Genomic DNA, 115,343 nt, shown 5'->3' with positions numbered 1-115,343 from the left:
CAAAAATCATCACTGGCCAATGGCGAGATGGCGATATCCACTTTATTGTCTTGCAGTAGTTCGTTGGCACCCGCTAGTACCGATTCAAACAGCTCAATGCGCAGCAGCGGGAACTGGCTGCTGGTGGTTTCAAGCACATTGAAGAGCAGCTCTTTGGGGAGTAACTCGTCAACGGCAATACGCAATTGTGATTCAATGCCTTCACCTAGAGTATGGCCCATGGCTTCGACCTTGGCGGCCTCATCAAGCAGGTATTGGGCGCGGCGCAGCATCATGTTACCGGCCTCGGTCAGGGTGGTTTTACGGCCATGCACGGTAAATAACTTCACACCCAAAGCGGCTTCTATTTTTGCCACGGCATTATGGATACTGGACTGGCTTTTATGCACGCCTGCGGCCGCTTGGTTGAAGCCGCCATATTCCACCACGGCGCGAAACATGCGCCACTGTTCTAACGTTATTCTTAACACTTAACAATCACCATTATCACAGGTATTGAGTTTCTGCTGTGCTTGCTTATCTTGCGCTAACACATGTTTTAAATCGTCCATACGCTGGCGTACCGCGACACCATAACTGTGATCATCGCCCCATAACTCAGCCAATTGCAATAGCGATTCCCGATCATGGTTGCGAAACAGCTCACCGGCGCGTTGTGCATCGGGCTCGCTATTTCCTAGTAGTTGCAATGACTCAACGGCAAGGTTAATGGCGGAGTCGACTGTTTCACGATTAAAGGCATCAATATCGGCACCAATAAGTTGGTAAGCATGGCGTCTATCACGTGCGCGAGCGACCAATTTCAGGTGCGGATAATGTTTTTTCGCCAGCTCGATAATGGCCAAGGTTTTATCGGCATCATCAATGGCAATAACGAGCATTTGCGCATGCTCAGCACCCGCAGCATCGAGTAATTCTTTGCGGCCCGCATCGCCGTAGAAAACTTGCGTACCAAAGCGTCGCAACAACTCGATTTGGCTAGGGCTATGGTCTAGTACGGTGATATCGTAGCCTTGAGCGCTGAGTAAGCGCCCTATGACCTGGCCAAAGCGACCATAGCCAGCGATGATCACATTTTTGCTGGCCGCGATATGCTCGGGTTTATCATAGGCCGGTGTATTATTGCTATTGCTACGACGTTGTAAGCGTTCATAAAGGATCAGTAAAAGGGGGGCCATCAACATCGAAATAGCCACCACTAAGGTCACTAGATTGACTTGCTCGGTGGTTAAAATTTGCAGTGATGAAGAAGTGGTCAGCAACACAAAAGCAAATTCTCCCCCTTGAGCGAGCGCCAGGGTAAATAGCAGCTTGTGACCACTTGCGAGCTTAAATATATGGGCAAGGGCAAATAGAATCACTGCCTTGACGGTGATGAGTATCAACACCATTAGCAACACGTCGGCGAAGTTGTCGGCCAACAAGGCAAAGTCGATATTGGCGCCAACGGCAACAAAAAATAGCCCCAATAATAACCCCTTAAAGGGTTCGATATCGGCTTCTAACTCATGACGAAAGTCACTCTCTGCCAGTACCACGCCCGCGAGAAAGGTGCCTAACGCCGGGGACAGCCCCACCAGCTGCATAAGCAAAGCGATCGCCACCACTAAGAACAGCGCAAACACAGTGAAGATTTCGCGCATACGGGTTTCCGCTATAAACCTAAACAGCGGTGCGGATACATACTTGCCGGCGAGAATAATTGCGGCAATAAGAGTGGTGGAAATACCTACTTGCGCCAGTACCGGCAAGCCTTCAATAAGGTTACTATGGGCCGTTGGCGCGGACGTGGGTGCAAACGCCAATAGTGGCAGTAGGGCGAGCATGGGTATAACGGCGATATCCTGAAATAACAGCACCGAAAATGCGTTTTGTCCCGCCTCAATACGCAACCAGCCTTTTTCTTCGAGCGATTGTAAGACGATGGCGGTAGATGACAGCGCCAGCATTAAGCCAATGGCTAATGCGCTTTGCCAAGGTAATGGCAACAGCCAGTAACACAGGGCAAATAGCACTGCCGCCGTTAAGGTAACTTGTAAGCCACCTAGGCCGAGGATGGCATGACGCATGCGCCAAAGCCGTGCCGGATGCAGTTCTAGACCGACGAGAAAGAGCATCATCACTACGCCAAATTCGGCAAAGTGCATCACCTCGGTTTGGTCGCCGACCAAGCCCAAGGCATAGGGGCCAATCAGGATACCGGCGAGCAGATAACCTAATACCGAGCCCAAACCAAGGCGTTTAGCAAGAGGCACAGCAATAATCGCTGCTCCTAAATAAATAAGGGCCATCAATAACATAGGTTATCCTACTCAATCTCGGTTAGGCCACTTAGAGTGGCTGAACTAAAAGCTAATTACAACGGCATAAACTCGTTATCGTCTCCGGGAATATCGGCAAAGAGGCGTTGCTGCCAATCCGATTTAGCTTGCTCGATGCGCTCGCGGCTGTAAGCAACAAAATTCCAGTGCAAATAAGGCGCTTTATTAAAGGCATTGCCACCGAGCAGAATAAAGCGACAGTCACTTTGGCATATGAGCTCGGTGTCCGCCTCTTGCAGAAACACAAACTGATGAGCTGTTGCAGTGATCTCGCCTACCTCGACAGCGCCAAAAATAACGTAGATGGCCGCTTCTTGCAGCGGATTAGGATGCGCAATACGGCTATGAGCCGTGGCGATAATATCGAGGTAAAACAGCGGCGAGTAGGTTTTTACCGGGGAACTCATGGCAAAGGCATCGCCGGCAATAAGGCGCATGGTGACCCCATCAACAATACGCTGTGGCAAGGCGGCCTTATTGATATGTGTAAAACTAGGCGCAATTTCACATAAAGTTGGCGGTAGCGCGACCCAGCATTGTAAGCCATTTATATCGTGGTGACTGGCTCGGACTTCTATCGACTCGCGTTCAGAATGGACGATACCGCGCCCTGCGGTCATCCAATTAACATCGCCAGGGCTTACCTCAACGTGATTTCCTAGCGAGTCGCGATGTAACAAGCTGCCAGTAAATAAGTAGGTGAGGGTAGAGAGACCTATGTGTGGGTGCGGGCGAACATTCACACCTTGTCCCGGTGCAAAGGTGGTGGGGCCCATATGGTCAAAGAAGATAAAGGGGCCAACCATTTTCTTTTCTAGGTGCGGCAGTATCCGCTTGACCGTGAGGCCGCCAATATCGTGCTGCGTTGCTTCTAGTATTTTTGCCATAGTATATGGGGTGAGCCAGCGCTTTGGCACTGGCTCTGTGCTGTTAACTGCGGTCTTTAAGTAATAGTTGATCTAGGCTGTATTTTCCTGCGCCACTAGCTGCGAGAGCTAAAAAGCCACCGGCAATGGCGATATTTTTATAAAACATCAAAAACTGTGTTTGCTCACCCAAGTCAAAGTGGAATAGCAGGGCGCTGACGATACTAAAAATGGCGAAGGCCAGTGCGGTTAAGCGGGTAAGTAGACCTAGTACCACCATTGCGCCGCCAATCACCTCAAGAGCAATAACTAAAGGCAGTAAGACGCCGGGTACACCCATTGTTGCCATGTACTGGGCGGTCGCATCGTAAAACTCAACCTTACTGAGTCCTGTGAGTATAAACAGCGCCGCTAAAGCAAAACGAGCAAGTAGCTTGGTAATGTTGTTAAAGGCTTCGGTGTGGGTGATGTTAATGATATTCATGGTTCTCTCCTCGATAAAAGTGTGCCACCGCAGTGGCGATGTAATCACTATAGGTTTAACTTGAGAGAATGAAAATTAGTTAAATTACGCTATTTCGTTCGTTTTAAAAGAATGAAATGACGTAAACGTTCAAGTGTTCCACTGTGGCGCGCTGTAAGCTGATAGTGATTATTCATAGGAGGAACTAACCATGCTATCTCAGCAGCAGCTTTATCAACTATTACCACAACTCCCTGAAGCATTGATGGCGATGACCGAATCCGCAGAGCATCAACTTGAGCCAAAGTTAATACATATGGTGCGTTTGCGCGTATCGGCTATTAATGGCTGCCGCTTTTGTATTGCCATGCATACTAGTGAAGCCCAGCAAAGCAATATTACTGAGGCGACGATAGCTGCATTGCTAAACTCGCCAGCGGCATCAACTTTTACAGCGGCTCAATGGGCGGCGCTGCAATGGGCTGAGGCATTAACTGTGCTTGGCAAACATGAGCAGCTTGGAGAGAGTATGGAAAGACTGCAGGCGCACTACAATACTGAGCAAATAGTGGCTTTATGCGCGGTTATTATTCAAATTAACGGCTGGAATCGAGTGGCCATCGGCTTTGACTTTTAGTGAGGGCAAGCAGCTTAGCTAAAACTGGCTGCTACAGTCATACTCAGGCAGTGGCGCGTCTTGATGGCGTAGCTGTGGGTGACGAGTGTGCAACTGCTTGTATAGTGTTGGGTTTTTGCGGGCGATGAGTGCCAACATACTACGGTGCCAGGGTGTAAGCGGAGGCTGATAGGTCATCACCTCATCGAGTACCTGCAAGCTCGGTGCTTGGCCCGCGAATAGCTCAATGCCCTGTAGGCTCAGGGCAAGCGGATCCATCGCGGTTATGCCTTGATGGTAGGGGACGCCAGAGGCCACTAATTGCGTTAGTAGCTCGGTATCGTAGTGGCTAATCGCATAATACAGTAGCGAATGTCCGTGACTATCGAATCGCGGCAAATACTCCCGTAGTTGCGGTAGCGTCAAACCTGCGGGCAAGCGCACGTAGTCCAGCTGGGATTGACCCAGTTGTGAGCTCTGCAGTCGTGTGAATGACTGTGCCCCGACGCGGCTCAGTGAGGCGTAAAATAGATCTCGGCGTAACGCTTCGGTGAGTGGTTGCTGATATAACGATGCTAAGGCGGCCTCTAACCCCTCTCTGCGCAGCACCTTTAAATAAGCTTTTGCAGCTTGGCTGTGATGAACGGTACGCTCGGCGTTGCGCGCTTGGTTGCGGGTGTAACACTCGTAAAGTTGCACGGAGCGAGCATTCAACGCGGCCAAATCAACGTCGCCTTCGTAACTCACCTGTGCCAGAGCATGCGCTAACCCGAGCGGTTGCCAGTCAGTACGAAACTCTCTCAGTAAACTGGGGCACTGGCTTAAACGGCTCTTCAACTGTTGGCTTATAACCAGTTGCTGGTCGGCGCGCTGCTGCAGTTGCTGAATCAGCGGCTGAGCAAGGTCCAAGTGCAAAGCATCTCTTTGCCATAGGCTGTCAAAATCGAGTTGGTGGTGAGTATATATTTGCTGTATGCGCTCAGCGGTCAACTTAAAGCGACGCCCCTGCGCTTCAATAATGTCGCCCTTTTCGTTGTAGATAAATGCTGCTCTAGCCCCCTGGCTGGTCAATAACTCAATCACCTCGACATAATCCGGCCAACGAGACTGTGGAGCGTTACTCAACCCCCATATTGCCCACTCTAATGTGGAAGGCAGATAATTGTCGTCACTCAGCGCGGCCCCTTTGTTTAATAGGGCTTTAACCACCTCCGTTCGTCCTGATCTGGCGGCTAAATCAATTAACCGCAAGGCATCAGCATAATCTTGTGATACGACGAGGTTAATGTCATCAAAGTGCTTAATAACGGTGACAATCTGCGCATCTAAAATGTCAATATTACTAATTAGCCAGGCTATATCGTCGACATATAACTGTTGCCCTGGCGCGAGGGAGAATGAAGGATGAGCTAACTTTTCCAGTAGCCAAGGTTGTGGAGAGTGCGGCTGAACGAGTAGCTCCGTTGCGGTATTTTCACTGAACTGTTGGCTGGCAGTCGCGATTCGCTGCGCCATTTGCGTATTGGCTTTTAATTGTTGATAGCGCCATGTTGTTGCATGGCTTGGCCCGAGAAAGTGCGCGATAGCGAGAGTGACTTGATCTAAGGAGTACCCTTGGCGTAATAGGGCCTGGTAGTTCAAAGTGGTGAAATACCTGAGTCGTTGATTTTCATACTGGGCCAATTCGTTGGTGCATTGATGGATGCTGGGCTTCGCTAGTGAGGTGGACGTATCACTGAGTGATAACACTGGCTCTTTATCAACCGTTAAGCTCGTTGAGCTTGTAACCCTTGGTGTGCTGGTTTCGTGCGTTTGTTGCTCGATTGGTAATAATTTCTGCCAAGCAAGCCACATCGCTGTAACAGTAATAAGCACAATGACGATGGGCTTGTGGCGCATAATTGATCGTGGCTAAGCGCAAGGTTTGGTAATCGCCTTAGCGCATAAAGCCTGGGCTTGTTCGTCGTTTTTACCGCCAATGCAATAATCGAAGCGTAAAGCCATAGGCAGATCCTCGCTACTTTCTCTGGATGGCAATTGCCAATTGCGAATGTACTCGCGTGTTGCTTTACGAAGCTCCCGAGCATGACGCTGTGGCTGGCGAGCAATGACCTCGATATTTTTAGGCTTGCCTTCAGGGCTAATATCAAAGCCTACAACTGCACAGCCAGCAATTCCATCCCGTGCTAGTTCAAGAGGGTAGCGGGGGGTATTTATGGTATCAAGTGGCTGCCAAAGCTGCTCCCCGTCTTGGCTTGCTAGATAGTGCACTTTCACATCGGCGTGAATCACCTCTTTGGCTTCAACCGAAGCACTGGCTGCCAGCGCCAGTATCAGCGGTATGGTTTTAAGCATAATACATCCTTGTTTACAGTAATAAAAAATGGCGGTGCGAAACACCTTCCTTAGCTAGCTTAAAGTTTAAGCGAGAACATGTGAAGAGGATGACTAAAATTTATTCATTAGCCAGGCCATAAGGTAACACCCACCTAGGAATAGCACAGCGCTTACAACTGCAATGATGGCGCGAGCGCGGTGCGCAGGTTGTTGAGGATAGCTTGGGCAATAAGCTAAATAGGCCAATACTAAGGCTTCAATTGCCGCAACTATCGCAACAGCCCACGTCGGGGCAGAGGAATGCATCATAAAATATAGGCCTATGCTCATTCCTATCGCGGCGAGCCACTTGGCTTTATGTGGCACTACTTTATGGCTCTGCCAGTTGTGTAAAATTGGCCCGAAGCGCGCGTGATTGAGTAGCCATTCTTCCAAGCGTTGTGAGGAATGAGTGAAACATGCCAAGGCAAGAATAAAGAAAATGGTGGTGGGCATCACTGGCAGCGCAATACCAATGACACCGAGGCCAACAAAACCAAGCCCTAGGCCTTGTAAGCAGTAGTTTTTATAGCGAATAAGCATATTCGTTGATTTATTTTTATTGCTCACTTCAAGCCTAAGTCAATCAGGTCGATGGTTTACTGATTCTGTCAACCAGCCGGGCGGACGTCGTCTAAGGTACATAAATAGTCGTTAATTGTATATTTCAAAATACTGAATTAAAGCACTAGCACCTGACAAACAGGCGCTTTCTTCTACACTGTGGGGACAGCTGTTCTGCTTTTGGAGGGAGTATGTACAACGTTAATATCGAACGCTTAAAAGAGACTTTATTTACTTTGTCGCGGATCGGGTATAACGAGGAAGATAAGGGAATTTATCGTCCTGGCTTTAGCGCCGCCGATTTTGAGGCGCGCAATTGGCTCATGGATTTGGCCCAAAGCGAAGGCTTTCGCACCCACATGGATGGTGCAGGCAATGTACACATTGAGTATGGACCAGAAAATGCCAGTGCGGTTGTAGTCGGCTCACACCTTGACTCCGTGCCTGCGGGGGGCATGTTTGATGGCACTTTGGGGGTGATTGCTGGGCTCGAATGTTTACGGGTATTGAAGCACCATGACGTTGCCTTAAAACACCCTGTGCGGGTAGTTGCTACTGCAGAAGAAGAAGGGCGCTTTGGCGGGATGTTTGGTGCGCAGGCACTGACCGGTAAATTAACCCCGCACGATATTCTCACTATGCATGATGCAGACGGCTACCTACTTAGTGACGCTATGAAAAGTTGCGGCCTTGATCCTATGCAAGCGCTGAGCGCAGCGTTTAGCCCAGAGGATTTAAAATGCTTTATTGAACTGCATATCGAACAAGGCCCTGTGCTTGACCAAACCGGTATACAAATTGGCGTTGTTGATGGCATTTCTGGTGTATTTAAGTGGATTGTAAAGCTGGTGGGTAAGGCCGACCATGCGGGCACCGCGCCGATGGAAATGCGTTCTGATGCGTTTATGGGGCTGGCGGACTTTGCCCATGAGATAAACCGTATTATTGATGAAGATGGCACCGAGTACAGCCGTATTACCGTAGGCAAAGCAGAGTTAAAGCCCGGGTTTGCTCACACTATTGCCGGTGAGGTGGATTTCACTTTAGTGGTTCGTGATATGGACCAACACATCATGGAAGCGTTGAGCCAAGCCTGCCGTAAAGCCCTTTCTGCTATCGCTCGACGCCATCAATTAATGTTTGAATACGAGCAGGTAAGCTGGTTAGCGCCGCAGCATTGCAGCCCTGTATTGACAGACTTTATTGCTGAGCAAGCGCAGCAGCTAGGGCTGAACTATCAACGTATGCCCAGTGGTGCAGGCCATGATTGTCAGTTTTTTACCAGTCTCACAGAAACGGGGTTGATATTTATCCCTTCGGTCAATGGTATAAGCCATGCCCCTGATGAGTGGTCGCATTGGCATGACGTAGAGGCCGGAGCCAACTTGTTGCTGGCCTGCGTTGCCACCCAAGCAACCAGTTCTGGGTTAGTCAAAGCGACGCGTAAAGGCGATAAAAAAGTCACAAAGATTGCTAATAACTCAAATAAAAAAGTGGGCTAGCAGCAATTGCATAAAGATGTACTAGGCTTATTTCACTAAACTTTTTTAATTAAATGCTTAGTTTGAATTCAAAAAATTTGAGTGTTAGGGTTAATTTTTACGCATTAGGGACGCCTGCGGCAGTATGAAATTACTAAGTCAGTGTGTATTGGTAAGCTTCACCATCTTTGCGCTTGCAATGGGATGGGGTGTGGCTGGTGCGCAGAGTCAGCGTCCTATTGTTATTGAACCCGTAGAGCAAAACGTCAGCGCCGGCTATTTTGATGTAAAGTTGCGTGCTGCACCGTCCTTGGCCCTTAGTGAGCAAGAACTCACCTCAATATTAGCCAATGCGCACTTGCATATTGAATCTGATTCCCACCTGTTTCCCATAGAAGCTGCAGTCAATGGCCAGCAAGCCGTTACTATTAGTGGTTTGGCAGAGGGTCATTACACCGTTAATTTAGTTGCAGAGGGTCAAGCACTCAGCGACAGCGCCACTGTTGTTGTGCAGCACCATAGTATGACTTTGGTTTGGCCGCTATTTACGCTTGGCTTGGTGCTTTTCATCGCTTTGTTCGTGGTGCTAATGCGGGGCTATGTAGCCGATAACCGAGCGCCGGATTCTTAGGAAGTAGCATGTTAGATACGCAAACTGCGCTCATTATCACCGCTATTTTTGCTATCGTTTGGGTTGCTTTCGGCTGGTGGCTTGGACGTCATATTAAATCCCATGAAGACTTTGCTTTGGCAGGACGTAATGTTGGCTTTGCCTTTGCAACCGCCACCGCTATGGCAACCTGGGTCACCAGTAATACCACTTTGGTGGCGCCACAATTGACGTACCAATTTGGTATTTGGGGGATGGTAGGTTACTCCTTTGCCGCATTAGGGCTGCTGTTATTTGCTCCGCTTAGTCAACGCATTAAGCGGCTGTTGCCCACAGGGTTTACCAGTGGCGATTTTATTCGCTTACGCTTTGGTCGCTTTAGTTGGCGCATATTTCTCATTATTTCCTTGGTTTACGCCTTTAGCTGGCTAGTCAGTTTAGGCATGGCAGGGGGGATTTTGCTGGAATCACTCAGTGGCCTAGATTATCACTTGGGGATGACTGTAATTCTCACCATGTGCGTGCTATACACCTTATTCGGTGGGATGCGCGCGGTGATCGCTACCGATTTTATTCAAGCGCTGATTATCGTGATTGGCGTGATCATTGTGGCTGGTGTGGTGATCGATAACTACAGCTTGGAAACGGTGCATCAGAACCTCGCCGCAGAGCATCCCATGCTGTTGGATTTATTGTTTCCTGCGGCATTACTGTTTTTGTTCAACAACATCTTTTTTGGCTTAGGAGAGATCTTTCACTCTAATGTATGGTGGTCACGGGCTTTCGCCTTTCGTGTTGATACCGCTAAAAAAGCGTACTTCACCGCCGGATTATTATGGTTACCGATACCCATAGTGACAGGGTTTATTGCCCTTGCCGCGCCAACCTTAGGTATTTTCCCTCCCAGTGCGGATATGGTCGGCCCCATGGTGGCGGCAAATGTGCTTGGTTATGGGGGCGCTATTTTACTGTTTATCATTGTTTTCTCCGCGCTTGCCTCGAGTCTTGATTCACTTTTAGCAGCCACCTCTGACCTTATTACTCAGGATATTTATAACAAGCATATTAATCCTGATGCTGACTCTGAAACGTTAATGCGTATCGGCAAGCGAGTTATCGTCATTCTAGGGATTGCTACATGGTTGTTGTGCCTGCCCAAACTAGCGACGCTTGGTGCCTTGCTTAATTTTGCCGGTGCGTTCGTTGCGAGCACCATTTGGCCCATCGTACTTGGCTTATATTACCGCCGCTTAATTGGTAAAAGTGCTGGTTTAGCAATGCTCTTGGGCACATTAAGTGGGTTGATTGGTTACTTTGCAATTGGTTTTTACGTCGCGGCATTAATTTCCTGTGCCGTGTCCTTGGTGGTTTGCATCATCGCATGCAAGCTGAATAACACGCCCTTTAATTGGCAGCAACTAAAGACACCAACGGAGGACAACCATGATCTCTAGCAGTTTGTTTTCTCTGTTGATATACGCCGCTCTGGTGCTGGCGTTGTCGTGTCCTATTTTACTCGTGACCTTATTTGTTCGCGATCATATTAAGGGAAAATTATGGTAAGTGCCCTCGCCATTGAAAAAGCCGCTTTTGATAGAGCTCGCCCTGATGTTTACGGTGATGCTCATCCGAAGGCGTTATTACGAGCAATTGAAGAGGATGGAGACTTACTCCATCAAGTCGAAAATCAGCATATCATCAGTGCTGATCAGTTGAACCGCGATATTTTGGTGCAGCTATTTCGTCTGGCTGCGAAGTATGAAAGTAACCCTGCACGCTATCGCTCGCCGCTGCAAGGGAAGATTCTCATCAGTGCTTTTTATGAACCAAGTACGCGTACGCGGCTATCATTCGAAAGTGCCTGGCATCGCCTAGGTGGCGATATCATGTCAATTACTGATCGCTCCTCTACAGGCATTGCCAAAGGGGAGTCTCTCGCCGATGTCGCAGAGATGTTTAATAACTACGGCGACTGTGTGGTACTGCGAGACAATGCCAATGAGTCTATAGCGGAGATGGTTGGGCCGCTGCGTATTCCTATTATTAATGCCGGTAACGGTATTGATGAACACCCAACACAAGCAATGTCCGACCTATACACTATTTTCAAATGGTGCCCAGCGCTACTTAATCCAGAGCATGAGGATTTTCGCCAGCTAAAAATCGGCATTGTTGGCGTTCCGAATCAAATGCGCACGGTGCGTAGTCTCCTTAAAATGTTTGTGCATTTCCCCGAGATTGTCGATGAAATAGTATTACTCAACGACCAAGATGAAGACACCATATTCGACTCTGGCCAAAAACAGCAACTCATCGATGCCGGTATCCATATTCGTACCAGCAAGGAGATGGATGAGGTTCTGCCTCAGCTAGATGTGGTGTACATCAATGCCATTGCTTGGGTAGGCGATAGCTTTGAAACCTATGGCAAAAAATACGGCCTCAATTGCAAATCTCAGCTGAAAAAAGACGCCATCATCTTGCACCCTTTAGCTCGAGGTGAAGAGCTCTCCACCTGTTTAGATGATACGCCTCATAATTGGTATTTCTCCCAAGCGCGAGGCGCAGTATTTTTACGCATGGCACTTCTCACTTGTATGGTGCAGCGAGCCGATACAGTGATGGATGTCATTTAGCTAGCAGTTTAATTTAGTAAGGATTTTACATGTGCGGTATAGCGGGAGTATTTAATCTCGATCCAACTCAATCCATTGATCCACAGCTGCTTGTCAATATGGCGGCTATCCAACACCATCGCGGCCCCGATGGTTTCGGCTACCGTCGTATTGGGGGTAAAGGCATCGGCTTTAGTCATGCCCGCCTTTCTATTATTGACCTGAATGAGCAACGAGCACGACAGCCTTTTATGAACAGTGATGAGCAACTTATGCTTACACACAACGGCGAGTTCTATGATTATGCCCGAATTCGTGCCGACTTAGTGGCTCAAGGCGCTCGTTTTCAATCGAAAAGTGACTCAGAAATTGTGCTCCATCTTTATCAGCGCCAAGGGATGCAAGCGATGCTGGAGCAACTGCGTGGGGAGTTTGCTTTTGCACTGTATGACAACAAAGAAGACACACTGCATTTAGTGCGTGACCGCTTCGGGATAAAGCCCCTGTATTACACGCAAACACAAGACGAAGTGGTGTTTGGCTCAGAGCTAAAAGTGCTGTTTGCGCACCCCAAGGTTAAGCGACAGTTTTCCAGTGCTGGGCTCTATCATCAGCTTATTCAAGTGATGGTGCCGGGGAGCACGGCATTCGCTGATGTACACCAAGTTAAGCCGGGTCATGTTGTCAGTTTTAAACGGCAAAATGGGCAGTGGCAAATCACGGATAACCGCTATTGGGACGTTAACTTTCCCCGTGCTGAGGAGCACCAAAATGACGCCGATGAACAGTTGTATATACAAGGGGTCCGCGAAAAGCTATTAGAAGCGGTACAGCTGCGTTTAACAGCAGACGTGCCAGTGGGTTGTTACCTGTCGGGTGGCATTGATTCCTGCGCGATTCTCGGGCTCTCTTCGGCGGCGAGTCAGCAACCTATCAAGGCATTCACCATCGGCTTTGATAGCGACGATTATGATGAAACCCCCATAGCAAAAGAAATGGCTGAAGCCACGCAGGCCGATCATCACATCATGTCACTAAGCGGGGATGAGCTTTACAGTCATTTTGAGCGCACCTTATGGCATACCGAGCGCACCATTTACAACACCTTAGGTGTGGCAAAATACCTCATGAGCCAGCAGGTGAACGACGTAAACTATAAAGTGGTGATGACTGGAGAAGGGTCCGATGAGCTCTTTGCTGGCTACCCTTCGTTCCGTAACGACTTGTTCCTTTATGGTATGGATGAAGTGGATGCCGATGAGCGCGAAAAGTGGCAGAGCATGTTACAAAAAACCAATAAGCTCTTTAAGGGCGCGATGCTCTCGCGCAATGAGTGTCGGAATGAGGCCTTGGAAAGCTTAGTTGGTTTTACCCCGAGTTGTTTACAACCTTGGCTGGCTTGTGGTGAGTTCGCTGATGGGTTGGTGGCCGAGCAACACAAAACAGCCTTAGCTGATTACGATGCTGGCAAAGCCATTGCGGACACCTTTGACAACGATATGTTAGCAGGGCGTCATCCCCTCGATAAGGCGCAGTATGTATGGATTAAAACCATGCTCGAAGGGCAGATTCTCACCTGGGGTGGTGATAGGGTCGATATGGCTAACTCGATGGAAGCGCGGCCAGCGTTCTTAGATCATCACCTTGCCGAGTTTGCTTTTAACATCCCTCCTCACCTGCGTATAAAAGACAACAAAGAAAAATACGTGTTACGTGAGGCAATGAAAGGGTTACTGCCGGAGACCTTATACAAACGGGAAAAGTTTGCTTTTATGGCGCCGCCCGCTCACACCGATGAGAAAAAGTGGCAAGCGATGAAGCAGTTAGCTGACAAGTACCTAAGCGACGAGGCATTAGCACAATCAGGCCTGTTAGACCCGCAAGCTGTGGCGGATTTATTTGCCCTGCACGATGCCCCTGACACTGATGATGCATTGAAGGTGCAGTTGGATGCAGTGATTAATCATATGATTGGCGTTCAGGTATTGCATCAGCAGTTTGTAGCAACCGATGTGCCTCAACAGGCTGCACAATTGGCGCAACATTATGGTTGGCGTGCTGACGACGCGCATCAAGGTGCGCAAATATAAAAACCGAATAGGGCTGCAAGCGCAGCCCTTTTTATGGTGTTAGGCAAAAGGTTTAAAGGCATCGTCCAGTGGTGTGTCGGCGAGGTGATTTACGTAGTTACTCATCACTTTTTGGCTGAGAGCAAGAATAATATCCAATAAATTCTGCTGACTATAGCCGGCAGCGAAAAAGTTCTTACTTTGTTCATCGCTCAAGTGACCACGTTGACGCACAAGTTCGAGCGTGGTATCACGCAGTACTTCTAGCTTGTCGTCACCTAATGGCGCCTGATCACGCAAAGCCTGATTAAGGTCGTCATCTACCTTCATTGATTTGGCAATAGCTGAGTGCGCAGGGACACAGTAATGGCATTCGTGTTCAACATTAATACTCTGCCATACCACTGTTTTTTCGGCATTATTGAATGAGCTGTTTAAAAAGGCTTCATGCAATACTTGGTATCCGTGTAAAAGCTGTGGCGATTCGGCCATGACTGCGTGCAAATTAGGAATACTACCAAAAGCTTGTTGTGACTTCTCTAGTAAGGGTTTGCTGCTTTCTGGCGCGGTCTCTGGGGTATGTAAAGTAAATTCTTTCATCGCTACCTCCTTTTGGTGTGTAGGAAGTAGACTAAGCTTATTTAAACGTTTATTCAAATAAGATTTAGTTATATCTGACTTCACACCCATCTAAGGTGCGATGAAATAAAATAACGGTACATCGGGTCGCACAGGGCAATAAAAAAGGGCCATCAGGCCCTTTTTCAAATAACTCACTACTTAGAAGTAATAACCAATATTGATATTGAAGCGGCGTTCTGTTTCGTCGCTGTCACCAGCAATAGAACCCCCTACAAATGGCTGATTCTTAGCATGTACTAAGTCAAAGTAGGTGAATAACCCGCCTGCGGCAACAGAAACGCCGGTTACGTTCATCCACGTGTCTTCGCTGTTGTCAGACTTGTCGTAGATGATGCCGTAGTCATTGTAAAACTGCAGATTGGTTACCGGACCCCACTCAACAGGGAGGCTGTAGGCAATGTTGGCGTTGGTCATTGTGGCTTCTGCGGCAATACTGTCATAGAAGGAGTAAGCACCTACCGCCATGCGATCGACGTTGTCGATATCGTAGTTGTAGTCACCATGTTGCAACTGGAAGTTCCAGGGGCCGATGTTGCTATTTACGTGTACAGCCCACGCTTGGTAATCTCCGGCACGATCATTACCATCATGCAGGCCACCGGCTAAGCCAGAAACACCAATCTCAGTTTTGCCACCTTCATGCTCTAAGTGGTAAGCGTAACGACCTGAAAAGGTGTTGTATTCACCAATCGGGTTGGTTGGCTCTGCGTAGATACCATCACCTACATTTCTAAAGCCAACAACATCATAAGAGTAACGATCACTGCGATTATCGACGTAACCATCAACGCCACCTAGCTCATCATTTTTGAAAAAGCCAAGATCGAGCTGCCAGTTATCGGCTACTTTACGCTTAAATAGCACACCCATGTCATGGTCATCTTCTAAACCAATGTAGTAAGTGGTGCCGAAGAACCAGTTATGTGAGTTGTACGGCCAATTACCAAAAGGCACTTTGGTAATACCGGCCTGCACTTGCCAGTCTTCTGCGAAATCGTAGCCAACATAGGCATATTTCACCGCCGTCATATAGTCGAAGAAGCGAATCTCAGCGTTGAGCTCGACATCACCAATATCGCCAGAGAAATTTAACCGGAAGATATCGAAGTCAAAGTCGCCGCCACGATTTTTATTATCATCATCGTAAGAGGTATGGCTGAAGTTGGTACGCACTGCACCACCTACATGAATGCCATCTTCTTTCTCGACGCTCTTTTCCATCGCCACTGTTTGCTCAAGCTGCTGTTCTTGTTGAGCAATACGGGTATTAATCTCTTCTTGCTGCTGTGCTTGTTGCTCTGCACTTTGCTCAGCGGCATCAAGCTTTTTCTGCAACTGCTGCATTTGCTTTTGCAACTGTGCCAGTTGCTCCTTCATTGCCTCCATTTCTGGGTTCGCCATTGCGGTGCCAGAAACACAGGTAATGGCAAGAGCCAATGCGGTCTTCTTGAACGTAGTCATAATTGCCCTATGTTGTTGCCATAATCACTTAGCCTAGACTAAGTATTTGAATTTTTCGAAGTTGATTAACCAGATTAAATACTGGCCAGTGGCGCTAAGGGATCATCCTAGATACGACCCCTCTATGCCAAACCGTGCTTTAGTGTAGCAAGAGGAACCGTTTTGGGGAAATGTGTAAGTGTTTACTAATATTAGAGTTATTCTGATTTTCCAGGGTCAACCTGACGGGTAATTGCACCCACTTCCAGTAGCGGAGAAGCATCTATGTTATCTGCGTCCATCATTGCGGCGATGCGCTGCATCGACGAAAGTAGCAGAGTTTGTTCCCATTCAGAGAGGCTGCTGAACTTCTCGATAAAGTGATCTTGAAGTGGTTGTGGTGCCTGATCAAGCAGCGCTTTGCCTTGCTCGGTCAAATATAAGCTCACTCGGCGTTTATCAAGTTGGCTGCGCACGCGGCTTACCAGCGCTCGACTCTCTAGCCTATCTAAAATATTGGTGACTGTTGCTGGGCTAAGATTCACATTTTGGGCAATGCGGCTGGCCGTGATGCCGTCGGTTTGTGCCACTTCATGCATAATTAGTAGCTGTGGGCCAGTGAGGCCGGAGGTTTTGTTCAGTTGTTTGGAGTGCAGATCAATGGCGCGGATGACCTTACGCAGGGCAATTAATAACTCGTCATACTTTTGCATTTCCAACCTCCAACTGACTAAAGCAGCCATTATACCTTTAAATACCAAGCGGACTACACCCCCTTGATAAAAACCGTTACGTTTAAGGTTTATAAAAACGTGGCGAGTTTAGGCTATTGAAACTAAAGTTAATCATTATTACCTAGCGCAATACAACTATGAGTATTAGAAGCAAGTTATTACTGGCCTTTGTCAGTGCAATTATTCTACCTCTGGGTATCATTGCTGTTATTGTTATTAATCAAGCGCGTGACCAAGCGCTGAGTAACTTTCAAGACTTAACCAATCGCGAAGTCATCCAGATTGATAGAGGCCTCAGTTCGTTTTTTGCCGAGGTTGTGAAAGATGTGGACTTTCTCGCCTCACATCCCAAAGTGTTGGCAGCAACCACGGATGTCACTCTGTATAAAAACAGTGACACCAGCAGCGAACTTGATGCGCTAGCTGGCTCGCAAATTGAGCGACAGGCGTTTACGTTGTTTAGCCATTTTGGCGAAACCCATCCCGGCCTTGCCTATGTGTATATGGGCAATCAAGAGGGCGGCTATATTCAGTGGCCACAATCAGCCGTCGGCCCTCGCTACGACCCGACCCAACGTCCGTGGTATCAACATGGCGCAAATGCCAATGGAGAGACGGTGCGCACCAATGCTTATTATTGGGCTGCTGATGATACGGTGATCGTGTCCACCGTAAAAGCGGTGAAAGAAGGCGGGCAAGTCGTGGCCGTGCAAGGGATGGATGTGTCGTTAAAGGCACTCACCGATATGGTTAAAAAAATCACTTTAGGTGAGTCGGGTTACCTCATGCTGGTAGAAGATAGTGGCACGGTATTAGTTAACCCTAAAGATCCGGAGCATAATTTTAAACAATTTTCCCAAGTCAGCAACGGCGCTTTTAGCGAATTGGCGCAAAGCCGTAATGGCGACTTTGAAGTGACGTTGGCCGGTGAGGACTACTATGCCCACCTCTATACCTCGCCACAGCTAGGTTGGAAGTTCATTGGTTTAGTGCCGCAAAGCGAGGTGATGGCGGCGGCCAACGCCATGACGTGGACGATTATAATCGTTTGCCTGGTACTTGCTGGGATATTTGCGTTGTTAGGTAATACCATAGCAGGGCTCATCAGCGGCCCAATTATTACTGTTAGCAAAGGCTTAGAGGATATCTCCGAAGGCGATGGCGATCTTACCCAGCGGCTGCAAGTAAGCTCGAAGGATGAGACGGGTGCTTTGGCAGCGAACTTCAATGTGTTCTTAACTTCTATTGCCAAGTTAGTGGCACAAATAAATGACACCGCGAAAGAAGTGAATGAGGCTGCAACACATTCGCTGTCACTTTCGAGTAGCTTAAATGGTTATACTGATCAGCAGCAGCAGGCGCTTGCAATGGCTGCCACGGCCATTAACGAAATGGCGGCAACCGCAAATGAAGTGGCGCAAAGTTGTGCCAATGCTGCCGATTTAGCGCAGCAAACACGCGATGCCTCCGAGCAAGGGCAAGAAGTCATTACCGAAGCTGTGGCCAGTGTCACAGAGTTGTCGCAGGCGATTACCTCGGCGGCGAGTGACATTACCCAGCTTGCACAAGAGAGCGAAAGTATTACCTCCATTTTGGATGTTATTCGCGCCATTGCGGAGCAAACTAACTTATTAGCACTCAATGCCGCAATTGAGGCGGCCCGTGCCGGCGAGCATGGACGCGGCTTTTCCGTTGTTGCCGATGAGGTGCGAGCGCTGTCACAACGAACCTCGCAATCGACAGAAGAAATAGCCACGCAATTGGATAAACTCAGGGCGATGAGCGAGAGGGTAGCGGGGGAGATGAATCAAAGCTTGGCTCGCAGCACCCAAACTGTTGAGCAAACCAATGCGGCGCAACAGCAGTTTGTGGAGATTAATCGCTCAGTGATGGATATTAGTGATCTCAATACGCAGATAGCGACGGCTGCAGAGGAACAGCAGCACGTGGCGGAAGACATTAATCGTAATGTTGTAGAGATTAAAACCGCCGCTGATGAAGTCAGTGAGGTGGCGACTAAAACAGACAGCAGTGGCCAGCGTTTAGATGCGCTTGCGAAACAATTGGCCGCCCTAGTTGGGCGCTTTAAAACCTAAATGCAAAGTAAAAACATGACCGCGAGATGAATTATTTTCGCGATATATTTACTTAATTATGATTATTTGGGTATGGTGAAGCTGCATTGGCTTTTTTAAGAAGGAACGAAGTATGCAGCTTTCACCTAGTGTTACTATTGCTCGATGTGAGTCGGGTTTAGAATACTTACAGGTTAATTCACCCTTGTGCCAAGCCCGTATTTTTCTTCAAGGCGCACAACTGACCGAATACGCTCCAGCTAACCAAAAACCACTTATTTGGGTATCGAGCGAGGAGGATTACCAAGAGGGCAAAAGTATTCGTGGCGGGATCCCCATCTGTTGGCCTTGGTTTGGAGTGCATCAAAATCCCGAATGGCCCATTCATGGTGTGGCTCGAGTATCGTTATGGCGTGCAGAAGAAGTAAAAGAAGAACAAGACGCCATTCGCATCAGCTTGTCTTTGCCGATGGCGCAGGTGGATAAAACCTACTGGCCTCACAACACCAAGTTAGAGGTTGAATATGTACTGAGCGATAAACAGCTCGAGGTACGGTTGACTAACACCAACTTAGGTGACAGCCCAGTGCAACTAACACAAGCACTGCATAGCTACTTACCGACCCCAGATATTACGCAAACATCCGTAGACGGCCTGCAGGGGGCACAGTACATCGAGTTTGGTGAAGGGCCCTTTGAGCAACAAGAAGTGGTTCACTTTGGCCGTGAAACCGATATGGTCTACAGTGATGCACAGCCATTGCAGCGTATTCGCACCCCTGACGGCACCATTGAGGTTGCCCGGGCAAACTCGCGTTCGTGTGTTTTATGGAACCCCTGGGTAGATAAGTCTCAGCGGTTATCGAACTTTGCAGACGACGAATACCACAAAATGCTGTGTTTAGAGGCCGCAAATGTGCTTGACGATAAAGTGGAACTTGCGGCGCAGCAAAGCCATACGCTAGCAACCATTATTCGCTGGGGCTAGTAACGGTCTATGGGCTCGTCATTTAGTAATGAGCAGATTGAGCACCTGCCACAGCACCAAACCGTGCAATTGCAACCTTTGCCGGGAGCGGCGTTAGGCTACCGCCTAACACGGGCGCTATTGTGGTTAGTGGGGTTGCTCGTTGCTACAGCCGCTGTTGCCTATTTGCGACCGCTTGATTTTGCCGCTTTGCGGCCTTGGTTGCCCTACGTTCTCCCAGCTTATGCATGCCTACACATACTCTGGCAGTACCTTACTTATCGTCATAGCGGCTATGCTATTCGCGAGCATGATGTGATGTATCAACGGGGGGTTATTTGGCGAACAACCACCCTACTTCCTTTTGCTCGTATTCAGCACAGTGAAATTCATCATGGGCCACTTGAGCGGCTCTGGTCTGTAAGTACCTTGCAGTTATTTAGTGCCGGTGGCTTTGCTGCCGATCTAACCATGAGTGGGCTGCATCATCAACAAAACCAAGCCCTGCGCGACGTCATACAGCAGTACCACAACGATGAGCAATAATAGCAGTAATACGGCTGAACCAGCGCAGCAGTGGCAGCGCTTGAGCCCATGGGCGATTCTTTATTTCATTGTGAATACCGGTTACCGACTTATCGCTGATGGCTTCTTAAATATGTTGCCGGTCTTGGTGCTCTTTGTTGTAAATGTTGAACGTAAGATATTTTGGGCAACATGGGGTGGAGGAATCGCGCTGCTGGCATTAGTTGCGTATGGCTGTGCTTATTACGCAACATTTCGTTTTCGGGTGCAAGGCGATGCTCAAGTGTTGCTTCATAAAGGTGTGTTTACTAAAGAGCGTCTGGCGTTACGTTTTACACGGGTGCAAAATATTAACCTTGCCACGCCTTTTTACTTTGCCCCCCTCGGAAGAACAAACTGCCAGTTTGACGCTGCTGGTAGCAGTGACAAAGAGATAGTCTTACCCGCTTTGAGTAATGCCCATGCGCAGCAACTACGTCGCTTTATTTTAGCGTCGAAGCAGCGCAGTGATGAAGTGGGGGCTGATACAGAGCAAGAGACTCAAGCAGTAACCTCGGCTGATTTAGCATTGCCGAACCATGAAGTGGCTAAATATGGGTTAATGTCGAATATGGCATTGCTGGCGCTAGCGGCCCTTATGCCTATTGTGAATATGGTCGATGGACTATTTGAGCAAGTGGTGATCGCTAATTTAGATGCCTTTTTCAATGCTCACGACCTCTTGGCTGCATACGCTGAAGAGTTAACCCTGATCACTTTGCTTATCGCCGCAGTGATACTTACTGTCGGTGGTTCAGTGATCATGGCGTTATTACGGTTTTATAATTTTGAACTTTTTATCGAGCAGGCCCGTTTTCGTCGAGTTGCTGGGTTGTTAGAGCGCCAGCAACTCAGCATGCGTTTTACCAAGGTGCAAAGCGCGACCATTAAGCAAAACTGGGTCGCGGTATTATTGCGCCGTTATACCCTGAGTTTTGCGCAAGTGGCTACCTTCGGCCCGAAACATCAGCAGGATAAGCAATCGCTGTTATTGCCGGTGTTAACGCATGCGCAGATGACCCAGATGATGGCAACGATGTTTCCTTGGTTTGCTAACTATGACAGTGATTTGCAGCCGGTATCTCGGCGCTACTTTTGGCATCGCGTCGGTTTATTTGCCGCATTGCCATTAGCTACAGTGAGTTGTTCATTGGCGGCTTTTTTACATTGGGCGTTCATTGCGTTGACGCTGTTAATACTGCCTTTAGCGCTTTCCCATTATTGTATATACAAGCGTCTTGGCTGGCAGTTAGTCAGTCATCAAGGGCAGGAGTTTTTAATCCATCGCAGTGGCCTAATTGGCAGTGTGCTCACGGTGTGTGAGCTCTTTAAAGCGCAGCAGGTCAGCGTGGTGCAAACAGCATTAATGGCCAAAGCACAGGTCGCAACCATTAGTATTCAGTTTGCGTCAAAGCGCCTCACCTTGCCATTTATGCCTGAGCAGCAAGCACGGATGCTGGCCGATCGACTGTTATTTCATATCGAAACCGACCAGCGCGCTTGGTTCTAATGGCTTTCTTGCCTAGCTATAAGCTCGCTTGTGTTGTGTTTGTGTACGACGGTTACGCTTCGAAGCCTTCTTACGGCGTCTTCGCACATACCACAAGTAAAACCCTGTGCCCGCCAACCAAACTGGGCTTAAACCGATCACCGCCCAGATGACTTTGCTAACAAGACCGGCAAAATAGCCAAAGTGTAACTTGCGAAAGCTATCGATTAATTGCCAACCAAATGCTACCTCACGGATATCCCAGTTGCCCATATGGGCACCTGTGTCACGGTTATAAGTCACCATATTACCGTATTCACTGAAAAGCGGATTGCTGCTGTCGACTTCTCCCCAAAAGGTAATATGGTCATCTCCCTCATGAGGTAACGTGATAAAAGTTGGCTTAAAGCTGTCAATTTGTGTGCGACTGTCGTCCATTAATGACTGCAGTGATAAGTTTGCCGAATGTTGTTTGTTCATCACCACAGGGTGCTCTTCATCGGCATGTTCAATTACTTCGTGATACCACACAGCGTAGTTAAAGTAGCCCCCGGTGATCGCCAAAATAATGAGAATGGGAGAGCCAAAAACCCCCGTCATTTTATGAATGTCACTGAGCACAATTTGCAGCGTTGCTCGCCAGCGTAAAGTGAACAAACGACGCCAAAATTTGCGATAAATGATAAGTCCCGTAACCCCTAACACCAGTAAGAATAGTGCGAAGAAAAACCCCAGTACTGTTCCTGTTTGTCCTGGTAAGGAGTCCAAGTCATTGAGCATAAAGGTGTAATGTAGTTCTACCAAGAAATCGGTAATGTAATGTGTGGTGCTAACAGGTTCAGAAAGTGTCTCGCCACTGTATTGATTGACGTGGAACTTGTACCAATCCTCGGTGCCTTTTTTGATTGTGTACACTCTATCTGCAGTGTCATTATCAAATACTTCCCACGCAGCAATAACGTGTTCTGGATAACGTTGTTCGATGCGCTCGGTGAGCGTATCAAGCGACAACCGCTGCTCAGTATTGGCGACGGCAAAATGTTTTTGCGGCATTAGCCAGCCATCTATTTCGCTTTTAAACACCAAAATAGCACCAGTGATACTGATCAACAGTAGTGGCAGCATGGCAGCAAGAGCTAACCAGCTATGAATTTTAAATAGGGTTTTACGCATGGGACTAAGCGAGCTTTCTGACGGTTATGCAAATAATAACGATTATCAAAAATAATACAACCATACGCGTTAAGCGTAAACATAAGCTGAAAATGTAATTATATCTTTACGTTTGCATGATGCGTTGAGTGCCGTATTGCTATTGCTTAGTTGGCTAGCATCTATACAATGCGCGCCTTCAAAAAGTTGTTAATAATCATGAGTTTACATTAATTATTTGTTTATTAACGGCCTGTTTTCTATTTTAACGATTAGTTTAACAAAAGAGGTTGCTTTGACTGAGTATTTGCCCATTATTTCGTCTTTTATCTTAGCTTTTAGCTTTATGCCGATGCTAAATAAAGTTCGCAAAAACCGCAGTGTTTCTGGGCTTTCTTTGCTTATGATGAGTTTTGGCGTAGCACAAAGTATTTACTTTATTGCCTTCAACCTATTTTTTGAGCGTTACTATATGGTTTTACCTTTTGTGGTGACCGGTATGCTCAGTAGCCTTATTTTGTACTATTTTCTTCGTTACGATGCCGCAGCCAAGCAGCGTAAGCAATTATTGTACATGCTACTATTCAGCGTGGCGCCGTTCTCTTTATTGGCTAGCCCTTACGTTGATGCCGATAGTCTGCTTATCGCTCTGACGTATGTTGGTCTGGTTATGAGCTCAATTCGCGTTATGCCACAAACCTATAAAACTTTGCGCAGTGGTGATGTTAGTAACTTGAGTGCGCGCTATTTTATGTTGCAGCTTTTGGCAGGGTGCTTTGGTCTGACGGCTGAACTTTATATGGCGGCGCCCAGCGTGTCGCATATTCTTAACTTTGTGATGATCTTATTGACCAATGCAGCGCAATTAGCCTGTATTCAATATTACCGTCATCGTCCTGCTATGGCATAAGTTCGAAGTAAAAAAGGCTGCCCGTATGCAGCCTTTTTCATCGTTAAAATACCCCACTTTATGCCCTCTATTGTCGCCCATTCAAGTCGTCTAATCTCTCCATCTCGTTGATACGTATTCTTGGTCATGGCTACAGGTGGTGCCGTGGTGTAAAGAAACTGCAAAGTAGTAATACTTCCTTACAAATGTCACCTTACTTATACACGGCAACTTGTTAATATAACGTGAGTATAGATTTATCAAGGTAAGTGGGTATGCACAAGGTACTGAAAAAGTTGTTGGTGGCGCTGGGAGTCGTGTTAGTAACGGGGCTTGCTGGAGCCACTGTTATTGTGTCGGCAAAGAAGCCAGATGAGACCAAGCAAGTTGATACACGCCCAGTCGTTGAGGTAGAGCAGCTTGCGGCCAACGATCATCAAGTGTTGCTATCCACATATGGTGAGGTTCGGCCTCTTGAAAGCACTCAGCTTGCCGCGCAGGTTACTGGCGAGGTGATAAGCTGGAACGAACGCTTTGTTGCAGGCGGTATTGTTGAGCGTGGCGAGCTGCTGTTCACTATTGAAAAAGACAACTATGAAGCGGCGGTATTACAAGCCGAAGCAGAGCTTGCTCGGGCCCAAGCGGCATTAATTGAAGAACAAGCACAACAAGACGTCGCTAAAGACGAAGCTGCCCGTACGCCGCGTGTAAAACGTTCAGCATTATTCCTGCGTGAACCCCAGGTGCTCAGCGCCAAAGCTGCTGTAAAATCAGCAGAAGCAGCGTTAAAGCGTGCTCAGCGTGATTTAGACAACTGCGAAGTCCGCGCCCCCTACGATGCCTTAGTGATCAGCCGAAACGTAGGCCAAGGACAGTTCGTTTCTGTGGGTAGCCAAGTAGCTGAACTTAACAATATCGAGACGGCGGAAGTGATTGTCCCCGTGGCTGGTTTTGACAGTGCCTTTTTACCACAGCGTGTTGCTGGCACGCCGGCCACCATTATCCGGGAGGGTTTAAACGGTTTCACTCGCAGTGCCGTGATCGATCGCGATTTAGGCGTGGTCGACAGCGCTACGCGTATGAGTAACTTGGTGGTGCGTGTTAACGATCCCTACGCTATGCACGGGCAATTGCCTAAGCTGAAGTTTGGCAGCTATGTGCAAGTGCAGTTCGCCGGACAAACTTTGAAAGAGATTTTCCGTCTGCCGCAAGAGCTGGTGAATAACCAGACGGTGTGGGTGGTGAATAAAGACAACCTGCTGCAACCTCGACAAGTCAAAGTGGTACGTGAAGAAGATGAGTTTTTTCTGATCAGTGGTGGCCTTGATGCTGACGACCGTGTGGTTGTCACTTTGCCTGAGTACCCGCAAGAAGGCATGGAAGTGCGTATTGCCGGAGCTGTAAGTAGCTCTGAAAATAGCCCCAAGACGACGGATCAACTGTAGGAGCCGATAATGCAACAGCAAAAACAAACCGGCATTATCGCTTACTTTGCCAATAACCCTGTGGCTGCCAACTTGATGATGTTATTCATCATCATTATGGGTATCGTGAGTTACATGACCATCCAGCGGCAGATGTTTCCCAATGTTGAAGTCAACTATATCACCGTTCAGGCTAATTACCCGGGGGCGTCACCACAAGAGATTGAAGAAAGCATCCTGATCAAGATTGAAGAGTCACTTAAGGATGTAACTGAAATCGAAAAAGGGGTGTATCGTGCCTTTCGCAACTCAGGAAGCGCGCAGTTAGAGATAGACCCAGATGTTGAGCTCACCGATGTTTTAGATAAAGTTAAGCTGCGTGTTGATGGCATCGCGACCTTTCCTGCGGGAATGGAGCCTGTCACCATTAGCCAAGTAGAGTTCCGCCAAGATGTCATAGGCATGTCTTTGGTGGCTGATTTACCTCTGACAGAACTCAAGCCTATAGCCAATAACATTGAGGATGAGTTATTACAGCTAAGCAATGTGTCGTTGGTGCAAAACGATGTGCCACTCGATGAGATTGCTATTGAAATCAAGCCTGATACTTTGCGCCGTTATAGCCTCACACTTAATGATGTGGCTAGTGCGGTAAGACGTTATTCGGCTAACTTCTCCGCTGGTCAATTACGTACCGATGCCGGCATTATCTCTGTGCGTGTAGAGGCGCAGTCATACTCTGGTGAGGAGTTCCGCTCTATTCCCGTGAAAGTCGGTGCTAATGGCGCTAAGGTCTTACTGCAAGATGTGGCGGTAATAAAAGACGGTTTCACCGAGGGTGAGCGTTATTTCAAGTTCAATGGTAAAAACGCCATTTATCTCAGCGTGAAAGCAACCAAAGAACAAAATATGATTCCCGTGGCCGAATCGGTTAAAGCCTATATCGACAGTAAGAATGAGTCGCTCCCCTCTGGAGTGCGTCTTGTACCCTTGATGGATATGACTTACTACCTCAATGCGCGCTTGGACATGATGCTGAAAAACTTGTTCCAAGGGGCCATTTTGGTGGCCATTATGTTGAGCTTGTTTTTACGTTTTAAATTGGCTCTGTGGGTGATGGTAGGCTTACCAGTCTGTTTCTTGGGTGCCCTGATGACCATGCCGTTATTTGGCATTAGTATCAATATCGTATCGTTATTCGCCTTTATCATGGTACTTGGAATCGTGGTGGATGATGCCATTGTCATAGGCGAAAGTGCCTATACCGAAATTGAGAGAAAAGGCGGTGGCGTTGAAAATGTGGTGCGCGGCGCTAAACGTGTCGCCACACCGGCGACCTTTGGGGTGCTTACTACGATGGCGGTATTCGCGCCATTTACATTATCAAGTGGTCCTGAACGAGCCTTCTTCTTCGGTATCGCCGTGGTAGTGATGGCGTGTTTGGCGTTTAGCTTGATTGAATCAAAGCTGATTTTACCTGCGCACATCGCTCATACTAAGTTCCCACCTATTAAAAAAGATGGGTTCAGAACACGCTTTAACACTCGATTCTTTGCTTTCGTTAATGGCCCTTACCGACGCACGGTAGAAAAGTGCATCGAGTGGCGTTGGGTGGTGCTATTAGGGTTCATCGGTATGTTAGTGCTCAGTTTTACACTTATAGCCAGCAACCATGTGCGCATGGTTCCTACACCAAAAGTGCCGCATGACTTCCCGCAAATTAATATCGAGATGAACGATAATGCCTCGGACATGCAAACTATCCGAGCGGTGCAAAAAATTGAAGCCATGGTGCGTGAAGTTGATCGCGAAACCGAACAACAAGCTGGGCAAAAAATGGTGCGTGATTTGTTGGTGTTTAACCAAGGCCGCACGGAAGCCACAGTATTGGCGCCACTCGTTGAAGAGGAAATTCGCCCTTATAACGCCTTTGAACTGTCGCGCCGTTGGCGCGAAGCTATGCCAGAAATAGCCGGCATTAAATCACTGACTATCCAAGATGATGTCAACGGTAACCCGGGAGGGGACGGCGAATTCGGTTACCTACTATTTGGTTCCGATATCGATACGCTTAATGCCGCTGGGCGTCAGTTTATCTCAATGCTGCAACAGCAAAAGGGATTGTTTGATATTAGTTCAACCATCGACCCAGCAAGCAAGGAAGTGCAGCTTAGTCTCAAGCCAGTGGCCTATGACTTGGGTCTAGATTTGCAAGATATTGCTAATCAAGTTGGGGCAAGTTTCTATGGTGGTGAAGCGCAACGGGTGATCCGCAATGGTGAAGAAGTACGGGTGATGGTGCGTTACCCTAAACTTACGCGCGAGGCGTTCTCATCGTTAAAACACACCGTAGTGATGACTCCTAGCGGTCAAGAAGTGATGTTAGGTGATGTGGTTGAACTTCAAGAGCGCCCGGGTGTGAGCTATATCCGCCGCGAGGGTGGTTACCGCACCGTCTATGTGTATGGCAGCATCGATGAAGAAATGGTGGAGCCGACAGCCGTTGTTAAACGCATTAAAGAAGACCTACTGCCACAGCTAAAAGAGGACTTTCCCTCGGTTAAAACTGAGCTTGGCGGCTCCATTGAAGAGCAGCAAGCGCAGGCAAATGAGCAAATGCTGTTTTTCATTGCGGGAATGATCATTGTTTATATTCTTTTGGCCGTGCCGCTGAAGAGTTATAGCCAGCCATTCATTGTGATGTCGGTGATCCCGTTCAGCTTAACAGGGGCATTGTGGGGGCATTTTTGGTTCGGTCTTGACCTCAGTACCATGTCTTTCTTCGGCCTAATCGCCGCCGCCGGTGTGGTTATCAATGACTCATTGGTAATGACTGACTTTGTCAACCAAGCGCGTCGTGAAGGACACAGCACGGCCAGGGCAGTGGTTGAGGGTGGCTGCGCCCGTTTTCGTGCTATTACCCTGACGTCGATTACTACCTTTGCCGGTGTCCTACCCATTATGTTCGAAACCAGCCTACAAGCTAAATTCGTCATCCCTATGGCCGTAGCATTAGGCTTTGCGGTAATGTACGCAACGTTACTGACACTCATTTTAGTACCTTGCTTATATATGATACTCGCTGACGTGCGCCGAGCATTTGTTAAGTTCTGGCAGTTATTCAGTCGCAGGCCAAAAGCGGCAAAGGCGTAAGCAACTAATAGAAGGGAAGGAGACTTCCCTTTTTTAGTATCAAAGTATTATATTGCCTCAATAAACCAATACTTTATTGCGCTATGGCAAAGGGTGAAAGTAGAATATTAATCTTTCAGCTGGTTAAAAATTAAGTTACCTTTAAGTTTTAATTAAGTTTTATTGGGTTGCTACCTGGTTTGTTTAGGAAAGCCAAATTGTGAGGTTTGCAATGGTGAAGTCTTTACCCGAAAGTGAATGGATCAGCGTGGGCACGCTTAGTAGCCATACCCAGTTGTTTCGTGGCGACGTGGTTGAAGTAGAAGTATACGACACCCAAGGGCTAGTCAAAGATCTCAGTTTTGTCATCAATATTGAATCGGACCAGCAAGGGGAACCTCAGAATTGGTCCCGTGAAGTGGCGCAATACATTAACACTCATATCCCTTTAATGCAGGCTGGGCGCATGACCGAGCAAGGATTGATTGTTGGCTATCGTGGTAATGAAATTTATGCAAGTAGTCGCTGTGGCATTACTGAGGTAGTCATTAATTATAACTGTGTAGCTAAAAGCCAAGATCAGGTAGGAGAAATGGCTTCCGGCTATGATCACATTTTTCCTGTTAACCACGAGTCCTATCGCGCTGGTGACCGAGTACTGCATTTAGCGACTGGTAAGGTGTACCGTTGCAAGCCTTGGCCGTATACCGAACTGTGTCGTTTGGGTGGTAAAAACCACGATCAATACGAACCAGGCGTTGGCTTAAATTGGCAAACAGCTTGGCAAGAAGTAGAGGAATAGTCGCCCTGTTGAGCAAATGATACACTGACGGCTCAGTTTCAGTGTATTGAGGTCATTTGTGCAAGCACCCATCGCCAAAAAGGTTCCCCACTTACTTTCCCACCATGGTCAGCAGCGCCAAGATGATTACTATTGGATGCGTGACGATAAGCGTGAAAACCCCGAAGTTCTCGCGCACTTAGAGGCGGAAAACCGTTATTGTCAGCAAATGCTTTCGTCTACTGCGCAGCGCCAGCAACAGCTGTTCGTCGAGCTCAAAGGGCGCATAAAGAAAGACGACAATACCGTGCCGGTCAAAGATGGCGCCTACTGGTATCACAGCGAAGTCAGTGGTGATGAAGAGTACGGCCGACATTTTCGTGCCACCAGTTTTAGTGGTGATAATAAAACCCTACTGTTGGATGTTAATCAGCTTGCACAAGGCCATGACTTCTATGATTTAGGTGAGGTGGCAGTGAGCCCCAATGAGCAGCTTCTTGCCTATGCCGAAGATACCTCGGGAAGACGTATCTACACCGTGGCGTTTAAGGATCTCGCTACCGGTGAGCTGCTTAGCGACACCCTCACTAACACCGAGGGCCAGGTAGTCTGGGCCAACGATAACCAAACAGTTTTTTATGTGCGTAAAGATGAACAAACACTGCTGGGTTATCAGGTGTTTCGTCATCGCTTAGGTACGGCGCAAGAGCAAGACGTGCTGGTATACGAAGAGAATGACCGCAGCTTTTACATGGGGCTGGGCAAAAGCCGTGACGAGAGCCTGATCTTTATCGATTTAGAAGCCACAGAAACCAGCCATACCTTCGCTATTGATGCCGATAACCCGTGTGCTCCAGTAACGGAGCTACTGCCGCGCACCCAAGGGCACCTGTATGATATTGATAAGCTAGGTGAACACTTTTATATCGTCAGCAATTGGCAGGCGAAGAACTTCCGCTTTATGCAAGCCACTGCCGCGCAATTAGCCGACTTACAGCAATGGCAAGAGCTTGTTGCCCACCGCGAGGATGTGCTGTTAGAGAGTGTCGAGCTGTTTGAGCACTACTGGTTGCTCACCGAACGCCAGCAAGGACAGATAGGCTTTGTGGTGTACCAGCACCGCCAAGGCATGGCGACGGGGTCGCCGATGCCACTGCAATTTGCCGACCCCTGTTACTTTGCCGGTGTGGCCATGAATCCCGAACCGAATGTGAGCAAGGCGCGGGTGTTTTATTCGAGCTTAACAACGCCGGGTAGCTTGTTTGAGTTTGATTTGGTCACGGGTGAGAAAACCTTGTTGAAGCAGCAGCAGGTGGTGGGTGAGTTTAATGCCGATGACTACGCCAGCGAACGCTTGTTTATCACTGCGCGTGACGGTGAGCAAGTGCCTGTTTCTCTGGTATACCGTCGTGATTTATTTAAAGGCGATGGCAGCAATCCGTTGTTACAGTACGGTTACGGTGCCTATGGCATTACCATCGATCCAAGCTTTTCTAGCACCATCCTGAGTTTACTCGATCTTGGCTTCGTCTATGCTATTGCGCATATTCGTGGCTCAGAGATGCTGGGCCGGCAATGGTATGAAGCAGGCAAGCTCAAGCATAAGCAAAATAGCTTCAATGACTTTATTGATGTTACCGAGGCGCTGGTTGCCAAGGGCTATGGTGCCGAAGATAAAGTGTTCGCCAGCGGCGGCAGTGCCGGTGGCCTACTGATGGGGGCGGTCATTAACCAAGCTCCGCATTTATATCGTGCGATTGGCTGTCATGTGCCCTTCCTTGATGTGCTGACCACCATGCTGGATGAGAGCATTCCGCTGACCACCAACGAGTATGATGAATGGGGTAACCCCAACGATGAGGGCGATTATCAAACCATCGCGGCTTATTCTCCGTACGATAATATCAAGGCGCAAGATTACCCCCATATTTTGGTAACCACTGGGCTGCATGACTCACAAGTGCAGTACTGGGAACCGATGAAATGGGTTGCGAAAATGCGCGAGTACAAAACCGATAATCATCTATTGTTATTTAAAACCGACATGGAGTCGGGTCATGGTGGGGCTTCTGGGCGATTCAAAAGCCTGCAAGAGAAAGCCCTTGAGTTTAGCTTCTTCCTACATACTTTGGCTGAAGATGGGTATCAATAAACCTTTTTCACAGGCGTGTGAAAACAATAAAGCGCCAATATTGGCGCAATTACAGCGTATTTTTAAAAATACTGAGCAGGTGCTTGAGATTGGCTCGGGCACCGGTCAGCACGCTGCTTTTTTCGCTCCTCGATTGCCGCATTTATTGTGGCAAACCAGCGACTTACCTGCTAACCATGATGGCATCGAGCTATGGCTGCAAGAGGCACAGTGTGACACCCTGTTACCGCCATTGTCTCTCGATATTGGCGAGCCTTGGCCGGTATCGCAACCAGATGGAATGTTCACTGCCAATACCCTTCATATTGTCAGCGAAGCGCTGGTTGAGGCGTTCTTTGCAGGGGTTAGTGAGCACTTGCCATTACATGGCCAGTTATGTATTTACGGGCCTTTTAAGTATCAAGGTCAGTTCACCAGTGCCAGCAATGCACAGTTTGATGCCATGCTCAAACAACGCGATCCACGCAGTGGTATTAGGGAGCAAAAATGGCTGGTCGCCTTAGCCAAGCAAGCGGGGCTGACCTTGATTGATGATGTAGCGATGCCTGCGAATAATCAGTTACTGCACTTTGAACGGACTAAGCGCTAAGCATTGTTGTCTATACAAGTCCAGCTGCGCACTTTCGCGAGCCACAAAGTCCGTTAATGCGGCAGTGAATGGGCTGTCACAAAAGCGATGGCAGGAGTGGGTGAAAGTCGGCGCAAAGCCACGGGCGATTTTATGTTCCCCTTGAGCGCCGCTGTTAAAGGTTGCTAGCCCCTCGTTTATACACAATTCAATACCTTGGTAATAGCATAGTTCGAAGTGCAAATGCTGGAATTGCTCATCGCAACCCCAATATCGACCGTACAAGGTTTGCTGGTCGCGCAGATAAAGGCTTGCGGCGACGATGGTGTCTTGGTGCCAAGCGCTGATAATGACCAAATGGTCAGCCATTAGCGTTAGTAGCTGGGTGAAAAAGTCTGCAGTTAAATAGCCCAGATGGCCTGAGCGCTTGAGGTAAGTTTGCTGGTAAAAGCGGATCATTGCATGCATTAACTCGGGGCTAATTTCCCGGCCTGGATGCACTTGTACTTGCAACTGTTGCGCTGCAATCTGTGCTCGCTCTTTTAATACTTGCTTGCGCTTACGAGACTTCAGTGCGCTACAGAAGTGTTCAAAGTTGTTATAGCCGTTATTGCGCCACTGAAACTGTACGGTTTGACGCTTCAGTAAAGGGGGATGTGCCAAGTGTTGGCTGACGTCGTCATTGTAAAAGTTGATATGCCATCCCGACCATTGCTGTTGTTCGGCTTCGTGATCTAGGGCGTTGGCGAGGGCGACAGCCGCTTGCTGTGGGTCAATATCATGGTAAGCGATACGCGGGCCGGTGATGGGCGTAAAGGGGATTGCGCTCAGCCATTTAGGGTAATAGTCAAAGCCGTATTGCTGGTAGGCCTCGGCAATACTCCAATCAAATACATACTCGCCATAAGAGTGAGATTTTATATAGCCTATACATAGGGCGAGCAGTTGCTCACCTCGGTATAAACCTAGGTGGTAGGGCTGCCAGCCGGATTGTGCGCAGGCACTCCCGGATTGTTCTAGGGCGTAAATAAACGAATATTGGCTAAAAGGGTGAGCGCTGAAAAACCGTTGCCAAGTGGGTTGTCCAACCTCGGTGACCGACGTAAAGAAGCGATGCGTCAGTGCCGCCATGTTACTGCATGACCCGAGCTAAAAACGCGCTCATATCGTGCTCTAGCTGCGCATAAAACGGGTTATAGGTCAGGCGCTTAAGGGGCCACTGCTGCGAGAGGTTAGCAGCGGTGCGCTCACCGACGATCACCTCACCCACCTTGCATTGGCGGTAGCGGGTATCATCCTCTAAATAGCTGCCGCAGTTACGATATAGCCCTTGCCGACCATAGTACGGGTGCTGTGGCGCGTTGACCACACCAATATGAGAGATATCAATAACGTCCTCACAAGGAGGCTGTCCGCGCTGACATGAATAACTACGAATATCGAACGCGGCCCCTAACAATGCTTTGGCAGCTTGTTGTTGACCATAAAACACCAACATATCGTGCCGAGTTTGCGGACGTTTTTGTGGGTCATGCCATACCTTGAGCATATTTAAGGTCGCGCGTGCATCAATGGTGGTATCGACCTCGCTTTGAACAACAAATATCGGAATATTGGGCAGCTCGGCTTCAGTCAGCGCATCTTGACTAATACGCGACATGGCTTGATGGGCTAGGGCTGCGGCAGCGAAAGGAAAGCTTTCATATTTGGCGAAATCTATGTCAGCGTCTTTATCGATCCAGTTTACGAATGGAACCCGATCAATCCACTTTGCTAGCCAGCCATTTTTATTATGTGGTTCACTGGCGGGAGACCAAAGCATAAGGGCGCGGATATTGGCTCTATCAGGCTCGGCTACAAGCTCGGCCATGGCTAACGCCGCACCGGTTGAGTAGCCGCCAATCACCACCTGATCGAACTCGTTAGCGGCACGGTTTATGGCATAGCGAGCAAGTTGCTGCCACTGCGAAAACTCGGCGTCCTGAAGCTGAGCAGCGGCACTGCCATGGCCTGGTAACAGTACTGTCCGCACGGTGAAACCTTGGCGATAGAAATAGGCCGCGAGGCTATGATAGCTAAAAGGGGAGTCGGTAAGGCCGTGAAACAGCAACGCGACCTTGTCATTATTATGCTGACGCAGCTCAAACGGGCTGAGTAAATGATGCACCTGAGTATTGGCAGGAAGCTGTTGTTGCTGCTGCAGCAGTTGCACTGTGGCTGTGTTTACGGGGCAAGGAGTGTGGGCGCGTGGGTTGTGTGTCTTTAGCCACTGATTGGCACGGCGTAAATAGGTAGCAAAGCTAGGGTTGTCGCTGATATCAACCGCAGCTTGGCCATCACCAATGGCGTAGCGGTAGCGGCCTTGTTCTTTCGCCGCCATTATGGTGTCGACATCGCTGACTATATCGAGGCAAGTTTCGCTGCTGTGGCCTACACCGCTGATCAACATCAGCATAAAAATAATGATACGCATGGGAGTACTCCATTAATCCAAGTTAGCAGCATACCAAAGCACTGTACTGACAGCTAGCTGGTAGCGCCCTGTATATACAACTACAGCGGCAGCTGCCAGCGAGAGAAACGTTGTTTTAAAACCACGGTGGAGTCAATGGCAGCAATCTCCGCAAGGCCTCCGAGAGTATGTTTGACGAAGTGTTCGTAGTCACCGAGATCTTTGGCAATAATTTTTAGCAAATAATCGTACTCACCGGTGATCACCGCACATTCCTGCACCGCTAAAAAGCCATCTACCTGGCTTTCGAAGTTATCGGCGGCCTGAGCGGAGTTTTGCTGTAATTTAACAAGCGCATAGACGGTAACATGAAACCCCAGTTGTTGGGCGTTTAAACGGGCATGGTAACCACGAATATAGCCAGCTTGCTGCAGCTTAGTGATGCGGCGAATACAAGGAGTATCTGAAAGATTAACGCGCTGCGCTAACTCGCTGACACTCATCCGGCCATTGTCTTGCAGCAGCGCAAGCAACTGCAGGTCCTTGGCATCTATTTTAATTTTTGAGTGGTTATCGCTATTTATCATTAATTAAATGGTGATTTTTATTGTTTTTATACGTTTATATTAGTGGAGGTTAATAAAAAGCACCACCGGCTTTATGCTATTTTTACCTTATGTAAGGCATTATTTTAGTAGCTTCTATGACACCGCACGCACAGCAATTTGATGACTGGATCCGCAGTCGCTTTGTCGAAATTAATAATCAATTAGAACAGCGCTACCAAGCACAGGCCGATCGTGCCAATGTCCATGGTGTCGGCGATGCACTGAAGCAGCAACTCACAGACGAAGGAGACGCGTTAATAGCTAATTTAGTTGATGAGGGCAATACCGATGAGGGCTTCGATAGTGCCTTTGATTTGCTCGGCAATGTTGGCTTATATATGGCGGCGTGTCGGCGTCATGAAATCACCGAGCCGTCACGAGAAACGCATTCTCCGCTGCAACAAGCGTCGACGCTGGCTATGCACATTGGCGCGTCGATAGGTGTTACCCCTCGTTTTGCAACGGCGCATTTAACCACTCACAATCGCGCTATCAATGGTCAATATAAACGCTTTACTGATCTGCCCGATGAACGCTTGTTTGTTGACTACAACACTAAGGGCATAGTGGCCTTCAAGCGGGCCGCCGATGCGTTGTTGCGTATCCAGCCTTTGGGTATTTCTCACCCTGTGGTTCCTGATTTATTGTTAGTGGCCGAACAAGCGCTAAAAGATGTACTGGAAAGTAACCGCTATTTATTTCAGCACCTTGATGCACAGCAGTTCTTTTATGCCGTGCGCCCTTATTACAAGCCTTATCGGGTTGGCAAAGAGGTCTATCGGGGCGCCAATGCCGGTGATTTTTCTGGTATTAACGTGATCGATATGTTGTTGGGGTTATGCTGTGCCAATGAACCGGCTTATTCACAAATGCTGGTAGAGAAGTTTTTATACATGATGCCAGAAGATCAGCGCGTACTGCGCAATTGCATGCGTTTGCCATCGATTATGGATGAGTTTTTAGCGGTGGCACCGCAGCAGCATAGCAGTTCCTGGTTTCAGCAAAACCTCAGAGCATTTTTGAGGGTGTGTAAATTGCATGGGCAAACGGCAATTCAGCATCATAACCAGCTGGTTGATAAGTATATTCGTATTCCTAATGAAAACCTTGGTAGCCAGCATCAAACTAAGGTAACGGCCAGTGGACCGCCCTTACCTGTGCTGTTGGCCGAACTCGCTAATCTGCGCGATAAGCGCGCCGCGCGTGAGCGCGATGATATTCACACCCGTTATCACGATATCGCCACATTAACGGCGTTGGTGGACAACTAATGAAAGATACCTTTGCCTTGCCTCAAGGGCCCTACTTACTCAGCCACTCGGTGGGTCGGCCATTAACAACTGCACAGCAGGCCTTCAATGAGGCGTTCTTTGCGCCTTGGCAGCAGGGCCAACAAGAGCCTTGGTCACAATGGCTGCAGGCTATTGAACAGTTTACTCAAGCACTCGCGAGGTTGTTTAATAGCTCCGCGGGGCAATTTTGCCCGCAGGTTAATTTATCCAGTGCATTGACCAAGCTGCTGATGGCCCACCCACGGCTAACGAAAGGTGGGTGTAAAGTGCTGCTCAGTGAGCAAGACTTCCCGAGCATGGGCTTTGTGTTGCAAAAAGCCTTATCTGAGGATTGTCAGCTGCGATTTATACCGGCTCACGAAGATGTCAGTGATGCTCAGGTATGGCAGCATTACTTAGACACTGAGGTTGATTTGGTGTTTGTTAGTCAGGTGTATTCCAACTCTGGGCAGCAGGCCCCGGTTGCTCATATCTGTGAGTACGCGAAAAAGCGGGGAGTGTTGTCGCTAATCGATGTAGCTCAGGGAGCGGGGGTGATCCCTTTGGATTTAACCGCAGTGGCACCCGACTTTATGATCGGCTCGAGCGTAAAATGGCTCTGTGGTGGGCCAGGAGCCGCTTACTTATGGGTTAGTGAGCAGCAATTAGCGCACTGTCAGCCCAAAGACGTGGGCTGGTTTTCCCACAGCAATCCTTTTGAATTTGATATTCATCATTTTGACTACCATCCCAGTGCCTTACGTTTTTGGGGCGGCACCCCCAATATAGCACCTTATGTTTTGGCCGCGCACAGTATTAGCTGGTTCAATGAGTACGGCATCGATAAGGTGCGTAACCATAACCTGGCCATGCAACAATTGCTGTGGTCGCAACTGCAGCAGTGGATTGTCTCGCCGAAAGAGCCCGAGAAGCGCAGTGGTACCCTGATTGTCCATGGCGGACGTCATCAACAGGCCCTGCTAGCGGAACTAAACAAAGCCTGTATCAGCGTCGATGAACGCCGCTTGGGTATTCGTATTTCACCGCACATCTACAATGATGAGCAAGATATTGCGGCGTTACTCAGCGTTGCTAATCGAGTACTGGGCGACTAAGCACGCTTTGACGGGTGGTATGCGCGTAGGCATCGCCACCTAGCTTACCTATAGTGGGCAATCGTTCCGGTGCGATGCGACCATCGACCAACAGAGCATCATCAATGTCGATGGTTTTAACGTCGAGCAACATCACTTGCCCGCTTCCCGGCTCTGAGCCAAGTTCAATCACCTCTCGCAGTGTGCACTCGTAACGTACTTGCGCAGCGGCAACGCCTGGCACGGATACACTGTGGCTAGTGTGTTTATCAATGCCCACGGCCGTAAATTCACTGATATCACTCGGGTAGTTGGCGCAGCTTTGATTCATCGCCGTGAGCAAGTCTTCGGTGACGATATTGACGACACATTCTTTGGTTGCCAGCAAGTTTTTCAATGTGTCTTTCGGCTCTCCTGTGCGAGGTGTCACATGAGTAACTGATAACACCGGCGGTTGGCAGCTGGCCACGCTAAAAAATGAGTAAGGGGCGATATTATCGACGCCAGTGGCGCTGCGGGTGCTGACCCAAGCAATAGGACGAGGGGTGATGGCACCGACAAGGTGCTGATAAAGTTGTTGGCTAGACTCTGCGTCTGGGTGTGTAGTAGCATAGTGAGTATTCATTGCTGTTGATAATGGGGCGCTATGGTGGCAAACGTGGTGAAAAAGTAAAGGCCAGGTTCTGATAACGGTTGTCGGGGTAAGCGCGCGTACATCATGTACTCGCCCCTACGGGCGCTCACCAAGTCCGCCTACTGGAAATTTAGTGATAGCGAACCCGCGCGTAAGATGACCGGGTTTTGATAGCGGTTGTTGGGATAAGCGCGCGTACATCCTGTACTCGTCCCTACGGGCGCTCACCAAGTCCGCCTACTGGAAATTTAATTATAAAAAACCGCGAGTAAGGTGGTCGGGTTTTGATAGCGGTTGTTGGGATAAGCGCTCGCACGTCCTGTGCTCGCCCCTGCGGGCGCCTTCGCTCCCGACATTTTGTCGAACAAAGGGTCCTCACCAAGTCCGCCTACTTGAAATTTAGTTATAAAAAAACCGCCGTAAAGGCGGTTCTCTTATAACTAATGGCGGAGAAGGGTCGAAGAAATCGAAGTATTGCTTCGCAAGTTCTGAGACGCCGAAGGCCGGACGCTTGCGACTGAACGCCGAAAAGCAAAAAACCGCAACAATGTGCGGTTTTTTAACTTAACTAATGGCGGAGAAGGAGGGATTCGAACCCTCGATAGGGCTACAAACCCTATACTCCCTTAGCAGGGGAGCGCCTTCAGCCACTCGGCCACCTCTCCGGCGCGAATCAGTTTGTAAAATGTGGCGGAGAGATAGGGATTCGAACCCTAGATGGGCTATTAACCCATGCCGGTTTTCAAGACCGGTGCATTCAACCGCTCTGCCATCTCTCCATGGGCTAGGATAATACTGAGGCAAAACGCAGGTGTAAATAGAAAAACGGTCGTTTGCTTGATTTTTGTGCTAATTCAGTGAAATAGAGGGTATTTTAGACTGCTATGGGGGGAAGGTTGAGGGTGTAAAGCTGGTTGGTGCCTTACACCCAAAGTAACATTACTCTAACTTATTACTTGTAACGAACGACGCCACTAAGAGCGAGTTCCTTACCGAAGCGGTTTAACTTTGCCAGCATTTTTGCTTTACGCTTGCTGGGCTTAACTGCGACCTGGCTTGCTGCCGTTTGGTTTAATGTGTTTACTGGGTTCATCTTGGTTGCTCCGCGCTATGTCTGTGTCTGAAAACATGGCTATTGTGAGGCTGAAGTGGTTAAAAATAAAACGATAAATTTTGGCCCTTTCGCATAAGTTTTTTTTATGCATTTTACTTTTGTTAAGTTTCAGTTTAGCGTGTTCTATGCATGATTATATTTGTATGCTTTTACCTTGAACCTTATTATATTAAGGGTTTAAAGCTTGATAAGCTTTCTGTATTAAAATAGGCTGCATATTTATTCAGATAAAACATATTTGTTTTAAGGTGTCCATTTGCCGACTTGTTCATCTTGGTTGGTGGTCTATCATCCCAGTTACCAAAAAAAGCTGCTCGACCAACTCGAAAAATGTTTACAGCAAGCGTCTATTGATTACTCCTGCTTGGCTACGTCCGGGGATTTTGCGCGTGACTTAAAACGTTTGAAAGCGTGTAGCAATGGTTTAACAAGAGTTGTGGTGCTCGGTGGCGATGGCACCTTACACTTGGCTGTTAATGCGTATGCCTACACCGCTGTTGAGGTGGCATTGATCCCCTGTGGCAGTGGCAACGACTTTGCTCGGCAGTGGCGTGTTAGCCAAGCGCATTGGTTAGCTACAGCTTTGCGGGCACCGGCGCAGCGTATCGACTTAGGGCGAATCAACGATCGTTACTTTATTAACGTGGCTGGAGTTGGTTATGACGCTGAGGTGGTGCGCGCAACGCAAAATAAAAAAGGCCGATTAGCCCGTTGGCGATACAGCTGGGAGGGGCTCAAGCATTTGTATACCTACTCTAACCCGCAGGTCAGGGTAGAAATTGATAGCAAGGTGACTAACCAACGCCAGCTGATGTGCTGCTTTGCCAACGGTCAGTTTTTTGGTGGTGGCATGAAGGTCGCGCCGGATGCCAATGTGACAAGCGGCGCCCTAAGTTACCTTAGTGTTGCTCAAGGCGCGCCACTGCGCCAAGCCGTGGCGCTATTACTCAGTTACATTGGCGCGCATACCCGCCTTGCACAGATCACCACAGCGGTTATAAAGCGCTGTGAGGTGACAACTGTAGGGTTGGGTATTGAAGCCGATGGCGAATACCTTGGCACCACGCCCGCCGTGATTAGCTGCCAAGCGGAAGCACTGCTTTTTGTGGTACCTCGGTAACAGGGGGCTTACGAAAGCGAGCCGTTATTTTGTGCACTGGCGTGAGCACAATGGCATTGCCAAGCAGTACACAGGCAAAGCCATACACGGTGTTCGCTTGCCATACAAAGCCTTCAAATAGGGTGCTCAGTACCACAGCTACGAGCGGGAATAAGACGATCACATAGCTGGCTTTCTCAGGGCCAATATTTTTTAATAGCACGAAGTAGCAGGCAAAGGCGATGACCGTACCAAAGGTACTTAAGTAAAGCAGCGATAGCCAGTAACTCATTGTGGTTGCTGCGAAATCGACACTGGCGCCAGTGAGTATCACATACAAGCTTAAACCTAGGGTGGCATACAACATGCCCCAGGCATTGCCTTGTAAAATTCCGACCTCGGCTTGTGAGTTACGCACACTGACCATATTCCCTAACGATGCCACTAAGGTGCCCGATAACGCCAGCAGCAGACCAATTAATACGCCATTGTTTAAATCCAACGACGAAATTGCCGGCCAAAACAGTACGGCAATCCCTACCACGCCCAGTAGGGCGCCAAAATAAATGCGTTTGGCGATGGGGCGAGAGAAAAATAGCTTGGTATTAATGATATTCATCAACAACAGCATACTGAACGCAATCGAGGCTAGTGCCGAGGTTAGATAGGCTTGCGCCCAGTAGAGAATAAGATAATTCGCGCCAAAATTGCACAATGCCAATAAGGCAAAAAAGACATGATCGCGGCGATTAAAACGCATAGGGAGGCGCTTGATGAGCACATACCCCCACATCAATAGCGCTGCTATGGCAAAGCGCAGCAACAGTGATACCTCCACGGGGACGCTACCTAGTTGAAACTCAATCGCCAGCCAAGTTGAGCCCCAAATGAGCACAGTGACCACATAAAGCAGGATGTTGTTCATGATGAATTCTCGTGATCGTAAAAGGTGGTATTTTAAAGTGATTCTGTATACTGTACATACACAGAAAAGTGATTTTGATACCTATACAGATTATGTCGCGGACGATTAACAAGCAGCGCGCTGTTTATCTTTATCAGCAAGTTGTCGACCTGATTAAAGATATGCAACAACACGGCACCTTAAATGCGGGGGAAAAACTTCCCTCGCTGCGGGCCATGGCGCAGAAACTCTCGGTTAGCATTCCTACGGTACAGCAAGCGTATCAGGAGTTAGAACGTCAAGGGGTGGTTAGCGCCCGGGAAAAGTCTGGATTTTACTTAAATGCGGCGGTGCTCCCGTGCAGCCAGCCTAAACGTTCGCGACTGGCGCGCTCGCCCGTGGCAGTTAACAAGCAGGCATTAATTGAACAGGTTTTCGATGGTTTACATCAGCCCGGTGTGATCCCGCTGGGGATCGCCAACCCGGTGGCGGTGAGTGCCACCGATAAAGTACTGAGCCGAACTATGCGCAAGGTAATGAACGCAGCTGGCGATCAAGCGATTAACTATGGCCCACTGGATGGCTTTGCGCCGCTAAAAAAAGAGATCATCGGTCGATATTTAGATTTTGCCATCGGTGTGAATAGTGACGAGCTCGTTATTACCAATGGCGCGCAAGAAGCATTAAACATTGCGCTGCAATGCGTTACGCAAATGGGTGATATTGTCGCTATCGAATCGCCCTGTTACTTCGGCATCATTGAGATGATTGAAAGTTTGGGACTGAAAGCCATAGAGATCCCAATGTGCCCGGAAGAAGGTGTCTGTGCAGATGATTTGGCGCGTGCCTTCGCAGAGCACGACATCAAAGCCTGTATTTTCTCTACTACGATTAGTAACCCCTTGGGCTCGCAAATGTCCGATGAGCGCCGCCAGCAACTGGTGCGCATGATTGAGGAGCGAGGGGCGGTGCTTATTGAGGATGATGTGTATGGTGAATTGGCGTATGAACATAGTCATGCTAAACCGGCGCAATACTTTTCTCGCAAAGGGCAAGTGATCACCTGCTCGTCGCTGTCTAAAACAGCGGCGCCGAGTTATCGCGTAGGGTGGATGATTGCCGGTAAGTATGCAGCGCAAGCGCGGCGCTTAAAGCGGGCGATTAGCTGTTCATCATCGTTGATGAATCAGTGGACCCTGTATGAGTTTATGAGTAGTGGCGATTACGACAAAAACTTACGTACACTACGCCAGCGCCTAGCCTTGAACAAGGAGCGCATGCGGGCGCTGGTGTTACAGCATTTTCCGGAAAAAACGCGGATGACTAATCCCAAGGGCGGCTGTGTCTTGTGGCTGCAGTTACCAAGCCAATACGATGTGATTGAGCTTTTTCATTTGGCGTTGGACGCGGGGATCAGCATCACACCGGGCTCAATATTTAGCGCTACCGATAAATACCGTCAATGTGTGCGCCTGAGTTATGGTATTCCTTGGAGCGATAAAGTGGAAGTGGCAGTAGCGCGGTTGGGAGCGCTCTGCCAGCAAGTGCGAAAGGGATGATTATTCCGACTATTTAGTAATTAGAAGCTGGAAGTCACTTAGTTCTGGGACCATGCTCACCAGTTGGGCCTCTTGCTCTGCCAACTCTGAAAATGAATGGCACAGGGCATCTGCGCGCTGCTCGATATTGGCAGCTTGAAGCTCAACACGCTGTTCAATTTGCTCACCCATGCGTTCCATGCGCTGCTCGAACTCGTCCATGTCGCCACCTGAGCTGACCATTTGCGAACCCAAGGCCATCAGCACGCTGCCTATTGATTGCACCATGGCCTGTTCAACGGCTTGTTCAAAGTTTTCATCGAATTGTTGCTCAATATCTTCACCTAGCTCATCAAAGCTTTGTTTGCCCATCACAAACTCGCCATTTTGATAAAAGCTATGCTCGATATTATTGCCAATATTATCCACGACCTGCTGCAACGCGTCATTATGCTCAATGCCAAACGCTGCACTCACTTCTTCAATGGCCACGCCGGCTATTTTCACGCCATCAAGGGCAATCTGAGCAACTTCAGGGACGTAACTACGTAGTTGCTGAGAGTAATTATCCAGTGCTTGCTGCTGAGCTGCAGTCAGAGGCATAACTTCACCATCAACGAGCAGCTGCTGACCATCGTATACCATGTGTTGATTATCGACATTGGTGATTTGTATGCGTTCAGGGTTGATACGAATATCACTTTTAAACTCAATATCGCACTGTTGTGAACCAAATGAGAGGTTATCTGGCTTTTGCTCGTGTGCCAGTGCGCTTGTGGTTACCGTCATGGATGCAAAAAGAAGGGCTGCTGTCGTTTTCATTGTCTTTATTCCCGTTGATTGTTGTTACGAGAGATACATTACAAATTCGGTGCCAAAATTATTACTCTATAATAAACAATAGGTTATGCATTAATGGCGAGCAGGTTTTTGCTAGAGATTTAAAAAAAAGCTAACTTTTAGCCGTTTTTAACAAGATGTTAGTGAAAGTCGCACATTGATGATCATCATCAATAAAAGATATTTGTTGAAACGATAAAAAAATCTCACTTTCCAGTTTTGCCATTTGCAGCTATTTATTCACTTTAAGGGCGTAGGCTCTTGGTCGTGGTGAAGCTAAGCTTGAGCCGCGCACAATGATTGTAATTAACTGGAGTGTATTGTGGGTAAAACATATTCCTATGATGCGTTAGATGACGAATTTGTTGAAGATGAATACGAAGCGATGGGGCGTAACCAACATGACCGTCGTAAGCGCAAGGTCAAAAAGAAGCTCGATGATTATCTAGAGCAGCGTAAGCTGCGGAAAAATCTCGGCTATGATGATTTTGACGATTACCTCAACGAGTAAAGTTAGGAAGGGGCGAAAGCCCCTTTTTTGTTTTTCAGCGCAGCAGAAAATAAGCAGCCATCCCTACTAAGGTGGTGAGATAGATACTTTTACTGCGATAAGCAACAATAATGGCCAGTACGGCGGCCAGTAAATAAGGATTGCGATAACTAATATGCCACTGCCCCTCAGGAAGGAGGACAATGGGCACCCAAATAGCGGTCAGTACCGCCGGCGCACTGAAGCTTAAAAAGCGCTGTAATTTGGGCCCGACCTGAAAGGGTAAGGCGCGATGTAAAAACAGGTAACGGCTGGCAAAGGTGATACATGCCATAAGCACTATGGTCGTCAGTATCATTGGCTACCCTTACTGACCACGTAGCCCACCGTCATACCACTTAGAGCGCTAAGTACCAACCAGAGTTCCAGCCCCCAAGCTTTGAAAGTGGCGGCGCAAATCCCGGTGATCACCACGCAGGCTAAGGTTGCTTTGTTTTTTATGGTGGGCACAACCAAAGCAATAAAAGTAGTGGCGATGGCAAAGTCTAAGCCTAAATTGGTTAAATCGGGTAATAGCTGGCCTGCCAAGATGCCCAATAGAGTCCATATATTCCAGGCCACATAAAAGCTAAAGCCAGCGCTGAGCGCATAAATAAGGCGTGTTTTCGTTTGATATGCCTTGCGGTGGTGGGAAAAGGCGAATAGCTCGTCGGTTAACACGAAGCTGACGGGCAAGCGCCAGCGCAGCGGTTGGCTAATCACCTTTTGGCGTACTGCCAGACCATAGAGAAAGTGGCGAGAGCTAATAATGAAGGTCGTAAACAGAAGTGTCAGCAGTGGCGTATGATCAGCGATAAGCTCGATGGCCACCAGTTGCGCCGAGCCGGCAAAGACCAACAACGACATCAATTGCGTTTCCCAGGCGCTGAAGCCGTTTTGCATCGCCAACGAGCCACACAATAGCCCCCAAGGTAAAACCGCTAAGTTTAACGGCAACATATCGAGCTGACCTTTGATAAAGGCCAGTCGATGTAAGCGGATTCGGTTTTTAGCGTTTTTAACAGCAGACATAAGCAAAGTTTTTTACGATCAAGCACGCAGCATGACACAGAGTTTGGCATAATCGCAATATTGCCAAGTTAAGGAGTCAAAAATGAAAGTTTGGGATGGGTTTATACGCTTTTTTCATTGGAGTTTAGTGCTGTGTATTGCTGGCCTCTATTTCTCTGCGGAGGAGGGGGCGATGGAGTTACACTTTGTGCTCGCCTACATTACCTTAGCATTGCTTGCAACTCGCTTGTTATGGGGGCTTTTTGGTAGCGAAAGTGCCCGTTTGCGCAAGTTATTACACTCACCCAAAGCCGTGTTTAGGGCGCTAAGACAAAGCGAACAAGTGGCCGGGCATAATGCGGCGGGCAGCTATATGGTGTTGCTATTTTTTGCATTGTTATTGGTGCAACTGCTCAGCGGATTGATGACCACAGACGACATTCTTACCGATGGTCCTTTAGTCCAATATGTATCTTACGATTGGGTTGAGTGGGCCTCGTCCGTGCACCATCAAAACTTTGACTTTATCCTAGCCGCCATTGTTTTGCATATTGCTGCTATTGTGATTTATGCATTGAAAGGTAAAAGACTGGTGCCAGCGATGATCACCGGTCGCAATAATGCAATGCAAGAAACAGCGGTAGTCAAGCCTGCTTGGCCTGCGTTCGTGGTTTTTGCAGCTATACTGGCTGCGTTGTTATGTACTTGGGGTTACGAGCCGCTCGTAAGTCTTATTTAAAACATACTTTGTTACATATTCATGAGGTCCATTGAAAGTCCATTGAGCGGGCATAGCCCGCTTTCCAACTTACTTATAATAATTTTACATTAATTTAATCTTGCCCCTCTTTTTGTTTTCATTATAGTTGCAATTGAACAACAACAATAATGATGTCTTTCAGAGGAAAATTATGGCTTCAAATAAACTCAAATTGAGTGCATTAGCACTGGGCGTGTCGTCTGCCTTGCTTAGCACTCAAGTCGCAGCTTCAGAGCTAGAACCACAGAATAAAATTTTTACACCGCAGCATCAAAGCAAAATTGAGCGCCAACTTGGCGACATTAAAAAACAGAACAAACGTGCTGTATCTTGGCTTATTGAGCTTAACAGTGAGCCGATGTTTTCAGTAAGCAAAGATCAGCAAGCCACGCAAAGTGCGCATATCTCGCAAGCGCAAGAGCGCGTATTAAGTAATATTCAAAGCGCCGATTTAAACCTCAATGTGATCACACGCACCACTAAGCTGGTTAATGCGCTTGTTGTTAACGGCGATGAGTCTGAAGTGAGAAAAGTGCTGGCGCACGAGGATGTGAAAGAAATCTACCCGGTTTACGACTATGAGCTTAATGTTGCTGATAGTGCTGATTACATCAAAGCAACGCCCTTAGTTGAGAGCCAAATCGCGACTGGTGAAGGAGTTCGAGTGGCAGTGCTTGATACCGGCATTGATTATACCCACGCAGTATTTGGTGGTGAGGGTACGCAAGCGGCTTATGACGCAGCCACTGCTGATCCAACGACGGTAACTTGGCCGCAAGGTATTGTTAAAGGTGGTTATGACTACTTTAATGATGATGCCGATCCGATTGACTTCGGCACGAGCCACGGTACACATGTTTCACACTCGGTAACGGGGATTGCACCTAATGTAGAATTGTTTGTGTATTCCGTGTGTGGCGGTGGTTGTCCAGGGCTTGCACAATTACTGGCGCTAGAATCAGCGATGGACCCCAATGGCGACATGGATATTGAAGACCGCGTCGATGTAGTTAACATGTCTTTAGGTGGCGACTACGGTGACCTTGCGGAAGATGCGGTAGGCTTATTTATTAATCGCGCCGCCAAGTTAGGTACAAGTGTGGTTATCTCTGCCGGCAACGATGGTGCATATCCATTTATCGTTGGTGGCCCAAGCACCACTGAAAATGCACTTTCTGTGGGAGCCATGACTCACCCAACGGATGAGACTCGTGTGGCTGAAGGCACAGTGGCAGGCGAAGAAGCTGTTATTCAGGGCGCCAATTTTGGCCCAGGTGCGTTCAGCTTTAGCAGCGATGACATTGAGCTGGTTTATCCAGATGCCAACCAAACCGCTTGTGAGCCTTTTGCTGAAGGTGTTGATTTTACAGGCAAGGCTGTAGTGGTGGACCGTGGTGGCTGTAACTTCACTGATAAAGTACTGGCTGCCCAAACTAATGGTGCTGCTTTTGTTATTATCGCCAATAACGTTGATGATGGCACGCCTGCGCCTATGGGCGGATTTGACGAAGCAGTGAGTATTCCATCAGTGGGGGTTACTTTTGCCACTGGGGCGCAATTGAAAGGCGGCGCTAGCTTCAATATTTCCTCTGAGTTAGTGGCAACACCTGGTGCAATGGCCGATTTCACCTCTCGTGGACCTTCGGTCAGCGGCCTATTAAAACCTGAGATCACTGCCCCCGGTGTTAATATCATGACCGCCGAGCCTGGCACAGGCACAGGGCTTTCAGGAGCAACAGGCACGTCATTCTCAGGCCCAATTACTGCTGGTGCTATCAGTATGCTTAAAGAGGCTTTACCAGAGCGCAACGCGATGGAACTTAAAGCAACCTTGATGAACGCAGCAAACCTTGATGTTACCGTCACCCCACGTGCGCTTGATGAGAACGCAGCAATGGCACCGATTAGCGCCATTGGCTCTGGTTTGGTTGATGTAGAAAAGGCTGCCAACCTACCGGTAGCGGCCTGGGCAAAAGACACGCACCAAGCTGCGCTGTCATTCGGGCTGCAAAGCTTAAGTGAAACAACCACGATGACTAAAACCGTGGTAGTTAAAAACTTCTCAAGCAGCGCTAAGACGTATGAGCTCAGTTTAGAGCAGCGTTTTGCAGATGATGTTGAACGCGGCAGCTTAATGGCTGAGTATCCCACCTCAGTGACTATTCCGGCGGGCCAATCCGTCGAGTTTGAAGTGGCAATGACTATTGACCCCACAACATTGCCAGAGTGGCAGCTAAGTGGCAGCAATATTGACACCCTAGCATCGACTGAGTTGCTGACTGACTCAGAGCTAGATGGTGCGTTGGTCTTTAGTGAAGGCGGTGAACAGGCCTTGCACTTGGTTTATCATGTGCTTCCACGCGCAGCGGCAAAACCTGTGATCAGCGCCGAAAAAGGTGAGCAAGGTGTCGTTTATACATTGCACAACCAAGGTGCTGCGGAGCTCACACCAGTGATTGTTGAAAATACAGTAACAGACACAGTGGGTGATGGTGGTCGTTTAGATATTGTAGCAGGCAGTGTCGAGACATTGGCTGTACCAGCCTCGTTCTGTGAATCAGGATACGGCGTATTTACAACTTTGGTTGTTGACCAGCCTGTAGCCCACGCTGATATGGGTGGCTTCGCCGCAGATTTTGATATGGATGGTGATGGCCGCTGGGATGTCACAGCACATTCAGTGAACTACTCACTGTTTGATGGTCCGACACCTACACCTATTACCTTTACAACGCCTTATGGTCAATTAAGCGGTAATCTGAGCAACTTGTACTTCGACAGTGCGACTAACTACGTAACACTGCAAAACTGTATTGGTGATTATGGTCTGACTGCGGCTGACTTGGGCAATGTCAATGCTACGGTACGTTTCAGAACCGCACCTGATAACTTCCCAACAGGTGGCAGTAACGCCGTTGATACTGCTCAAGGTAACTATAACTTCGCACCTGCACAAATTGTGGCAATGGCAGTAGATGCTCAGGGTGATGAAGTACAGAGTATTGCTCCTGGGGAAAGTGCACAGTTCTTATTTGCTGATGCTAACTTCACTATTCTATCTACCAATGGTGCCAAAGCCGTTGTCACCTCACCGCGCAATGATATGCAAGTGGCGCCTAGTTTGGCTGATGCGCAGTTCTCGGTAGATGAAAACACCGAACAAGGTACGGTTATTGGTACACTTACCGCTGAGCGTAATGCGACCTTTGCTGGCGCTATTTCAGAGTTTATTGTTGTGAGCTCAAGCTCGACCGCTGTTGATATCAACAGCGATGGTGAGGTCGTTGTGGCCAATGCCGAACAGCTTGATTACGACAGTGGTCTTGAACAGGTGATGTTTGAAGTTGTTGCCACAGATACCAGCGGCAATATTTCTAACACGGCAACGGTGATGGTCAATGTTACTAACCTAGCTGATGAAGCATCTGAGCAACCAGAACCACAGCCTCAAGTTCCTGTGAAGAAGAGCACTAGCTCGGGCTCATTAGGGTGGCTAGCGCTACTGATGGCACCACTCATGTGGTTGCGTCGTCGTCGCAGCTAATTCATTGAGCGATGGACATAAAAACGGCGCCTGAAAGCGCCGTTTTTTATAGGAGTTCCATCATGGTAATCAGCTTGAGCTTCATACTGGTTGATACCGCCATGAGCGGGTTTGTTTAGTCTTTAAATGACTTGTGGCAATCTTTACAGCCTTTCGCCCAGTTTTTAAAAGCAGGAGCGATTTGCTTTTTATCACCACTTTTAGCAGCAACAGCAAGTTCTTGGGCATATTGTGCAAAGGTGTTGGCTTTTTTATCAAAGGTGGCCTTGTCTTCCCAGATGGCTGCTAAGGCATCGGTATTACCCTGGTCTGAGCCCGCAGTGAACGCTTCCCAAGGCATTTGTGATAGCGCTGCAGCGTTATCTGCGCGTTGTTGAAAGCGTGCCGCGTCAAAAGGAACCTTACCCTTAAGCATGTCGCCCATGTCACCAATTTGCACCCGAATCAATGAAAAGACCGACTGTCGATACTCAATCGCATCTTCCGGCTTCTCGAACACGGAGTTTGCTAGTGCTGAACCCGATGTGGCGATAAGAGTCGCCGCCAATAATGTTTTTAGTTTCATTCCATTTGCCCCTTTTCGTAAAACAACCTTCTTTTTACCTAAGCAGGACGGTGAACACAAGAGCAAGTGCGCTAATAATCGCTGCAATGACTAATAAGTCCTACTAAACGCTGAAGGTATGTGCAATTGTGGTTATTCTCCGAGATCAATGTCTGCGAATATCATGCCCCTGCGCATACTTCTAGTCGCTAAAAAGACTTCTCCTAATAACGCGATAAATGCCAATATAAGCAGCAGCATCGCGACCATAAAACACCCAGCAATAGCAGTACCAAGGTTAATGGCTTGGATATTTGCCATAAACAACAGCATAACGACAGCACTCACTAAGGTAGCGCTGAGTACACTGAAACTAAAAGCGATATGAATACAACGCGCACGCTTTAACAGGGCGCGCAGCTCTGTTGCTAGTGAGCGATTAAACTCTTCATCGCTGCTGATTTTTAGTTTTCTCTCCAAGGCACGAGCACGGTCGGTGATCCGCGCCAAGCGGTTTGATAGTACCCCAAGGGTGGCCGCAATCCCTGTGATTAGAAATACCGGAGCGACGGCTGTTTGAATGACCTTTGCCATGGTTAAAATATTAACAACTTCAGTACCCACGTTAACTCCGACGATGATATTACAAGAGCCCTAGTCTAGCGCTAATATGCCGTAATACCAATGCTTAGGCTGTCCTCACAGAGCCAACCTATACGCATCTGGTTTGTTATTAATACCGAGCGGGTATCTAGACACAAGCAAGAAAACCTGCGAATCTGAATACGAAACCCATAAAGCAGGAGAGAATATGGAACCCGTATTACCAGAGAAGAATGACACCCCGCCACCGGCAAACAATAACAACAAGCAAAGCAATGATGAGAAAACCATGGCGATGCTGTGTCACTTAGCCGCACTCGCGGGTTTTATAGTGCCATTTGGATCTATCATTGGCCCGTTGATTGTCTGGTTGGTGAAAAAAGATGAGATGGAAGTGGTTGACCGTCATGGCCGCGCGTCATTGAACTTTCAGCTAACTATGCTTATTGCTTTCATCGTCTGCTTCTTACTTATCTTTGTTGCTATTGGGGTTGTGCTACTGCCTTTAGTCGCCATTTTCTCGTTCGTAATGGTGATTATTGCTAGCATCAAAGCCTACGAAGGCAAAGAGTTTAAGTATCCGCTGTGTATTAAGTTTTTATAAGCATTAGACATAAAAAATAGCAATACAGGAGCGTTTTGCTGGCCTATTTTAGTTTATTTTTAACCGCCTTTGTGTCGGCAACGCTCCTACCTAGCTCATCGGAATTGGTGCTTACTGCGATGGTGACGCAAGGGAGCTATCACCTGGTGTTGTTATGGTTGTTTGCAACACTTGGGAATGTTCTTGGTAGCTGTGTCAATTATGCCTTGGGGACCCAAGTTACACGCTTTCAGCACAAAAAATGGTTTCCGGTCTCAGCCGCAGCGATGGAAAAAGCGACACGGCGTTTTAATCGTTACGGTGTGTATAGCCTATTTTTCGCATGGTTGCCGGTGATTGGCGATCCACTCACCGTGATAGGTGGTATCTTTCGGGTCCGGTTTTGGCTGTTTGTTGCTATTGTCAGTATCGGTAAAGGCGTGCGGTATTGGGTGGTTATATTGATGGCTCTTGGCATACAGTCATTGTATGGCGGGGGGGAAGCACTCGCCAATTAATGCGAGTGCTTAATCCTAGCTAGACAGCTAAGCGTGCCAATCCAAGGTCAACGATACAGAGTCGGCAAACCGCAACGCATGTGGCTTGTCCACCCGCACTTTAGCGTAATGTACACTAGGGTGCTGGTGGCAGAGCGCTAAGATATCCGCGACTAGCTTTTCTAAAAGTAGAAACTGTCCTTGCTCTACCAGTGCGATCACTTCCTTGGTGACGGTCTTGTAGTTGAGTGCCTCTTGCACCTCATCACTGGTACACGCCTTATCTGCCGGATAGTGGATCTCGATATTAATCACAACATCTTGCTTTTTTTCCCGTTCTTCGGGGTTGAACCCAATATAGGTTCTTAGCCGGAGATTAGTAACATTGATAATGGCGTTGGTCATGGTGTGTCCTAATTCTTCACTAGCTGCAGAAATTCATTGCGCGTTTTCGGATCAGTGCGGAAATTACCGAGCATAACTGACGTACGCATTTTAGAGTTTTGCTTTTCGACCCCACGCATCATCATACACATGTGCTTAGCTTCAACGATCACGCCAACGCCTTTGGCGCCAGTTACTTCTTCAACTGCTTGAGCTATTTGATGAGTCAATTGCTCTTGGATCTGGAAGCGACGGGCAAACATATCAACGATACGGGCAAACTTCGAAAGCCCTAAGACTTTACCGTCGGGAATGTAAGCAATATGTGCTTTGCCGACAAAGGGTAACAGGTGATGCTCACACATTGAGTAAAGCTCTATATCTTGGATCAGAACCATATCATCAGCATCAGAGGTAAACACCGCATTATTGGTGATTTCTGCTAGTGTCTGACGGTAGCCTTGAGTTAGGTACTCCATGGCTTTGGCTGCACGCTTGGGGGTATCTAGTAGGCCTTCGCGTTGCGGGTCTTCGCCAACGGCGGAGATTAATTGTTGGTAACTCTGTTTTAATTCGTCGTGCATAATGTTCTCAATTACTTTAGATGACGGCCGCCGTCAACGGCTAAGCTGCGTCCGGTTATATAGTCGCTGGTTAGCAGAAGCTCGACAGCATTAATAATTTCTCGACATCCAGGTTCAATGCCCATGAGGGATTTTTGTAATGTCTTATGTTTATACTGTTCACTGTCGCCCTCGTTAAAAATAATCAGCGAAGGGGCAATAGCGTTCACTTTTATATGTGGTGCGTACTTGGCCGCAAATGACTTAGTTAAATTATCTAATGCCGCTTTGCTGGCTGCGTAGGCAAGGTGTTTGGCACTGCCTGTCTCGACCACAAAGTCGGTTAAATGAATAATGTCGCCATAGCCATCGCTGTGCTCGAGCATGTCTTGGCAATGTTGGTTGATAAGGTAAGGTACCTTGGCATGAATACGCATCATATTATCGAACAAGGCTGCGTAGTCATCGTTTTTACTCTCACTATCCCAACTTGATGCGTTATGAATAATAGCGCGTAACTTTGGCGTGTGGACTCGTAACTCATTGATAAAGTGCACAATGCTTTCATCGTCACTAAAGCCTGCTTGAATACAAGTAACACCTTGCGCCGCTAACTCATCTACTGCATTGTGCCGAGTACGGTAGGTAATAATGACATCGTGCTGCTCAGCTACAAAATGCTGGGCAAGGGCAAGACCTATACGTTGTCCGGCCCCGGTTATTAAAATTGGAAAGGACATAACTTCTTCAGTTTAAGCGTGAACTGCTCTTACTATAAACAAATGACAAAAGGATTGCAGTGTTTACGCATGGGCGAGAGCGGTCGATCATTTACGCCTGAGGTTAGTTTTGTTGTAGTCATAGCCCATGTACTAACATGGGCTACGTGCACTAATCGTAAATGGTCGGAATCGGTTGACGCTTATGCTGAGTGCGCTGATAAATGGCGATTATGCGTTGCTCTATTTCTGCACTTAAGGGTTTCGCCTCAAGGAAGTCGTCGATTTGGTCATAACTCAAGCCCAGTGCTTCTTCGTCTGTGAGGCCGGGGCGATCGCACTCTAAGTCGGCGGTCGGTGCTTTGGTAACTAAGGCGTCAGGCGCTCCGAGGTGTTGAGCAAGCGCGCGTACTTGGCGTTTAGATAAGCCAAACAGCGGCGCTAGATCGCACGCACCATCCCCAAACTTAGTATAAAACCCGGTAATATTCTCCGCGCTATGATCGGTGCCAACGACTAAACCTTGATGTAGACCCGCTAGCTGATATTGGGCAATCATGCGTTGGCGCGCTTTGACATTACCTTTGACGAAATCAATATGGCTTTGTGCGGGTAAACTTAAATCACTGCCAGCGAGGCTGCTTAGCACCTGTTCGTGCATATGGTCGGTAGCGGGCTTGATATTCACGGTAACACGCTGACTGGGTTGAATAAAATCGAGCGCCAGCTGCGCCTCATCCTCGTCGGCTTGCACGCCATAAGGCAAGCGCACGGCAATGAACTGATATTGTTCAGTATCGTGATCGGCGTTGAGCTCTTCAATGGCAAGCTGGCAAAGACGGCCGCAAGTAGAGGAATCAACACCGCCACTGATGCCAAGCACCAAGGTGCGACAGTGGGCTTGTTGAAGCTTGTGTTTTAAAAATGACACCCGACGAGTAACTTCTTGTTGGACATCAATGCTAGGTTGCACTTTCATTTCGGCAACGATTTCGGCTCGCATAATTCCCCCGCTTGAGCAAGATGGTAAGCAGCTATTATGTAAGCATTTACAAAAAAATTAAAGCGCCGACCTCGGGGTTGCTATTTTGCCTCGTGCTATTCACACGGCGGTGCCATATGTGCCCAGATGGTCAGCTTCTCGTAGAGCGCGTCTGGCTTAAGGGGCTTACTCAAATAATCGTTCATACCCGATTGCAAACATTTTTCCTTGTCGCCCTCCATTGCGTTGGCGGTGAGGGCAATAATCGCAATGTTTTGATGTTGCTCTCCGGCCTTGCCTTGGCGGATTTGAGAGGCTGCTTGGTAGCCATCAAGAATGGGCATTTGGCAATCCATCAGCACCACATCAAAATACCCCGAAGGACACTGTTGCAAGCGTGTTATCGCTTGTTGTCCATCATTGGCAATTTCGTAGTTGCAACCGTGTTTGTCCAATAAGGATGAGGTAACAATTTGATTGACCTGATTATCTTCTACAAGCAAACAGTTAATAGTTCCTGAGAGCTGCTGCGCACCAGTCTCTTCTGAGCGCGTATAACCGCTGAAAATATCAAAGCTAGTTAATGGATGAAACGCCAATCGGAAGTGTTCAAATTCTAATTGCTCGCTGACCTCATTAGTTTGCTCCATATTCGCTAAGACCAACAGCTGACATTGTTCGCTAAGCGTGCTTTTCAGTCGATGCTGTAACTCATGGGTATTTTTTAATAGCGGTTCGGCATCGATAATGAGGCGCTCGACGCTTTGGTTAGCCAAATGCTCAAGCAAGTCATTGCCATCCGTAAAGCAGGTGACCTTTGCTCCCATCAACTCACAGTGTTGCCGAGCGAGAGTACTCTCTTGGCGATCATGACAGAAAATAGCCACATGCTCACCTACCAGGTGTTGAGTGATGGAAGATTGCTCATCGGCTTCCAGTTGAATGAAGAACGTAAATGTACTGCCTTGACCCACAGTGCTTTTCACACTGACATCGCCATGCATGAGCTGACATAACTGACGGACAATGGCAAGACCTAAACCGGTGCCGCCAAAGCGCCGGGTGGTGGAGCTATCAGCCTGGGTAAAGGCATCAAATAATTGCGCTTGAGCTTGCTTAGATATACCAATGCCGGTGTCCTGGACACTGCAGGTAAATACCCCATGCTCATCGAGTGCTGCGGTAATCGTTATTTCACCGTCTTCGGTAAATTTAATCGCATTCGATAACAAGTTGGCCAGCACTTGTCGCAAGCGGTTGGGATCACCCTCAACTATTTGCTGTGGTAGCTGATGCGCATCCAGATATAAACGGTTGTTTTGTTGCTGTGCTTTCAAGGCTAGCGACTCAACAACCTGTGACAGCACTTGGTGAATATCAAAACTTATGTATTCAATTTCTACCTTGCCCGCTTCAATTTTAGAAAAATCCAATATGTCATTGATAATACTTAACAAGGTGTTGGCAGAAGAGCGGGCTAGTTGCAGGTGATGATGCTGCGAGTCATTTAATGTGCTGTGATCCAGTAGCTCTAACATGCCCAATACGCCATTCATCGGCGTGCGTATTTCATGGCTCATACTGGCAAGAAACTCACTTTTTACGAGCGCCGCATGCTCAGCTTTATTTTTCGCGTTGCGAAGGGCAATTTCCGTTAGTTGTCTTTCGTGGTTGGCATAGACACCACCAATGATATTAGCGATAGCAATAAGAAAGTTTTCATCATTCTCACTCCACACACGCGGTTCATGAAGCTGTTCTGCACACACCACACCGACCATGCCATGGCGCCCCGGAATGGCACAGTCGAGAAGCGCATGAATATTGAGCGGCTGCAGATAGTCCTGTAAAAACTCCCTAGTCAGCGGATCGTTGTGAGCATCACTGATGCTTAATACCGCTCGCTTTTGTATCGCGCTAAAATAAGTCGGGTATTGCTCACCGACTAATACACCGCTCTCGCTATGGCTGTTTTTCTCTTGCTCGTACAGCGACAGTAAATGCATTTTTTGGTGGGTATCGTCAAACAACCAGATACTGACCCTATGGGTGTTTAAGGTGCGGCTGACCATGCGGGTGATAATGTGTTTAGCCGCGTCTAAATCACCATTGAGAATCGCGTCATCGACCGTGAGCCCTGCTAAAGCGCTATTACGTTGTGCTAATTGCTGTTGTGCGAGCTGGCCGCGCTTTTCGCCATCTATATCTTGAGTAGAGCCAAAGATGCGAATACAGCGTTGCTGGTCAAACTCCGCTTCACCGCGTACGCGTACCCATTTCTTATCGCCTTGAGCGGTGACTATTTGTAGCTCAGTACAAAATGGCTGACGGTCATTAATAGTGCGACTAATGAGCGTATTTAGCTGGGATTGGGAACTGGGTGTGAAAAAGTGAAAAAGATTATCAGCGGTGATCAGGTAGCCGTCATCGACGCCATGAATCTCGCGGTTCACTTTGGACCAGAACGCGCGGTTAGTATCGTTATTCAGCTCCCATGCGCCAATGCGTGCCTGGGTACTCATTGCTTCGAGCATTTGTTTATGCGTCAACAGCTGCTTGCTGATTCGTTGCTGCTCAGTGATGTCGCTAGCAACCATATAAATTTTGCTATTCTCTTGATCCAGAGCCAAGTTAATACGGCACAGCAGCTGTTTGTGTGAGTGGGTACGCAAGTAGCAATCAAATTGAGTTTCATTGTCCTGCTGGCCCAACTTATCAAATTGTTGTTGTACGCGCTCTTTATCATCACAGGCGACAAAGTCGAGTAGCGGCTTGGCAAGTATTTCACTGGCTGTAAAGCCCAAGCCCCGGTATATGCGTGAGTTGGCGCGTTCGAAAAAGCCATGTACGTTTAGAATAGCCATAAAGTTAGCGCTGAGCTCAAAGAAGCGCTCGATCTCTTGCTTAGCATGGCGCAGTGCCGCCTCTGTCGACTTTTGAGAGCTAATATCTAAGTGCGTGCCAATCATACGTTTTGGTCGACCATCATCGCACCATTCAATGACTCGGCCGGTATCCAGAACCCACACCCAATGACCTAATTTATGACGCATTCGGGCTTCACATACATACTGTTCACTGTGCCCCTGCCAGTGTTGCTCCAAACGTAGTCCTGATTCTTTTAAGTCATCAGGGTGGGTGTGATTGAGCCAAGTATCAATATTGATGGGGGTGAGCTCTTCGAGCTCATAACCAATGATTTGCGCCCAACGCTCGTTAAACGTCACTTCGCCGCTTTGTACTTGCCAATCCCAGGTTCCGACACCGATATTTTCAACGATGAGTGCTAGGCGCTGACTCTTTTCCAGTATTTCTGCTTCTGTCGCCTTCTTTTCGCGCAAATCTTCAATGAGTAGCCACACAAAAGGTTCACCCTGAGCATTGGTAAATTGCACCCCATTCACATTCACCGGGAAGGTGCCGTTGTTTTGCCACAGAGCTTCTCCCGCAACAATATGTTGACCATGGCGCAATTGGTCTAAGGCCGGTACTGTGCGCTCGTTGAAGCGCAGAGTGTTGGCGAAGTGTTGTTGTTTTAGCTGCTGTAAGTGGGTATCGAGCGAGCTAAGTAAGGCTTTATTGGCATTGATATAGCGGCCCGTTTTAGCATCACATAACGCGATACCAAGCGGAAAAAGGTCAAATAACGCTTGAAGGCGCTGCTCATTGACCATGAGTTTTAAGAATAAGGCTCGAAGCCAAGCTAAAAACAGTACCACTAACAAGGTGGTTAAAGTAATCGCGATGCGCGCATAGCCAAAGCTCTCCCAAGGAGGCTGCCAGCCCGCTTGCGGTTGAACTGCCAAATACCAAGTATCATTAGGTAGACTAATCGATAGTTCAATGGGGTCGCTATAGCGAATAGCGGTATCGCCAAACATGTGTTTATCTGGATTACGCTTATACAAGGCGACATTGAATTGTTCTTGTAATTGCACGAGTCCGCCATTGCTATAGACCTTGTTGGCGTCGAGCACGACCGATATTAGCCCCCAAAATTCTTGTTTCGGCTGCTGCAGATAAATGGGCAGTCGAGCAATAATGCCAACACCGCCCTGCACTAAATTAACGGGGGCATCAATTACTATTTCTCCACCTTCTTTAGCGGCCAAGGCTGCATCACGTTGACTGGGGGTGGCCATATAATCGAGGCCAATGGCTCCCTCATTACCCTTGAGAGGGTAGGTCATACGAATAACCATATCCGGTGCAGCACCTATAGTGCGCAGCTCTTTAGAGCTAGTAAATAGGCTTTGCGCAATAACACTGAATTGTTGTTGGTTGAGGTTGGGCTGGGCAGCGATGGCCGGTATTAATCCGCGTACAAGTTGAATATTGGCGGTCATCAGTGCCTGTAATTGGCTGCGATAACTTTGTGCTACTTCCCGCACATCTTGGCGATATTGTTGCTCAGCTTTTTGATAATTGAGGTGATCGAGAAATACAGCCACAGCCAGGGTGAGGGCAATTAGGCCGTAAAAGGCGATGGCATAAAAGCGGCTTTTCGAAGCTGGTGGCATGGCTGCAGATAGTCGGTGGTTGAACAACACCTTAAACTATAGTGCAGTAGCGAGGCTTGTCTAATTAATATATCAGCTAAGGTGCTGATTTTTCGGGCATAGGAACAATGCGCCCAAGTTTTGGGCGCATCATCAAAAGAGTTTAGCTATCGCTTACTTGGCGATCCCAAAACTGCGCTTTTGCTCTGTGCAGTTTACGGTAGCCATCGAGTAGTGCGTGGTGCTTTTTAAAGCCCTCAAGTGCTAAGCCTGGGAAGCTAAGCCCATGAAATTGTATCCGCGCTTCTGCTATTTCAATCGCGAGTTCAACATTGTCAGCACCAAACATTAGCGCCAATGAGTTTTGATAAGTGCTGTAAGCTCGTTGTTCGTCATATTTGATTTCCAAGACCGCTTTTAAGCAGCGGAAGAAGCGAATACGCTCTGGGCTAATTTGATCGGTATGCAGAATCCACTCGACCCAATCAATGGCTTCCTCGCTTTGTGCGGCAAGGCATAGATGCGCTTTCAGCTCGCCGATGCGCAGCGTATGCCAAGGCGTGTCGGCATCAGTCACCACACCGATAAATTCAGCAGCGCGGATAATATCGCTATGTCCTGCTTCTTCTAAGCGGTCGTAGATTTCCAGCCATTGTTCGGCGTCGTATTGATCCAGTGACAGGAAGTCCTGGCGGAACTTAGCGCCTTCATTATTGTTGCGCCAGATGAGCTCATCCACAGGGTAAATATCGGATAAACCGGGTACCAAGATACGACAGGCGTACACGTTTAAGTGCGTGTAATCCATGATGTAGATGTCATAGCCCATGTCGTGGATCAGATCCGTGCAGAATTTGTACTCTTGTTCGGTGTTGCCGCTGAAATCCCAGTGCACAAAGTCAAAATCGGCTTGGTCACGGAAGAAGTCATAGGAGATCAGGCCGCTGGAGTCGATAAAATGTAATTCGATATTTTCTGCTGACGCTACTTCGTCATTATCGAAGGTGGCGCATTGGAATACGTCGAGTTGGTCAAGGCGACGGCCTTGAAGAAGCTCAGTAACGGTACGCTCTAACGCCACTTCAAATGACGGGTGAGCACCGAATGAAGCGAACACCGAGCCATCAACTGGGTTGATTAGGGTCACACTCATAACCGGGTATTTTCCGCCCAACGACGCATCGGCAATGCGTAAATGAAAACCATGGCTACGTAGCTCTTCACAGGCTTGGTGAATCTTCGGATATTGCTTCACCACTTCTTCAGGCACTTCGGGCAGGCAAATTCCTTCAGCGATAATTTGGTTTTTAATGGCGCGCTCAAACACTTCTGAAAGGCCTTGCACGCGCGCTTCATATTTGGTGTTACCGGCACTCATGCCGTTAGATACAAAGATGTTGCCGATGACATTGACGGGGATGTAGGCAATTTCTTCATCGCGCACACGGGTGTATGGCAGCGCACAAATACCGCGCTCGGTATTGCCGGAGTTAAAGTCATAAAGGTGAGATGGGGTGAGTTCGCGCTCAGGGTCAAAATAGTCCCATAGCTGCTCATTCATCAAACCTTCTGGCACTTGTTCGCCGTCAACGGCAAACCACTTTTCACTGGGGTAGTGGGTGAATTCGGCGTTCGCGAACTCTTCGCCTAAGTAAAAATCGGCGAAGAAGTAGTTGCAGCTTAAACGCTCAAAATACTCCCCTAGTGCCGACGCTAAACACGCTTTATCGGTAGCCCCTTTACCATTGGTGAACATCACCCCACAGTCTTTATCACGGATGTGGACCGAGTAGCAGTTAGCCACTGGGTTCAGCCACAAAGCCTCCTCCACATTGATATCTAATGCCACGAGTTTGTTTTGCATGGTAGAGATAGACGATTCTAAGTCTCTGTCTTTACCTTTGATAAAAGTCTGTTCAGTCATAATGTTCTCAATAAAGCGACACGCAGTTGATTGCGAAGAAATCTTACTATGGCCGTTATTATATCGGTAACTTGCCTTTAACACGAACAAAGCTTAAAAAATGTCATACACTAGCTGTGGGCAGAATAACAATAAACTCGATATGGACAGATTATGTTGATGTGGATTAAGCGCTTAGCGATAGCAGTCATTGTTTTGCTACTTCTCGTAACGGCACTCCTTTATGCCATTTTATATCTCAGTTTGCCAAGCCTAGATGGTCGCGGTCAAAGTCAGAGTATTGATAAAGTGGTGACCATAAAGCGCGATGCGCTAGGGCAAGCCATTGTCGATGCTCACTCAATGGCCGATGCCGCATATGGGCTGGGTTTTGCCCATTCGCAAGACCGTTTCTTTCAAATGGACTTGCTGCGGCGTAATGCGGCGGGCGAACTCAGTGCGCTTTTTGGTGAGGCCGCTTTGCCTTTGGATAAGAAAATGCGTTTCCATCAACTGCGTCAACGCTCAAAGCGCATTTATGCTCAGCTTAAACCGACACAACAGCAATTGCTTCAGCGTTATAGCCAAGGCGTGAATGATGCCCAGCAGGCGCAGAGTTTAAAAACCTTTGAATATTTGTTAGTGGGTGCCGATATTGAGCCTTGGCAGCCAGTCGACAGCTTATTAGTGATTTACAGCATGTACCTCGATTTACAAGCCGGTACTTTTGCCCGTGACATGGTTCTAGAGCGTATTGAGCAGCAGTTTGGTTCGCCAATGCGGCAGTTTTTAACTCAGCCTTCATCTTATCAATCTGCTCTCGATAACAGCGAACTCTTGGCACCAGAGATGACGATTCCATTGCTGCCGGCTTCAGCGCGGCATGCTCAGATACGGGAAATCATTCCTAGTTTGGAAGTGGGGAGCAACAATTGGGCTGTGTCGGGGGAGTTAACCACAAGCGGCCAGCCTATGGTCGCCGATGACATGCATTTAGGCTTAGCGGTGCCCATTATTTGGTATCGTGCGCAGCTGAATATTGCCGATACCCAAGTAACAGGCGTGTCGTTACCGGGTGCACCCGCCATTGTTGTTGGCAGTAATAACCACATTGCGTGGGGATTCACCAATGCCTACGTCGACACATCTGATTGGATTCGCCTTAGCGACGACGCTGATTTAGTCGAGATGCAAGAGAGCATCGCCCTTGATGATGGCAGTGTGCATCAATATCGCTTACTCATGAGCGATTATGGCCCGGTGCGCGAAGTCGGTGGTCAGCGCTACGCGCTTAGTTGGGTGGGTCATTACGATTATGCCTTGAACCTTGATTTAGCTGAACTCGCCACCACCAAAACGGTCACCGAAGCCTTTCAGTTAGCGAATACAGCCGGTATGCCGGTGCAAAATCTAGTGGTTGTTGATGCCCAGGGCCAGCTAGGCTGGCAGCCCATGGGCGCTATTGCAGCACGCACTCAACCTAGTGATACCGCCATCACCGAGCAGCAATTTGAACAAGCTTGGTTTAGTAATGAGCCGCAGCGACCACGCGTGATGAATCCTAAGCAGGGGCGTATTTGGACCGCCAATGCGCGTGTTATGTCAGCGCAGCAGCATCAGCGCTTTGGTGATGGTGGCTATGCGCTAGGAGCGCGCCAGCAACAAATTCGCGACCGTCTCACTGCACGTGAACAGTTTGATGAGCAGGCATTCCTTGACCTGCAACTTGATAACGAAGCGCGCTTTTTAGGCAAATGGCAGGCGCTATTGATGACGACTTTGCAGAGCGAACCTAACTCCCCATACTTAGAGGCGGTTCGCAATTGGCGGGGCTGTGCATGCACTGATTCCATTGGCTATACCTTAGTTCGCTACTTCCGCAGCGCAGTGATGGACACCGTGTTTGCCGATATTGAGTCGGCGCTAGCACAAGAGTCTTTGTCTCTAGGGCCTATCAAACGCAACCTTGAGCCCGCCACCTGGCAGCTTTTGGCGCAGCCTCAGCGCTGGCAGTTGGGCGATAAACAGAGCTTACTGATGCGCAGCTTCGCGCTCGCGACTCAGCGTTTGCGTGACAAATTTGGCGATGATATGCAGCAATGGCAATGGGGCAAAGTGAATGCGTTAGCACTCAAGCATCCGTTTAGCAAACAGATACCGTTGCTGAGCTCATGGCTGGATATGCCAATTACCCCCGGGTTTGGTGATAGCTTTATGCCCGCAGTGCAGCGCCCAGAATTTGGCGCTTCACAGCGATTTATTGCGCAACCGGGGCGTTTGGAACACGCTATTTTAGCCATTCCTGGTGGTCAATCGGCACATCCGTTGTCTTCGTTTTATCGGGCGGGTTATCAGCAGTTTGCTGAGCATCAAGCGACGTCTTTATTACCCGGTGAGCCCTTGCATCGCATTGAATTTCGGGCTGCTGATTAGGTGACTTGTGTCAGTGTCACTGGCGCTGACGCCGCTAAGGTTGTTTGGTCACGACCGTTGGATTTACTGCGATACAGAGCGTCATCAGCGACGTTGATAACGTCCTCCACGCTCTGCTGTGGTTGCCACTGGCTAAGACCAAAGCTCATAGTCAATGACAATTCGGGGCTTACCTGCCGTGCGTCCATGGTTTTGATGGCACTGCGGATAGATTCTATCCTTGCCGAGGCGGTATCAATATCAATATTGGGCAGGGCAATAATAAACTCTTCCCCGCCCCAGCGCGCGACAACATCGCTGGCGCGAGTGTGTTCAAGTAATGTTTGTGACAGTGCGACCAGCACTTTGTCACCGACTTCGTGGCCATATTGGTCGTTAATCTGCTTAAAATAATCGATATCGCCGATAGCGACACACATGGGTTGCTCTGCTGTGCTGCAGCGATTGTGTAACTTCAACATAAGCTCTTTGGCAAAGCGTCGATTATATAATCCGGTAAGAAAATCTTTGGCAGCCATATCTGCGAGCGTGGAGCGTTGCTCTAGGGTGATACGGCGGATCAGTGCAAGGGTATAAATCATCGGTACTCCGGCAACAAGAATGTTAGCGACCTCGATATAGCGTAAAAACTCACCATACGCATAGGGATAGGCAACACCGGAGAACAAAATGTATATGGCAGCAAATATAGCGATCAAGGTCAGGCTGAAGCCCACTGCGCTACCCATTCGCATTTTATAATCAACCATTAAAATACATGAGACACTCCATAGATAAAACTGAAAGCCCGTCTCCGTGCCCATAAAGGCACAGGCGGCAATTGAATGTACCACTACCTCAACGCTGACCACCCTTAACCCCCAACTTTGTCGGTTATTTTTAATTAACCAAATCCCGAGTAGCCAGCTTAAGGTACTAAATATGTTCAAAATCGCTAAAGGAGTCGCGCCGATGACATAAAAGCCTGGGATCAGAGCAGCGTGAATCACGGCAGCGAAGATAGCAACGCGTACAATAATCTTAAACTTGAGCTCTTCAACCTGTTCAAAAATACCTTCAGCTGAGTGTGTATTGCTGGGTAGCTTCTGCAATGGACGACCTACTGCCGATGAAAAATCGTATGACTATTGAGTATAGTGCATAAGGGTAATTTTGTTAGGTTGGCAACTGTATGATTTATATGGCTATTAGTTGTTGTTAACAAGTCATTGGGCACTGTTGCCGCCACAATATGACGCCGCCAAAAGCGCGAATATGAACTAAACTACGGACAATTGCGTTCTCTACAGTAATAACAACACCATCAACAGGACAAACAATGAAATTACCCTCGTTATTTACAGCGGCAGCGGTGGCGACCACCATGAGCGTCTCACTTCAAGCTGAAGAAGTAGAAATAAAAACTCAGCAATTGAGCGAACACATTCATGTTCTTTTCGGTCAAGGAGGCAACATAGCCGCGCACGTAGGTAAAGATGGCACCTACATCATTGATGACCAATTTGCCAAGTTAGCCCCAAAAATAAAAGCAGCGCTGAAAAATCTCAACCCGAATGCGCCAGAGTTTGTGATCAATACCCATCACCATGGTGACCATACCGGCGGCAACGAAGTGTTTGCCCAATCTGGTGCCCATGTTATTGCCCATCACAATGTTCATAAGCGTTTGCAGCAAAAGCATGGTGAGGGTTCACAGTACTTACCCAAGCTAAGCTTTGGCCAAGACTTAACATTACATTTTAACGGCGAGCATGCTAGAGCGGTACACTTTGCCCATGCGCATACCGATGGCGATGCGGTGATTTTTTTCGATACCGCCAATGTCGTGCATATGGGCGATATCTACTTTAATTTAGGTAGCTTGCCTTTTGTTGATGTGGATAGCGGAGGCAGTGTGGACGGCATCTTAGCTGCGGTTGAGCAAGTGATGACACAAATAGATGACTCCACTCAGGTGATCCCAGGGCACGGGCCTATGAGCAATAAAGCAGGGCTGCAGAGATATTATCAGTTGCTCAGCAAAGCGAAGTCACTGATGGTGGCTGCGATTGATGAGCATCAAGACCTCGAGTCAGTATTGGCGGCAGACCCACTCGGGGCGCTTGAGCTTGAATACGCCAACTGGTTACCCAAAGAGCGAGTAACCACCCTATTTTACCGTAGTTTAACCATTGAGAATCATGGGCATTAATATGAATGCTTAGTTAACAAATGTGAATGGTTAATTTATACTCGTTGTTCCTACAGTGAAGTAATTAAGGAACAACGAGGATGAACGATAATAACCTACCTGATTTAACCGCCTCGGTAGGCAAGAAAAAAGGACTTATCATTTCTGTCATTGCCATGGTATTAGCCGTATTTTTGGTAATGAGTGCGATGTACACCGTTGATGAAGGTCATGTTGGCATCATTAAACGCTTTGGCGAAGCCACCGAACAAGTGAATCCGGGGCTGCACACCAAAATACCTTTCGTCGATAGTGTCGAGATGTTAGAAATCCGCACACGCAAAAACGTAGAAAAACTACGGGCGGCTACTCACGAGCAAATGCCCTTAACCGCTGAAGTCAGTATCAACTGGACAGTGATCCGCACCGAAGCTTTTGACCTTTTTAAAAGCTACGGCGGGTTGACCCAGTTCGAAAATCGTATCTTGGACCCGAAGCTTCGCTCGGCAACAAAAGATGCGCTGGCGCGTTACAAAGCAGAAGAGCTGATTCAAAACCGCTCGCAAGTTATCGCTCGTATTGAGGAGCTGTTACTTGATGAGATGAAAGCTTATCCGGTGAAGTTAGATTCTGCGCAAATCGAAGACTTGGTATTGCCGCAAAAGTACATCCAATCTATCGAGACCAAGCAAACAGAAAAGAACCTTGCGGCGGCTGAAAAGCACCGTCTAGAGCGCCAGAAGCTTGAGGCTCAGCGTGAAGTAAATACCGCAATGGCTCAACGTGATGCCGCAAAAGCAAAAGCAGACGGTAAAGCCTATTCGATTAAAATCGAGGCGCAGGCCGAAGCGGAAGCAATTAAACTAAAAGGTTTAGCGGAAGCTGAAGCGATGCAGAAGAAAGCTGAAGCCATTAAGAATAATGCCACCCTAGTTGAGTACATGCGTGCACAGCAATGGAATGGTCAGATGCCGACTACGGTTATGGGCTCAGACCAAGGTATTCTTTGGAATATGAAAGAAAAATAAGAAAAGCGGCGTTAGCCGCTTTTTTTGTGCAGTTAAGTTATGAATAAACATACCGTACTAGTCACCGGCGCAAGTCGAGGCATTGGCGCAGCAACAGCCCGGCTGTTAGCTGAGCAAGGTTATCAAGTCGTCATTAACTACCTGAATAATCATCGCGCCGCGCATGCACTCGTAGCAGAGATTGAACAAGGTGGTGGCATAGCGCTCGCCGTGGCTGGCGACGTCAGCCAAGAGTCAGAGGTAGAGCGTCTCTTTGCGACCATTGATGAGCATTGCGGCGGCCTCACTCATTTGGTGAATAATGTTGGCATCTTGGCAGCGCAAACCTCGCTGGCAGGGCTCAATGCTCAGCGCATCAATCGCACTTTGAGTGTGAACGTAACCAGTGCCTTCTTATGTGCTCAAGCAGCGTTGCTACGTATGCCTGATAACGGCGCTATCGTTAATGTATCTTCAGCTGCAGCGCGCACAGGTGCGCCTTTTGAGTATCTCGATTACGCAGCATCAAAAGGAGCCATGGATAGCTTCACTATCGGCTTAGCGAAAGAGGTTGCCGCGCGAGGCATCCGCGTCAATGGCGTGCGTCCGGGCGTGATTGCCACTGATATTCATGGCGACGGTGGAGAACCAGAGCGTGTGCATCGCCTTGGGCCGCAGTTACCTTTAGGCCGTTGTGGGCATGCTCACGAAGTAGCACAAGCCATTGCCTGGCTACTCGGTGAACAAGCAAGTTTCACCACTGGCACCTTTATTGACGTCAGTGGTGGCGCTTGAGGCCGTTATTGCTGGTCAGGCTTGCCTAAACTCAAGGCGATAACTATCCCTGCTAATAAGGCACTGGCAATGAAAGTGAAAGCGCCGCCGATAACGCCGTAGACATAAACAAACCCCCAGGCTGCTAAGCCATAACCAAGCACCGAGCTCAGCACAGTGAGTGGGGTTTTAGGGTGTTTACGCACTAACCCGGTGGCGGCCAACAGTAGCATCGAGACACACACGAGTATTATTAGCTTCATACTTGTTGCTCCTGATTAACAAGCTGCGACTGTGTTGCAGCGCCTCTATAGAGGCGTCTAAGGGCGTAGTAGCAACCCAAGCCAATAGCAAAAAAGCCGATATCAACACTACTTACCAATAAGCTGCCAGCATTAAGAACGTGGTTTTCAGAGAGTAAAACGTTAAGCGGTAGCACCAACAACGCTAAGCTGCCTATGCATGCTAATGTCGCTTGGAAATAGCGATGATAATGCCAAGGTAATGCGCCCAGCAGTAACCAGAGCAACCATGAATAGAAAAACAGCGGGCCGATAACGGCATTGTGCGCGGTGGGTGGAATATAGGCATTTATGAGCACTTGCGCCGGAAACAGTAACATACAGGCCAGTACTAAGCCGCCACAGCTGCCAATAATAAAGCGATTCCAGCGCTGATAAGCTTTGTGGCTTAAGCTCGGGTTGTTGCCTCGAGCGCGTTTACTTAACCACATCATGATCCCTGACAGTGGCAATAGTGCAGTGGTTAAGCCCAGTGCAGTCCACACGAGCTTGATAAAAATCCCACCGAAATTACCAAAGTGCAAGGGAAACAATAGCTCTAACACTTTGATGGACACGCCGGGGATATCGCCAAAGCTACTCATTGATTTTATGTACTCGCCATCGCCGTGATAATGCAGTAACTGCGAGGCCACCGACTCCCCGCCAAGCAAACGCAGGTAGACTTCGCTGTTGGCGTCGTTATGCGCCATAATCGTGGCATCAAGAATATGAGCATCGGCGAAGCGCTGCTCGGCATCAGCAAGAATATCGGCCAGTTGGGTCGGTTGATACTGATGGCTGATAACTGGCTCAGGAATGGCGGTAAATGTTTCCACCAGCTTATCTTGATCGCCGCCAAAGCTAACCAAAGCGGCGGCTGGCAATAAAATAACCGTGGCTAGGCCAAGGAATGCCCCGGTAAAACCAATCACGCCATGAAAGAGACTTCCCCAAATCCCCATTACTTTGTGCCCGTCACTCACCCACAGACTGGTCCCTTTATGGCGGCGAAAGGTAAACAGTTGCCGCAAAAACTGACGGTGGATAAACAGCCCGGTGAGCGTCGACACCAACAGCGTCAAACCTAGCACCCCTGTGAGTATTAGCCCAATCGGTCGGCCGAGATGTAAGTCGGCATGAAAGTGGCCAATAAAGCTGGCAGCATCTGTTTTGCGCTTAGCATAGAAGGTTTGGCTCGGACCATAGTAAGTCGATTGCAACGCCAAGGTGTTGGGATGAAATTGAAAAACGTGTGCCACAGCCTGGTCGTAATTATCATCACCATGGTGCGATTCAAATAACAAGGTCAGTAAATGAGTGTTATGGCCGCTAGGCAAGTACACATGAATATTTTCACCGAACGGCGCGGGTACTTGCTCATGGTATTGATTCACAAGCTCAGTGATTGCTTGCGCTGGTATTTTTGGAGCCTGCTGAATTTCGGGGTTCGCCCATATTTTCAGCTCAGGGCGACTCAATACCGCAATAGCACCACTAAAGGCGACAATAAACAGCAATACAGCGGTGATAACTCCCACCCAACTGTGGATATTAAAGAGCTTCTTGATGGTTAATGATTTCATCCTGTTGCTCCTGTTAGGGCGATAAAACTCAATACGCCATGAATAACTATCAGCAGTACCATTACTGCCAACGGATGCCATGCCTTTTCCGCCATATATGCGTACATAAATAGCGCCGTCCAAATAAGCGGAAACAGCATAATTGGCATGAGAATTTGCTCGCTCATGGCAAAAGGTAAATAGGTTGTCATGCCCGGAATAATCACTACCGAGGTGAGCAGTGCCAACACGCAGGCAAGAAAGTGCCGACGCTTGGTGGCACTGAAGGTGCGTTTTTTTGTCATATTATTGCCCCTTGAGCGCGGCGCTGGGCCGCGCGATGAATGCCTAACTAAAATTGCGCTTCGAAGCGCACACTGAAGGTACGCGGAGCGCCTAAGGTTTGGTTGCCAAGTCCCGCTGGGGCTAATACAACATATTGCTCATCAAGCGCATTTTGCACTAAGGCGTACACACCATAATGCTGCCATTGATAGCCTACACGGGCATTGACCAGCCAGTGGGCGTCATTGCGTGGGTCTAACCCCTGTTCTAAGGGTGTGGATAGGCGTTGGGAGCTGCCGGTGTAGCTGGCATTCACATTGGCGACCCAACCTTGATGTGAGAAGTAATCAACTCCCATTAGCGCAGTCCATTGCGGCGCACCGGCGAATTCGCGTCCGCTGTAATTGGTCTCGACGCCATTAAAGAGTTGCACGAAGTCGTCAAACTCTGTTTGCGAATAACCAATACCGCCGTAGAGGCGAGTGCTTGGGTTGAGCGAGTAACTTAATTCGGTTTCAAAACCCTGGACATGGGACGCGCCAACGTTGCGAACCTCACGATCATATTGGTTACTGGATAGATAGACATCAACTTGCTGGTCTTCCCAGTCCAAATAAAAGAGGTTGGCGTTGAGTACTAATGCGTCGTCAAGCCACACGGAACGCATTGCTAACTCGTAGTTCCAAGTGTATTCAGGGTCGAACGTAAAGGGCGTCGACTGGGCAATATTAGTGCCCACACCACCTGAGCGATAACCGCGTTGCACTGTAAAACTAGATGATACGTCGTCATTGAAGCGATACGTAGCGCCCACTTTGGGCAGCCAAGCATCAAAGTCAGCGTCTTCAACAGGCTCGTCGCCTGAGGCGTCGGCGGCCATCGCGTATAATTGCTGATTAATGCCGCCAATCAGTTGTGCCAGCATGGGATCAAACGCATAGTCACTGGGTTGTGGTAGCGCTTGTTCGGTGCGTGCACTGATACTGATATCGGTGGTGTTGCCGTTTTCCTGTTGTTCGCGGTCATAGCGTAGGCCAGCGAATACGTCCCAGTGGTTGTTTAGCTCATAGGTAAAATCAGCGAACAAGGCGGTGGTGGTGATCCCTTGCACATAATGGGCAGACTGGCTAATAAACAAGGGGTCAGCGCCACGGTATAATTGCAGCACTTGTTCGGCTAACACAGCGGGTAGTCCCAGCCCGCCAAACTCTGGGGGGGCTGTCAATAACGTGCGTACACCCAGCTGCTCAAAGGTGACACCACGCTCGCCACTGCTGATGTCATTAACATCAACATCGGAATAGTAAAGCCCGATTAACCCACTGAGGCGTTCACCATCATAGGTTAAGCGCAGTTCTTGAGAAGTGGTTTTGTCTTCGCGGCGATCGGTGAGTGTTGATTGCGGTCCAACCATCGACGCATCGCCATCCCATTCATAGCCATACTTTGAGTTAGAGTAAGTAGTGATTGCAGTGAGGCGCCAAAAATCAGTAAGGTCGTACTGCATATTGAGCGCGTACATGTCGGTATCGGTAAACTCAAAGGTTGGTGAGTCGAGATAAACGTAACGATCAGCAAAGATATCGTTAATCGGATAAGCCGTATTACCGCTTTGTGTCGCTACCCATTCGATGCCTTTTTCGTTTTCGCTGTGCATAAAGCTCAGTTGTGCTTCAAACTGGGGTAAGGCTGTCGGCGTATAGCGTAGCTTAGCGCGATAGAATTCATTGTCGTCAAAGTCCGATTCTTCACCGGTAGCCACATTGGTGTTGTAACCATCGCTATCGCGTTTTTCAGCACTGAGACGAAATGCCAGTTCATCCTCAACTAGGCCACCTCCAAGAGCAATAGCGGCTTCTTGAGCACCGTATTCGCCCATGCCCAGGCGAGCTTTCAAACTGTATTCTTGCTCTGCATCGCGGGTATTCATGACCACCGCGCCTGCCAGTGCATTACGGCCTTGCAGGGTCGATTGCGGGCCTCGAAGAACCTCCACCTGGCTGATATCCCAAGTAGAAAAGCCGCCTTGTTGCATCATTCTGTACGGCACAGGCGCGCCATCGATATACACACTGGCTAAACCGCCAGAGCCGCCGCCGGTAACATTAAACGCATCAATGCCACGAATATTAAAGCCTGCACCGTCAGTTCCAGATACGTTGGGGGTCCGAGCAAGGACATCATAGAAGGTATTGAGGTTCTCACGCTCTACCGTTTGCTCTGTTATTACGGCAACGCTGGTGGGGGTTTCTTGTAGACCGCGATCAATTTTTTGACCACTGACAATAATCTTTTCGATATCCTGAACATCGGCGTGAACGTTTAAGCTGTTTGCTGCACATAACGCCAAAGTAATAGCACTGGCTAAGGGAGCGAGAGCGGGAGAGGACTTCATAATAATTCCCTGTATAAAAAATGAAAATCGTTCGCATTATAGATCTGTTATGTAAGTACAAACAATAATCATTTGTTCATTTTTTGCTAATAAAGCTGATTAATCGCTAATTTTTTACTTTCAACTCAATAGTTAAGGGATTAATTGTTATTTTTAGAGTGGTAGCACTATTGCAACACCCTCTTACTTCTCAACGCCGAGCACTGGCGAAAATAACTGCGCCGGAACGTTGCGCACACTAAATGACATACTCGTGGCAACCACCGAGGCAAGCACTAATGCAATAGCGATAACGCCGGATACCCCTAGCCAGCGAATAGCAGAGGTTTTACGTCGCACTCGTAACCAGCCCATCACCACTCCAGCACCGCTCACAAAGGTCATCAGCGCGCCAAAGAACGCCCAAATGAGCTTAGTGCCGAGGCCGGCAAAGTTACCAAAGTGCAATGGATCGGCGGTGTCTTTTAGGCGCGGTACTAAGGGCAGCTGCTCGCCTTTTTGAATACCTAATACGGCACCTGTTGCCGGGTGCAAATAGACCTTATTAGCGCGTAGACGCAGCAGTATATCGTCGTTGTAACCGCGAATTTGGATAGCCTGATGACTGTGTTGTGGGTAGCTGATATAGCGAATATCCATGCTTGGGAAGGCCTGCTTTGCTGCCTGATAAGCGGCACTCAAAGTGAGCGGCGGGCGTGTGCTCTTTTCATTTTGATTGGCCAATTGAGTCACTGCTGGCGGCGGTGCAACATAATGATCTATCTTCGCCGTTTGTAGGCCGTGTTCAACTAAATACCATAACCCCGTTAGTGCCATCACCAAGATAAACCAGTAGCTCCACAGGCCGAGGAGTTTATGCCAATCGGACCAGCTATTGCGCTTGCGAAGCCTGAGAGCAGCGGGGCGCTTCAAAAAGTGACGCCACCACTGACGGTATACGTAAAGGCTGGACACCAACAACACCACTAATAGTAAGCTTAAGCTGGTGATGATCAGCTTCCCCATCCAGCCCATGGATAGGGTCATATGCCAGTTACGCAAGAATCGTGAGATACGCGCCCACGGCCCCTCTCCGAGTAATGCACCGGTGGCACCATCCACATACACGAAGCGAAAAGACCCTTGTATTTTTAACTGAACTTCAGTGGCGAGATAGTCTTGTTTATGGCGAGTTAGATACATCACCTGAGCACCGGGGTAATGCGTATTCAAGGTGCGTTCAATGGCGGCAAAATCGGTGTCGCCACTGTCACTGATAGCGCGAAACTGACTATCACTCAGGTACTCAAGCTCGTGACTGAGTGTTGCTAAAGTACCCGATAAACAAGTCACAAAAAGCAGGGCGCCAACAAACAGCCCTGCCCATGAGTGCACATTAAACCACTGCCTAGCGCTCACTGGTATTCCTTAAAAACGATACTTGGCGCTCACATAAATGCGACGAGGTTCGCCAGGGAAGTGCCCTGTACGGGTAATAAAGCCGCTGGATGCATACTCTTTGTCGAAGAGGTTTTTAACCGAGAGCTGCCATTGCCAGTTTTGATACTGGGTTTGCCATGCCATATTGTAAATGGTGTAAGGCTTCACCGGCAATCCACCTAGGCTCATTTGCTCGTCGACATAGTCTAAACCTGCGGAAATTGATGAGTTAAGCTGTGGCAGCTCATAGCGAGTCCAGACTCCCAGCGTGTTTTGTGGCGCATTAGCAAACTTGTCGCTGTCGGGAATTTGGTTGCGAATGCTATCACTGGATTCGGTGATTCGCGTGTCGTTGTATGCATAGCTTGCGGTGATCACCCAACGCTCGGTAATATCTCCCACCACTTCCAGCTCAATCCCCTTACTTTGCACTTCTCCCAAGGCCACCAGATCATCGGTGCCATCATTGCCAATATCACCGAGCAAGCTGGGCTGTAAGATATTCTCGCGAACAATATCGTAGGTGGCAATGTTCACCGCGAGGCTGTCATCGAAAAGCTTAGTTCTTAGTCCTAACTCATTGATACGGCTGTGTTCTGGGTCAAACGGGCCACCAGCAGCAGGGTCTTGATTGCTCGCGCTTTGCGGCACAAATCCGGTACCGTGCAAGGCATAAGGGAAGAACATGTTATTGATGTTATAGCTCGTACCGAGACGATAAGTTATATCGCTGTCGGAGAATTCGGTGTGATTGAGCTCATCACGGTCTTCAAAGTGATCGTAACGTAGCCCTGCAGTCACACTCCATTGGTCAGTTAAATCGACTTGGTCTTGTGCATAGACACCCCAACGCGTCAGCGTGGTCTCGCTCAAGCGAGAGGCAATGGCGTCCATGTTATAGTCGGCGCGTGAAGTCAGGCCATACTCTGGGTTGTGTAGGTCGAGCCCGGGCACGGGGCCGCCTTTACTCTGTTGTCGTGCGGTACGGTAATCGCCAGCAAAGTCATGTTTATACCAATCACTACCAAGCAGTATTTGATGCTGCGTATCGCCAAGTTGTAACTCAGCAATGGCGTTGGCTGTTAGACTAAAACCTTCATTTTCGCGTATTTGATCACGAAATTCGCGATGGCTCCAGTCAGCCACGCCGTCGTTGTCAGTATCGACTAGGCCGCGAGGCTCATGATAATTCTGCAGTTCCTCGTTGTCGAAGTAACGTGCGGTGATATCCATTCGCCAAGTATCATTCAGGTCATGTTTTATAATGGCTTGATAAACATGGGCCTCAACGTTTTGAAAGTCAGTCGCTTCGTTGTGATTCCAACTAATATCGGTGATGAAGTTACCTTGTTCGTCTACAGGAACGCCACGCAAGCGTGCGCCACCTAGCTCTTGTTCTATATAGGTATACTGTAGCGTCAGCTCGGTATCGTGAGTGGCCAGCCAGGTATAGCCCAGATCGACAATGGTGTTGTCGGTGGTAGTGTTGGCGCGAAAGGGCTCTTCGCTATCGCGGTATAGACCAACGCGATAGGCATGAGCGTCGGAATCACTGATGGCGCCGGTGCTTTCAAACGCTCCGCTAAGATAATCATCATTCCCAATCTCTAGTTCTACCGTGGTTTGCTCACTAAACTGCGGCTTTTTAGTCACGTAGTTAATAATGCCGCCTGGGTTACCACTGCCATACACTGCGCCAGCTGGCCCTTTGAGCACGGCGACTTGTTCAATATTAAATAGCTGGGGAACAGCAAAACCATTAAATGGGTCGCCCTTTACACCATCATAGAGAATTTCGTCTTGGCGAAAGCCGCGAAAGGTTACCCCAGAATAACTAAACGCATTAACACCGGCGATATTGCTGTATAAATCGGTGATCTGGCGTGCAGCTTGATCGCTTATTAATGCTTGTGGCAGTACCTGAATCGACTGTGGAATTTTTTCCAAAGGCGTGTTGGTGCGGGTACCGAAACTTGATTCTGTGGGCCGATAAAGAGAAAACGCGCGACCAACTACCTCAATTTTCTCTATGGTATCGTTATTCGCTTGATCTTGCTCGGTGGCCGTATTGGCAAGAGTAAGAGCCGGTAAAGAGCTAATTACAGCTAAGAAAATAGAACAGTAGCGCATAGTTATTGTAGTAAGTAAAACTGAAAACAGAGCTTAAGTATAATGAAAATAATTATCACTTACAATGTGGTTGTATAAAATTGAGCAATAGTTAGGAGCACTCTTGATGCTTTTTACTTGCTCTGAAAACGATAGAAATCTCAATTTATTTAGATAGTTACTATGTGCTTATGATAGAGAGAATCACAGTTGTTTGTTGATGATGTAGGCACAGCTTGTATAAATAAAGTAACACTTTATTGATCTTTTATTATCGTTACCGACGTAGTTGAGTTTGCTGTCTCACTTAAAAAAAGGAAAGCAAACGTGAAAGACTATCTGAAATTAACGCTCATAGCAGGTTTGTTGGCGCTTACTACTGCTTGTAGCGATGATGATGACAACGATACTGCTGTCGTCGAGCCGCCCGAAGCGCCCATTACTACAGTGGTTGATGTTGCCGCTGCGTCTGAGGATTTTGAAACCTTGACCGCTGCACTTCAGGCCACCGGGCTAGATGCCACTCTCAGCGATACCGACAGCCAATTTACAGTGTTCGCACCCACTGATGACGCCTTTGCCTTGCTTGGGCAAGAAACCATTGATGCCTTGCTTGAGGACCCTGATACCCTCTCGGCGATCCTCACTTATCATGTTTTGGACTCTCGGGTCAGCTCAAGTGCCGCAATTGACGCCGCAGGCTCAACCATTGCGACAGTCAATGGTGCAGCATTAGGCTTGTCTTTATCTGGCGACCAGTTATTGGTCAACACGGCCACCGTGACCACCACGGATATTAGCGCCAACAACGGCGTGATCCATGTGATTGATGCGGTATTGACGCCGCCACAATCGCAACCGCAGCAGCCAACGATGAATATTATTGAAACAGCGGTTGCCAGCGACGACTTCACCACCTTGGCGGCGGCCCTTGAAGCGACTAATTTGGTCGCAACCTTGAGTGATGAATCACAGGAGTTCACTGTTTTTGCTCCGACTGATGCGGCTTTTGCGGCATTAGGGCAAGCCACTATCGACACGTTACTGGCCAACCCTGAAGTGCTCAAAGAGATTTTGTTGCAACATGTTGTCAGTGGCTCGGTAGACTCAATCACGGCATTTTCTTTGAATGGCCAACAAGCACAGACGGTATCAGGCAATCAGATAGATATAACCATTGATGGCGAAAACGACACGCTAAAATTTGGTGATGCCACAGTGACCATGACAGACATCCAAACTACTAACGGTATTATCCATGTGCTCGATACTGTTGTTGTTGGTGAAGTTCAAGTTCCGGCACCAGCACAATCTGTGGTCGATGTCGCCGTCGGTAATGGCAACTTCAGCACTTTGGTGGCGGCTTTGCAAACCACCGGGCTGGATACCACTTTAGCCGATTTAGATCGTGAATTTACCGTTTTTGCCCCGACCGATGCGGCCTTTGAACAGCTTGACCAAGCTACTGTCGATGCGCTATTTGCCGACGCTGAAGCGCTATCAGATTTGTTGCTTTATCACGTACTTCCTGATGCCACAGTGCAATCAGACGCGGCCATTGCTGTGGCTAACTCAGAGCAGCCGATGATCACCATGGCCAATGGCGATACAGCGACGTTATCGTTGCAAAATGACATGTTGTACATTGACAATGCGCAGGTAACCACCGCCAATGTGGCTGCTGACAACGGTGTTATTCATGTGATTGATAGCGTGCTAATGCCGCCTAGTGAGCAGTCAATCGTGGATGTTGCCGTAGCCGATGGTAATTTCACAACCCTAGTCAGTGCGTTGCAAGAGGCTGGGCTTGAGCAAACCTTGGCAGACTTAGAGCGCGAGTTTACGGTGTTTGCTCCCACCGATGCGGCGTTTGATAAGCTTGACCAAGCGACCTTAGATGCGCTGTTAGCCGATCCTGAAGCGCTTACAAATGTACTTTTATATCATGTAGTTGCTGATGCTACGGTGAACTCTGATGCGGCCATTGATATCGCTAATTCAGACAACCCAATGGTCACCATGGCCAATGGTGATATGAGCACTTTGTCACTGCAAGATGGAGCGCTGTATATCGACGAGTCGGTGGTGAGCTCGGCGGATGTGGCAAGTGACAATGGCGTCATCCACGTCATCGACACCGTTTTGATGCCCATGCAATAAGTACAACTCAGTGTAGACAGCCGGCCCGCTTATTTAAGCGGGCTTTTGTGCTTGCTGTGGTACAGAGTTAAAAGGTGTCTTTAAGCATAGCCATCATCTCGCTGACACTGAGCTGTGCAGTGCTATCAAAATCACTGAGTAAGGTGTCGGCTAATTCGCGCTTGTGCTGATGCAGGGCGAGAATCTTTTCTTCAATAGTGCCTTTGGCAATGAGTCGGTAGATGGTCACTGGTCGTGTTTGCCCCATACGGTGAACGCGATCAGAAGCCTGTTGCTCCACCGCTGGGTTCCACCAAGGATCCATGTGAATAACATAGTCGGCCGCCGTGAGGTTCAAGCCTGAGCCACCGGCTTTAAGGCTAATTAAGAACACTTCCCCTTGGCCTTGCTGGAAGGCCTCAATACGTGCTTTGCGCGCAGCGGCTGGGGTGCTGCCGTCTAGATATTGATAGGCGATGCCACGGCGCTTAATATGCGCTTCCAATAACCGCAAATGGCCGACAAATTGGCTAAAAATAAGTGCTTTATGATTATTCTCAAGTAGCTCCTGTAGTAGTTCATCAAGGGCTTCGAGTTTACTACTGGTTAAGGTGCTTTGTGGCATTGCTAATTGTGGGTGACAACTAGCCTGACGCAACTTAGTCAACTGCGCCAACATTTGGATGCGTTGTTCACCGGGGTTATCGAGCTGCTCTAGTTGTTGCAGTTGCTCAAGGGCCTGCTGGCGCAGCGCTTCATAAAAATGCTGTTCTTCGTCGCTCAATGGGACTAACTGGTTAATCTCAGTCTTTTGCGGCAGCTCCTGCAAAACTTGCGACTTTAAGCGGCGTAGCATAAAAGGTTTGATCAGTTCCTTGAGTGCCCGGCGTGCCTTTAAGGCCTTGGCCGGCTCCTGATCGGCATTATCAATGATGTGGGTAAAGCGGCGACTAAAGCGTTTTAAGTTGCCCAGCAAACCAGGGTTAATAAAGCGAAACAAACTCCACAATTCGGTGAGGTTGTTCTCAATGGGGGTGCCTGTGGTGATCAGTTTAAATTCGCCTTTTAGGGCGTACGCAGCGCGAGTGCGTTTAGCCAGCGGGTTTTTTAACGCCTGAGCTTCGTCGGCAATAATGCTATGCCAGCGGATGGGCTCAAGTAACTCAATATGACGCTGTAGTTGCTGGTAGCTGATCACTAAACCATCGCCGGCGCCAAGCGCCTGCACTTTTTGCGCTCTGCTCTGGTGATCTTTTAGTTCTGAGAATTGTGTTAGCGTTAAGGTCGGAGCGAAGTGCTGCGCCTCTTGCTGCCAATTAAAGCACACCGAGGTAGGGGCAATGATCAGCGCTGGGCCATCCCCGGCGCGGGCAACTAAAACCGCCAAAGCCTGCACCGTTTTACCTAAGCCCATATCGTCGGCTAAACATCCTCCCGCCCCCCAGTGGGCGAGACGCATGGCCCAGTCAAAACCTTGCAATTGATAGTCGCGCAAATGTGCTTGAAAGGTGCTGGGGAGTGGCGGCTGTAACGTATTGGCTTCACGCATGCGGCGATCTAATTGTTCCCAGCCAGGCACAGTTTGCATGCGCATACCTGTGGTATGGTCGCGAATTAAGCGGCTGGTTAGCGGGTGATATAAGCCCTGATCGGCAGCCCCGCTGAGCACTTCGAGCTGCTGTTTGAGTTGCTCACTGAGCGCCACAATACGATTATCTTCCAAGGTAATAAAGCGCCCCCCACTGGTGGCGAAAGCGGTGATCAAAGCCTGCCATTCCAGCACCTTGCCATCGTCCAATGTGGCGCTGCCGGTAATATCAAACCACTCATTTTTTTGGCTGATACTGAGTTGTAAATGCTCACTTTTTAGTGGCTGCGTCAAGGTAATAGCTTTTCCTCGCGGCCAACGCAGCTTGAGCGGTAAATCAGGGTGTTGGTTGGCTAACGCCAATTGTAATTGCTCTAAAGTGACCAGCGCAGGTTGCCAATCGGGTTGTGACAAGCTGGTGTCGCTCATGGCCCGGAAATCACTGCAATGCTCATCAAGTTGCTCGAGCAAACGTTGTTCGTAGGCGAGATCGCGCTGTAGAGCAATACGCTTGCCGTCAATATGAGCACTGACATTGCGGCTGCCCACCCCTGGCTTCATGGTCGGGCCATGCTCGCCAAAAGGCATCACTACGCAGTCGAACTTTAACCCCGACGCCAAAGGGGTGATGTTGATCACTAATTCAGCAGCGGGTTCTGTTTGTATGAGTGCTTCGCCGATGCCATCGATGTCTGACTCGATGTTTATCAATGGCGCAATAGCGCGGATGCTTTGCAGTGCTTTTGCTTTCGCGTGACTGGGTATGGTGAGCCCCGCTTCGCCAACGATATTAACCACTTGCAGGTGCTGTTGCTGAAAAATGGTGAACTCACACACCCCAGGGCGAGGCATACGTACCGAGGTAAGTGGCGGCTCTGCCTGATAAATCTGGGTGGGCAACTGGGCGATACTGAGGCTAAGCTCATCGCCATGGGTGACGATGCGGAGGCTAGGCTCGCGCTGCACCAGCTCCAAAGCATGGCCTTGCTCATCAACAATATTGTCGGCGCCGACGGCACAGGGTAGGGCGCTGGCAAGGGGTAAATGGTATTCTTTGCTGCGGTAGAAGTCATGGCCGGTGCGCACGTCGATTTGGGCGCAGATAGCCTGGTCTTGGTGGCTCAGGTTAAAGCTCTGAGGCTCTTTATGCAGGCGCTGTAACGACACGGCTTTGCCTTTACTCCAACCATGTTTACTGCGTTTTTGTTGTTTTGGTTTGAGTGTTGCTGCAAAACGCTCAGAGGTTAATTGCCATACTAACCGAGTGTCTTCATCGCGTGTGTTGTCAGTTTGAGTATCAAGCGCAAGCAGCTGTTCAAGGGCGATATCCCAGCTTTCTTGGCTTCGGAGTAAATGCGCAATGTTGATGGGAACGTCGGTAGATAAGCCGTCAAACTGCTGCAAAAAAGCGCCAAACAGCTGGCATTGGCTATGTTCGAAGAAACGTTGAGCTGGGTCTTTGAGCGCTAATAACCACGGCTCCGGTGATTGCGAACTCCAGCGGTACGCTGCCAGCGCAAACACCACATAAAGCTGATAATTCAACTCCCCTTTACGACAGAAACCCAAGTAATCGGCGCGAAATCGGTAACTATCACGGCCTTTGAGATGATGCATAAAGCGCCTTAAAACCAACTCGATAGTCAGTGCAAATTCGCTGCGTTGCTTGTCTTGTTGTTGGTGATCCAGTTGCTGCTCTAGGGTCTGCAAGGGGCTGCGGTCTTGGCCACTGCCTAGAGTGAGCAAGGTGAGCTGGTAAAAAAGGCCGTAGATCCCTTCCAAGTATTGCTTTTTACGCCGTTGATATCGACTTTTGGCCTGTAGTGCCTGTTCAAATAACTGCTTCGCTGCTGCGAATTGTTGTTGTAAAAAAGCAGCACTGCCTTGCAGTAATAAACTATATAACTCGGTATCTTGCGGATTAATATGGGCCGCCAGTTGAGTGATATCGCCACGCCATAAATATTGCTCCGCCTTTAGATTGTGTAGCCAGGTGTTGTCCGGCAGTGCGACACAAGCTTGATGTAAGTACTGCACTAGTACTGCCGTGCTTTGGCCTTGTTGCCGATGTGCTGCCAGTAGGGTGGCGAAGGCTTGATACTGTAAACGTGCATCCAGGGTCTTGAACTTATCAAGGTTAAAGGGATAGAACACCAAGCCGCACAGCGCCGGACTTTGTTGCCAATCAAGTTGTAGCGGGTTTTTAGGCAGTGCCAACAGCTCCATCACCCGCTTGTGTTCACCAAGGAAATACATATCGCGAATAAGGCGACGCTGATCGGCGGTTTGCTCTTGCCACTGGTAACTACTCAACACCGGCACCACGGTCTCGGCAGCGGTTAACGTTGCCAAGTAATGATTTTTAGCTATGGCGCTGCGCACCAGTGAATTGGCGACTAAACGGTTAATAACCACGCCGTGGCGACTTTGCTGCACCAGTTCTAAGGCTTTTAACTCGGTAATGGCATGTTTCAAGGTTTTGTCGCTGAAGTGCGCGATTGCAGCCATGTCCGGATGCTGCACAATGCGTGTCAGGGCATGCAACTCAATCGGTTTATAAATGGCGGCTAACACTCGGGCAAGGTGTTGTTGCTCTTGGCTAAGCTCATTAAAGCGGTGCAATAGCTCAGCAATGGTGTCGTTCAATTCAGCGGTTAGGGCGATAAAATGCATGGTTATGGCAGTGCAATGGCGATTGCGACACGCTAGCAAAGCCAAGGTTTTTGCACAAGTGGGTTGTTTTTGCCTGTAACCCCCCAAGGTCTATAAGGTCAGTTTAATTAAAAGGAGAGTGTATGAGCGAGAAAATAGTGTTGATCACTGGCGCTTCCAGCGGTATTGGTGAAGCCACAGCACGCAAACTTGTGGCTGAGGGGCATAAGGTGGCATTGACCGCGCGCAGTGAGGATAAGCTTACTCAGTTGGTACAAGAGCTTGGCGAAGACTTTGCCGTTGCGTTTGCCTGTGATGCCACCGATTATGATGCGCTTAAAGATGTTGTTGAGCGCACGGTGATGCATTATGGGCGCTTGGATGTGGCTTTTGCTAATGCCGGTACTGGAGTGAGCAAAGCGGGCACAGAAAAGGGCGACCCACAGCAATGGCAGAAGATGATAGACATTAATATTAATGCCTTGCTATATACCGCTCATGCCAGCTTGCCACATTTGCGGAAAACCCAAGGGCAATTCATTCTTACTAGCTCGGTTGCTGGGCGCATGCCATTGAAGGGGTCTATTTATGGCGCGAGCAAGTGGTTTGCCTATGGCTTTGGGCAAAACCTGGCGCTAGAGATGGCTCAGTGGCAGGGGCGTTGCACCACTATCACCCCAGGCATGGTAGACACGCCATTTTTCGACGAACCAAAACCGGATAAGCTTGCTGCGGACGATATTGCCGACGCGGTTTACTATGCTATCAGCGCTGATGCTAGGGCTAATGTGCGTGAAGTGCATGTCATGCCGACGCAGATGGACAGCTAGCAAGATTGATAAGTAAGGGCCGCTTGGCGGCCCTATCACCTTAGCGTGCCAGTTCGAGAATGGACTGGGCAACTTGAGGGGTAATATCACCGTGTTCGCCGAGTTCATGCAAACCATTGCGACGCAGGTTCTCAGCTGCTTCGCTAGCCGCTTGGCTATCTAATCCGTAATCACTAAGGCGGGTTTTCACCCCCATCTGCTCGAAGAAATCTTGCACCGCTTTGATGGTGGCATCGATTAGTGCCTCTTCATCGGCATTCTCTAAAGCGAAGACACGCCGTCCTAGCTGCGTGATTTTCTCACGCTTTTGCTCTTTTTTCACAAACATTAGCGCCGGTAGCACAATGGCCAAAGTTTGCGCGTGGTCGAGGTTGTAAAGCGCTGTCAGCTCATGGCCTATCATGTGCGTGGCCCAATCTTGCGGCACGCCTTTACCAATTAAGCCATTAAGTGCCATGGTCGCTGACCACATGATATTAGCCCGTACAGCGTAATCATGCGGTGTACTTAGCGCTTGCGGGCCTTGCTCAATAAGAGTCGACAAAATGCCTTCGGCAAAACGGTCCTGCAGCGGCGCGTTCACCGGGTAGGTTAAGTACTGTTCAATCACATGGACAAAGGCATCAACCACACCATTAGCCACTTGCCGAGTGGGCAGCGAATAGGTGTAAGTTGGGTCTAATACCGCAAATTGGGGTTGCACTAAAGGCGAGCCAAATGCGCGCTTTTGCTGTGTGGCCTTTTTGGTAACAACCGAATTACCGTTACTCTCCGACCCCGTGGCCGGCAGTGTAAGCACGGCGCCAATAGGCAGTGCGCTTGTTACCTCAGCCCCTTCGACAAGAATATCCCAACCGTCGCCAGGATAGTGCGCTGCTGCGGCAATATATTTCGCACCATCGATCACGCTGCCACCGCCAACGGCAAGAATAAAGTTGATATCTTGCTCTTTGACCACTTGCAGAGCCTCACTGAGAGTTTCATAGGTGGGGTTAGGCTCCACTCCGGCGAACTCAACAAATTCGAACCCGGCAAGGGCGGCGACGACATCGTCATAAACGCCGTTTTTCTTAATTGAACCGCCACCGTATAGCAATAAGATTTTGTCATTGCTATTAAGGCGCTCGGCGATAAGCTTGCTTTGGCCTTCGCCAAAAAGGATCTCTGTGGTGTTTTTAAATTCAAAGTTTAACATGGTGTTACTACCCTACTGGCTACGTTGACGCAATGCGGAAATAAGTGCATCGGCAAGTTTGTTATCGGAAAAAGGGTTTTGCGCGGTGATCAGCTCTCTATCAACCACTACATTAGGTTGCCACTTGTCGGCAAAGCTCATATCGCCACCGGCTTGGGCCATGGCTTTGGCTGGATAATAACGTAGTTTTTTACCTGCCAACGAGGCTTCAAAGCTAGCTTCCTCGGGGTTTGAGAAAATAGTCATACGGTAACCATCATAGAGCCAGTCTGTGGCTGACGCGTTTTGCCCAGAGGCAATCTTTTGCTCGTAAGCGCTGGGGTTTTGCTGTGCTGATAACAGCGCGATAGGCCCGTGGCAAATAGCCGCTGTTGGTTTCTGCTGACGATGAAAGTGCGCCAAAATAGTGCCTACTTCTGGGTTATTGGCCAAATCTATCAAAGGAGCGTGGCCACCAGGAATGAATACGCCGCTGTACTGGTCTAGGCCGTTGTCGATCACTTGCGTGAGGCTCAAGGTGTCGTTAATGCCATCTAAGTTCGCCACAACCTTTTCAATACGTGCCATTTCTTGTTCATTACCCCCAAAGTACATGGCTTTGACCGAGTTTTCATCTACTTGTGGGGCGTTCCCTTTCGGTGTTGCAAGCACTAACTCATAGCCCGCTTTTTGTAACTTATCAGCGGGTACGCCAAATTCATTGAGGTAATACCCTGTTTCATAGGTACTGCCATCGGCGAGGGTCATGTGCGTTTCACTAGAGAGCAGCACCAGCACTTGCTCTGCATTGCTATTGGCGCTAACGGTCGCCGTGGTTAGTAAGGTCGCCACAGTGGCGATTAGGGTGGTAATTGATTTGATACGCATACTTGCTCCATTCAAGTTTAGGATGAGACAAGTATAACGGAGGGCTATAATAAGCAGAATTCAGTTTAATTTGGGTTAGGTATAAAATATCTGATATCAGTTTATGTCTTACTTTGTGCAATTACGAACCTTCGTTGAAGTCTATCGCTGTTTGAATATCTCTCGAGCGGCGAAAAATCTGGGGCTATCACAGCCGGCGGCGACAGCGCATATTCAAACAGTGGAGTCGGCCGTGGGAAAATCGCTCTTTACGCGCCGTCATCGCGGGGTTGAGCCGACCAACATAGCGCATGAGTTGGCGGCCCAGTTGGGCAGCCATTTCGATGCCATAGAACAAAAAATGGCGTCAACGCGCAGTCGCTCTACCGATGTGCAAGGAACCATTACCCTCGCCGGGCCCGCCGAATACATTAGTTACGTGGCCTCTGCGCAGCTTGCAAATCTATTGCAGGGGGGCAATGTGACGGTCACCATCTTGCCCGGTAACCGCGAGCAAATTTATTCGGCATTGGACAGCGGCAATGCCGATTTAGCGATCACCGCCTCATTACCCGATAGTAAGGTTTATGACTATCAGGTGCTCGATAGTGAGAGGCTGATGCTGGTTGCACACCGCTTGCTTGCCGATGCGCTTGCCCAAGCACCAATCGATGCCAGCGTTTTAAACACTTTACCAGTGGTGAGCTATGATGCTCAGCTACCACTTATTCGAGAATATTTTGACGTGATTTTTAAAGCTCATTGTCGCTCGCCAATCGTAGCGACCTGCCCTGATATTCGTGCTCTGGCGGGGATTGTGCGCACCGGCGTGGGTTATTCGGTGTTGCCGGACTACTTGTGTCATGACGATATTCGCAGCGGACGTTTGGTACAGCTGGGCCCCGAAGGACCGGAAAACAATATTTATCTGGCCTGGCGTAAAGGCGCGTTGGCACACCCTAGAGTTAACTATGCGCGAGACATTATGATGGCGTTTTCCAACATTAATCGCTACGCATTTCATCGCGAATAAGTGTATTGGCTCTTTTGTTTTGCCTGCACTAACACCACAATAGAGTTTTACAGTGCCCATGGGAGGGAATGATGTCGGTAGAAAAAACCCGCTTAGCCATTTGTAATCTGACCAAAGAGCAATACCCACAGATTAAAACACTGATGGACGAAGCTTACCCCGATTTAGGTGGTGCCTGGCCTAGCCACACGATTTTCCGTTTGATTGACCAGTTTCCCGAAGGGCAAATTGGCATTGTTGATGATGAGCAGTTAGTAGGCATCGCCCTCAGTGTGCAGGTTGACTATGCGCGCTTCTCTAACCCTCATACTTATGATGATATCGTCGATGGCCATGACCGAGTGTTTAGCGACCCTAATGGCGATGCATTGTACGGCTTAGATGTGGCGATTGCTGCGAGTCACCGAGGCATGCGTTTAGGAAGGCGTTTGTATGATGCGCGTAAAGAGCTATGCCGACAGTATAATTTAAGGGCTATTTTAGCCGGAGGTCGTATACCGCTCTATCACAACTATCGCGCCCAGATGTCGCCTATGGAATACATCGAAAAAGTGGATAGGAAAGAGGTGTATGACCCAATCCTCAGCTTTCAGCTTGCCAACGACTTTCAGGTCAAGCGGCTGTTAAAAAAGTACCTGCCAGAGGATGAAGAGTCGGTGGGTTATGCCACCTTACTGGAGTGGAATAATATTCTCTTTGAGCCTACCGATACGGTTATTGAAAGCACCAAGTCGATTGTTCGTGTGGGTGCGGTGCAATGGCAGATGCGCAGTGTTGAAAGCGTCGATGAGCTGCTTAAGCAAGTGGAGTATTTTGTCGATACCGTTTCCGACTACCAAAGCGATTTCATCCTCTTCCCTGAGTTCTTCAATATGCCGTTGATGGGCATACAAGAACATCGCAGCCAGACCGAGGCGATTCGCTTTTTAGCTGAGTATACCAGCACGCTCGTTGAGGCGATGTCGCGTATGGCGGTGGAGTACAACGCCAATATTATCACCGGCTCAATGCCGGTTGCTGAGAATGACACTATTTATAATGTCAGTTATCTGTGCCATCGCAGTGGTAAAGTGGATGAACAACGCAAAATCCATATTACACCTCATGAGGCCAACGACTGGGTGATCCAAGGTGGTGATAAAATAGCGGTATTTGATACTGATGCCGGGCGAGTAGGAATTCAAATTTGCTACGACGTAGAGTTTCCGGAACTGGCGCGTATTCTTGCCGAGCAGGGATTGGATATTCTCTTTGTACCCTTTTGGACTGATACTAAAAACAGCTACTTACGCGTGCGCCACTGTGCCCAAGCGCGCGCCATTGAAAATGAATGCTATGTAGTCATCGCAGGCAGTGTGGGTAATTTACCGGAAGTGGAAAGTTTAGACGTGCAGTACTCGCAAGCTGCGGTATTAACGCCATCGGATTTTTCTTTTCCTCATGATGCTTGCTTGAACGAAGCCACGCCTAACACTGAGATGTTGTTGTTCTCTGATCTTGATATGGATAAGTTGAAAATTCTCCACAGTGAAGGCACAGTGCGCAACCTTAAGGATCGTCGCGATGATCTGTACCAAGTAAAGTTAGTTAAAGGAGCCTCTTAATGGCGTGGTTGTATTTGATTTGCGCAGGGTTATTTGAAATTGGTTGGCCAGTGGGGTTAAAACTGGCTCAGGAGCCACAAACGCGCTGGTTAGGGATAGCCATGGCAATTGTATTTATGGGTGTTAGTGGCTTTTTACTTTGGCTGGCGCAAAAGACCATTCCTATTGGCACTGCCTATGCGGTTTGGACAGGCATAGGCGCGGCAGGCACCTTCTTGGTTGGGGTGTTTTTCTACGGCGATAGCTCATCATTAATGCGTTATTTCGGCGTGTTATTGATTATCGCTGGAGTGATTACCTTAAAGGTGGCGAACTAAGGGTAGGTGACGGTGATTAAATCACCGTCGACCACACACTTAAAAATTTTATCATTTATCCATTTTTGGCTTACCATATAAGTGCTTGTGCCCACCTCCTCTTGAGTGGTGACGACATCCTTATCGATATGCAGTAACTCGCCACTACTAGGTAATAGCATTGACATCCAACCATATTCCTCTGGGGTACCTAGGTGTAGAACCCAAAACAGCCTTGCTTCTTGCCAAAACATATAAGTGTATTCGCTGCCTTCGCGGTAGTGAGCAACATAAAAGTGATGCTGCCCCGATAGTTCAGGTCTTCTTTGCTCGATAACTTGTAATAAGGTGGATTTAAAGTAGTTAAAACCTGGGTTATCCGTTATGGAAGTTAGCTCTTTATCTTTAGAATGAGCCTGTGCAGTGAACATCATTAAGAGGATAACGATAAGGGTAATATAAGTGAGCTGCTTAGTTCCTTGCATGGGGTGTTCCTTTTCTATCCGTGCCCAAGAATATTACTACATACAATGGCTATTAAATAAATGAGATAAGCAGTTTTGAGCCTAAAAGCGGTGCCTATACAACAGAGGCTTTTTCAATTAATCGCTGAGCTTCAATAGCGTAACTAAGCGAATGCAGAAAAGGCGGGCAGCGACAACAAGTAAGGGAAGATGCTTGCTCTCACCTTTAAAGTTAAACCAGGAGATTTAAACAATGAAGAGCTATCGCTTTTTCGCATCGATTATTTTTCTTTTATTAAGCCAATTCGTTAGTGCTTTTGATTGCCTCGCTATCAAAGTTACTAAGCCTATTGAAGTTGTTAATAACAAAGCCGATGTGGATTTTACTCAGGTAAAGCTTCTCCATAAAGATAAATCAGGAATTTGCTTGCCGACCCAAGACACTTATATTCTCAGTTACAATGAGAATAACATGCCATTTTTGGCTGCCAGGATACAAGGGCACACACCGAGTATCACTTTCGTCAATAAAAACGGTGTTGATTATGCGCTTGTGAAGTATTACTCGGGGAACAAACTGCTGGCCTTAAAAGGGTTTGTTTATAAACATTCTAGCTTGGAAGCGATCAGCGACTTTACACTGACGAGTAATATCAGCCGCATAGAAGTAAGTGATACAGATATCACCGTCTATAATTCAGAGCTTGGTGAAGACGATGTCACAACAACGTCGACTACCTTTGGCTTCGATACATCGGGTACGTTTATTAAATAGTCGACATAGATGTTTTGGCTCGGCATTCACCTACGTGCGTGTTGAGCCTATACCGCGTGGCAATATACAGCGCGATGTTAGTATATTTAACCCGCTGTTATCCCCACATCACTGCAATTGCTGCTATAGCAATCAGCAGCAGGCCTAGGCTGTCACGGCGCTTTACTGGCTGTTTGAGCCACAGATAGGAGATTAACATAGTGAAAAACACCTCCACTTGGCCCAAGGTTTTTACATAGGCGACGTGCTCTAAACTCATCGCACTAAACCAGCCAATAGAGCCAACGCAGCTGGTTAAGCTGATCCAAGCCGTTAGTCGCCGATATCGCCATAAGCTTAATAATGCGGGCCGATCTTTATAGCCGAGATAGGCCAGTAAAATGAGGGTTTGCAGGGTAATTACAAACAATAACACCCAAGCAGCACTATGCGGAAAGGTCAGTCCTGAACTGAGGCTCGCTTGGCGCACCCATAAAGAGGTGAGGGCGAAACTACTGCCACAGGCAAGCCCCAGTAACACCGTTGGCCCATTGAGAGCGCGTAAGCTTGGGCCCGACAACAGCATGACCGCAATGGCGCCGAGAATAACCCCAAACCAGCCCAATATCGAGAGCGTTGAGCCAAAAAATAACATACCTAAAATAGCCGCGACCAAGGCTTCGCTCTTTGCCAGCCCTGCGCCCACAGCGTAGTTGTTCATTTTGAATAATCGTACCATCAAGGCGGTGGCGAGTATTTGCATCAGCGCTGCGCCAACGACGTAGTAGAGTAAGGTCGGTGATGGGGTGATCAGCTGGGTTGGTTGAACTTGGTAAAGCACAGCAAGATAAACACCAGCGAGTGGGCCGGCAACGATAAACCGTGCAAGGGTGACCGCAAGGCTGGAGGTATGGCAACTCAGCTGGCTCTGCAGAGCGTTGCGCCAGCTTTGCGAAAAGGCCGCTAACAATGTCAACAACACCCAAGCCATGAATTCAACCAACAAGAAAAACTTTAAGTTATCATGGTGTTGTAGCGTTGGCGAATGAGGAAATTAGATACTCATTATTAACCAAGGTAATAACTACCCCAAGGTAATAACTACCCCAAGGTGCTTGTAGGCGTAGGTAGGGTAAACCCAATACCAAGCCAAGCCTGATATTGGGTGCATATCATCATGCGCTTAAAACCCGGCTACCGGGCCTTTAACAAACTTCTGTGTGGGGGTGAATTTCAGCATTCGAGTGTGGTCACTTAACTCAACATCCACCAACTTGAATGGTCCCGTTGCCGCTGTCGCAACATCGAAAGGCAGAGTAAAGGTATCAACACCTTTTATCGCTTTCGCGACCTCGACAGTAGCCAGCTTGGTGGCCTTACCTGCTACCATTCCTTGCAGCGTGGCGCGAATCGCGTAACGGCCTTCATCACTCACATTCACCGGTACGCTGGCTTGGAAACGGTTATTGCCGAGCGCACTTACTTTCGCGGCTTTCATGGTAATAGTGTCTTTACTATACACAAAAGGCAGTTTTATGGTGCGTTTAACCTGTTGGCCGTTAATGTTTACTGTGGTGTCGGCTTCTATTTCATAAAACCCTTGCGCCGCTCCTACATGCTGTAACGGCTGGCTGAAAATCACTTTACCATTGGCGTAACGAGCGGATAGTTGTTCATTCACCGGGCTGTGAACACGCAGCGAGACATTGTTGGCAGCCTTGCTAGCGTTGCCCTGCTGCGCCATAGATAAATCCATAGCAAGAGAACGCTGTTGTTCATCGACCCTGAAATCGGCGTGGGCTTGCAGTGCATAGGGTGAATCTTTCTCTACTACATGCAGCAGATATTGGTCATCATCACCCAGTGGCTGAGTACTTTGTAGCATCGGCTTGTTTTGCGCACTGACATTTTTGATCTGAATGGCAACACTGCCATCTTTAAAGCCCGCTTGGTGCATTTGTTGCTGCGCGGCTATGCTTTTTAGCGCCAGTGTGGCGTTGCTTTTTGCATCTCGCAGTTGCAGTTTATCCATTTGCAATTGCTGCGGTTTAATCACGGTGCCGCTGTCAAAGCGCGCTTTTGGCGCAACGCGGATGAGGTGGTCGGCTTGGGTGACGTGCACAGCCACACCTTGTTTAAGCTCTCGACCACTGACCGTTTGCCAGTATTCATGGCTGCTTTTTGTTAACTGTTGCAAGCTGGTGTTGTCGCCTTGATATACATTAGGCCACTGATATATGGTTTGTTCATTGGCCATTGTGGCGCTGGTCATCATGGCCAGAGCACTCAGGGTTAGTGTGTATTTCATGTCTGGCTCCTATATTCTGTTTTTCAGCATATTGCCCAGGCCAAAGCAGTCGCGACGACTTTGCTGGTGGCTTAGTGGCTCACTGCCACGGGTGCGTGATTTATCGGTAAACCATACCGAGCCTGCTAGAGCTTGTGAGCTGCACTCCAGAAAGCCATCGGAGCAGTTATCAAGCCAGTTTTGCGTGACCTCTAGGCCAACTTGATTTTGATAACCACCGCAATAACTATCCGAATCCCACACCGCAGATTCAACGTCGCTGCCGATCACGGTTTCAAAACGTGAGGGAAGAGCTGGGCGATTCGGCGTACCTTTTAACCACTCGGCATTATAAGCAGCCATCCAAGACACTTGTTGTTGTTTTACTGCGTCATTGCCGTAGCCGAGAATCCAACCTAACCCTTGTTCAAAGGTGTTACCGGCAATCACCGCATCGGCCAAAGGGGTGCCACCACTGGAAGGGGCCAAAGCGATGGTGTGATTGACTTTATTGATGATACTTGGGTAACGGCTATCCCACGTGGGGTTGGAGAGGATCCAACGCACCACATTGCCGCCGTTTGAATGAGTGATCAGCGTTAAGTCAGTAATATTTTTGTTGGCAATAAAGCTGTTTAATGAGTCGGCTAGGCAACCTGCGGCGCCTTCGGCCCACATAAACTGTTCAAAGTCACAATTAATCACCGTAAAGTTATTGGGGTTGGCAATGCCTTGACGCACCTTATCAACAAAACCACTGGTCCAGTAGTCGTTATAGGCATCGCTTTGCTGGCCTGTGCCGTGAATGAAGGCAACGCCCTCAGTTGCAAAAACGCCTTGGCTCATTCCGAGCGTAAGCGCGAGAGAGATTAGTTTTATTTTCATGTGTGTTCCTGTTGATTGTTATTTCCATCAGGGTAGAGGTGTGACCTCCGATCAGAAAATAGACTAAAGAGGTACAATTGCAAGCTGGAATTTACAATTATTTAACCTTGGTGTCTGTTTTAGGGGCTAAAATAGGAGCTGTGATGCGTAAAAAACAATAACCTAGCACCGGGCTTATCATTGGATTAGGGTAGTGCCAAGCCTGTGGCCTTTAAAAAGGAACGATTATGAGTGTATTAGTTGTGTGTGCGTTGATCGCCTGTGTGTTACCTATACTTGCCAAAGTGCCGCTCGCTTGGGCGCAGAACCAGCAAGGGGGGTACGATAATCGCCATCCTAGGGCGCAACAACACGCGCTTACCGGCTTTGGCGCAAGAGCATTAGCAGCGCACCAAAATAGCTTCGAGTCCCTGATTATTTTTGCTGTGGCATTAGCTGTGGTGATTGGCGCCAATAAACAAGCCGCAGTTATGGATACCTTAGCTATCAGCTATATTGTTGCGCGGGTGTTGTACTGTCTTTGCTATTGGTTTGATTTACATTTGCTGCGCTCATTAATTTGGGCGGTTTCTTATGCCTGTCCCATTGCTATGATCGCACTAAGTATTTAGCACTTTTCTGGTGTTAACGAAAAACACAAAGCAAGCACCTAATTTAAGGGGCTTGCTTTATATTTTTGTTGGTCGCGAATTAGTGCGAAGTGACGTTAATGCGCTCGGTTAAATCAGGCAATTGCACGTCGTTGCTGAGTTTGAAATCAAGTTGCACTAGGTGCTCATGCTCAGGATCTGAATAAGGCTGGTACTGCCATTGTTCAAGCGCGCGCACCGCCTCTTTGTCAAACACTTGGGCCGGCTGTGATTTCACCACCGTAACATTGTTCACCGAACCATCTTGCGCAATTTGGAATCGCAAAACCACAGAACCGGAAATGTTTTGTTCCGCAGCCTCAATTGGGTACTTTGGTTCTATGCGCATCACTGCTTGCGGTTGGTCGGTTTTGTCTTGATTGTGCCCTTCACCTGCTTGTGTTGTGGCAATCAGCGTTAGGCTCGCTAACGCGAGTAAAATACTCAGCACTTTAGCGACGATATGACCCCGATTCGCCGATTGCATATTATGTAAGCGTTGTAACATCATGTTTTTATCTCCGTAGTATGAATAAGCCAAGCTGTGCAGTTGCGAACGACTCGCACATTCGACCATAGATTTACCATACAGCAAGCGCTGTGTGGCCGATTTGTTTGCTAGTACTAGTTCATCGCAGGCCAGCTCTTGGGTGCGTCTTAAGCTGAAGTATCCTAGCCATATCAGTGGGTTAAACCACATTAAAATCACACAACCTAGCGCAGCGGCATTAATGATGTTGTCGTGGCGTCTTAGGTGCACATGCTCATGTTCAATCATCAAAGCCAAGGTGTCGGGGTTATGCTGTGTTACCAAATAGCTAGGTAGCACAATACGTGGCCTTATAAAGCCGACAAGCATGGGGGAGCTTATTTTTGTGCTCTCGTAAATAGGCAGTGATGCATTACTTACGCTGACAGTGCTGGTCAGTTTAGCGCCTATGCGGCGTTGAAACTGTGCATGCTGCAAGAAAACACCTAGCAATAACACTGTGACCACAAACCAATAAGCGATTTCCCAATTCATGCTAACGTGCGTACTCGCTTGCTGCAGAGGCGTCACGATGTAACTGTTTAGCACTGTGGGTGATGCCACTGATTGGCTGAGCTCAACATGGTGCGCTATGAGCGCTGCAGGAACCACAAGCCACAGGCCATATATAAAACGGGCGGTCAATGATTTAAGGGCATAGCGCTCGACAATAACAAGTGTTATTAACAACGCAGAGAGCCAAGCTTGTTGGGCGATGATCCAGGCAAACATATTACTTTCCTTGTTGGTCTTCCCACTCTTTTATAACGGCTTTGAGTTCGTTGATATCTTGCTGTGACAGTTGCTCTGTTTTCGCAAAACCGCTGACTAATGGCGCAATACGGCCACTGAAAAATCGTTGTATTAAGCTTTTACTTTGCTTGAGGGTATATTCTTCGCGGCCAATTGTGGGTGTGTAACTATATAAACGGCCCTGTTTTTCAAAGCTGACCGCCTGTTTTTTTACTAGTCGGCCTAACAGCGTTTTTATGGTTTTTTCATGCCACTGGGTGTCGTCGCTCAGGCGTGCAACCACCTCGCTGGCTTTCGCTGGATGACCTTGCCAAAGGGCTTCCATAACGGCAAATTCGGCTTTCGACAACTCGATCATAGTATTGCTCACAAATGTAATTCTTAAACCAAAGATTACACTTGTAGTCAATGTCGTCAAGTTATTTTTGTAATCCGTACACCTGTTCCGCTGTCAGTGCTTGAAAATGGTGTTCGTTGATCAGCTCGGGTTGCAGTACATAGTCTCCTATACGCACACGCATAAGGTCGATAACCCGGTAGCCGCAGTGCTTCGCCATTTTACGAATTTGCCGATTAAGCCCTTGGGTCAGGATGATTTTAAAGCGAGTTGCTGACAGAGGTTCGCAAACACAGGGACGCGTCGTGTGTTCGCCCAGAGTAATGCCACTGCGCATTTGCACAAAAAACTCGGGGTTTAATGGTTTATCAACTTCAACCCAATACTCTTTTTGATGCGCAAAGTCGGGGTGTGAGAGGCGTTGGCACAGCGCACCATCATTGGTCAGTATCAGTAACCCGCGTGAGTCTTTATCAAGGCGACCAACCGGGTAAACACGGGGTCCAGCTGGGAGGTGATGAATAAGACTATGAGGGTTGTGTGATTGCAGCTTGCAATCAATGCCCACCGGTTTGTGATAAGCAAAATAACGTTTCGGCGCCAGTCCCAGCACTTCCTCGCCATCCACGGTGACATGGTCATGGGGACTGACATGGGTAATGTGTTGCGCCAAGGCACCGTTGACTCTCACTCGCTCGGCGGTAATCAGTCTTGAGGCTTGGCGGCGTGAGCAAACGCCAGCATGAGATAAAAACTTAGCGACACGAATAGGCGGTGACATGATTATTACTATAACTAACGGACAAGGCCATCATAGCATGCTTTAATCGCCATGGCCTTTGCTTACGTATAGCTTTAAACCTTAATGTATGGAGCAAATCATGGGTATCGACTTTACTAACCTGCAGCATCATCAACCGATTCAAAAAGTAGTGATCCACTCATTGGATATGGCGTTGTATCAAGTATCGGTAGTAATCAACAATATTGAATACTATGTCAAAGACCCTCGAGGCGAGATCCTCAAAGCCAATAGCCCATTGCATATTCAAAAGCTGTTCGATGATATTGCCTATCACGCCATGGTACTGCGCCATAGCAGTGCTTACGATGAAATGTGCGGTCAGCCGACTCGCCAACAAGATAACACTTTAGAAGTGCCCTACGGCAAAAACGGTTATTACTAATGGTGCTGCGTACTTTTGTTTCAATCGCTGTACTCTGGGTAGAAAGAAAATAACCTTATTAACAGTCTGGTCAATTGCCTCACTATATGTAAATCTGCATAGCATTAGGGACAACAAGGGGTTAGCTGATGAGCGACTTTTTCATTTACGCCATCGACTTTTTGACCAGTCTGTTTTTACTGGCGTTGGGCATCATCGTACTGGTGGTGATTTATTTTTATATTGTTGATGTTAATCAGAACAAGCATGCAATTCGTCGAAACTATCCAGTTATTGGTCGGTTTCGTTATTTTTTCGAGCGCCAAGGCGAGTTTTTTCGGCAATATTTCTTTGCCATGGACCGCGAGGAAATGCCGTTCAACCGTGCCGAGCGCAGCTGGGTATACAAAGCGGCGAAAAATGTTGATCGCACCTCTGCATTTGGCTCCACACAAAGCTTAGATCCCGCCGGCACCATTATGTTTATGAATTGTGCCTTTCCCACTTTAGAAGAAGACGCCATCGACCCTGAGCCCATTGTGCTCGGTGAGCAATCTCGCCACCCCTACACCGCGAAGGCGGTGTTTAATATCTCTGGCATGAGTTATGGCGCTTTATCTAAACGCGCCGTGTTGGCGCTATCGCGCGGAGCCCGCCAAGCGGGGTGTTGGATGAATACTGGTGAGGGGGGATTGAGCCCCTATCACCTTGAGGGTGGCGCCGATATTGTCTTTCAAATTGGCACCGCCAAATATGGGGTGCGTGATGAGCATGGCCAGCTCAGTGATCATAAACTCAAGGAAGTGGCGGCCCATGAGCAAGTGAAAATGTTCGAGATCAAAATGAGTCAAGGTGCAAAGCCCGGTAAAGGCGGGATGTTACCTGGGGTTAAGGTCAACGCTGAAATCGCCAAAATTCGTGGTATTCCTGAGGGCAAAGACTCCATTAGCCCGAATGGACATCCGGAAATTAAGAGCGTCAGTGATTTGCTGGATATGATAAACCACGTGCGTGAGGTGACGGGGAAACCTACGGGATTTAAGGCTGTATTAGGGGAAACCCAGTGGCTTGAGCAACTGGTGGCCCTGATTAAACAACGTGGCGAGCACAGTGCGCCAGATTTTATCACTATTGATAGCGCCGATGGCGGCACTGGCGCCGCCCCTCAACCGCTGCTGGACTCGGTTGGTTTGCCATTGAAAGAGAGCCTGCCTTGGGTGGTCGACTTGCTAGAGCGTAATGGATTACGTGGTCGTATTCGTGTCATTGTTTCTGGCAAGTTGATTGTGCCTTCCAAAGTGGCCTGGGCGATTGCCTTGGGCGCTGACTTTGTGGTCTCGGCTCGTGGCCACATGTTTTCCTTGGGGTGTATTCAGGCGCTGCAATGCAACAAAGATACTTGTCCCACAGGGATCACCACCCATAATCCGAAACTGATGAAAGGGCTTGATGTGGTTGATAAAACTCAGCGCGTTGCTAACTACAACAAATATATTCACTATGGCATCGGTCTGATTGCTCACTCCTGTGGGGTGAATAACATACGTGGCCTGAATCGTCAGCATGTGCGCGTGGTGCAAGAAGATGGTTTGTCGCAAACCTTGGATGAGATGTACGCGCACTATAAATAATGCCTAAAAGGGCGTGCTGCTGCTGGCTTTAACCTCTTTTTAACATTACTTCGGTAGGCTGTTTCTTTTAAAGGAACTTTACAACTTACCGAGGATATAATGAAAAAAACATTAAGTGTTATGGTGGCACTGTTCAGTAGCGCAGCCTTGGCTGAGCCCGAGGTGCACTATGAAGCGTGTAAAAAGCGCTTCAGTTATATGGGCACTGATTATCAAGGCACAACCGACAGAAATAATAGCGGTTCGCAATGGTGTTATTTACAAGAAGCCATAGAGGGTGCGACATGGGGGCATGTTCGTAATGAAACTATCCCTCAATTTACCACTGTGCAGGGAGAGCGCTGCCAGGCTCCTTCGCAGTATCAAGGCGAATCTTTTTATGGATGTAGCACACGCAATCACAGTGCACCTTGGTGTTATGTTGCTGATGGCAGTTGGCAAGAGTGCGCGCCAGTGCCGCCACCTGAGCTACTTAAACATACGCAGCCGCAGCAAAGTAAACGTTTAGATCGCATTGCCTTGGGTTCGTGCTTCAAAACCAAGGGCGACATGCCAGAGGCCTTGGCGCGACTGATCTCTCATCAACCCGATTTATTTTTATGGCTGGGGGATAATATTTATGCCGACACCCAAGATATGAAGGTTATGCGGCAAAAATACGACGATAAGAAGCAAAACCCGCATTATCGACAATTTTTGGCTGCACAAATCCCTGTTATGGCGACTTGGGACGATCATGACTTTGGCCGCAACAACGACGGTAAGCATTACTCCAAGCGTGAGCAAGCGCAGCAGGAATATCTACGTCACTTCGATATCCCCGAAACTGACCCACGTCATCAGCAACAGCAGGGCATATATGAAGCCAAAATGCTCGGCCCCAGCGGTGAGCGTACTCATGTGATCACCCTAGATGCACGCTACTTCCGTTCGCCCACATTTAGCCAATATGGTCAATGCGAGGGTGAGCAAAGTACCATTCTTGGCGAGCAGCAATGGCAGTGGCTAGAGCATCAGCTGCAACAACCGGCTCAAGTCACCTTAATAGCCAGTGGCATTCAAGTGCTGCCACCGTTGCACCAACAGCGTAGCCGCAGCAGCTATTGTGCTTATGGTGATGGCCAGGCCTTTGAGGGCGCGCTCAGCAGTATGCAAGAGCAAACAATGTCAGGAACGAGTTATGAGTCTTGGGCAGAGATGCCAGCTCAACGCGCGCGACTGTTACGCTTAGTTCAGCAAGCCGTGAATGAAGGACGTACCCAAGCTGTTATTTTCTTATCGGGTGACCAACATTGGGGCGAACTGCTACAGAAAAAAATTCCCGCCAGTGCTGAGTATGGCAAAGCGGTCACAGTGTATGAGGTAACGGCCTCTGGGTTTGGGCAAAACTGGCCGTATCATATAGAAAACCCATTGCGTATGCCTATCTATGCAGATCATCAAGGCGACGGTATTTATCGGCATCAGTGTCAACTGCCGTTTACTTACGCGGGAGTAACTTATCAAGGTTGTATTACTCGAGATCATGATAAGCCGTGGTGTTATACCGAAACCGACGCAAACGGCCAAGGCGTTGCTCAGCAATGGGGAAACTGTGCTGGCAGTGGCGCTCAAATCCCGGGTGGTGAAGTGGGCACGGTGAGCAATAATATTGGCCGCCTCAGCACGGGTAATCGCCATTTGATCAATAAATCGGGCAGCAACTATGGCATGGTTGATATTGACTGGCAGCAACGAACAATTACCTTATCCATTGAAACGGCTGACGAACAAGCGGTTTCTACCATAATAAACTTTTAGATTGAGACTAAATGATGCACAGCGGCAGTTTTCAGTCGCTGTGCATTGCGTGGTATTCTTAGCGTTATGAGGCCAATTGCGCCCTGTTTAAAAGGCTAAGTACAATGGATAATCAACCCAATAACCCCCTGCATGGCGTTAAGCTGGAACAAATAGTGACTCGTCTAGTCGAGCACTATGGCTGGCAGGTGCTAGCGCAGCACATCAATATTAATAGCTTTAAGAATGACCCCTCGGTGAAATCATCGCTGAAGTTCTTACGTCGTACGCCTTGGGCGAGAGAGGAAGTAGAGCAGCTTTATATTAAGACCTTCCACACGTGGCCATACAACGCCCAACAATAATGTTGTTCGTGTCCCGATAAGGATTTTGCGCAAGGCGCTAAAAATAGCGTATGGTGAGTGTGAACAACTAAGGATAGGAACATACTCATGACCCAGAAAAAGCACTTTATTTTACGGTGGTTAGTGCCTCAGGCTTTGCTGCAAAGTGCCTTGCTGGTGTGGCTGTACTTAGCCGTTGACAATGGCAACTGGCCAGCGCAATCGCCCACCTGGTTGGTGGGTTTAGTTACCCTGACTATCGTCTTTCCTGGATTATGCTACCTGCGATTAGAACGCGCAGGTTGGCGGCGCTTTTTAACTTTAGCCGTGCCCTACTCGCTGTTGTTGAGTGTGTTGGGGATGTATATCGGTGCGCAGCAGCCACAACAAGAGCTCTTTAATAACGACGCGTTGATTGTCACCTTTGTATTATGTGCCTTAATCACCACGTTAAAGCTACTTAATGTAGCCACTTTGTATAGCAGAGGCGAGCCGATCACCTATCGGCAGTTGTACGAGCTATCTTGGCAGCATTTTATTCAGTTCAGTTTATGTTGCTTCTTTGCTTTAGCTTTATGGCTTATTTTGCTTCTTGGTGGCGAGCTATTCAGCACCATCGGCATTGAAATTTTAGCTGATCTGCTCGATGAACCTTGGGTTAGTATTCCAGTGCTTACCTGTGCGTTTGCAGGGGCTGCTATTGCCCTTAGAAGCATGCTTTCGGCCGTCGAAAATATTGAAAAGCTACTGAAAATTTTAGCCAAATTTTTACTGCCCGTGCTTGCTGTGCTGGCTATTACCTTTATCGCCAGCTTGCCATTTACCGGATTAGAGTCGCTCTGGCGGCTGGAGAACAGCACCTTAATGCTGCTGTGGATGCAAGCGAGTTTGTTGTTCTTCTTTAATACCGTGTACAGCCGAACCGATGCTCTGCCTTACTATCACTGGTGGCGTGGGGTGATGCTATTGGCGCTGCTGACTTTACCGCTATACGCAATGTTGGCACATTACGGCCTGTGGCTGCGCATTGAACAGTATGGCCTGACAGTGAGCCGAGGGTGGGGAGTGCTGATCAGCGCCACCTTGGCATACTTTGCCTTCAGTTACTGCGGGGCTATCATCATCAAGCGCCAGCTATGGCTCATTTGGGTGCACAAAATCAACGTTATCGGCTGCGCCGCATTATTTATGGCGTTGTTGGCGGTCAATTCACCGCTTGCTAATTTGCAACAGCTCAGTGCCCAAAGCCAAGTACACCGATTGCAATCGGGGCAAGTCAGTGCCGATGAGTTTGATGTGTATTACTTTTACAGGGAACTTGGCAAGGCTGGCTTTGAGGCGCTGCAGCAAATACAACAGCATACTGATAATGACTCTCTTAAAGCGCGTATAGTGCGTTTATATGCTAATCGTGATGAACCCAGCGACTTTGAAAAATGGCAGTCACAATGGCTGCAAGGGGTGCGCATTGCCGATGCGGCGAACCAACCTCCTTCCAGCTTGTTACAGTTTATCCATAGCAATAACTTCTACAAATATTATGGCCAGGGGGCTTCTTTATACCTCATTGCTGCCGATGTGAACCAAGATCAGCAGTTAGAATGGCTATTGCTGCACCAGCAACACAATTATCTGCAAGGGGTGATGTTCACCGAAAACCAGCAACAGCAGTGGCAGAGTTATCACTTGCAGGTGGCCAACGCCACTGACGATGAAGAGCAAATTAAGCAGGCTTTGGCAGCTGGGGAGTTTACTTTAACAACGCCGCAATGGCAGCATATCGATATAGGTGGGGCGCGTTTATCGGTGCCAGTAAATATCTATGAGCAACAGGAGTAACGATGTCGAAACTAACCGTCGCTTTGCTACAGCATGACATTCACTGGTTGGACGTAGAGGCAAACCTCGCACATTTAGCGGCGCAGCTACAATCGCTACCAGAGGTTGATTTAATCTTGCTGAGTGAGACCTTTGCCACTGGATTCGCTGTCGCCGAACCAAATGTTGAGCGTCATAGCGAGCGCATTATTGCTTGGCTTAAAGACCAGGCCCAGCGCCGCCAAGCGGTTTTGTGCGCCAGTGTTATTAGTGCCGACGAGACAGGCAAGTTTAACCGCCTATATTGGGTGCACCCCAGTGGCGAGCTGGATTATTACGACAAACGCCATCTATTTTGCTTAGGCAAAGAGGGTGAGCACATGGACGCCGGCACAGCGCGCAAGGTGTTCACTGTAAAAGGGGTCAGAGTCCTTCCTCAAGTATGTTATGACCTGCGTTTTGGCGTATTCCAACGTAACCGTAATGATTATGATGTGATGGTTAATATTGCTAATTGGCCAGCTGCTCGGCGCGATGCCTGGGATACGTTATTAAAAGCCCGGGCCATAGAAAACCAGTGTTACGTGTTAGCGGTCAACCGGGTTGGTGAAGATGGTCAAGGTGTTGAGCACAATGGCGGCACCGCAGCTTATCGCTTCGATGGCAAGCAGGTCGCTTATGGCGAGGATAATAAGGCCCAGACGATTACGGTTACCTTGGATTTAGCGCAGTTAGAGGACTATAAGGAATCCTTTCCCGCATGGCAGGATGCGGATGACTTTGAGCTCAATTTGTAACCCCCTGGCCACGGCATAATTACTTTTAAGCTGCTAGGCTCAGAGGATGAGCTATAACAAGGAGGTGTGCGGTGACTCAGATTACTCTTTTCACCTACGACTGGGTGCCACAACTACCGCGCGGCTATGTGCGTGATTTGCGCGTACGTTGGGCATTAAAAGAAGCTGGTCTCGATTACCGCGTTGCCACTGTGGCATTTAAAAATAGAAGCGCTGAGCATTTTGCCCGGCAACCGTTTGGGCAAATTCCCTGGCTCGAAGATGGCGAGCTGTCGGTGTTTGAAAGCGGCGCTATCTTGTTACATCTCGGCGAGAAAAGCACGGCACTGATGCCCAGTGTTGCCAGCGAGCGGAGTAAGGTGATTGAATGGGTTTTCGCGGCGTTAAATTCGGTTGAAGCCGCTAGTTTACCCTGGTCTATTTACCAGTTCTGTGGTGATAGCAATGACACCCCAGCCCGACAACAGTTAGATGCCTTTTTACGCGCTCGACTGACGCACATGGAGCAAATATTGACGCAGCGGCAGTGGTTGGCCGCCGACTTTTCTATCGCCGATATTTTAATGGCCGATGTACTGCGGTTAGTGGCGCGCTTTGACGCCTTGGCTGAGTTTAAAGCCTGTAATGCGTACCTTCAGCGGGCCTGTGCTCGGCCCGCATTTCAGGCGGCACTGCAAGAGCAACTAGCTCAGTATGGAGAGCCTTCTGCAGATCAACCCAAGGCTTAATCAACGCCATCAAGAACTGGTATAATCGTTATTCGATTATTAGTTCTGAGCTGGTATGTTGATTTTACCTGTGCTTTTAGCGGGCGGTAGCGGTACGCGTTTATGGCCGTTATCGCGCCAAGACCGTCCAAAACAATTCTTATGCCTAGATGGCGAGCATTCACTGTTACAGCAGGCTGCACTGCGAGTACAGCATCACTGCTTGCTGCCACCGCTGGTGGTGTGCAACGCCGAACATCGATTTATGGTCGCGCAACAACTACTGGAGGTGGGCATTGATCCCTGCGCCATTATTCTCGAGCCACAGAGCAAAAATACTGCCGCAGCGGTGGCTATTGCCGCGCTGTGGGCACAGCAATATTATCCCAGTGCCAGCTTATTTGTGACCCCGGCGGATCATGCGATTACCAATCCCGCGTGTTTAATTGAGTGTTTACCGGCGTTAGCGCAGCACAGTGATCAGGCGCTACTTACGTTTGCCATTGAACCCACGCGCGCCGCCACAGAATATGGCTACATTTTAAAAGGTAAGGCCGCAGCACAGGCGACCAATCTATTTCATGTACAGCACTTTAAGGAAAAGCCCTCATACGCGCTCGCGCAGCAGTATATCGAACACGGGAACTACTACTGGAATTCCGGCATGTTTATGTTTACCAGTGGCTGTTTTGTGCGAGAGCTAGAGCGACACCAACCACAGATGATGGCTGCGCTGCGCAAAGCGGCGCACTTTCACCGCGATCTTGATTTTGTTCGTGTCGATGCCGATGCCTGGCAACACGTGCCCAGTGACTCTATTGATTATGCTCTGCTGGAGCATAGCGAACAGGTGCTTACTTGCCCGTTGCCACTGCAATGGGCCGACCTAGGCAGCTTTGCGCAAGTATGGCAACACACAGAGCAAGATCATCAGGGCAATGCGGTGATTGGCGAAGCGGTGCTGCAAGATAGTCATAACAACTTAGTGGTGACTGACGAGCATCAGGTGGTGGCGACCTTAGGAGTGCATGATTTGGCCGTAGTGCAAAGCGGTGATACCACCTTGGTGGCAGCCAAATCGCAGCTGCACACTATGCCAGCTCTGCTTAGCCAAGTCAGTGAGCAGTACCCACAGCGGCGTTTGCGTCACCGCCAAGTATTTCGACCTTGGGGCAGCTACGAGGTGCTCAATGAGGGGCCAGGTTTTAAAGTAAAGCACATTATGCTTCATGCCAAGACGCGACTGTCTTTGCAGCTACATCAACATCGCGCTGAACACTGGGTGGTTGTTAGCGGCACTGTGCTGGTGGAGATTGATGGCCAGCAAAGCCAGCTCAGCGCAGGACAATCAACTTTTATCGCTGCGGGACAAAAACACCGCCTGAGCAACGCCTCAAACACTGTCGCGCGGGTGATTGAGGTGCAAAGCGGTGAGTACCTTGAAGAAGATGATATTGTCCGTTTTGATGATGATTATGGCCGTTAGACTTGGGCGCGCATTGATTTAAGGTACAGCTCTAAGCTTTGTTGCCATAGCTCTAGGCAGTCGCCTAGGTGAGTATCTAGCGGCTTATCCTCAAGCAATCGCCGTTCAATTTTCTTTAACGCCATGCCGTAGCGATTAAACCCGAGTTGCAAAGCTGTACTGGCTTGGCGGTGTAACACTTTGATGCACTGCTCTTTATCACTGGCCATAAGTTGCTGGCAACGCAGCAGTTTGTTACGGGCTGAAAGCACGAACTCATTATAAATAGAGGTCAGCTCTTGCTCTTCAAAGGTATTGGCCATTTGCTCTGCGGCGGTTTCATCGTAGAGCACATCTTTAAGCTCAACACTCAAATTAGGTGCTTGACTGGACTGCGAGTCACTTAACGCTTGGCGCAGCTTTTCTTGTTTTATAGGTTTGCCGACAATGTCTTTGATCCCCAAGGCCAGGTATTCTTTCACTTCATCGGGGCTGAGGCTGGCAGTAAAGGCTAAAAACGGCGTGCGATGATTGCGATGGTCGATATTCTTCAAGCGTCGGATCACCTCTTGGCCGCTTAAGTCGGGTAAATTCATGTCCAATAACACCACATCAAAATGATACTGCTGCATCAGTTCAATGGCGCTATGGCCATCGGTAGCGAGCTTCACTCGATGCTCGTCCTCGGCCATAAACTCTATGGCAATCTTTTGGTTAAGGTCGAGATCTTCTACTAACAACACATCAAGGCCGGTGAGGTAATGGGTCGTTTGTGGACGTTTCTCAACGAGGCTAAGCTCGCCCACAGTTAAGCGCATATCAAAGCTAAAGGTACTGCCTTTGCCAACTTCACTATCAATAATAAGCTGGCTGCCTAAGTGTTCCAGCAGCCGGCTGGTGATTGCTAAGCCCAGACCAGAGCCGCCCTTGAGTTTACCTGCGCTACTTTGTACATAGGGTTCGGTTAAATACTGAATTTCTTCTTGTTCTATGCCGGGGCCTGAATCAATAACACTAAAGCGTAGGGTGTGTTCTTCTTGGCCTTCACGCAATAAATCTACCTGTAGAATCACTTCACCTCGGTCGGTAAATTTGATGGCATTACCTACTAGGTTAATCAGTACCTGTCGTATCTTTTGGTGGTCGCAGTAATAACAGGCTTGTCGCGGCAGGTTAAAGTTCAACTCAAACTTGACCCCTTTTTGCTCTGCCAGCGGGCTTAGCAACAAACACAGGTTATTAATCCAAGTGCGTAACTCTACGTCTTCTTCAAAGAGGGCTTCATCACTTTGGTCCAAGCTCGCATACTCAAGGACTTTATCAATGAGTAGGTTAAGCGACTCGGCTGAGTTGATAATGGCTTCACAATAGGGTTTGTTTTTGGGGTTATTGGATTGGTTCATGATCAATTGCGCACTGCCTAATATGCCATTGAGTGGGGTGCGAATCTCATGACTGACGGTAGATAAAAACAGGCCGCGAATTTCTAAATCTTTCTGCGCCTTGGCTGTGAGTTGATTAAGGTTAAGCTCGCGACGCTCGTTACAGAATAACGCCAAACCAGCAGCGTAGAGCATCGGCGCTAGCACGCCATTAATTAGCAGCGTCATACTAAACCAATCGTTACGGATCAGGCTGAAGCGGTCGATATCGCCAATCCAAATTGTGCGGGCGCTGAATATGCCTAAGCACATCACTAAGGCAATTAAATACACCAAACTGGCACTGGGGTATTTATGTCGTCCGTAGCGAATAACAATGTAGGTTAGACACAGTGCTTCAGCAATATGTTGTAAATCTGACAGCAGCACCCTAGTACGCAAGTTACTGTCGAAGAACATAAAGTAGGTAAAGCCAAGGAGTAAAAAGGCGCTAACGAAAATAAATAAGGTGGTAACAAAACCTTTGTAATCTAAAAAACGGCTGATGGCTAACACATGAATAATGGAGCCGAGCATAAAGCTAATGTTAGCCAGTACCACTAACGCCTGTGAGCCCACATCAACGGTGCTCTTCAACGCGAACAGTAAAATCGCCAATAACAAGCACACGGGATAAAACACGTACAAGCCAATACCGACAAAATTACGGTTGGCCCGCCAAGTAATAAAGTTCAACAGCGCCATAACAAATACGGCAGCGGCACTGGTGTAAAAAAGGGCTTTTGCGTCGAGCATCAACAAGTTAAAAGTTTACGTTAGATAGCCACTACTATACGCAAAATTCACTCGATGGCCATGCGAAAAGTCACAACTCATCCGTGGTTATGGTGCTAGTCGTACTGCTTTTGTAGATAGCCCATGGTTTTAAGTTTGTGACCGACCTTCACGATTTCGTCTAATGCTGGAATAAGTGCTTGGCCAAGCTCGGTAAGCTCATACTCCACCGAGGGCGGAGAGGTATCACGTACATGGCGAACAATAACGCCGCGCTCTAATAGCTCCGTTAAGCGAGTTGAAAGTACCTTTGCCGAAATCGGCGGGATATCAATTCGCAGCTCATTAAAGCGGCGCGGTCCAGCGCGTAAACACCAAATCACATTGGGCGCCCAGGCACCGGAAATGACCGCCATACATTCTGTAAGCATGCAGGGTTGGGGTGGTTTAGGGCTTTTATTCAGCCTAACTTTCAATGACATAAGAGTGACTAAGTTTCTGTACGGTAACCCAATTCTAGCACCAAATACATGGTTACTTCTAGTAATCTGATTTCCATTAGATATTATCTAAAGCTCCACAAGGACAACAACAGGAATACCGTGAAATGAAGCTTTACTACAAACCTGGCGCCTGCTCTATGGCCTCGCATATTATCCTCAATGAGCTCGAGGTCGACTTTAAACTTGAGCGTGTTGATACCGATAAAGGTCAAACCGAGACAGGGGGTAACTACAGCGAAATTAATAGCAAGGGCTATGTGCCTGCGCTGGCTGTTGATAACCAAACAATACTGACCGAAAATCCAGCCATTCTTGAGTATTTAGCCGATCTAAAACCACAGCTAGCGCTTGCTCCCAGCATTGGCACATGGCAGCGCTATCAGCTTCGTGAGCAGCTTGCTTACCTAAGCTCTGAGCTGCATAAGAGCTTTAGCCCCTTTTTCTCAGGAGTTGAGCTGACAGCCACACAGCGCCAGGCGGCACAGGCGAAAATTGGCAAACGTCTCGCACCGATAGAAGCTCAGTTAAGTGCTGGCAGCTTATATTTGCAAGGCGATACCTTTACCGTGGCTGATGCCTATGCCTTTGTCATTATTAACTGGTCACAGTTTATTGGCTTTCCACTGACGTCATGGCCTGCCATTAATGCCTTCTGGCAGCGAGTTAATGCTCGCCCCAGTGTGCGCAAAGCGATGCACACCGAAGTGCTAGTCTGAGCAGGTCACCTCATGAAGCCGTTGCCAGAAATTACTGCGTTGTTGCAACGCTACTTCGATACCTTGTACCACTGCGACTTGCAGAAATTCGATAGCGTTTTTCATCCCCAAGCTATTTATGTGAGCGCAGATAAGCAACCTTTGCTGTATCGCGATATGCCTACCTATCGTGAGGTGATCGCTCAGCGTACATCGCCCGCTTCTCGCGGTGAGCAGCGTCAAGACAGCATAGATGCAATAGAGCTGCTTGGCGATAACACTGCACAGGCTAGGGTACGTTGCTCTATCGGTGCTCAGGACTATGTTGATTTATTGTCACTGGTACGCAGTGCTGGACAGTGGCGCATTATTGCAAAAGTATTTCATATTATTGATAAGTAAGGAGAAGGATATGCCCTATGTGAATATTAAAGTAACGCAAGAGGGAGTCACTCAAGCGCAAAAATCAGCCTTAATAAAAGGGGTTACCGAGTTACTGGTTGAGGTATTAAATAAGTCCCCAGCGACCACTATGGTGGTGATTGATGAAGTCGAACTCGACAGCTGGGGTATTGGTGGCCTGCCGGTCGAGCAATACCGACGAGCAGCACTTGAATAGCCCGGCACATTAATACAGAGCCCTCGCGCTTGTAATGGTGCATCTTAACCTTACAAGGTATGCTACCTTGTAAGGTCTTACTGAATGTGTTGACGTGCGTGTTGGCAGTGGTCCTGAATATTGAGATGCTAACTTTATCTGTATTACTACGCATAATAACGCCATGCAATCTATGTCAGGCACCTGTTATCTTTTATTCGTTCGCAACAAAACTCAGCGTTTATCTCGGCTTATAGCGCATGCGTTATATTTAGCCGCAGATAAATTTTACCGACAAAAAAGCCGGCAATAGCCGGCTTTTTTGATATTAGCGTAATTCATTGGGCATGTTAGTTTGAGCCCAAGATAATAGCTCCACACGGTTACGACACTTGGTCTTACGAAATGCACTGTATAAGTGAGTTTTAACCGTATGCGGGCTGATATTTAAGTCTTCGGCAATTTCTTTGTTCTTAGCGCCTTTACTCATTAACGCGACGATGGCTTTCTCGCGCTTGGTCAGCTTCACCGGCTCAATATCACCTTCAGTGAGTTTGTGCAGCGAATCTTTATTAAATTGCAGCATGCGGTTCAGCACGTTACACATAACATCACGGCGATACCACAACTGGTTCTCTTGAAGTAAGCGAATGCCTTTCATCATCACATCGGCATTATCTGTGGTGTAAAACACGCCACGAATACCACTTAGTAGCGCCCGATTAGCGAGCTCTGGATTCTCATCTAGATTGAACAGCACAATGTCACATTCCACTTTTAAATTGACTAAGTGCTCTTTTAAACGACTCCACGCATCGTCTGATGATGTTTCGATAAATAAGTAAGTGGTGCCAGGCTTAACCTGAGCAACGTCGGTGCCTTTATGGACTTCGAGTCCCTGTGTACGCAGAAGTGGCTCAAGGACATTGACGCCTATTTGGTTGATGGGGTCTTGTTCAAGTAATAGAAAGACAGTCTTACTCATTGTGGTTAGCGGCTCTTTTACATTATTACCACTATCGTATCATGGAGCTCACTTCTTTTGTATTAGGTGGCTCAGAATTATTAGTGAAAAAAGATTAATAATCTTCAACTTCTGGGTATATACAGGCAGAATGCGAGGTACAGGGCAGCGGAGCCAATGATAACACCTTCTTTACCTCTGCCCATATTTGTTAACCTTATAAAAGATAAGCGAAAGTTATACTTTTTTCTTATCCTGATAAGGAGGCCAACCCATTTCTTTGCCGGCCAGCATGTGCAAATGAATGTGGTAAACAGTTTGTCCGCCATGATCATTGCAATTCATTACTACGCGATAACCTTCATCTGCAAAGCCTTGTTCTTTAGCTAGTTTTGCAGCAACAACATACAAATGCCCGACTGTGGCGGCATGTTCATCGGTAATATCGTTAATGGTGGCTATCGGGGTTTTTGGGATAATAAGCACATGGAACGGCGCTTGGGGATTAATATCTTTAAATGCTAAAGCATGTTCATCTTCATACACGATATCTGCTGGAATTTCGCGGTTAATAATCTTACTGAAAATGGTTTCTTCACTCACGATGTGGTCCTTATCTTTTCATGGATGAGCCAGTAATGACAAAGAAAAGCAGAAGTGTCAAACTGAAGCTTAATCCATTTGCTAACAAGGAAATGACTATGTGGAAGAAAACGATAATGACCAGCCTAATAACACTGGCTTTGGCCCCTCAGGTGCAGGCCGAGATGGTGTACTTCCCGGAGGAAATCATTCCGTTACAGGTGGATGATAAAGAGATAGAGCAGTCATTTTTCTCAACGGTCGATGAATTGGAACTAGCTCCAGGGCAATACCGCTTGAAGCTGCAATACAGCGATTTGTATGAAAGTGGGTTTGATGATCATCAAGTGGTGGAGTCAGAACCATTTTGGGTAAATTTAGAGGTAAAAGCGGGCGAGGATTACGATGTGATTTTTGAGCGTGCCAGTAATGCCGCAGCGGCCGAGCTTTATGCCGAAGCACCGACAGTGCGTTTACAGGCGCGGGGGCAAAAATTAGCGGCGCCGATGGCTTCTGTTGCGCCAGCTGAGGCACCACAGGCGAAGACGGTAGTCAGCGCCAATAACCCTGATAAAGAGAGCCTTGAAGCGGCCCAAGTCGTGGTTGATAACAACGTCAGTGCTGCGGCTATGCTGGACTTTTGGTGGCAGCAAGCCAGTGCGCAAGAGCGCCAAGCTTTCTTGGAGAAAGTAAAAGCAAACCAACAATAGTAAAACTAGCATCGTTGTTACAAGTACAAAAAAGGGCGAGATTTCTCGCCCTTTTTGCAACGTTTAAACTGGCAAAGCCCAGTTACTTGAATAAGGCGTCGATCGTACCTTGTGCTAAGGGGTGATAGCCTGGGCGTGCGCCCTGATAAACGTCATACGCCCAGTCGCGCTTACCGTTTGCAATAAGTGCTTTGTATAAGGGCACAATGAGTTTACGGCGGCCAATGCTGCTCAAGTGCTGGTCTAGTGCAGGGTAAACCGCTTCATAACCATTGCCTACCGCTAACATAAACCATGCAAACGCCACTTCTTTATTTGTCGATGCCGTGAGGTTGAACTGCGCGTCTAGCTCTGCCATTTTATCGTTGTTTAAATCACGCGGCAGATTGTTCAAAAAGTGCAACCACTCGTGCACAGTCCAGTCAGCCGTTGGCAAGTCGCTGAGCTGCTTATCGCCTGCTAGCCAAGCTTGAGTGTGTGCATCTACTTTATCAAACACGTCAGAGGTGGGGTTAGGCGCATCGGCGGGTAACCCTGGCTGGTAAATCCACTCTTTTGCTTTTTCTAAGCTGACCACTCCAGGGTGGGCCTTTAATAAATGCTTGTCTAAGTAGGCTACAAACTCGTCGGTAGTCACAGATTGGAAAGCGTGATCGCTAAAGTATTGCTTCACAAAGGTATCGAAGGTGTCACGACCAAATTGCTGCTCCAAGTAGATAAGGAACAATTGACCTTTGGTGTATGGCACTGAGCTAAAGGCATCGTCTGGGTCACGGCCGTTTAGCTTTAAGTTTAGGCGCGTATCGGGAGCGTCAATGGTTTTTAGTTGAGCGCGTAACCCGGCGCTATCCAGGGCTTGCTCCATCACTGCGCGCTCGCGGCCAAATACCTCTTCCATGATGCGGTTTTCCACATACGAGGTGAAACCTTCGTTAAGCCATAAATCTTCCCAAGTCGCGTTCGTTACCAAGTTACCAGACCAAGAGTGGGCCAGCTCATGAGCGATAAGGTTCACTAAACTCTTATCACCGGCGACAACGGTTGGGGTGATAAAGGATAGGCGCGGGTTTTCCATACCACCAAACGGAAAGCTTGGTGGCAGCATGAGTAAGTCGTAGCGGCCCCATGCGTATTCACCGTACATACCTTCGGTTTTATCAATCATCGCCTGAGTGTCATTAAACTCGGCGACTGACGCATCAAGAATTTGTGGCTCAGCAAAAATAGCGGTTTGATGCGACATCTCCTTGTATTCCAGGTTACCGGCACCGATAGCGATCAGGTAGGGAGGAATGGCCTGCGGCATATCAAAGAAGTAATCGCCGTCTTTAATGAAAGCCCCGGTGTTGTCGGCACTCATTACCGCACGCACGTTTTCTGGTGTTTCAATGCGGGCACTGTAGGTTACGCGCATCGCTGGTGTATCTTGAACTGGGATCCAGCTACGGGCATGGATGGCTTGCGATTGGCTATACATGAACGGCTGAGTTTTGCTCGCAGTTTGCTCTGGCGTAAGCCACTGCAAGCCTGAAGCTTGTGGCAAGCTGTTGTAGTAAATTCGCACTTTAGGAGCCTGCTTTGCGAAGCGAATAGTCAGCTTGGCGCCTTTAACATCGTTGCGCGGAGCTAAGGTAAAGTCTGCTTTATGCCATTTGCCTTGATTGTCTTCATAAATAACGCGATCAATTTCCAAATCGCGAGTATCAAGCACCAAGGTGCGCGCACTTTTATCTTTCCACTCCAGGCTATGTTCCACAAAGCCTTCAAGTTGTTTGTCGGCGAAATCAACATCTAAGTCTAAAAAAAGGTGAGTTGAGACAACTTCATCTAAGTTGGCATAGGTGTGTTCATCTTGGGCTGCTAACGCATGCTGGCTTAAGCCTGCCATGGCCAATGCCAAAGCGAGTGGTTTTAATTTCATAGTATCCTCAGAACGAGCGAAATAAGAAGAACTCGTTATACCAGATCTCAACCAGCACTGACAGCTATGTCAGACGAGCTCCTTGGGTTACACTAGCTTTGCCTTAAGTAATAAATTAATGACAAGAGAGTGCCTTTTGCCTGCATTACAAAGCCTTCATACTTTTGCCCTTGCGGCTCAGTGCCAACAACTGTTGATTGTCGAAGATCCTGAGCAGCTGCATGATATTGATTTTACGCAGCCGTTTTGCGTGCTGGGTGAGGGCAGCAATACTATTTTTACGGCCCCGTATCAGGGGAGCGTGGTGTTAATTGCCAACAAAGGCTTGGTAATAGAAGAGCATAGCGACGCGTGGCTACTGCATTGTGAAGCAGGTGAAAATTGGCATCAGCTGGTGCAGCAAAGTTTAGCCTTGGCAATGCCAGGGTTAGAAAACTTAGCACTGATCCCCGGGACCGTGGGCGCAGCACCTGTGCAGAATATTGGAGCCTATGGTGTTGAATTGGCACAATTTGTAGATTACGTGCAAGGTTACGATATTACTAAGGGTTGCTTTCACACTTTGCGTGCTGAGGAGTGTGAGTTTGGCTATCGCGATTCGATATTTAAGCATGCCTTAAAAGAGCGTTTTATTATTACTCGGGTGGGTTTGCGGTTACCGAAAGCGTGGCAGGCAAACACCAGTTATGGGCCACTGCAAGAGCTGCATCAACCCACAGCGCAACAAATTTTTGAGCAGGTGGTCGCTGTACGCCAAAGTAAACTCCCTGACCCATATCAACTAGCTAATTCAGGCAGCTTTTTTAAAAACCCAATTTTGCCGCGCCAACAAGTGGCTAGTCTTCGACAACGCGACCCCTATATGCCCTGTTACGATGTGGACAACGAGTTCCAAAAAGTAGCGGCGGGTTGGCTAATTGAACAAGCAGGGTTAAAGGGTTACTGCATTGGTGATATTGCTGTACACGATAAGCAAGCTTTGGTTTTGGTGAATCGTGGCACGGGCACCGCAGAGCAACTTATGGCAATGATTCAACATATTCAGCGCACTATCTTGGCGCAATTTGGTATTGCTTTGGAGCATGAAGTGCGATTGCTGGGCGCGCAAGGTGAAATCCATGTGGAGGCTGACAATGAAAGCGCCTGATGGCAATAAACTGGCTATATTGGAGCGTCTCAATCAAGGACGCTTTTTGTCTGGTCAAGTGCTGGGGGACGAACTGGGCATTAGCCGCGCAGCGGTTGCCAAACATATTCACTCGCTGCAAGAAATGGGCATCGACATTTATAAGGTCAACGGTAAGGGTTACCGTATTAGCCGACCATTAAGCTTACTATCTCAACCAGCAATTACCGAGGTGTATGAGCAATTACAAGGGCAGGCGGGGCGCTTCGAAGTACAACCGATTATTGATTCCACCAACAGTGAGCTTATGCGCCGTATCCAGGCGAATAGCCTTGAGCCTGATACCGTGTTAGTGGCGGAAATGCAGCGCCAAGGCAAAGGGCGTCGCGGTAGAGTGTGGCAATCACCCTTTGCGGCGAATTTATATTACAGTTACTACTGGCGCTTAGACGATGGCATGCACGCTGCAATGGGGCTGTCTATTGCCGTTGGTTTAGCCATTTATGACTGTTTAAAGGCGCTTTATGGCTTAGAAGTACAGTTAAAGTGGCCGAATGATGTGTTGGTCGCTGGGCGAAAATTAGCCGGGGTATTGGTTGAGCTTGACGGCACCGCCGAGGGGCCCTGTCACTTGGTGATTGGCATCGGCTTGAATGTCAGTATGCCCGACAACGCGGCTCAGCATATTGACCAACCTTGGTGTGACCTTAATGAATTTACGACCGAATTAGACAAAAACCAATTAGTGGCGGCGTTGACTTGCTTCTTACAAAAACGCTTATATCAGTATCAGCGTCAGGGGTTAACGCATATGTATCAGCAATGGAATGATGTACATGCGTTTGCCGGTCAATGTGTGGAGTTGAGTTCTGGCAACAATCATTGGCGCGGAATATGTGAGGGCATTGATGAACAGGGCGCGGTGGTGATCCGTGTTGATGGCCAGAGTAAGCGCTATTTTGGTGGCGAAATCAGTTTGCGAGCGACGACATGAAACTACTAGTAGATGCTGGTAATTCGGCAGTAAAGCTAATGTTGGCCACAGAGCAAAGTGAGCTCAGTGCTGTGGGGCTGCAAGAAGTGCCTTGGTCACACGTGGAGGAGGTGCTGGTATCGGCTGTTGCTGAATCCAGTGCGCTCACTCAGGTGCTGGCATTGGCGGCAGCGCAAGGTAAGCAAGTGCACTATGCTCGCGTGAGTGGCCATTGGCAGCAGTTGCAGTGCGCTTATGAAAACCCCAATACCTTGGGAATTGACCGCTGGTTGGCGGTGATCGCTGGCTACAGTGAAAACCCGCAAGGCGAGACTGTGATTGTGGATGCGGGCACAGCGCTGACAATTGATGTGGTAAACAGTGAACACCAACATTTAGGTGGCTATATCTTGCCTGGTCTCGATCTTACCGAGCACAGTATTGTTAGTCGCGCACAGAAGGTGTTCAGTGTTGATGGCTTACGTCGCCATATCAGTCCTGGGCGCTCGACACCTAGCGCAGTAAAAAATGGTGCCTTGCTCAGTGCTTTGGGAGCAGTGGAGTATGTTCTTTCACATTATTGTCATGGCGACCAGGCGCAGTTATATATAACTGGCGGTGATGGTTTAGCGTTACATAACCACCTGAGGGCAAGTGTGTATCGGCCGCATTTTGTTTTTGAAGGCTTACTTAAGTGGCGAATTGGTGCGCAAACTGTTTAAAAACCCGCAGTTCTGCGCGAATATTGAACGTTTAAGCACGAAACCGTAACTTTTTTTGATTTTATAGTTGCATCACTCAAAACCATGCCTTAGAATCTCGCCCCGTACTAAAGCAGTGCCGACTTAGCTCAGTTGGTAGAGCAACTGACTTGTAATCAGTAGGTCATCCGTTCGACTCGGATAGTCGGCACCATTTTCCTCAACTTGGAAAGGCTTTAGAAAGAATTTTAGCGTGGAGGGGTTCCCGAGCGGCCAAAGGGATCAGACTGTAAATCTGACGGCATTGCCTTCGCTGGTTCGAATCCAGCTCCCTCCACCACTTTTATTCTTGACGGTTAGAGGTAGTTAAGAACAGGTTCCTAAAAGCGGGCATCGTATAATGGCTATTACCTCAGCCTTCCAAGCTGATGATGCGGGTTCGATTCCCGCTGCCCGCTCCAGTTTTTCTGGTGTGCTGATATAGCTCAGTTGGTAGAGCGCACCCTTGGTAAGGGTGAGGTCGGCAGTTCAAATCTGCCTATCAGCACCAGTCCCTGACTTTTCCTGAATTACTCCCTTTGATTTGTCTAAAAAATATTCAATAATTGAAGAATTGAATTGACCGGCGCTTGCGTCGATCGTTTGATATGTAATCTAGATACACAAAAACTTATAGGTTCCGTCATGGCAAAAGAAAAGTTTGAACGTTCGAAACCGCACGTAAACGTAGGTACAATCGGCCACGTTGACCACGGTAAAACAACTCTAACTGCAGCGATCACT

At 48.4% G+C, this 115,343-nt stretch carries 100 protein-coding genes, 6 tRNA genes and 1 pseudogene (1 of these 107 running past the window's edge); 56 read left to right on the top strand and 51 right to left on the bottom strand.

Going from position 1 to position 115,343, the window contains the following annotated elements:
* The 4 genes in view from MHM93_RS07225 to MHM93_RS07210 are tightly spaced (at most 56 nt apart) and all read right to left on the bottom strand, a layout consistent with a single transcriptional unit that may run on beyond the window.
* Window positions 1-470: the 5' portion of a LysR family transcriptional regulator gene (locus tag MHM93_RS07225; RefSeq protein WP_239448508.1), read on the bottom strand. The gene continues 415 nt to the left of window position 1, outside the view; only the first 470 of its 885 coding nucleotides appear in the window; the start codon lies at window positions 468-470; its stop codon lies beyond the left edge, outside the window.
* Window positions 471-2,300 carry a monovalent cation:proton antiporter-2 (CPA2) family protein gene (locus tag MHM93_RS07220; protein WP_239448507.1) on the bottom strand — a complete coding sequence of 610 codons (1,830 nt, stop codon included), beginning with the start codon at window positions 2,298-2,300 and terminating at the stop codon, window positions 471-473.
* Window positions 2,301-2,356: 56 nt separating this feature from the next.
* The gene (locus MHM93_RS07215) at window positions 2,357-3,208 is read right to left on the bottom strand and encodes a pirin family protein (RefSeq protein WP_239448506.1); all 852 of its coding nucleotides are present in this window, start codon (window positions 3,206-3,208) and stop codon (window positions 2,357-2,359) included.
* Window positions 3,209-3,251: 43 nt separating this feature from the next.
* Window positions 3,252-3,671: a DoxX family protein gene (locus tag MHM93_RS07210; protein ID WP_022944934.1), complete on the bottom strand. Its 420-nt coding sequence runs from the start codon at window positions 3,669-3,671 to the stop codon at window positions 3,252-3,254.
* A 190-nt stretch (window positions 3,672-3,861) separates the two neighbouring features.
* On the opposite strand from MHM93_RS07210, the gene MHM93_RS07205 reads away from it, so the two are divergent.
* Entirely contained in the window at window positions 3,862-4,287 is a 426-nt protein-coding gene (locus tag MHM93_RS07205; protein ID WP_239448505.1) for a carboxymuconolactone decarboxylase family protein, read from the top strand.
* 18 nt (window positions 4,288-4,305) lie between these two features.
* Here the strand turns inward: MHM93_RS07205 and MHM93_RS07200 are convergent, their stop codons facing one another.
* From MHM93_RS07200 to MHM93_RS07190, 3 genes and pseudogenes are all read right to left on the bottom strand, one after another.
* A complete protein-coding gene (locus MHM93_RS07200) occupies window positions 4,306-6,165 on the bottom strand; it encodes a hypothetical protein (RefSeq protein ID WP_239448504.1) in 1,860 nt (619 codons plus the stop codon).
* 12 nt (window positions 6,166-6,177) lie between these two features.
* Window positions 6,178-6,621, bottom strand: a complete 444-nt coding sequence (locus MHM93_RS07195; RefSeq protein ID WP_239448503.1) for an energy transducer TonB — start codon at window positions 6,619-6,621, stop codon at window positions 6,178-6,180.
* 216 nt (window positions 6,622-6,837) lie between these two features.
* Window positions 6,838-7,185, bottom strand: a pseudogene (locus MHM93_RS07190) (YbaN family protein); the annotation flags it as partial.
* 212 nt (window positions 7,186-7,397) lie between these two features.
* On the opposite strand from MHM93_RS07190, the gene MHM93_RS07185 reads away from it, so the two are divergent.
* From MHM93_RS07185 to asnB, 5 genes are all read left to right on the top strand, one after another.
* On the top strand, window positions 7,398-8,708 hold the full coding sequence (locus MHM93_RS07185; RefSeq protein WP_239409309.1) for a Zn-dependent hydrolase: 1,311 nt from the start codon (window positions 7,398-7,400) through the stop codon (window positions 8,706-8,708).
* A gap of 124 nt (window positions 8,709-8,832) precedes the next feature.
* Entirely contained in the window at window positions 8,833-9,318 is a 486-nt protein-coding gene (locus MHM93_RS07180) for a hypothetical protein (RefSeq protein WP_239448502.1), read from the top strand.
* Window positions 9,319-9,326: 8 nt separating this feature from the next.
* Window positions 9,327-10,751: a sodium:solute symporter family protein gene (locus MHM93_RS07175; RefSeq protein ID WP_239448501.1), complete on the top strand. Its 1,425-nt coding sequence runs from the start codon at window positions 9,327-9,329 to the stop codon at window positions 10,749-10,751.
* A 102-nt stretch (window positions 10,752-10,853) separates the two neighbouring features.
* Window positions 10,854-11,933: an aspartate carbamoyltransferase gene (locus MHM93_RS07170; RefSeq protein ID WP_022944944.1), complete on the top strand. Its 1,080-nt coding sequence runs from the start codon at window positions 10,854-10,856 to the stop codon at window positions 11,931-11,933.
* A gap of 29 nt (window positions 11,934-11,962) precedes the next feature.
* Window positions 11,963-14,002, top strand: a complete 2,040-nt coding sequence (gene asnB / locus MHM93_RS07165) for an asparagine synthase (glutamine-hydrolyzing) (protein WP_239448500.1) — start codon at window positions 11,963-11,965, stop codon at window positions 14,000-14,002.
* Window positions 14,003-14,041: 39 nt separating this feature from the next.
* Here the strand turns inward: asnB and MHM93_RS07160 are convergent, their stop codons facing one another.
* From MHM93_RS07160 to MHM93_RS07150, 3 genes are all read right to left on the bottom strand, one after another.
* Complete coding sequence (locus tag MHM93_RS07160) at window positions 14,042-14,581, bottom strand: carboxymuconolactone decarboxylase family protein (protein ID WP_239448499.1); 540 nt, start codon at window positions 14,579-14,581, stop codon at window positions 14,042-14,044.
* 180 nt (window positions 14,582-14,761) lie between these two features.
* On the bottom strand, window positions 14,762-16,084 hold the full coding sequence (locus tag MHM93_RS07155; protein ID WP_239448498.1) for a porin: 1,323 nt from the start codon (window positions 16,082-16,084) through the stop codon (window positions 14,762-14,764).
* Between the two features lie 197 nt (window positions 16,085-16,281).
* Complete coding sequence (locus MHM93_RS07150) at window positions 16,282-16,776, bottom strand: MarR family transcriptional regulator (RefSeq protein ID WP_022944948.1); 495 nt, start codon at window positions 16,774-16,776, stop codon at window positions 16,282-16,284.
* 158 nt (window positions 16,777-16,934) lie between these two features.
* On the opposite strand from MHM93_RS07150, the gene MHM93_RS07145 reads away from it, so the two are divergent.
* The 4 genes from MHM93_RS07145 to MHM93_RS07130 all read left to right on the top strand — a co-directional run bounded on the left by MHM93_RS07145 (window position 16,935) and on the right by MHM93_RS07130 (window position 21,913).
* Window positions 16,935-18,893: a methyl-accepting chemotaxis protein gene (locus MHM93_RS07145; RefSeq protein WP_239448497.1), complete on the top strand. Its 1,959-nt coding sequence runs from the start codon at window positions 16,935-16,937 to the stop codon at window positions 18,891-18,893.
* 112 nt (window positions 18,894-19,005) lie between these two features.
* A complete protein-coding gene (locus tag MHM93_RS07140) occupies window positions 19,006-19,860 on the top strand; it encodes a D-hexose-6-phosphate mutarotase (protein ID WP_239448496.1) in 855 nt (284 codons plus the stop codon).
* Window positions 19,861-19,869: 9 nt separating this feature from the next.
* Window positions 19,870-20,385 (top strand): PH domain-containing protein, encoded by a 516-nt coding sequence (locus tag MHM93_RS07135; protein WP_022944951.1) that lies wholly within the window; start codon window positions 19,870-19,872, stop codon window positions 20,383-20,385.
* On the top strand, window positions 20,375-21,913 hold the full coding sequence (locus MHM93_RS07130; protein WP_239448495.1) for a PH domain-containing protein: 1,539 nt from the start codon (window positions 20,375-20,377) through the stop codon (window positions 21,911-21,913). Before MHM93_RS07135 ends, MHM93_RS07130 begins: the two co-directional genes overlap by 11 nt.
* 12 nt (window positions 21,914-21,925) lie before the next feature.
* Here MHM93_RS07130 and MHM93_RS07125 read toward each other — a convergent pair whose 3' ends face one another.
* Window positions 21,926-23,065: a PepSY-associated TM helix domain-containing protein gene (locus MHM93_RS07125; RefSeq protein ID WP_239448494.1), complete on the bottom strand. Its 1,140-nt coding sequence runs from the start codon at window positions 23,063-23,065 to the stop codon at window positions 21,926-21,928.
* Window positions 23,066-23,339: 274 nt separating this feature from the next.
* On the opposite strand from MHM93_RS07125, the gene MHM93_RS07120 reads away from it, so the two are divergent.
* The 6 genes from MHM93_RS07120 (at window position 23,340) to MHM93_RS07095 (ending at window position 32,011) form a co-directional block, all read left to right on the top strand.
* Window positions 23,340-23,954 carry a PQ-loop domain-containing transporter gene (locus MHM93_RS07120; protein WP_040643146.1) on the top strand — a complete coding sequence of 205 codons (615 nt, stop codon included), beginning with the start codon at window positions 23,340-23,342 and terminating at the stop codon, window positions 23,952-23,954.
* Between the two features lie 254 nt (window positions 23,955-24,208).
* Window positions 24,209-25,378 carry an efflux RND transporter periplasmic adaptor subunit gene (locus MHM93_RS07115; RefSeq protein ID WP_239448493.1) on the top strand — a complete coding sequence of 390 codons (1,170 nt, stop codon included), beginning with the start codon at window positions 24,209-24,211 and terminating at the stop codon, window positions 25,376-25,378.
* 9 nt (window positions 25,379-25,387) lie between these two features.
* The gene (locus MHM93_RS07110; protein ID WP_053911053.1) at window positions 25,388-28,510 is read left to right on the top strand and encodes an efflux RND transporter permease subunit; all 3,123 of its coding nucleotides are present in this window, start codon (window positions 25,388-25,390) and stop codon (window positions 28,508-28,510) included.
* Window positions 28,511-28,721: 211 nt separating this feature from the next.
* On the top strand, window positions 28,722-29,291 hold the full coding sequence (locus MHM93_RS07105) for a hypothetical protein (RefSeq protein ID WP_022944957.1): 570 nt from the start codon (window positions 28,722-28,724) through the stop codon (window positions 29,289-29,291).
* Between the two features lie 58 nt (window positions 29,292-29,349).
* A complete protein-coding gene (locus MHM93_RS07100) occupies window positions 29,350-31,422 on the top strand; it encodes a S9 family peptidase (RefSeq protein WP_239448492.1) in 2,073 nt (690 codons plus the stop codon).
* Window positions 31,415-32,011 carry a DUF938 domain-containing protein gene (locus tag MHM93_RS07095; protein WP_239448540.1) on the top strand — a complete coding sequence of 199 codons (597 nt, stop codon included), beginning with the start codon at window positions 31,415-31,417 and terminating at the stop codon, window positions 32,009-32,011. The genes MHM93_RS07100 and MHM93_RS07095 overlap by 8 nt, the downstream gene beginning before the upstream one ends.
* On the opposite strand, the gene MHM93_RS07090 is transcribed toward MHM93_RS07095, so the two are convergent.
* The 3 genes from MHM93_RS07090 to MHM93_RS07080 form a co-directional block, all read right to left on the bottom strand.
* Complete coding sequence (locus tag MHM93_RS07090; protein ID WP_239448491.1) at window positions 31,982-33,121, bottom strand: GNAT family N-acetyltransferase; 1,140 nt, start codon at window positions 33,119-33,121, stop codon at window positions 31,982-31,984. The two genes, MHM93_RS07095 and MHM93_RS07090, sit on opposite strands and share 30 nt — an antisense overlap.
* Before the next feature lies 1 nt (window position 33,122).
* A complete protein-coding gene (locus tag MHM93_RS07085) occupies window positions 33,123-34,463 on the bottom strand; it encodes an alpha/beta fold hydrolase (RefSeq protein WP_239448490.1) in 1,341 nt (446 codons plus the stop codon).
* Window positions 34,464-34,543: 80 nt separating this feature from the next.
* Complete coding sequence (locus tag MHM93_RS07080; protein WP_239448489.1) at window positions 34,544-35,029, bottom strand: Lrp/AsnC family transcriptional regulator; 486 nt, start codon at window positions 35,027-35,029, stop codon at window positions 34,544-34,546.
* A 116-nt stretch (window positions 35,030-35,145) separates the two neighbouring features.
* On the opposite strand from MHM93_RS07080, the gene MHM93_RS07075 reads away from it, so the two are divergent.
* Together MHM93_RS07075 and MHM93_RS07070 are read left to right on the top strand one after the other, a co-directional pair.
* Window positions 35,146-36,321 carry a monodechloroaminopyrrolnitrin synthase PrnB family protein gene (locus MHM93_RS07075; protein WP_239448488.1) on the top strand — a complete coding sequence of 392 codons (1,176 nt, stop codon included), beginning with the start codon at window positions 35,146-35,148 and terminating at the stop codon, window positions 36,319-36,321.
* Window positions 36,321-37,436, top strand: a complete 1,116-nt coding sequence (locus MHM93_RS07070) for an aminotransferase class V-fold PLP-dependent enzyme (protein ID WP_239448487.1) — start codon at window positions 36,321-36,323, stop codon at window positions 37,434-37,436. The genes MHM93_RS07075 and MHM93_RS07070 overlap by 1 nt, the downstream gene beginning before the upstream one ends.
* On the opposite strand, the gene MHM93_RS07065 is transcribed toward MHM93_RS07070, so the two are convergent.
* From MHM93_RS07065 to MHM93_RS07055, 3 genes are all read right to left on the bottom strand, one after another.
* The gene (locus tag MHM93_RS07065) at window positions 37,414-38,040 is read right to left on the bottom strand and encodes a flavin reductase family protein (RefSeq protein WP_239448486.1); all 627 of its coding nucleotides are present in this window, start codon (window positions 38,038-38,040) and stop codon (window positions 37,414-37,416) included. The genes MHM93_RS07070 and MHM93_RS07065 overlap by 23 nt on opposite strands.
* A gap of 581 nt (window positions 38,041-38,621) precedes the next feature.
* Window positions 38,622-38,714: transfer RNA gene (locus tag MHM93_RS07060), tRNA-Ser, on the bottom strand.
* Window positions 38,715-38,737: 23 nt separating this feature from the next.
* Window positions 38,738-38,828: transfer RNA gene (locus MHM93_RS07055), tRNA-Ser, on the bottom strand.
* A gap of 591 nt (window positions 38,829-39,419) precedes the next feature.
* Between MHM93_RS07055 and MHM93_RS07050 the strand changes: the two genes are divergently transcribed.
* Window positions 39,420-40,283, top strand: coding sequence for a diacylglycerol kinase family protein (locus MHM93_RS07050; protein ID WP_239448485.1), 864 nt, complete (start codon window positions 39,420-39,422; stop codon window positions 40,281-40,283).
* Here the strand turns inward: MHM93_RS07050 and MHM93_RS07045 are convergent.
* Entirely contained in the window at window positions 40,240-41,187 is a 948-nt protein-coding gene (locus tag MHM93_RS07045) for a DMT family transporter (protein WP_239448484.1), read from the bottom strand. The genes MHM93_RS07050 and MHM93_RS07045 overlap by 44 nt on opposite strands.
* A 92-nt stretch (window positions 41,188-41,279) precedes the next feature.
* Between MHM93_RS07045 and MHM93_RS07040 the strand changes: the two genes are divergently transcribed.
* Complete coding sequence (locus tag MHM93_RS07040; RefSeq protein ID WP_045979408.1) at window positions 41,280-42,725, top strand: PLP-dependent aminotransferase family protein; 1,446 nt, start codon at window positions 41,280-41,282, stop codon at window positions 42,723-42,725.
* A gap of 9 nt (window positions 42,726-42,734) precedes the next feature.
* Here the strand turns inward: MHM93_RS07040 and MHM93_RS07035 are convergent, their stop codons facing one another.
* The gene (locus tag MHM93_RS07035; protein ID WP_045979407.1) at window positions 42,735-43,526 is read right to left on the bottom strand and encodes a YggN family protein; all 792 of its coding nucleotides are present in this window, start codon (window positions 43,524-43,526) and stop codon (window positions 42,735-42,737) included.
* Between the two features lie 340 nt (window positions 43,527-43,866).
* On the opposite strand from MHM93_RS07035, the gene MHM93_RS07030 reads away from it, so the two are divergent.
* Complete coding sequence (locus MHM93_RS07030; RefSeq protein ID WP_022944972.1) at window positions 43,867-44,055, top strand: hypothetical protein; 189 nt, start codon at window positions 43,867-43,869, stop codon at window positions 44,053-44,055.
* Between the two features lie 34 nt (window positions 44,056-44,089).
* Here the strand turns inward: MHM93_RS07030 and MHM93_RS07025 are convergent, their stop codons facing one another.
* Window positions 44,090-44,389: an AzlD domain-containing protein gene (locus MHM93_RS07025; protein WP_239448539.1), complete on the bottom strand. Its 300-nt coding sequence runs from the start codon at window positions 44,387-44,389 to the stop codon at window positions 44,090-44,092.
* On the bottom strand, window positions 44,389-45,075 hold the full coding sequence (locus MHM93_RS07020) for an AzlC family ABC transporter permease (RefSeq protein WP_239448538.1): 687 nt from the start codon (window positions 45,073-45,075) through the stop codon (window positions 44,389-44,391). Before MHM93_RS07020 ends, MHM93_RS07025 begins: the two co-directional genes overlap by 1 nt.
* 112 nt (window positions 45,076-45,187) lie before the next feature.
* On the opposite strand from MHM93_RS07020, the gene MHM93_RS07015 reads away from it, so the two are divergent.
* Entirely contained in the window at window positions 45,188-45,823 is a 636-nt protein-coding gene (locus MHM93_RS07015; RefSeq protein ID WP_239448483.1) for a cytochrome b/b6 domain-containing protein, read from the top strand.
* Window positions 45,824-45,995: 172 nt separating this feature from the next.
* Entirely contained in the window at window positions 45,996-49,388 is a 3,393-nt protein-coding gene (locus MHM93_RS07010) for a S8 family serine peptidase (protein ID WP_239448482.1), read from the top strand.
* A 115-nt stretch (window positions 49,389-49,503) separates the two neighbouring features.
* On the opposite strand, the gene MHM93_RS07005 is transcribed toward MHM93_RS07010, so the two are convergent.
* Both MHM93_RS07005 and MHM93_RS07000 read right to left on the bottom strand, forming a co-directional pair.
* Window positions 49,504-49,953 (bottom strand): cytochrome c, encoded by a 450-nt coding sequence (locus MHM93_RS07005; RefSeq protein WP_022944978.1) that lies wholly within the window; start codon window positions 49,951-49,953, stop codon window positions 49,504-49,506.
* Between the two features lie 132 nt (window positions 49,954-50,085).
* Entirely contained in the window at window positions 50,086-50,556 is a 471-nt protein-coding gene (locus MHM93_RS07000) for a DUF2721 domain-containing protein (protein WP_022944979.1), read from the bottom strand.
* 268 nt (window positions 50,557-50,824) lie between these two features.
* Between MHM93_RS07000 and MHM93_RS06995 the strand changes: the two genes are divergently transcribed.
* Window positions 50,825-51,139 carry a DUF4870 domain-containing protein gene (locus MHM93_RS06995; protein ID WP_045979475.1) on the top strand — a complete coding sequence of 105 codons (315 nt, stop codon included), beginning with the start codon at window positions 50,825-50,827 and terminating at the stop codon, window positions 51,137-51,139.
* A 38-nt stretch (window positions 51,140-51,177) separates the two neighbouring features.
* The gene (locus MHM93_RS06990) at window positions 51,178-51,636 is read left to right on the top strand and encodes a YqaA family protein (RefSeq protein ID WP_239448537.1); all 459 of its coding nucleotides are present in this window, start codon (window positions 51,178-51,180) and stop codon (window positions 51,634-51,636) included.
* Between the two features lie 27 nt (window positions 51,637-51,663).
* Here MHM93_RS06990 and folX read toward each other — a convergent pair whose 3' ends face one another.
* The 6 genes from folX to ycaO all read right to left on the bottom strand — a co-directional run bounded on the left by folX (window position 51,664) and on the right by ycaO (window position 60,686).
* Window positions 51,664-52,020 carry a dihydroneopterin triphosphate 2'-epimerase gene (gene folX / locus MHM93_RS06985; RefSeq protein ID WP_022944982.1) on the bottom strand — a complete coding sequence of 119 codons (357 nt, stop codon included), beginning with the start codon at window positions 52,018-52,020 and terminating at the stop codon, window positions 51,664-51,666.
* Window positions 52,021-52,028: 8 nt separating this feature from the next.
* A complete protein-coding gene (gene folE / locus MHM93_RS06980; protein ID WP_022944983.1) occupies window positions 52,029-52,583 on the bottom strand; it encodes a GTP cyclohydrolase I FolE in 555 nt (184 codons plus the stop codon).
* An 11-nt stretch (window positions 52,584-52,594) separates the two neighbouring features.
* Entirely contained in the window at window positions 52,595-53,302 is a 708-nt protein-coding gene (gene folM, locus MHM93_RS06975) for a dihydromonapterin reductase (RefSeq protein ID WP_239448481.1), read from the bottom strand.
* Window positions 53,303-53,453: 151 nt separating this feature from the next.
* A complete protein-coding gene (nadE, locus tag MHM93_RS06970) occupies window positions 53,454-54,284 on the bottom strand; it encodes an ammonia-dependent NAD(+) synthetase (RefSeq protein WP_239448480.1) in 831 nt (276 codons plus the stop codon).
* 95 nt (window positions 54,285-54,379) lie between these two features.
* Window positions 54,380-58,783 carry a PAS domain-containing protein gene (locus tag MHM93_RS06965; RefSeq protein ID WP_239448479.1) on the bottom strand — a complete coding sequence of 1,468 codons (4,404 nt, stop codon included), beginning with the start codon at window positions 58,781-58,783 and terminating at the stop codon, window positions 54,380-54,382.
* A 142-nt stretch (window positions 58,784-58,925) separates the two neighbouring features.
* Window positions 58,926-60,686 (bottom strand): 30S ribosomal protein S12 methylthiotransferase accessory factor YcaO, encoded by a 1,761-nt coding sequence (gene ycaO / locus MHM93_RS06960; protein ID WP_239448478.1) that lies wholly within the window; start codon window positions 60,684-60,686, stop codon window positions 58,926-58,928.
* A gap of 153 nt (window positions 60,687-60,839) precedes the next feature.
* On the opposite strand from ycaO, the gene MHM93_RS06955 reads away from it, so the two are divergent.
* Window positions 60,840-63,098 carry a penicillin acylase family protein gene (locus MHM93_RS06955; protein WP_239448477.1) on the top strand — a complete coding sequence of 753 codons (2,259 nt, stop codon included), beginning with the start codon at window positions 60,840-60,842 and terminating at the stop codon, window positions 63,096-63,098.
* On the opposite strand, the gene MHM93_RS06950 is transcribed toward MHM93_RS06955, so the two are convergent.
* Window positions 63,095-64,189: a GGDEF domain-containing protein gene (locus MHM93_RS06950; protein ID WP_235419987.1), complete on the bottom strand. Its 1,095-nt coding sequence runs from the start codon at window positions 64,187-64,189 to the stop codon at window positions 63,095-63,097. The two genes, MHM93_RS06955 and MHM93_RS06950, sit on opposite strands and share 4 nt — an antisense overlap.
* A 227-nt stretch (window positions 64,190-64,416) precedes the next feature.
* Between MHM93_RS06950 and MHM93_RS06945 the strand changes: the two genes are divergently transcribed.
* From MHM93_RS06945 to MHM93_RS06935, 3 genes are all read left to right on the top strand, one after another.
* Window positions 64,417-65,289, top strand: coding sequence for an MBL fold metallo-hydrolase (locus MHM93_RS06945; RefSeq protein ID WP_022944990.1), 873 nt, complete (start codon window positions 64,417-64,419; stop codon window positions 65,287-65,289).
* 80 nt (window positions 65,290-65,369) lie between these two features.
* Complete coding sequence (locus tag MHM93_RS06940; RefSeq protein WP_022944991.1) at window positions 65,370-66,296, top strand: prohibitin family protein; 927 nt, start codon at window positions 65,370-65,372, stop codon at window positions 66,294-66,296.
* A gap of 39 nt (window positions 66,297-66,335) precedes the next feature.
* Complete coding sequence (locus tag MHM93_RS06935; RefSeq protein ID WP_239448476.1) at window positions 66,336-67,070, top strand: SDR family oxidoreductase; 735 nt, start codon at window positions 66,336-66,338, stop codon at window positions 67,068-67,070.
* A 5-nt stretch (window positions 67,071-67,075) separates the two neighbouring features.
* Here the strand turns inward: MHM93_RS06935 and MHM93_RS06930 are convergent, their stop codons facing one another.
* The 6 genes from MHM93_RS06930 to MHM93_RS06905 form a co-directional block, all read right to left on the bottom strand.
* Window positions 67,076-67,312: a hypothetical protein gene (locus tag MHM93_RS06930; RefSeq protein WP_022944993.1), complete on the bottom strand. Its 237-nt coding sequence runs from the start codon at window positions 67,310-67,312 to the stop codon at window positions 67,076-67,078.
* Window positions 67,309-68,916, bottom strand: coding sequence for a PepSY-associated TM helix domain-containing protein (locus tag MHM93_RS06925; RefSeq protein ID WP_239448475.1), 1,608 nt, complete (start codon window positions 68,914-68,916; stop codon window positions 67,309-67,311). Before MHM93_RS06925 ends, MHM93_RS06930 begins: the two co-directional genes overlap by 4 nt.
* On the bottom strand, window positions 68,913-69,200 hold the full coding sequence (locus tag MHM93_RS06920) for a hypothetical protein (protein ID WP_022944995.1): 288 nt from the start codon (window positions 69,198-69,200) through the stop codon (window positions 68,913-68,915). Before MHM93_RS06920 ends, MHM93_RS06925 begins: the two co-directional genes overlap by 4 nt.
* A 47-nt stretch (window positions 69,201-69,247) precedes the next feature.
* Window positions 69,248-71,575, bottom strand: a complete 2,328-nt coding sequence (locus MHM93_RS06915; RefSeq protein ID WP_239448474.1) for a TonB-dependent receptor — start codon at window positions 71,573-71,575, stop codon at window positions 69,248-69,250.
* Between the two features lie 183 nt (window positions 71,576-71,758).
* Window positions 71,759-72,973, bottom strand: coding sequence for a PepSY-associated TM helix domain-containing protein (locus tag MHM93_RS06910; protein WP_239448473.1), 1,215 nt, complete (start codon window positions 72,971-72,973; stop codon window positions 71,759-71,761).
* Between the two features lie 9 nt (window positions 72,974-72,982).
* Entirely contained in the window at window positions 72,983-75,124 is a 2,142-nt protein-coding gene (locus MHM93_RS06905) for a TonB-dependent siderophore receptor (RefSeq protein WP_239448472.1), read from the bottom strand.
* 306 nt (window positions 75,125-75,430) lie between these two features.
* Between MHM93_RS06905 and MHM93_RS06900 the strand changes: the two genes are divergently transcribed.
* The gene (locus MHM93_RS06900; RefSeq protein ID WP_343224157.1) at window positions 75,431-77,263 is read left to right on the top strand and encodes a fasciclin domain-containing protein; all 1,833 of its coding nucleotides are present in this window, start codon (window positions 75,431-75,433) and stop codon (window positions 77,261-77,263) included.
* 67 nt (window positions 77,264-77,330) lie between these two features.
* On the opposite strand, the gene MHM93_RS06890 is transcribed toward MHM93_RS06900, so the two are convergent.
* Complete coding sequence (locus tag MHM93_RS06890) at window positions 77,331-81,503, bottom strand: DEAD/DEAH box helicase (RefSeq protein WP_239448471.1); 4,173 nt, start codon at window positions 81,501-81,503, stop codon at window positions 77,331-77,333.
* A 122-nt stretch (window positions 81,504-81,625) separates the two neighbouring features.
* Between MHM93_RS06890 and MHM93_RS06885 the strand changes: the two genes are divergently transcribed.
* Complete coding sequence (locus MHM93_RS06885; protein WP_045979392.1) at window positions 81,626-82,312, top strand: SDR family oxidoreductase; 687 nt, start codon at window positions 81,626-81,628, stop codon at window positions 82,310-82,312.
* Window positions 82,313-82,352: 40 nt separating this feature from the next.
* Here the strand turns inward: MHM93_RS06885 and MHM93_RS06880 are convergent, their stop codons facing one another.
* Together MHM93_RS06880 and MHM93_RS06875 are read right to left on the bottom strand one after the other, a co-directional pair.
* Complete coding sequence (locus MHM93_RS06880) at window positions 82,353-83,507, bottom strand: iron-containing alcohol dehydrogenase (RefSeq protein ID WP_239448470.1); 1,155 nt, start codon at window positions 83,505-83,507, stop codon at window positions 82,353-82,355.
* Between the two features lie 12 nt (window positions 83,508-83,519).
* A complete protein-coding gene (locus tag MHM93_RS06875; protein WP_138587970.1) occupies window positions 83,520-84,374 on the bottom strand; it encodes a type 1 glutamine amidotransferase domain-containing protein in 855 nt (284 codons plus the stop codon).
* Window positions 84,375-84,477: 103 nt separating this feature from the next.
* On the opposite strand from MHM93_RS06875, the gene MHM93_RS06870 reads away from it, so the two are divergent.
* The 3 genes from MHM93_RS06870 to MHM93_RS06860 all read left to right on the top strand — a co-directional run bounded on the left by MHM93_RS06870 (window position 84,478) and on the right by MHM93_RS06860 (window position 87,307).
* The gene (locus tag MHM93_RS06870) at window positions 84,478-85,386 is read left to right on the top strand and encodes a LysR family transcriptional regulator (RefSeq protein WP_045979389.1); all 909 of its coding nucleotides are present in this window, start codon (window positions 84,478-84,480) and stop codon (window positions 85,384-85,386) included.
* Between the two features lie 71 nt (window positions 85,387-85,457).
* Complete coding sequence (locus MHM93_RS06865) at window positions 85,458-86,990, top strand: carbon-nitrogen hydrolase family protein (RefSeq protein ID WP_022945005.1); 1,533 nt, start codon at window positions 85,458-85,460, stop codon at window positions 86,988-86,990.
* Window positions 86,990-87,307, top strand: coding sequence for a multidrug efflux SMR transporter (locus MHM93_RS06860; RefSeq protein WP_022945006.1), 318 nt, complete (start codon window positions 86,990-86,992; stop codon window positions 87,305-87,307). Before MHM93_RS06865 ends, MHM93_RS06860 begins: the two co-directional genes overlap by 1 nt.
* Here the strand turns inward: MHM93_RS06860 and MHM93_RS06855 are convergent.
* Window positions 87,304-87,771 carry a hypothetical protein gene (locus tag MHM93_RS06855; protein ID WP_239448469.1) on the bottom strand — a complete coding sequence of 156 codons (468 nt, stop codon included), beginning with the start codon at window positions 87,769-87,771 and terminating at the stop codon, window positions 87,304-87,306. The genes MHM93_RS06860 and MHM93_RS06855 overlap by 4 nt on opposite strands.
* Window positions 87,772-88,003: 232 nt before the next feature.
* Here MHM93_RS06855 and MHM93_RS06850 point away from each other — a divergent pair, with 232 nt between their 5' ends.
* Window positions 88,004-88,525 carry a hypothetical protein gene (locus MHM93_RS06850; RefSeq protein ID WP_239448468.1) on the top strand — a complete coding sequence of 174 codons (522 nt, stop codon included), beginning with the start codon at window positions 88,004-88,006 and terminating at the stop codon, window positions 88,523-88,525.
* Between the two features lie 97 nt (window positions 88,526-88,622).
* On the opposite strand, the gene MHM93_RS06845 is transcribed toward MHM93_RS06850, so the two are convergent.
* From MHM93_RS06845 to MHM93_RS06835, 3 genes are all read right to left on the bottom strand, one after another.
* Window positions 88,623-89,495, bottom strand: a complete 873-nt coding sequence (locus MHM93_RS06845; RefSeq protein WP_239448467.1) for a DMT family transporter — start codon at window positions 89,493-89,495, stop codon at window positions 88,623-88,625.
* A 192-nt stretch (window positions 89,496-89,687) separates the two neighbouring features.
* Window positions 89,688-90,812, bottom strand: a complete 1,125-nt coding sequence (locus MHM93_RS06840; RefSeq protein ID WP_239448466.1) for a DUF4785 domain-containing protein — start codon at window positions 90,810-90,812, stop codon at window positions 89,688-89,690.
* A gap of 9 nt (window positions 90,813-90,821) precedes the next feature.
* On the bottom strand, window positions 90,822-91,676 hold the full coding sequence (locus MHM93_RS06835; protein WP_239448465.1) for a hypothetical protein: 855 nt from the start codon (window positions 91,674-91,676) through the stop codon (window positions 90,822-90,824).
* A gap of 227 nt (window positions 91,677-91,903) precedes the next feature.
* On the opposite strand from MHM93_RS06835, the gene MHM93_RS06830 reads away from it, so the two are divergent.
* Window positions 91,904-92,287, top strand: coding sequence for an MAPEG family protein (locus tag MHM93_RS06830; protein WP_239448464.1), 384 nt, complete (start codon window positions 91,904-91,906; stop codon window positions 92,285-92,287).
* A 79-nt stretch (window positions 92,288-92,366) separates the two neighbouring features.
* Here the strand turns inward: MHM93_RS06830 and MHM93_RS06825 are convergent, their stop codons facing one another.
* From MHM93_RS06825 to MHM93_RS06815, 3 genes are all read right to left on the bottom strand, one after another.
* Complete coding sequence (locus MHM93_RS06825) at window positions 92,367-93,566, bottom strand: M56 family metallopeptidase (protein ID WP_239448463.1); 1,200 nt, start codon at window positions 93,564-93,566, stop codon at window positions 92,367-92,369.
* A gap of 1 nt (window position 93,567) precedes the next feature.
* Complete coding sequence (locus MHM93_RS06820) at window positions 93,568-93,945, bottom strand: BlaI/MecI/CopY family transcriptional regulator (RefSeq protein ID WP_022945014.1); 378 nt, start codon at window positions 93,943-93,945, stop codon at window positions 93,568-93,570.
* Between the two features lie 61 nt (window positions 93,946-94,006).
* A complete protein-coding gene (locus MHM93_RS06815) occupies window positions 94,007-94,705 on the bottom strand; it encodes an RNA pseudouridine synthase (protein ID WP_239448462.1) in 699 nt (232 codons plus the stop codon).
* 100 nt (window positions 94,706-94,805) lie between these two features.
* Here MHM93_RS06815 and MHM93_RS06810 point away from each other — a divergent pair, with 100 nt between their 5' ends.
* The 8 genes from MHM93_RS06810 (at window position 94,806) to MHM93_RS06775 (ending at window position 103,652) form a co-directional block, all read left to right on the top strand.
* Entirely contained in the window at window positions 94,806-95,111 is a 306-nt protein-coding gene (locus MHM93_RS06810; protein WP_022945016.1) for a DUF6482 family protein, read from the top strand.
* A gap of 128 nt (window positions 95,112-95,239) precedes the next feature.
* The gene (locus tag MHM93_RS06805; RefSeq protein WP_045979377.1) at window positions 95,240-96,721 is read left to right on the top strand and encodes an FMN-binding glutamate synthase family protein; all 1,482 of its coding nucleotides are present in this window, start codon (window positions 95,240-95,242) and stop codon (window positions 96,719-96,721) included.
* 99 nt (window positions 96,722-96,820) lie between these two features.
* Complete coding sequence (locus MHM93_RS06800) at window positions 96,821-98,521, top strand: alkaline phosphatase D family protein (protein WP_239448461.1); 1,701 nt, start codon at window positions 96,821-96,823, stop codon at window positions 98,519-98,521.
* 104 nt (window positions 98,522-98,625) lie between these two features.
* Window positions 98,626-98,865 carry a VF530 family protein gene (locus MHM93_RS06795; RefSeq protein ID WP_053911091.1) on the top strand — a complete coding sequence of 80 codons (240 nt, stop codon included), beginning with the start codon at window positions 98,626-98,628 and terminating at the stop codon, window positions 98,863-98,865.
* 87 nt (window positions 98,866-98,952) lie between these two features.
* Window positions 98,953-100,683, top strand: a complete 1,731-nt coding sequence (locus MHM93_RS06790; protein ID WP_239448460.1) for a DUF4153 domain-containing protein — start codon at window positions 98,953-98,955, stop codon at window positions 100,681-100,683.
* Between the two features lie 2 nt (window positions 100,684-100,685).
* The gene (locus MHM93_RS06785; RefSeq protein ID WP_239448459.1) at window positions 100,686-101,459 is read left to right on the top strand and encodes an amidohydrolase; all 774 of its coding nucleotides are present in this window, start codon (window positions 100,686-100,688) and stop codon (window positions 101,457-101,459) included.
* Between the two features lie 71 nt (window positions 101,460-101,530).
* The gene (locus MHM93_RS06780; RefSeq protein WP_239448458.1) at window positions 101,531-102,187 is read left to right on the top strand and encodes a glutathione S-transferase family protein; all 657 of its coding nucleotides are present in this window, start codon (window positions 101,531-101,533) and stop codon (window positions 102,185-102,187) included.
* A 55-nt stretch (window positions 102,188-102,242) separates the two neighbouring features.
* A complete protein-coding gene (locus tag MHM93_RS06775; RefSeq protein WP_239448457.1) occupies window positions 102,243-103,652 on the top strand; it encodes a mannose-1-phosphate guanylyltransferase/mannose-6-phosphate isomerase in 1,410 nt (469 codons plus the stop codon).
* Here the strand turns inward: MHM93_RS06775 and MHM93_RS06770 are convergent.
* Window positions 103,649-105,808 (bottom strand): ATP-binding protein, encoded by a 2,160-nt coding sequence (locus tag MHM93_RS06770; protein WP_239448456.1) that lies wholly within the window; start codon window positions 105,806-105,808, stop codon window positions 103,649-103,651. The two genes, MHM93_RS06775 and MHM93_RS06770, sit on opposite strands and share 4 nt — an antisense overlap.
* A 95-nt stretch (window positions 105,809-105,903) precedes the next feature.
* Window positions 105,904-106,203, bottom strand: coding sequence for a helix-turn-helix domain-containing protein (locus tag MHM93_RS06765; protein WP_239448455.1), 300 nt, complete (start codon window positions 106,201-106,203; stop codon window positions 105,904-105,906).
* A 191-nt stretch (window positions 106,204-106,394) separates the two neighbouring features.
* Here MHM93_RS06765 and MHM93_RS06760 point away from each other — a divergent pair, with 191 nt between their 5' ends.
* From MHM93_RS06760 to MHM93_RS06750, 3 genes are read left to right on the top strand one after another with little or no spacing between them, the layout of a single operon-like run.
* Window positions 106,395-107,006 (top strand): glutathione binding-like protein, encoded by a 612-nt coding sequence (locus MHM93_RS06760; protein ID WP_239448454.1) that lies wholly within the window; start codon window positions 106,395-106,397, stop codon window positions 107,004-107,006.
* 12 nt (window positions 107,007-107,018) lie between these two features.
* A complete protein-coding gene (locus tag MHM93_RS06755; RefSeq protein WP_138548817.1) occupies window positions 107,019-107,387 on the top strand; it encodes a nuclear transport factor 2 family protein in 369 nt (122 codons plus the stop codon).
* Between the two features lie 10 nt (window positions 107,388-107,397).
* Complete coding sequence (locus tag MHM93_RS06750) at window positions 107,398-107,604, top strand: 4-oxalocrotonate tautomerase family protein (protein WP_022943677.1); 207 nt, start codon at window positions 107,398-107,400, stop codon at window positions 107,602-107,604.
* Window positions 107,605-107,911: 307 nt separating this feature from the next.
* On the opposite strand, the gene MHM93_RS06745 is transcribed toward MHM93_RS06750, so the two are convergent.
* Complete coding sequence (locus MHM93_RS06745; protein ID WP_022946419.1) at window positions 107,912-108,568, bottom strand: response regulator transcription factor; 657 nt, start codon at window positions 108,566-108,568, stop codon at window positions 107,912-107,914.
* Between the two features lie 216 nt (window positions 108,569-108,784).
* On the bottom strand, window positions 108,785-109,150 hold the full coding sequence (locus tag MHM93_RS06740) for a histidine triad nucleotide-binding protein (protein WP_045979365.1): 366 nt from the start codon (window positions 109,148-109,150) through the stop codon (window positions 108,785-108,787).
* 98 nt (window positions 109,151-109,248) lie between these two features.
* Between MHM93_RS06740 and MHM93_RS06735 the strand changes: the two genes are divergently transcribed.
* Complete coding sequence (locus MHM93_RS06735; RefSeq protein WP_239448453.1) at window positions 109,249-109,839, top strand: DUF2057 family protein; 591 nt, start codon at window positions 109,249-109,251, stop codon at window positions 109,837-109,839.
* 82 nt (window positions 109,840-109,921) lie between these two features.
* Here the strand turns inward: MHM93_RS06735 and MHM93_RS06730 are convergent, their stop codons facing one another.
* Complete coding sequence (locus MHM93_RS06730) at window positions 109,922-111,760, bottom strand: M1 family metallopeptidase (protein WP_239448452.1); 1,839 nt, start codon at window positions 111,758-111,760, stop codon at window positions 109,922-109,924.
* Between the two features lie 118 nt (window positions 111,761-111,878).
* Here MHM93_RS06730 and murB point away from each other — a divergent pair, with 118 nt between their 5' ends.
* The 8 genes from murB to MHM93_RS06690 all read left to right on the top strand — a co-directional run.
* The gene (gene murB / locus MHM93_RS06725; RefSeq protein WP_239448451.1) at window positions 111,879-112,907 is read left to right on the top strand and encodes a UDP-N-acetylmuramate dehydrogenase; all 1,029 of its coding nucleotides are present in this window, start codon (window positions 111,879-111,881) and stop codon (window positions 112,905-112,907) included.
* Window positions 112,894-113,880, top strand: a complete 987-nt coding sequence (gene birA / locus MHM93_RS06720) for a bifunctional biotin--[acetyl-CoA-carboxylase] ligase/biotin operon repressor BirA (RefSeq protein WP_022946424.1) — start codon at window positions 112,894-112,896, stop codon at window positions 113,878-113,880. Before murB ends, birA begins: the two co-directional genes overlap by 14 nt.
* Complete coding sequence (locus MHM93_RS06715) at window positions 113,877-114,581, top strand: type III pantothenate kinase (protein WP_045979360.1); 705 nt, start codon at window positions 113,877-113,879, stop codon at window positions 114,579-114,581. Before birA ends, MHM93_RS06715 begins: the two co-directional genes overlap by 4 nt.
* 117 nt (window positions 114,582-114,698) lie before the next feature.
* Window positions 114,699-114,774, top strand: a tRNA-Thr gene (locus tag MHM93_RS06710).
* 41 nt (window positions 114,775-114,815) lie between these two features.
* Window positions 114,816-114,900, top strand: a tRNA-Tyr gene (locus MHM93_RS06705).
* Window positions 114,901-114,946: 46 nt separating this feature from the next.
* Window positions 114,947-115,021, top strand: a tRNA-Gly gene (locus MHM93_RS06700).
* Window positions 115,022-115,034: 13 nt separating this feature from the next.
* Window positions 115,035-115,110, top strand: a tRNA-Thr gene (locus MHM93_RS06695).
* Between the two features lie 134 nt (window positions 115,111-115,244).
* The coding region (locus tag MHM93_RS06690; RefSeq protein WP_235408380.1) for a GTP-binding protein at window positions 115,245-115,343 on the top strand (99 nt) is incomplete at its 3' end.

It is taken from the genome of Pseudoalteromonas sp. MM17-2 (genome assembly GCF_022347945.1).
GTDB classification, from domain to species: Bacteria; Pseudomonadota; Gammaproteobacteria; order Enterobacterales; family Alteromonadaceae; genus Pseudoalteromonas; species Pseudoalteromonas ruthenica.
The sequence above is the reverse complement of the archived record's forward strand: the minus strand, read 5'-3'. Positions and strand labels throughout refer to the sequence as shown.

Excerpts from the sequence above, each read along its gene's own strand:
- MHM93_RS07220 (WP_239448507.1), bottom strand. The coding sequence starts at position 2,300 with ATGTTATTGATGGCCCTTATTTATTTAGGAGCAGCGATTATTGCTGTG.
- MHM93_RS07215 (WP_239448506.1), bottom strand. The coding sequence starts at position 3,208 with ATGGCAAAAATACTAGAAGCAACGCAGCACGATATTGGCGGCCTCACG.
- MHM93_RS07210 (WP_022944934.1), bottom strand. The coding sequence starts at position 3,671 with ATGAATATCATTAACATCACCCACACCGAAGCCTTTAACAACATTACC.
- MHM93_RS07205 (WP_239448505.1), top strand. The coding sequence starts at position 3,862 with ATGCTATCTCAGCAGCAGCTTTATCAACTATTACCACAACTCCCTGAA.
- MHM93_RS07200 (WP_239448504.1), bottom strand. The coding sequence starts at position 6,165 with ATGCGCCACAAGCCCATCGTCATTGTGCTTATTACTGTTACAGCGATG.
- MHM93_RS07195 (WP_239448503.1), bottom strand. The coding sequence starts at position 6,621 with ATGCTTAAAACCATACCGCTGATACTGGCGCTGGCAGCCAGTGCTTCG.
- MHM93_RS07185 (WP_239409309.1), top strand. The coding sequence starts at position 7,398 with ATGTACAACGTTAATATCGAACGCTTAAAAGAGACTTTATTTACTTTG.
- MHM93_RS07180 (WP_239448502.1), top strand. The coding sequence starts at position 8,833 with ATGAAATTACTAAGTCAGTGTGTATTGGTAAGCTTCACCATCTTTGCG.
- MHM93_RS07175 (WP_239448501.1), top strand. The coding sequence starts at position 9,327 with ATGTTAGATACGCAAACTGCGCTCATTATCACCGCTATTTTTGCTATC.
- MHM93_RS07170 (WP_022944944.1), top strand. The coding sequence starts at position 10,854 with ATGGTAAGTGCCCTCGCCATTGAAAAAGCCGCTTTTGATAGAGCTCGC.
- asnB (WP_239448500.1), top strand. The coding sequence starts at position 11,963 with ATGTGCGGTATAGCGGGAGTATTTAATCTCGATCCAACTCAATCCATT.
- MHM93_RS07160 (WP_239448499.1), bottom strand. The coding sequence starts at position 14,581 with ATGAAAGAATTTACTTTACATACCCCAGAGACCGCGCCAGAAAGCAGC.
- MHM93_RS07155 (WP_239448498.1), bottom strand. The coding sequence starts at position 16,084 with ATGACTACGTTCAAGAAGACCGCATTGGCTCTTGCCATTACCTGTGTT.
- MHM93_RS07150 (WP_022944948.1), bottom strand. The coding sequence starts at position 16,776 with ATGCAAAAGTATGACGAGTTATTAATTGCCCTGCGTAAGGTCATCCGC.
- MHM93_RS07145 (WP_239448497.1), top strand. The coding sequence starts at position 16,935 with ATGAGTATTAGAAGCAAGTTATTACTGGCCTTTGTCAGTGCAATTATT.
- MHM93_RS07140 (WP_239448496.1), top strand. The coding sequence starts at position 19,006 with ATGCAGCTTTCACCTAGTGTTACTATTGCTCGATGTGAGTCGGGTTTA.
- MHM93_RS07135 (WP_022944951.1), top strand. The coding sequence starts at position 19,870 with ATGGGCTCGTCATTTAGTAATGAGCAGATTGAGCACCTGCCACAGCAC.
- MHM93_RS07130 (WP_239448495.1), top strand. The coding sequence starts at position 20,375 with ATGAGCAATAATAGCAGTAATACGGCTGAACCAGCGCAGCAGTGGCAG.
- MHM93_RS07125 (WP_239448494.1), bottom strand. The coding sequence starts at position 23,065 with ATGCGTAAAACCCTATTTAAAATTCATAGCTGGTTAGCTCTTGCTGCC.
- MHM93_RS07115 (WP_239448493.1), top strand. The coding sequence starts at position 24,209 with ATGCACAAGGTACTGAAAAAGTTGTTGGTGGCGCTGGGAGTCGTGTTA.
- MHM93_RS07110 (WP_053911053.1), top strand. The coding sequence starts at position 25,388 with ATGCAACAGCAAAAACAAACCGGCATTATCGCTTACTTTGCCAATAAC.
- MHM93_RS07105 (WP_022944957.1), top strand. The coding sequence starts at position 28,722 with ATGGTGAAGTCTTTACCCGAAAGTGAATGGATCAGCGTGGGCACGCTT.
- MHM93_RS07090 (WP_239448491.1), bottom strand. The coding sequence starts at position 33,121 with ATGGCGGCACTGACGCATCGCTTCTTTACGTCGGTCACCGAGGTTGGA.
- MHM93_RS07085 (WP_239448490.1), bottom strand. The coding sequence starts at position 34,463 with ATGCGTATCATTATTTTTATGCTGATGTTGATCAGCGGTGTAGGCCAC.
- MHM93_RS07080 (WP_239448489.1), bottom strand. The coding sequence starts at position 35,029 with ATGATAAATAGCGATAACCACTCAAAAATTAAAATAGATGCCAAGGAC.
- MHM93_RS07075 (WP_239448488.1), top strand. The coding sequence starts at position 35,146 with ATGACACCGCACGCACAGCAATTTGATGACTGGATCCGCAGTCGCTTT.
- MHM93_RS07070 (WP_239448487.1), top strand. The coding sequence starts at position 36,321 with ATGAAAGATACCTTTGCCTTGCCTCAAGGGCCCTACTTACTCAGCCAC.
- MHM93_RS07065 (WP_239448486.1), bottom strand. The coding sequence starts at position 38,040 with ATGAATACTCACTATGCTACTACACACCCAGACGCAGAGTCTAGCCAA.
- MHM93_RS07045 (WP_239448484.1), bottom strand. The coding sequence starts at position 41,187 with ATGAACAACATCCTGCTTTATGTGGTCACTGTGCTCATTTGGGGCTCA.
- MHM93_RS07040 (WP_045979408.1), top strand. The coding sequence starts at position 41,280 with ATGTCGCGGACGATTAACAAGCAGCGCGCTGTTTATCTTTATCAGCAA.
- MHM93_RS07035 (WP_045979407.1), bottom strand. The coding sequence starts at position 43,526 with ATGAAAACGACAGCAGCCCTTCTTTTTGCATCCATGACGGTAACCACA.
- MHM93_RS07015 (WP_239448483.1), top strand. The coding sequence starts at position 45,188 with ATGAAAGTTTGGGATGGGTTTATACGCTTTTTTCATTGGAGTTTAGTG.
- MHM93_RS07010 (WP_239448482.1), top strand. The coding sequence starts at position 45,996 with ATGGCTTCAAATAAACTCAAATTGAGTGCATTAGCACTGGGCGTGTCG.
- MHM93_RS07005 (WP_022944978.1), bottom strand. The coding sequence starts at position 49,953 with ATGAAACTAAAAACATTATTGGCGGCGACTCTTATCGCCACATCGGGT.
- MHM93_RS06995 (WP_045979475.1), top strand. The coding sequence starts at position 50,825 with ATGGCGATGCTGTGTCACTTAGCCGCACTCGCGGGTTTTATAGTGCCA.
- folX (WP_022944982.1), bottom strand. The coding sequence starts at position 52,020 with ATGACCAACGCCATTATCAATGTTACTAATCTCCGGCTAAGAACCTAT.
- folE (WP_022944983.1), bottom strand. The coding sequence starts at position 52,583 with ATGCACGACGAATTAAAACAGAGTTACCAACAATTAATCTCCGCCGTT.
- folM (WP_239448481.1), bottom strand. The coding sequence starts at position 53,302 with ATGTCCTTTCCAATTTTAATAACCGGGGCCGGACAACGTATAGGTCTT.
- nadE (WP_239448480.1), bottom strand. The coding sequence starts at position 54,284 with ATGCGAGCCGAAATCGTTGCCGAAATGAAAGTGCAACCTAGCATTGAT.
- MHM93_RS06965 (WP_239448479.1), bottom strand. The coding sequence starts at position 58,783 with ATGCCACCAGCTTCGAAAAGCCGCTTTTATGCCATCGCCTTTTACGGC.
- ycaO (WP_239448478.1), bottom strand. The coding sequence starts at position 60,686 with ATGACTGAACAGACTTTTATCAAAGGTAAAGACAGAGACTTAGAATCG.
- MHM93_RS06955 (WP_239448477.1), top strand. The coding sequence starts at position 60,840 with ATGTTGATGTGGATTAAGCGCTTAGCGATAGCAGTCATTGTTTTGCTA.
- MHM93_RS06945 (WP_022944990.1), top strand. The coding sequence starts at position 64,417 with ATGAAATTACCCTCGTTATTTACAGCGGCAGCGGTGGCGACCACCATG.
- MHM93_RS06940 (WP_022944991.1), top strand. The coding sequence starts at position 65,370 with ATGAACGATAATAACCTACCTGATTTAACCGCCTCGGTAGGCAAGAAA.
- MHM93_RS06935 (WP_239448476.1), top strand. The coding sequence starts at position 66,336 with ATGAATAAACATACCGTACTAGTCACCGGCGCAAGTCGAGGCATTGGC.
- MHM93_RS06930 (WP_022944993.1), bottom strand. The coding sequence starts at position 67,312 with ATGAAGCTAATAATACTCGTGTGTGTCTCGATGCTACTGTTGGCCGCC.
- MHM93_RS06925 (WP_239448475.1), bottom strand. The coding sequence starts at position 68,916 with ATGAAATCATTAACCATCAAGAAGCTCTTTAATATCCACAGTTGGGTG.
- MHM93_RS06920 (WP_022944995.1), bottom strand. The coding sequence starts at position 69,200 with ATGACAAAAAAACGCACCTTCAGTGCCACCAAGCGTCGGCACTTTCTT.
- MHM93_RS06915 (WP_239448474.1), bottom strand. The coding sequence starts at position 71,575 with ATGAAGTCCTCTCCCGCTCTCGCTCCCTTAGCCAGTGCTATTACTTTG.
- MHM93_RS06905 (WP_239448472.1), bottom strand. The coding sequence starts at position 75,124 with ATGCGCTACTGTTCTATTTTCTTAGCTGTAATTAGCTCTTTACCGGCT.
- MHM93_RS06890 (WP_239448471.1), bottom strand. The coding sequence starts at position 81,503 with ATGCATTTTATCGCCCTAACCGCTGAATTGAACGACACCATTGCTGAG.
- MHM93_RS06885 (WP_045979392.1), top strand. The coding sequence starts at position 81,626 with ATGAGCGAGAAAATAGTGTTGATCACTGGCGCTTCCAGCGGTATTGGT.
- MHM93_RS06880 (WP_239448470.1), bottom strand. The coding sequence starts at position 83,507 with ATGTTAAACTTTGAATTTAAAAACACCACAGAGATCCTTTTTGGCGAA.
- MHM93_RS06875 (WP_138587970.1), bottom strand. The coding sequence starts at position 84,374 with ATGCGTATCAAATCAATTACCACCCTAATCGCCACTGTGGCGACCTTA.
- MHM93_RS06870 (WP_045979389.1), top strand. The coding sequence starts at position 84,478 with ATGTCTTACTTTGTGCAATTACGAACCTTCGTTGAAGTCTATCGCTGT.
- MHM93_RS06865 (WP_022945005.1), top strand. The coding sequence starts at position 85,458 with ATGTCGGTAGAAAAAACCCGCTTAGCCATTTGTAATCTGACCAAAGAG.
- MHM93_RS06860 (WP_022945006.1), top strand. The coding sequence starts at position 86,990 with ATGGCGTGGTTGTATTTGATTTGCGCAGGGTTATTTGAAATTGGTTGG.
- MHM93_RS06855 (WP_239448469.1), bottom strand. The coding sequence starts at position 87,771 with ATGCAAGGAACTAAGCAGCTCACTTATATTACCCTTATCGTTATCCTC.
- MHM93_RS06850 (WP_239448468.1), top strand. The coding sequence starts at position 88,004 with ATGAAGAGCTATCGCTTTTTCGCATCGATTATTTTTCTTTTATTAAGC.
- MHM93_RS06845 (WP_239448467.1), bottom strand. The coding sequence starts at position 89,495 with ATGGCTTGGGTGTTGTTGACATTGTTAGCGGCCTTTTCGCAAAGCTGG.
- MHM93_RS06840 (WP_239448466.1), bottom strand. The coding sequence starts at position 90,812 with ATGAAATACACACTAACCCTGAGTGCTCTGGCCATGATGACCAGCGCC.
- MHM93_RS06835 (WP_239448465.1), bottom strand. The coding sequence starts at position 91,676 with ATGAAAATAAAACTAATCTCTCTCGCGCTTACGCTCGGAATGAGCCAA.
- MHM93_RS06830 (WP_239448464.1), top strand. The coding sequence starts at position 91,904 with ATGAGTGTATTAGTTGTGTGTGCGTTGATCGCCTGTGTGTTACCTATA.
- MHM93_RS06825 (WP_239448463.1), bottom strand. The coding sequence starts at position 93,566 with ATGTTTGCCTGGATCATCGCCCAACAAGCTTGGCTCTCTGCGTTGTTA.
- MHM93_RS06820 (WP_022945014.1), bottom strand. The coding sequence starts at position 93,945 with ATGATCGAGTTGTCGAAAGCCGAATTTGCCGTTATGGAAGCCCTTTGG.
- MHM93_RS06815 (WP_239448462.1), bottom strand. The coding sequence starts at position 94,705 with ATGTCACCGCCTATTCGTGTCGCTAAGTTTTTATCTCATGCTGGCGTT.
- MHM93_RS06810 (WP_022945016.1), top strand. The coding sequence starts at position 94,806 with ATGGGTATCGACTTTACTAACCTGCAGCATCATCAACCGATTCAAAAA.
- MHM93_RS06805 (WP_045979377.1), top strand. The coding sequence starts at position 95,240 with ATGAGCGACTTTTTCATTTACGCCATCGACTTTTTGACCAGTCTGTTT.
- MHM93_RS06800 (WP_239448461.1), top strand. The coding sequence starts at position 96,821 with ATGAAAAAAACATTAAGTGTTATGGTGGCACTGTTCAGTAGCGCAGCC.
- MHM93_RS06795 (WP_053911091.1), top strand. The coding sequence starts at position 98,626 with ATGGATAATCAACCCAATAACCCCCTGCATGGCGTTAAGCTGGAACAA.
- MHM93_RS06790 (WP_239448460.1), top strand. The coding sequence starts at position 98,953 with ATGACCCAGAAAAAGCACTTTATTTTACGGTGGTTAGTGCCTCAGGCT.
- MHM93_RS06785 (WP_239448459.1), top strand. The coding sequence starts at position 100,686 with ATGTCGAAACTAACCGTCGCTTTGCTACAGCATGACATTCACTGGTTG.
- MHM93_RS06775 (WP_239448457.1), top strand. The coding sequence starts at position 102,243 with ATGTTGATTTTACCTGTGCTTTTAGCGGGCGGTAGCGGTACGCGTTTA.
- MHM93_RS06770 (WP_239448456.1), bottom strand. The coding sequence starts at position 105,808 with ATGCTCGACGCAAAAGCCCTTTTTTACACCAGTGCCGCTGCCGTATTT.
- MHM93_RS06765 (WP_239448455.1), bottom strand. The coding sequence starts at position 106,203 with ATGGCGGTCATTTCCGGTGCCTGGGCGCCCAATGTGATTTGGTGTTTA.
- MHM93_RS06760 (WP_239448454.1), top strand. The coding sequence starts at position 106,395 with ATGAAGCTTTACTACAAACCTGGCGCCTGCTCTATGGCCTCGCATATT.
- MHM93_RS06755 (WP_138548817.1), top strand. The coding sequence starts at position 107,019 with ATGAAGCCGTTGCCAGAAATTACTGCGTTGTTGCAACGCTACTTCGAT.
- MHM93_RS06750 (WP_022943677.1), top strand. The coding sequence starts at position 107,398 with ATGCCCTATGTGAATATTAAAGTAACGCAAGAGGGAGTCACTCAAGCG.
- MHM93_RS06745 (WP_022946419.1), bottom strand. The coding sequence starts at position 108,568 with ATGAGTAAGACTGTCTTTCTATTACTTGAACAAGACCCCATCAACCAA.
- MHM93_RS06735 (WP_239448453.1), top strand. The coding sequence starts at position 109,249 with ATGTGGAAGAAAACGATAATGACCAGCCTAATAACACTGGCTTTGGCC.
- MHM93_RS06730 (WP_239448452.1), bottom strand. The coding sequence starts at position 111,760 with ATGAAATTAAAACCACTCGCTTTGGCATTGGCCATGGCAGGCTTAAGC.
- murB (WP_239448451.1), top strand. The coding sequence starts at position 111,879 with ATGACAAGAGAGTGCCTTTTGCCTGCATTACAAAGCCTTCATACTTTT.
- birA (WP_022946424.1), top strand. The coding sequence starts at position 112,894 with ATGAAAGCGCCTGATGGCAATAAACTGGCTATATTGGAGCGTCTCAAT.
- MHM93_RS06715 (WP_045979360.1), top strand. The coding sequence starts at position 113,877 with ATGAAACTACTAGTAGATGCTGGTAATTCGGCAGTAAAGCTAATGTTG.